This is a genomic window from Serratia sp. ASV30 (assembly GCF_016428815.1).
Taxonomy (GTDB): Bacteria; Pseudomonadota; Gammaproteobacteria; order Enterobacterales; family Enterobacteriaceae; genus Chania; species Chania fonticola_C.
This window is the reverse complement of record NZ_JAELTL010000013.1, coordinates 1-114,896: the sequence shown is the minus strand read 5'-3', so window position 1 is coordinate 114,896 and position 114,896 is coordinate 1. Positions and strand designations below refer to the sequence as shown.

Below are 114,896 nucleotides of genomic sequence, written 5' to 3'. Positions count from 1 at the left end.
TTGTTATGAAATAAGAGGTTTTTATCTCATTGGTCTATTTCAGCTGTGTGGCATTGGCTCGCTACTGTAATATCATCTCGCTGAAGTTTTAGTCGCCCCAACTCCCCATTTCTGTTTAGCATGCGGTTTTTTGTTGCAAATCTGCTGTAGCTGCGCTTTGCTAGTGGCCAAAGGTTGCGGTGCGTTGGCTAACGGAAGAAGGGAATATGTCGTCAAAAATTGAAAATATCAGAAAGCAGCTGTTGTCGGACAACTGGTACGTTTTGAATAAATACACCTTTGAGTTAAAACGTAAAAATGGCGGAACCATCGAACAGGTGCGTGAGGTCTATGACCGGGGCAACGGGGCGACCATTTTGCTGTATAACCGCGCCAAGGGCACCGTGGTACTGACCAACCAGTTCCGCATGCCGACCTATGTCAACGGCAATGCCACGGGCATGTTGTTGGAAGCCTGCGCCGGGCTGCTGGATGACGATCAGCCTGAACAGTGCGCCCGCCGTGAAGCGGTAGAAGAAACCGGTTTTCAGGTTTCGAAGGTGCAAAAGATCTTTGAGGCCTACATGTCGCCGGGTGGCGTGACGGAAATACTCCACTTCTTTATTGCCGAGTACCAGGATGATGAACGGCAAACCAGCGGTGGTGGCATCGAGGATGAAGATATTGAAGTGGTGGAACTGCCTTTTGGTGAGGCAATCGCGATGATCGCCGACGGCCGCCTCAAAGATGGTAAAACCATCATGCTGTTACAGTATTTGCAGATCCACCGGGTGATGGAGTAGTTTCCCTCACCCCAACCCTCTCCCACAGGGAGAGGGAGCTGTTAGCCACTACTCGTTTGAAAATAAAAAAGTCATTTTAGCTAGCTTGATCGTCCTTAGCCAAAGTGAGTCACTACCTTTAAAACACACTCGATCGGATCCCCTCTCCCTGTGGGAGAGGGGTAGGGTGAGGGGCAATTTCTTGCCAATCTCACTTATTTATCATCGCCTTACAGCTGTGCGATCAGCATATCTTCCAGCTTCTGCTGGTCGACGGCGAACAGGCGAATGCCTTCGGCCAACTTCTCAACCGCCATGGCATCCTGGTTGTGCAACCAGCGGAACTCGGCCTCGGCCAGTGGCGCAGGCTGATAAAATCCTTCGGTAGACGGCGTCAGTTTACGTTCGATAGGCTGATTGCTTTGTTTCAACTCTTCCAGCAGGTTTGGCGCAATGGTCAAACGGTCACACCCCGCCAACGCCAGGATCTGCTCAACTTTACGGAAGCTGGCACCCATGATCACGGTCTGATAGCGGTGCTGTTTGTAGTATTCATAGATAGTACGAACGGATTTCACGCCCGGATCCTGCTCGGCATCGTAATCGGTCATCGGCTGTCTGGCCTGATACCAATCGTAGATACGGCCCACGAACGGCGAAATCAGGTAGACACCGGCTTCGGCGCAGGCACGGGCCTGAGCAAAGGAGAACAGCAGCGTCAGGTTGGTGTTGATGCCTTCTTTTTCCAGCTCTTCGGCCGCCTTGATCCCTTCCCAGGTGGCCGCCAGCTTGATCAGAATGCGGGATTTATCGATCCCCTGGTTTTGATACATGCCGATCAGCTTGCGTGCCTTGGCCACGCACATACCGCGATCGAAGGATAGGCGGGCATCCACCTCGGTGGAGATACGGCCCGGCACGCTTTTTAGAATTTCTACCCCGATATTCACCGCCAGTCTGTCACTGGCGTTAATCAGCTGGGTTTCTTTGCTGCCGCCTTGCTGGCGGGCGTACTCCAGCGCTTCGGTGATCAGCGATTTATACTGCGGTAGCGCCGCGGCCTTGAGGATTAACGAAGGGTTGGTGGTGGCATCCTGCGGTTCGAACTGGCGGATGGATTCGATATCACCGCTGTCGGCAACGACTACGGTCAACTGTTTGAGTGCGTCTAATTGATTCATTTATAAGCTCCTTGCCCAAAGTCATAACAGTAAATGAGAACGTATTTCATTATGGTTAACACCATGCATCATATGGCTGATGAATGAAATACGCTTTTTCTGATTGTTGCAATGGATAGAAACAATGGGGGGCGCAAATGCAGGCTTGCTACGGGCCCCCACGCATTGACGCTTTATCGGCATTGGGTTCAGCGTTGGCCAACGACCTGTTCGTAATAGCCTATTCTTGCCACCTTGGGCGCCGATCCCCCTCCTTCAAATTCAGAGCTCAGCCAGGCTTCGACGATCGATTTCGCCAGTTCCGGGCCAATGACGCGTGCGCCAAGCGTGATGATTTGTGCATCGTTGCTTTTACGTGCGCGCTGTGCCGAATAGGTGTCATGACACTGTGCCGCGCGGATCCCCGGGACCTTGTTGGCCACAATGCTCATGCCAATACCGGTGCCACACAGCAAAATGCCACGTTGGTGTTTCCCATCCTTAATGCCCTGTGCCACCTGAAAGGCGATATCGGGATAACCGACGGGGGCCGTATCGCTTCCCGGTGAGTAGTCGGTGACCGGAATATCGCGTTGTTGCAGAAAAGCAACGATCACATTCTTCAGTTCAATGGCGGCATCATCGGCGCCAATCGCAATAGGCTGCATAACACATCTCCTGCTGGTCAAGGGTAAGGCTGACGATCCCCGGTGGCGCGTCATGGCTATTACCATAACCATCATTTATCAAATGTTCAATTGATGTTCATTTGTTTTTATTTTTATTAAGAGGGATTGGTCACTAAAGGTGATTAACGTCACGAATAAATCGGTATAAAGGCCTTTCTGATGACTTTAAGGGGGCTTCTTGAGCAGGATCACAATTTCAAAGGTTGGTAGTGGGCAAACATGTTGAGAGTATGTAGTGTTTATTTGTTCTTTGTGTGTACTTATGATCATAAAAATAAACCCTACCCGAGGATAGAACTATGTGTCAGAACTGCGTAACAGCGGCAAACATGGCCGAAGGCATTCCTGAAACCATGAAAGCGGTGGTGGCCTATGCCCCGAAGGACTATCGCCTAGAGATTGTGGCGGTACCGAAAATTGGCCCGAAAGAGATCCTGGTGAAAGTTGAAGCCTGCGGCATCTGCGCCGGTGACGTTAAAGCGTTTGAAGGAGCCGCCAGCTTTTGGGGGGATGAAAAACAACCGGCTTACATCAAAGCGCCGATGATCCCTGGCCACGAATTTATCGGCCACGTGGTGGGATATGGTGAAGGCGTTGAGGGATTTAAGCTGGGCGATCGGGTGATCTCTGAACAGATAGTCCCCTGCTGGCAATGCCGCTTCTGTAACCGTGGCCAGTATTGGATGTGTGAGAAACACGACCTGTACGGCTTCCAGAAAAACGTTAATGGCGGCATGGCTGAGTACATGAAGTTCACCAAAGAGGCCATCAACTACCACGTTCCTGCGGATATGCCGATCGAGGACGCCATTCTGATCGAACCCTATGCCTGTTCTTTCCATGCGGTACAGCGCGCCAATATCAAACTGGGTGACGTTGTGGTGCTGGCTGGGGCCGGAACGCTGGGGTTAGGGATGATCGGGGCGATTAAAAAATCTGGCCCATCGAAGCTGGTGGTGCTCGATCTGTCTGACGAGCGTCTGGCGTTAGCGAAAGAATTTGGTGCCGACGTCGTGCTGAACCCCTTGCGCGATGATGTGATGGCGATTGTTAAAGACATGACCGAAGGCTACGGCTGCGATATCTACATTGAAGCCACCGGCGCGCAGCAATCTGTCGAACAGGGGCTGATGCTGATCCGCAAATTGGGCACCTTTGTCGAGTTCTCGGTGTTTAAAGATCCGGTGACCGTCGATTGGAGCATTATCAGCGATCGTAAGGAGCTGGACGTGCTGGGGTCGCACCTGGGCCCTTATTGTTATCCGTTGGTGATTGAAGGGATACGCAATGGCGATCTGCCCACCAAAGGCGTCGTCACTCAAACGTTGCCACTCGAGCAGTTTGCTGAAGGCTTCGCCATGATGAAACGGGGCATCGGCTCAATCAAAGTGGTGCTCAACCCAAACCTGTAATGCCTGCATCATTCTTCGGGTGCGGGCTAGCCTGCACCTCCACAATTCAATGTGCTGGGGTGTTTTATGCTGAATGGACTGATTCATCGCATTGGTCTGTCACCAAAATTAATGCTCGGTTATGCCGGTGTGTTGGTCTTTATGATGGGGGAGGGGCTGGAACAAGGCTGGCTTTCACCCTATTTGATCGGCAAAGGCTTAACCATTCAGGAATCTGCGCTGCTGTTTAGCGTTTACGGTTTTGCTGCGGCAATCTCCGCCTGGTTTTCCGGCGTCTTGGCGGAAATCTTTACCGCTCGTCGCGTCATGCTGGCTGGATTGTTGCTGTTCTTGCTGGGCTCGGTGTGTTTTCTGGTGTGGGGATTACCCAGTAATAACCTGTCGGTGATGATACCGACCTATGCGCTGCGCGGGCTGGGCTATCCCCTGTTTGCCTATGGTTTTCTGGTATGGGTCGCCTATGAGGCTCCGCCGGAGAGGCTGGGTTCCGCCGTGGGGATTTTCTGGTTTGTCTACAGCGGTGGGTTGAGCGTACTGGGCGTGCTCTACTCCAGCATCATGCTGCCGTTCCTGGGGGAAATTCACACCTTATGGAGCGCATTAATCTTTGTGGTACTCGGGGCAATGATCGCACTGATGCTTAACCGCACCCCTGGCCATAGCGACGTGGGGGACAAGCAAAAAGCCTCCCTCAGCTATGTGCTCAAGGGGATCACCATTGCGTTTGAGAACCCGAAAATCGGCCTGGGCGGCATTGTCCGCACCATCAATACCTCTGCGGCGTACGGCTTTGTGGTGTTTATGCCGATGTACATGATGGATATCGGGTTTAGCCGCACAGACTGGCTACAGATGTATGCGGCACTGTGGACGGTGAACATTATCTTCAACCTGATCTTTGGGGTGATCAGCGACGGCCTGGGCTGGCGTAACGTCGTCATGTGGTTCGGTTGCGTCGGCTGCGCTATCACCACGCTGATGTTCTATTACGTGCCTTATTTCCTTGGCCCCAATTTTCTGCTGACCGTCGTGGCCGCCGGGCTATTCGGTGCTTGCCTGGCTGCCTTCGTACCTCTTTCGGCCATTATGCCAACGTTGGCCCCGGAGAATAAAGGTGCCGCCATGTCGATCCTGAATCTCGGCGCGGGGTTGAGCACCTTCGTTGGCCCGGCAGTGGTAGGGTTGTTTATCGGCAGCTTGGGGAGCAGCGGGGTGATTTGGATTTTCACCGGCCTGTATTTGTTCAGCGGCGTATTGATGAAATATGTCACCTTGCCTAAAGCCGTGCCTACCACCGTGGAAGAAAATCATCACAGCTTGGCGTAACTAACCGTTTGAGGGAGTTTTCTATGATTACTGGTCAAAGCAAGGGAGCCTTGCAAGGGAAAGTGGCGTTGATAACCGGCGGCGCGGCGGGAATAGGTCTGGCTATTGCCAAATGCTATCTGCAAAACGGCGCGCAGGTTGTGCTGTTGGATCGCGCTGCACAGGTGGTGCAGATTGCCCAACAGCTGGATCAGCAGCAGGCATTGGGCATCGTGATGGATGTCACCGACAAAGCCTCGGTAGAACAGGCTGTTGCGCAGGCTAATGCCCATTTCGGGCGGCTGGATGTGCTGGTCAATAGCGCCGGGATCGTCGCGCTGTATCCGGCGGAAGAACTGCCAGAAGATGCTTGGGATAACACCATGGCGGTGAACCTGAAAGGGGTGTTCCTTACCAGTCAGGCCGTGGGCCACTATTTGATTCGTCAGGGCAGTGGCAGCATTATCAACCTGGCCTCGCAGGCCGGTGTAGTCGCCTTGCCCAATCATCTGGCTTACTGCGCCAGCAAGGCCGGTGTGATTGGTTTGACCCAGGTTCTGGCACTGGAATGGGGGCCGCACAACGTGCGGGTAAACGCCATTTCACCCACGGTGGTGCTGACCGAGTTGGGGCGCAAAGCATGGTCAGGCGAGGTTGCGGAACAAATGAAGCAGAAGATTCCCCTAAGGCGCTTTGCCGAACCCGAGGATATTGCCGTCAGTGCGCTGTTTTTGGCGAGCGATGCGGCCAGCATGATCACCGGCAGCAATCTGGTGGTTGACGGCGGTTACACCATTCAATAACTCGATACTCAGGCGAAAGAGAGGCCATGATGAACAGAATCATTAACGATCCCGATCACGTCGTGGAAGATGCCATTCAGGGCTACCTGAAGGCTCATCCGGAATATTTTACCGCGACCGATAATGCACGAGTGCTCAAATACCCTGCTGCACCGATCAAAGGCAAAGTGGGCATTGTTACCGGTGGGGGCTCGGGGCATGAGCCAGCGTTTCTGGGTTATGTTGGCAAGAACATGCTCGATGCTGTTGCCATCGGTGAGATTTTCTCTTCGCCAACGGCGGGAGCATTTCTGGATGCGTTCAAGGCTGCGGACAGCGGGGCGGGGGTTGCCTGCCTGTATGGCAACTATGCTGGCGATAATATGAACGTCAAAATGGCGATGAAGAAGGCCAGCGCCGCCGGTATCGCGGTAAAAACCGTGGTGGCAAATGATGATGTTGCCTCTGCGCCCGCCAGTGAAATTGAAAAGCGCCGTGGCGTCGCCGGTGAAATTCTAATGTGGAAAATCGGGGCCGCTGCCGCAGCACTGGGTTACGATCTCGACGGAGTGATTGATGCTGCGCAAAAAGCCATTGGCAATTGCCGCTCGATTGGGGTCGGGCTCAGCTCTTGCACCATCCCGGCGGTAGGTAAGCCCAACTTCCATATTGCCGATGGCCAAATGGAGATCGGGATTGGTCATCACGGCGAGCCTGGGATTGAGGTATCACCGATCCAGTCAGCGTCTGCGATGGCTGGCACCATGCTCGACTTTGTGCTCAATGATATGCCGTTGAACAAGGGGCAGGAAGTCGCCTTGCTGATTTCTGGCCTGGGGGCCACGCCGGTGATGGAGCTCTACATCTATTATGCCGAGGTTGAAAAGCGGCTGACGGAGCGTGGCATCAAGGTTCACCGTCGCTATGTGGGGAACTATTTTACCTCTCTGGAAATGATGGGGGTGACGCTAACCGTGATGAAGCTCGACGACCAATTGAAAACGTTGCTCGATATGCCCGCTCATTCATTGGGCCTAACCCAGGTGGAGTGAATCATGACCACACAAATTTCGACGCAGTATGGCAATGAGATCGTCACGGCGCTGATTGGCGTGATTGTCAGCAATCGTGAGTATCTCAGTGAGATAGATGGTGCGATTGGCGACGGCGATCACGGCATTAATATGTCAAAAGGCTTCACCTTATGTGGTGAGTCCATCAAGGGCCAAAATCTGTCGTTGGCACAGGCTTTCGACGCGGTAGCGGACGCGCTGATGGAAGGGATTGGTGGCTCGATGGGGCCGCTGTATGGCAGTCTGTTCATGGGCATGGCCGACGGCGTGCGCGATAAAACGGCGCTGGATAAACAGGTTTTTCTGGCCATGCTGCGCAATGGGCTCACTGAACTGCAAGACATCAGCAGCGCTGGCGTAGGCGACAAATGCCTGATGGATACGCTGATCCCTGCGATCGAAGGGTTTGAGCAGGCGGTTCGGCGCGGTGATAGCTTCAGTGAATCGCTGGAACAGTTGAAACAGGCTGCCGTTGCCGGACGTGATTCAACCCGCGATCTGGTTGCCAAGATTGGCCGCGCGAGCCGGTTGGGGGAACGTTCGCGCGGTGCGCTGGATGCCGGTGCGGTATCCTGCTGTCTACTTTTATGCCAACTGGCTGATGCGGTAGAACAACGCTTGAATACCGTTGCAGCTTGAACAGGTTATACTAGCGAGCAATGCGATAAGATGGGTTCGGCATGCTGAACCCATCTTCTATTGAAAAAGACTAATCTGCCGTGGGGAAACGTGTAACGGATGGAAAAAAAAACAGGATCCCAGGATAACGAACTGCTGACTGAAATTGCCGTGGCTTATTATCAGGACGAAATCACTCAGGAGGAGATTGCAAAAAAGTTCGGTATTTCGCGGATTAAGGTCGGGCGTTTACTCAAACGGGCTAAAGAAGAAGGCATTGTTGAGATCACCGTCCGCTATCATCCGGTATTCAGTACCCGGCTGGAGCAGCAAATGCTGGAGCGCTTTTCCCTCAGCCGTGCATTAATCGCGCTGGATCATCAGGATGAGGAAGAACAGCGGCGTCAGGTAGCAGCATTGGTTTCCGGCTATCTGGCTATGTCATTGAAAGATAATATGGTGCTGGCGGTTGGCCAAGGGCGTAACGTGGCCGCGATCGCCGACCATGTGGGCAGCGTGGCACCAAAAAGCTGTAAATTTATCTGTGGCATTGGGGGGACGCATCGCCCTGGTGACGCTATAAATGCTGACCACATCAGCCGCCGTTTGGCGAAGAAGTTTGGTGGTAGCAGCGAGACGCTGTATGCCCCGGCGTATGTTGAAAACCGGGCGCTGAAAGAGGCGTTTATGCAAAACGGTACCATCAAGGAAACCCTGGATCGGGCGCGCAAGGCCGATGTGGCCCTGGTGGGGATCGGTGATATGAACGAAAACAGCTACATGGTAAAGCTTGGCTGGTTTACTCCCCACGAGATCATTGATGCCAGTCTGAATCAGGGGGTGATCGGTGATATCGCCGGTTATGACTTTTTCAATGCGCAGGGGATGCATGTGGATACGGTGATGAACGATCGCGTCATTGGCCTGAGCATTGATGAACTGCGGAAGATCCCTTGTGTGATCGCCATTGCCTCTGAGAATACCAAAGCGTTGGCTATTCTGGGCGCGCTGCGCACCGGGGCGATCGATATTATCGCGACCAGTGCCCTCAACATCCGCACCATTCTTAATATGTCACAGTAATCGCTACGGTAAAAAGGGGTTTAACTGCGTCAGGTTGAACCCTTTGCACTTCTCCCCCTCCAGGCCACATTCTACCTGCGAACCTTGCCCGCTTGGCACTTGAGCAATGCAAAGGAAGCGACAGTGAGATTTGCTGCGTGAGTGGTAAACGACTGACGCAGGCATAACCAAAATTGCTGTTTTTCTGTTCGCTTAACTTCCTTTTAACTTTTATTTACAAGTTTCGCCCAAGGTTATGGCACGCTTCAAAGTTTGTGACGATTCTCTCACTATACTAGTTCAGCGATAAAGCCTTACCTCAACATAAAAGAAGAAAGCAAAGGAACCCATAATGGACGAACAGCTCAAACAGAGTGCCCTTGATTTCCATCAGTTTCCGGTCCCAGGGAAAATCCAGGTATCGCCGACTAAACCGCTAGCTACGCAGCGCGATCTGGCCTTGGCCTATTCGCCGGGCGTGGCTGCTCCCTGCCTGGAAATTGCTGCCGACCCGCTGGCCGCTTATAAATATACCGCCAAGGGTAATCTGGTGGCGGTGATCTCCAACGGCACCGCGGTGCTGGGGTTGGGGAATATCGGGGCGCTGGCCGGTAAGCCGGTCATGGAAGGTAAAGGGGTTCTGTTTAAGAAGTTTTCCGGTATTGACGTGTTCGATATCGAAGTCGATGAACTCGATCCTGACAAGCTGATTGACGTGATCGCCGCGCTGGAACCGACCTTCGGCGGCATTAACCTGGAAGATATCAAAGCGCCCGAGTGCTTCTATATTGAGAAGAAGCTGCGTGAGCGTATGAAGATCCCGGTGTTCCATGACGATCAGCACGGCACGGCGATTATTACCACCGCTGCGGTGCTCAACGGCCTGCGGGTGGTGAAGAAAAACATCTCCGACGTACGCCTGGTGGTATCAGGAGCCGGTGCGGCCTCGATTGCCTGTTTGAACCTGCTGGTCGCGTTGGGTCTGAGCAAGCAGAACATCACCGTTTGCGACTCCAAAGGCGTGATCTATCAGGGCCGCGACGCCAAGATGGAAGAAACCAAGGCGGCGTATGCCATTGCGGATAACGGCCAGCGTACGCTGGGGGATGCCATTCCCAATGCCGATATTTTCCTGGGTTGCTCCGGCCCTGGCGTGTTGACGCAGGATATGGTGAAAACCATGGCCAGAGATCCGCTGATCATGGCGCTGGCTAACCCGGAACCGGAAATTCTGCCGCCGTTGGCGAAAGCGGTGCGCCCAGATGCGATCATCTGTACCGGCCGTTCTGATTATCCCAACCAGGTGAACAACGTGCTGTGCTTCCCGTTCATCTTCCGTGGCGCGCTGGATGTGGGGGCCACGACCATCAACGAAGAGATGAAGCTGGCCTGCGTGCACGCTATTGCCGATCTGGCGCTGGCAGAGCAGAGCGACGTAGTGGCTTCGGCGTATGGCGATCAGGACCTCTCCTTTGGCCCGGAATACATCATTCCCAAACCGTTCGACCCGCGCCTGATTGTCAAAATCGCCCCGGCGGTAGCCAAGGCAGCCATGGATTCCGGCGTGGCGATGCGCCCGATCGAAGACTTTGATGCCTACGTAGAGAAACTGACCGAGTTCGTCTACAAAACCAACCTGTTTATGAAGCCGATCTTCTCCCAGGCGAAGAAAGAAGTGAAACGCGTGGTAATGGCCGAAGGTGAAGAAGAGCGCGTGCTGCATGCCACTCAAGAGCTGGTATCGCAGGGGCTGGCTTATCCGATCCTGGTGGGCCGCCCAAGCGTAATTGAAATGCGCCTGAAGAAACTCGGCCTGCAGCTGACGGCGGGCAAAGACTTTGAAGTGGTGAATAACGAGTCCGATCCGCGTTTTAATGAATACTGGGGTGAGTATTACCAGATCATGAAGCGCCGTGGTGTTTCCCAGGAACAGGCTCGCCGTGCGGTGATCGGTAACCCGACGCTGATTGCTGCCATCATGCTGCACCGTGGTGAGGCTGACGCGATGATTTGCGGCACTATCGGCAGCTACCACGAGCATTATGACGTAGTGGAAAAGGTGTTCGGGTTCCGTGAAGGGGTGCATGTGGCAGGGGCGATGAACGCCTTACTGCTGCCGAGTGGCAACACCTTTATCGCCGATACCTACGTCAACGATGACCCAACGCCGGAACAGCTGGCGGAAATCACCCTGATGGCGGCAGACACGGTACGGCGCTTCGGGATTGAACCGAAGGTGGCGCTGTTGTCCCACTCCAGCTTTGGTTCTTCCAATTGCCCGTCGGCGAGCAAAATGCGTAAAACGCTGGAACTGGTCAATCAGATGGCGCCAGGATTGGAGATCGACGGTGAGATGCACGGTGACGCCGCGCTGGTGGAAAGTATCCGCCACGATTTGATGCCGGACAGCCCGCTGAAAGGCGCGGCCAACATCCTGATCATGCCAAGTATGGAAGCGGCACGGATCAGCTACAACCTGCTGCGTGTCTCGTCTTCCGAGGGGGTAACGGTAGGGCCGGTATTGATGGGCGTATCGAAACCGGTACATATCCTGACGCCGATCGCCTCAGTGCGCCGTATCGTCAACATGGTGGCATTGGCCGTAGTGGAAGCACAAACCCAACCGCTGTGATAGCGTGAAAGAGACCCCCTGCGGCTTCGGCCACAGGGGGTTTTTTTATGCGTGGCAGCGTTCGGCAATCGCCTGAATGTCGGCAGGCGTGGTTCGGCAACAGCCGCCAATCAAGCGGGCCCCGGCATGCTGCCAATCGGCCAACTGATTAATCAGATGATGCTGGTGGTTACCGCAGCTGTGCCAGGTTTTGCTCACCGCGTCGTAGTGTTCGCCGGAGTTAGGGTAAACCAGTAACGGTTTATTGCTCAGCGCGGCAAGCTGCTGCAACGCCGGCGTGACGTTTTCCAACGCGATACAATTGACGCCTACTGCCAGTACCTGCGGGTTATCGTTAAGCTCAGCCATGACGACGGCCAGTGGTGTACCATCGCTTAGATGCTGGCTATCGCGCAGAGTGAAAGAGAACCACCCACCCAGCGCTGGGAATTCCGCCAGTAGCGCCAGCAGGGCCTGTAATTCGGCGAACGAAGGCAGCGTTTCACATGCCAGGAGATCCACTCCAGCATTGGCCAGAGCAGTGATACGCGGACGATGGAACGCGATCATCTCTGCTTGCGGCAGATGGTAGTCGCCACGGTATTCAGATCCATCCGCCAGATAGGCACCATAAGGGCCGACCGAACCGGCAACCAGTAAAGGCAATCGCTGCGGGCGCTGGGCCAGATAATCGGCGCGCGCCTGCTGTGCCAGATGGACGCTTTGGGCGATCAGTGCCAACGATTGCGACTCATCCAGGCCTCGGCGTAAAAAACCTTGGGGCGTGGCCTGATAGCTGGCGGTAATGGCGCACTGTGCTCCTGCATTGAAGTAATCCAGATGCACCTGATAAATCAGCTCCGGGTTTTCAATCAGCACTTTTGCCGACCACAACGGATCGGTGAGATCGCAACCTCGGGCCTCCAGCTCGGTGGCCATTGCCCCGTCCAAAATCAACGTGCGGTTATCGGCCAGCAAGGCGGCCAGAGGGTTGTTAACCGACATGTTCTTCTCCGGTGTTCAGTAGGTTTTTCTGCCCGGAACGCCGGGTCAGGTAATAGGCCAGATAACAGATCGCCACAAACGGCAGGCCGCAATACAGCGCCACGCGTTGCTCTGGGTCGAATGCCAGACCGATACAGGCCAATAAACACAGCGCAAAGCCGACAATAGGCGTCAGCGGATAGCCTGGTGCACGGTATTTCAGCCCTTCAATTGGCTGACCGCTGCGCAGATAGCGGCGGCGAAAAACGTAGTGGGCGGCACAGATGCTCAGCCAGACGGCAACGACCGCAAAGCCGGAGATGGCAGACAGTGCCACAAACACCGTATCGGGAGCGATCACGCTGGTCAACAGGGCCAGCACGCCGCCGAGCATGCTGAACGTCAATGCATTCATCGGGATCCCGCGCGCATTCACCCGTGAAAAATAGGCAGGCATGGTGCGCTGATTGGCCAGCGACCACAGCATGCGCCCCGAAGCATACAGCCCGGAGTTGGCGGCCGAGAGAATGGCTGTCAGGATCACGAAGTTAAAAATATCGGCGGCATAAGGCACACCAATGCGCTCAAAGACCAGAACAAACGGACTTTTCACGATCCCGGCCTGCTCCATAGGGATCAGCGCTGCCAGGATAAATACCGTACCGATAAAGAACACCATCAGGCGGACCACCGTAGTGCGGATGGCCCAGGGCACCACTTTTTCCGGATTTTCGGTTTCGCCCGCCGCAATGCCGATTAGCTCAGTACCGGAGAAGGCGAAATTGACCGCTACCATGGTCATGAGGATCGGTAACGTTCCATTGGGCAGCCAACCCGATGAGGTCAGGTTACTCAGGAAGGGCGCTGGTGTGCCGTCTTTCATCGGGATCAGGCCAAACATGGCTGCACCACCTAGCACGATAAACGCCAGAATGGTGATCACTTTGATCAGCGAGAACCAGAATTCACTTTCGGCGAAGAAGCGGGTGGTAATGACATTGAGCAGAAAAATGGCCAGACAGAAAATCAGGCACCACAACCAGACCGGTGATTGTGGAAACCAGTATTGCATACAGAAACCGGCGGCAGTCAGGCTGGAGCCCAACGCGACGGTCCAGGTCAGCCAGTACAGCCAGGCAACGGTATAGCCGGTTGCCGGGCCAAGATAGCGTGCCGCATAGACGTGAAATGCGCCGGTTTCCGGCATGGCGACGGCAAGTTCCCCCAGACACAGCATGACCAGATAGACCACGACAGCGCCAATCAAATAGGCCAGCAGGGTGCCTAGTGCACCGGTAGTGGAGATGATATAGCCGGTGTTGAAAAACAGACCGGTACCGATCACGCCGCCCAGCGACAGCATCACCAAATGCCGGGCTTTCATGGTGCGTTTGAATTGCCCTTCAGCGGCAGGTTGCATAACACTCTATCCGTATAGACGTCTAAATGGCTATCAGTTATACCCGTTCCATTACGCGAAATCAACGTAACTCAAAACACGGTAACGAAAAAACAGGTGTCGGCCACCAGGTGCTGCCAATTTCTATATGCAAATGATAATTATTATCTATAATGTCGCCACTTTTGTGTAAGGAAAGACAACATGAAGTTTCTGATATTGTTTGCAACGTTGATGCTTACGGCCTGTAGCCAGGGGCCGACCTCTCCCCCGAAAAGCGACATTACCACGCTAGGCAAGATTGTTGATTTACGCAGTGGCGAGATATTGACGCCGCAGCAGTTACTGACGCGCCTGGCAGATCAGCCACGGGTGATCGTGGGTGAAAAGCACGACAATCCTTATCACCACCAGATCGAACTGTGGCTGGTAGAGCAATTACCTAAGCTAAGACCGCAGGGCAGCGTGCTGATGGAGATGATCACGCCCAGCCAGCAAGGCAAAGTGGATGAAGTAAAGCAGTGGCTGCAAACCGAACCGACGGTACGTGATAGCCGCGTAGCTGAACTGACAGCCTGGCAAACCAGTTGGAAGTGGTCACTGTATGGTGACGTGGTAATGGCGGCGATGCGTGCACCTTATCCTCTGTTATCCGCCAACCTCGATCGCAGCGAAATCATGGCGTTTTATCAGCGGCCCGAATTCCCCAAAGGCCAGCTTTCCGTGCGCCCAGAAGTTCAGCAGGCGCTTGCTGTCACCATCCGTGATTCCCATGACGGCAAAATTGATGAGGTGCAGCTGCATGCCATGCTCGCCATTCAGCAGCAGCGCGATCGCCGTATGGCCGAAAGTTTACTGGCTGCACCCACCCCTGCACTGCTGATGGCGGGCGGATATCATGCCTCCAGAACGGTCGGTGTGCCGCTGCATATCCAGGATCTGCAGCCCGGTGCCAAATTTACGGTGTTGATGCTGGCAGAGCAGGGCATGGCCATCGATCGGTCCATGGCGGATTACCTGTGGGTCACGCCAACCGCAAAATGATTACGTCAGGATAGCGAAAAGATCTGTCATTAATATTTACAAATGATTATCATTAGCAAATGTGATCTGCAATCATTCGCAATTAGGTAATCTACTATCCCTATGTTTAGTCAGCCTTATAGCACTCAGGCGGCTGCTCTGCCGCAGCCGCGCTGGGGGCGTGGTTTACTGTATGCGCTAGGCGTTCATCTGGCGCTGGTATGGCTGTTTTACTGGCCGCAAACTTCGTTGCCGCCGGTGCTGATGCCGCCACCGGCGATCATGCTCAGTTGGGCGGCGCAGATCGAAGCGCCAAGCCAGCCTAAACCGTTACCGCTGGGGGTGCAGCAACAAGCGGACAGTTCCGCAGCACGGCCTGCGCAACAGCAGCGGGAGCCGGAGATGCCCGAACTGGCACGTGCCGAGGCGGCAAAAATTGTGGTGGCCGAGCGCAGTAAAAATGCGCATAAGCAGCAGCGTAAAGCGCCGCCAAAGCCGCCAACTCCGATGGAGAAAGAGCAAGACGTCAGGCATTCCGCAGCAGCCAGCACGGCGGCACCCAAGGCGCAAAACCTGGCACAGCGCGTGGCGGCTCCGTTAAACAGCGATTCTAGCGCGCAGGCACAGGCCAAGCTTTCCTGGGAGAGCCAGGTCAAAGGGATGCTCAACCGAGTGAAGCGCTATCCGGCAGACGCCAAACGGCGTCAGCGTTCGGGGGCACCGGTGGTGAGTTTTGTGGTGGATGCTCAGGGGCGAGTGGCCGATGTCGTACTGAAAACGCCCTCCGCTACCGCGTCGTTAGATCGTGAAGCGCTGGCGGTGATATTGCGTGCGCAGCCGTTACCTTCGCCACCAGCGGAGATGCTGCGCCAAGGCAAGATTGCCGTGACCATGGCAGTGGATTTTAACCTGGCGTTGTTGTAAGCCAGCCAAAAAGTATTTACCCATCAGGCGTTATCTCTTGTTGCACGCAATAGGAGGGGGTTACTACGCTCAAATTATTGTGAGGGGTTATGACATTACCTGTTCAATCGGCTCGCTGCCGCAGGCCTTTGGTAACTTATCTACTGATTTCTATGGGGTTATTAAACTTTGCCACCAAGGTGGCCGCGCAGCCGCCCCAGGCTGAAATTATTCCGCATAAATTAACCGCCCAGGGCGAAACACGAATCGATAATTATTATTGGCTGCGTGATGATGGCCGCCAGAATAAACAGGTGTTGGCTTATCTGACGGCGGAAAACCGTTATACCGAACAGGTGATGCAGCCGTATCAGACGCTGCGCGATCGGTTGTATCACGAAATGCTGGGCCGCATGAGCCCGGAAGATCGCTCGGTTCCCTACCAGCTCAATGGCTACCGCTATCAGGAACGCATTGATGCGGGTAAGGAGTTTGCCGTCTACCAGCGGCAGGCCGTTGCGGATGGCTCCGCCTGGCAGACGTTACTGGATGCCAATCAGCGCGCCCAGGGCCAAGATTATTACCGCGTGGGGGGAATGGCGGTCAGTGAAGACAACCGCCGCCTGGCCGTGGCGGAGGATACTCAAGGGCGCAGGCAGTACCGCATTTCCCTGCGCGATCTGGCTAGCGGCACTTGGGCCAAAGAGGTGATTGAAAACACCTCGGGCAATATGGTGTGGGCCAACGACGGCAACAGCTTGTTCTATGTGCGCAATCATCCCCAAACGCTGTCACCCTATCAGGTCTACCGCCATCAATTTGGTACGCCGGTTGCGGCCGATAAGCTGGTGTATCAGGAAAACGATGGGGCATTTTACCTGAGCTTGGGTCTCTCCTCTTCGCGGGATTACGTGATTGTCACCATCAGCGGGAATACCACTTCCGAAGTGCGTCTGCTCGACGCCAACCGGCCGCAAACTCCGGTACAACTTTTTGCCCCGCGTCAGGCCGGGCGCGAATATTACCTCGACCATTATCGCGGTGAGTTTTATCTGCGTTCCAATCATCAAAGCCCGCACTTTGGTTTGTACCAGACTGCGTCCGCGAGCCAGCCATGGCAGCCGCTGATCGCTCCACAGGAAAACGGTGAGCTGGAAAGCTTTGCCCTGTTTCGTGACTGGTTGGTGGTGAAAGAGCGCAGTGAGGGCCTGGTGCATTTACGGCAGATTGCCTGGCAAGGGGGCGAGCAACGTAGCATTGCGTTTGATGATGCCAGCTATATGGCCTGGCTGGGCTACAACCCGGACCCGGAAAGTGACCGCCTGCGCTATGGCTATTCGGCCATGACCACGCCAACCAGCACCTATGAATGGGATCTCAACAGCGGTAAACGCGAGTTGCTGAAACGACAGGAAGTGAAGGGCGTAGAACCAGGCCTGTATCACAGTGAGCGCTTGTGGATCACCGCCCGCGACGGAGTAAAGGTACCGGTCTCGCTGGTATACAACAGCGCCAAATTCAAACCTGGCAAAAGTCCGCTGGTGGTGTATGGCTACGGTGCCTATGGCATGAGTATGGACCCGGCGTTCAGCGCCAACCGCATTAGCCTGTTGGATCGCGGTTTCGTCTATGCGCTGATCCACGTCCGCGGCGGCGGTGAGCTTGGGCAAGACTGGTATCAGCAGGGCAAACTGACGAACAAACCAAACACCTTCAATGACTTTATCGATGCCACTCAGGCGCTGATCGATAAGGGATTCGGGCAGCCGGGGCGCGTTTACGCGATGGGAGGCAGTGCCGGAGGCTTGCTGGTGGGGGCGGTGATCAATCAGGCTCCCCAACTGTATAACGCGGTGGTGGCTCAGGTGCCTTTTGTGGATGTGCTGACGACGATGCTGGATGACAGCATTCCGTTGACCGTCGGTGAATACGAGGAGTGGGGCAACCCCAATCAGCCGCAGCCCTATGCGCTGATCAAGTCCTACAGTCCGTACGATAATGTGCGCGCGCAGCGCTACCCGAATCTGTTAGTCACCAGTGGACTTTATGATTCACAGGTTCAGTATTGGGAACCCGCCAAATGGGTGGCGAAGCTGCGCCAATTCCAGCAGGGGGATGCGGTGTTATTGCTGTCCACGGATATGTCGGCGGGCCACGGGGGGAAATCGGGCCGCTTGAGTCGATTGGAAAATAGCGCGCTGGAATACAGCTTTATTTTAGCAATGGACGAAAAAGCGCAAAAATAAGGCTCTTGGCCGCGCAGCTTAATAGCTGCGCGGCAGATAATAACCATAATTAATTTCCGCCTACCTGGCGGTATTTTCTGCTGAGCATTGATCACTCACTGATTTTGATAGCAATACTTTAGGGGATATATGAAATTTAAACTGCTTATTGGTGCGGTTGGCACCGGTATGGTTTTGTCTGGCCCGCTGTTGGCTGCAGAAAATAAAGGCCAAGCGCTATTCAGCCCGCTGAACGTTTCGGCGGCGACTAATAACAGCGAACAGGAGGCATTGGAAAAGCCTGGGGCATTCAGCTCGCGCGACGAAAATAAAAATCTACAGTCGATAGATAATATCCTGCGCAGCATGCCCGGCACCTTTACTCAAATCGATCCCAGCCAAGGGGCGGTCAGCGTCAATATTCGTGGGATGAGTGGTTTTGGCCGGGTAAATACCATGGTTGATGGCATTACCCAGAGCTATTTTGGCACCTCGACCTCTGGCGTGATGTCCCATGGTTCTACCAACAATCAATCCGGCGTGCTGATCGATCCGAATTTTATTGTTGGGGTCGACGTGGCGCGTGGCGAGAACAGCGGTGCATCTGGGGTGAACGCATTGGCTGGCAGTGCCAACTTCCGCACTATCGGCGTGGATGATGTGGTGTTTGCCGATAATCCGTTTGGCGTGCGCACCAAGTTCTCCGTGGGCAGTAACGGTATTGGCCGCAGCGGTATGATCGCCGTTGGGGCCAAAGGGGCTGCGTTCACCGATACCGGCAGCTTGGGCGTGATGGCTGCCATTAGCGGCAGCTCCATCTATTCCAACTTCAACAACGGCGACGGCGTGAGCAGTGAAGATTTTGGTTACGACGAGTTTATGAAGCAAAACCCCAAATCGCAGCTGTTCAAGGTGGATATCAAGCCCAACGAATATCACAGCATTGAATTATCCGCCCGAACTTACCAGAATAAATTCTCGCGCCGCGATATCGACAGCAACGATTTTTATCTCAAATATCACTACGCGCCATTTTCTGAGTGGGTGGATCTGAATATGACCGCCAGCCACAGCAAGGGTAATCAGAAGTATGACAGTGATTCACTGTTCACTTTCTTTAATACCAATGCGGAAAACCGCTCCGACGCGCTGGATATCAATAATACCAGCCGCTTTAGCCTGTGGCAGACCGACGTAGCGTTCACCTACGGCGGTAAACTGATGCGCAACCAGTACGACAAGCACGTCGAATCGCAGATTGAGGATCCGCAGACGGCACATGAGGCGATCGAGAACAACACCTTTGCCCCGTCGGGCGACCAGCGTATCGCCAGCCTGTACACTGGCTTGCAACTCAACCGTGAAATCTACCAGCTCGATCTCAATCTCAATTATGCCAACAACAAGCTCACTGGCTTTAAACCGGCCTGTGATTTGCGGGTGGAGTGTTTTCCGCAGGGGAGTGCCAACATCGACCTGAAGGAGCACGGATTTAACCCTTCGGTGATGCTGTCTGCGCAGGTCACGCCTTGGCTGCAACCTTTTGCCAGCTACAGCAAATCGATGCGTGCCCCCAACATCCAGGAAGTGTTCTTCTCTAACTCCGGAGGCGCTTCGATGAACCCGTTCCTGAAAGGCGAACGTGCAGAAACCTGGCAGGCCGGCTTTAACCTCAGCGGCAACGATCTGTTGTTCAAGCAGGATACCCTGCGCTTTAAGGCGGTGGTTTACACCAGTAAAATCAAAAACTATATCTTTAGCGAGTCTTACATGGTGTGCCGAAATGGCCGCAAGTGTAGTTTGGGTGAGAACTTGCAGAATGACTGGAGCGATGCCAGCGAAGAGTTCTCGGATAACATGTATATCTACGTCAACTCCCTGACGCCGGTGCGTACCCACGGGGTGGAGCTGGAAGCCAATTATGATGCTGGCCGCGGCTTTGCCCGTGCCTCATTTAGCAAACAGCACACCGACCAGCCTACCTCTATCGCCAGTAGCTACTTTGGTGCGGGAGATATCAACGAACTGCCGGACATGTATTTTACTCTGGATAGCGGGTTACGTTTCTTTGACGAAGCGCTGACCGTGGGCAGCATCATCAAATATACCGGCAAGGCTCGCCGTCTTTCTCCTGATTTTGAAATGAGTGAGCAAACCGGGAAGTTGATGAAACAGGAGATGCCAAATATTCCTACCGTTATCGATCTGTACAGCACCTATCAGATAAACCGTAACCTATTGCTGAAATTCAGCGTGCAAAACGTGATGGATAAAAGCTATTCCGATGCGCTTAACAAGCTGAATATGCTGCCGATCCAGGGGGATGAGGCTACTGCGGCCAACACCGCCCGCGGTCGAACTTATCTGTTTGGTGGCGAGGTGCGCTTCTAAGCTGATTTGAGGCGTTTGCGGCCCCTCACCCCAACCCTCTCCCACAGGGAGAGGGAGCTGTTCCGGAGCAGCATTCGGGTGTGGGAGTCGAATGTGGCACGTTTCATACCTCAGCCAATACAAGGTTGAATTCAGATATAGAAGTCAATGGGTGGCATGTCAGATACGGAAGCTAATTGGTGGCACGTTCGGTCCCCTCCCACAGGGAGAGGGAGCTGTTCCGGAGCAGCGTTCAAGGTGCGGGAGTCGAATGTGGCGCGTTTCATACCTCAGCCAATACAAGGTTGAATTCAGATATAGAAGTCAATGGGTGGCATGTCAGATACGGAAGCTAATTGGTGGCACGTTCGGTTCCCTCTCCTTGGGGAGAGGGTTAGGGTGAGGGGTAATCTCGGTGCTAATTGGCCCGTTTCGCCTGCTGCAGCCACTTGTCCAACTCATTGGCAAACTGCTGGCGATCGCGCTGGTTGAGGGTGTTCGGCCCCCCGGTCTGGATCCCGCTGGAGCGCAGGGTATCCATAAAATCACGCATATTCAGGCGTTCACGAATGGTGTCTGGCGTATAACGCTCACCGCGAGGATTCAGGGCGATAGCGCCTTTTTCTATCACTTCGGCGGCCAGCGGGATATCCGCGGTGATCACCAGATCGCCTTTTTCACAGCGGCGCACGATTTCGTTATCCGCCACGTCAAATCCTGCAGCAACCTGCAAGGTGCGGATAAATTTCGAAGGGGGCGTGCGCAAAGGCTGATTAGCCACCAGGGTAACTGGCATCGCCGCGCGATCTGCGGCACGGAACAGCACTTCTTTGATCACGTTTGGACAGGCGTCGGCATCGACCCAAATCTGCATTATTCTTGCTCCTGTAGCCAGTCGCGCACTGGCAGAAAGTCACGGTATAGCGCGGCTTCCGGGCTGTCGGTTGCAGGCTGGAAGTTATATTCCCAACGCACCAAAGGCGGCATCGACATCAGGATCGATTCGGTGCGCCCCCCGGTTTGCAGGCCGAACAGCGTACCGCGATCCCACACCAGATTAAACTCGACATAGCGGCCACGGCGATACAACTGAAACTGGCGTTCGTTGTCGCCCCAAGGCAGTGCTTTACGTCTTTCCACGATCGGCAGATAGGCCTCCAGGAAACCTTCACCTACCGCCTGGGTAAACGCGAAACAGCTTTCGAAATCCGGGGTATTCAGATCGTCAAAGAATAGGCCGCCGATGCCGCGGGCTTCATTACGGTGTTTGATAAAGAAATAGTCATCGCACCACTTCTTGTATTTTGGGTACACATCGTCACCGAAGGGGGCGCAGAGTTGTTGCGCGGTGCGGTGCCAGTGAACGGCGTCCTCGGTAAAACCATAGAAGGGCGTTAGGTCAAAGCCACCGCCAAACCACCAAACGGGCTCTTCACCCGGTTTTTCCGCAATAAAGAAGCGCACGTTGGCATGGCTGGTGGGTATATAGGGGCTGAGCGGATGGATCACCAGCGATACGCCCATCGCCTGAAAGCTGCGCCCGGCCAGTTCGGGACGATGCGCGGTGGCTGAGGCGGGCAGTGTGGCACCGGAAACGTGGGAAAAGTTTACTCCTGCCTGTTCGAACACCTTACCGTTGGTCAGCACCCGGCTACGGCCACCGCCGCCTTCCTCACGCGTCCAGCGATCTTCCTTAAAAGCGGCGCCGCCATCAGCCTGGGCCAAGTGCTCACAAATATTATCTTGCAACGCCAGCAGGAAGGATTTTACTGCGGCAATGGTGGGTAAACTCATACAGGTTATTCGCAACGGGTAACTGAACGGGGCGACAAGTATACCTTCTCGCCCCGTATTTTGCAGGTCTAGCGCGGCTTACGTTGGTGTGCGTCGTAATATTGGAAGAAGTTGATCACGCCGTCGGCGATGGCGCGGGCAATTTTTTCGCGAAAGGCGGTGGTGCCTAACAGGCGCTCCTCACCGGGGTTGGTGATAAACGAGGTTTCTACCAACACCGAAGGAATTGAAGGGGACTTTAATACGGCAAACGCCGCCTGTTCGGTGCTTTCGCTATGCAGGCGGTGAACCGGGCGGATCTGGCCCAGCACGTGGCGGCCCAGGGTCAGGCTGTTGTTGATGGTGTCGGTTTGCACCAGATCGAACAACACCTGCTGTAGATAGTTATCCTGATCTTTGTATTTGCCCCCCGCGACGTCATCGGCAGCGTTTTCCTTATTGGAGAGATAGCGTGCCATTGCGCTGCTGGCTCCACGGTTGGAAAGGGCAAACACCGAAGCACCGGCGGCATCCGGGCTGGTAAATCCATCGGCATGGATCGAGATAAACAGATCGGCCTGATGCTGGTGGGCGATTTCCACGCGCTGGAACAACGGGATAAATTCGTCCTCTTCCCTGGTCAGCCGGGCTTCAACGTGTTCGTGCTCATGCAAAAAACGCCGCACGTGGTTGGCAATTTCCAGCACCACGTGTTTTTCCTGTGAGCCTTCATGGCCCACCGCACCGGAGTCGATACCGCCGTGACCGGGATCGATCATCACCACTCTTCTGCTCCCCGTGGCCTTGGGGAGTGGTTTACTGTGCGGCTTGGGTTGCAGCATATTTGCCTGGGTGGCTGAGGTTTTCCCCCCGAGCAGGGCCAGGGCCAGGCCGGAGAGCAGCAGTTGGCGACGGGTCGATGAAGCGGTGAGGGGGCTGAAATTGAGGTAGGTTTTGCTCTGTTTATTCATCACGCGCGGCTCCAACTCGATCAATCTATTTCGCGACGTTATAGCGTATTGATACTCATTAATCGACTTGATAACTATTGCCATTTATTACCTGACAAAACCCTGCGGCTTGAAAGACGGCGGGTATCAGTCAATAATTACGTAATAATCAGATATACCCGTCGTCTTTCACGCTGCAGCTTGAAATCCATAGGGTATTAAATAAGTTAATTAACAGTAGCGAGCAACGATGGAAATTCGCGTATTTCGGCAAGACGACTTTGAAGAGGTCATCACCCTATGGGAGCGTTGCGACCTATTGCGACCATGGAACGATCCCGAGATGGATATTGAACGCAAACTGAACCACGATCCTGATCTGTTTTTGGTCGCGGAAGTGGGCGGCGAGGTGGTGGGCTCGGTGATGGGGGGTTACGACGGCCACCGTGGCTCGGCGTATTATCTGGGCGTTCATCCAGACTATCGCGGGCGAGGCATTGCCAATGCGTTGATTAATCGGCTGGAGAAAAAGCTGATTGCGCGCGGTTGCCCAAAAATTCAGCTGATGGTGCGTGAAGATAACGACACCGTGATCGAAATGTATGAAAAGCTCGGCTACGAAATTCAGGCGATCACCAGTCTGGGGAAACGCCTGATCGAAGATCAAGAGTATTGATCGTCAGGGCGGTGGTTACCACCGCCCCCAAGCCCTGGTTCAAGGCAGTTTTTTGATGTTTTTCACATCGACTTCCACGTTGTTCCAGTCCTTATCCACTTTCCCTTCCAACTGTACCTTGTCTTTTGGGGTGATGGTCTGGCCGTTCCAGCGCTTTCTGTCGATCTCTACCGTCAGCGTGCCGGTGGCGTCGCGGAAGGTGTAGGTGTCATCCCCCACGCGCTGTTCGATATTGCCCTGCAACATCACCCAGGTATCATCGCTCAACGATTTGACCTTATCTACCGTGGTCAGTGTGGCGCTAGGGCCAGAAAAGCCACCTTGCGGGCTGGTTTGCGTTTGAGCCGGTGTCGCGTTGGGGTCGAGGAACCCGCCCTGTTGAGCTAGAACCGGTGCGCTGCATAATGCGATGAGTGTGAGTAAAGCGATCTTTTTCATCTGGATCTTCCTTATCAGTGGTCTGAATGATTTCCCGTTAGCGGGACATAACCTGATTAAACCATAAGGATCTTAAGAGCTTCTTAAGCTGGAGATTGAAAATGGTGGCCACCGTCGCCATTTGCAAGGGTAATCATAACATCGGCAAGGAAAAGTCTTTGAAGGCGTCAACACACCGGTTTTCACCGGACGATTACGATCAGCACGGTATGTTACGGTTGCCGCTGTGGTTTTGGGGCGTACTGATCTTACAGGCTCGTACCTGGCTACTGTTTGTGATGGCGGGCACCTCACGCGATCAGGGTGCTGGCTTGTTACAACTGTTCTATCCAGATACTCAGCGCTTTTGGTACGGTATTGCGCTTGGGCTGCCTGCGGCGCTGGCCTTTTTGATTGCTGGCCGCCGCCAGCATTGGCCACGTCTGTGGCGTAGTTGGCGTTGGGTACTGATAGTTTCGCTGGCGGCAGCGCTGCTCGGCTCGCTGTACAGCCTGTGGCAGCAAGACAGCAATGAACCTCCGTTGGATCTCCTGCTGGCGCTGTTGGATGTGCTGGCGATGGGGTATCTGTTAATGAATCGGCGCTTGAAAGCCTGTTTTATCCCGCAGGATGAGGCGGGTTAATTGTTAAAAGTTGCGGCACTTTTCCCAATTTACGCACTCCAATCTGGCAATTGATGGCGCAGCCACAGTGGTTATGAGAGGCTGCATATCGCCGATGTCTTTGATGTTAAGGAGCTATGAATGAATATTCGCCCACTGTTGTTAGGGCTACCGCTGTTGTTGACCGGCTGTTCGGCCATGTCAAACTTCTCCTGGTCAAGCCTGTCGCCGTTCAACTGGTTTGGCGGCAGCGTAGAGGTCAGTGCTAAAGGCGTCGGTGATGTGGGGGCTGGTACCCCCATGACGGAAGCGGCGATTGGCAAGGGCCTGAATAACAATTACCGCATGCGTGGCGGGATGGCGACCAATCAAGGGCAGATTGTTTCCTACTTCCAGGCATTGGACGGCGATGACGTGAAGCTGGTGATCACCGGGGAGCCTAAAGGCCACGTGCAGCGCATTGACGTGATGGATGCCAAGATCGCCACCGAATGGGGCAGCAAGTTGGGTACGCCGTTTAGTGAACTGTTCAACAAGGCCTACGGCGCCTGTAAACCAGCCGAAGGTGAGGATGCTGGCAAGGTCGAGTGTGTGGCACAGCAAAGCCGCAATGTCAGCTATATCTTCAGTGGTAAATGGGCTGGCCCGCAGGACCTGATCCCACCGGACGATACTCTGCAGAGCTGGACGGTGAGTAAAATCGTCTGGCATGCCAAAGCACAATAATTCTCATTGCGGGCGCACCTTGCGGTGTGCCTGCCTCGTTTGGCGTTAAATCCCTATTTTCTTTGCGTTCGGGCAAGGCAATCAGCCTGCTGTGCGTTATGATATTGCGCGTTTATAACAGGGCAACCTGTTACCCGATTCAGGTCTTGAGGAAATCAACATGACACAGGTTCAGAGCGGCATCCTGCTGGAACACTGCCGTTTTGGTATTTTTATGGAAGCGATGGTACAGGGCGAATTCGTCGATCTGCGCCAAGGTTGCAAACAGTTTTGTCAGGTGCTTGGCGAGTTGCAGCAACAGTTTCCAGATGCCCACTTAGGTGCGGTTATCGCTTTTGGCTCCGACGTTTGGCATGATCTCTCCAATGGCCAGGGTGCCAAAGAGCTGAAGCCTTTCACGCCGTTGGGCAAAGGGCTGGCACCGGCCACCCAACGCGATATGCTGATCCATATTCAATCGCTGCGTCATGACGTTAACTTCACCCTGGCGCAGGCCGCCTTGGCCGCGTTTGGTAACACCATTCGTATTGAAGAAGAAACGCACGGTTTCCGCTGGGTAGAAGAGCGCGATCTGAGCGGCTTTATCGACGGTACCGAAAATCCGCAGGGCGAACAACGCCCGGAAGTCGCGGTGATTGGCGCTGGCGAAGAAGACGAAGGTGGCAGCTACGTGCTGGTACAGCGTTACGAGCACAACCTGCGCCAGTGGCAGCGTTTCACTACCGAACAGCAGGAACAGATCATTGGCCGTACCAAACAAGACAGTGAAGAACTGCCGCCGGATCAACGGCCAGATACCTCGCACGTCAGCCGTGTCGATCTGAAAGAAGACGGCAAAGGGCTGAAAATTTTGCGCCAGAGCCTGCCTTATGGCTCCGCCAGCGGCAAACATGGCCTGTATTTCATCGCCTATTGCGCGCGCCTGCATAATATCGAACAGCAGCTGTTAAGCATGTTCGGCGAGCTGGACGGCAAACACGACGCGATGCTGCGTTTCAGCCGCGCGGTGACCGGGAGCTACTACTTTGCCCCTTCGCTGACGCGTCTGATGTCGCTTTGATGTAATTGGCTTTTATGTAGGGGTATAGCACGCTGTTAAACGGGCGCAGCATGCGGCACCCCTACAATAAATTCATCAACATTGTCATTCTCTGGGCCAGTTCTTCTGGCTCCGGGCTTTCCCTCCCTCTGCGGTGAACCGCTCCCCTCCTGCCTTATAGCGTTTGATGCTTGAAAATCACTAAACGGTATATAAAAGCGTTACAGGTCTGCATCAAGTTATAAATACACTGGTCAATATCAGGGCATCAGCCCGGCGGTAAGACTCAGTGATAAGGTGCGCAATGGAACATTCCCGGGTTAGAAATACGCTGTTGAAAGGTTGGCTGGTGGCGGCATTGTTAGCCAGCGGTACGGTTTCGGCGGCAGAATTGCTCAACAGCTCTTATGACGTCTCCCGCGAACTGTTTGCTGCGCTGAACCCTGGCTTTGAAAAACAGTGGGATCAGCAGCATCCGAACGACAAACTGACCATCAAACAGTCCCACGCCGGTTCTTCCAAACAGGCGCTGGCGATCTTGCAGGGGCTGCGTGCCGATGTGGTCACCTATAACCAGGTCAGTGATGTGCAAATCCTGCACGATCGCGGCCAACTGATCCCGGCAGATTGGCAGCAACGCCTGCCGAACAACAGCTCTCCCTTCTATTCCACCATGGCGTTCCTGGTGCGCAAGGACAACCCGAAAGGCATCCACACCTGGAGCGATCTGGTGCGTGATGACGTGAAGCTGGTATTCCCGAACCCGAAAACCTCCGGAAATGGCCGCTATACCTATCTGGCCGCCTGGGGCGCTGCCAGCCAGGCTGACGGCAACGATCAGGCCAAGACCCGCGAGTTCATGACCCGTTTCCTGAAAAACGTGGTGGTGTTTGATACCGGTGGCCGTGGTGCAACGACGACCTTTGTCGAGCGTGGCCTGGGCGACGTGCTGATCAGCTTTGAATCCGAAGTGAACAATATCCGCAAGCAGTACGGCGCAGACAAATATGAAGTGATCGTGCCGCCGGTTGATATTCTGGCGGAGTTCCCGGTGGCCTGGGTGGACAAAAACGTCGAGAAAAACGGCACCGAGCAGGTGGCCAAAGAATACCTGAACTATCTCTACAGTCCGGCGGCCCAGAAACTGATCACCAGCTTCTACTATCGCGTCAATGACCCACAGGTGATGGCGGCGGCCAAAGGCCAGTTCCCTGAGACCAAGCTGTTCAGCGTGGAAGATCAGTTCGGTGGCTGGCCACAGGTGATGAGTGCCCACTTTGCAACCGGCGGAGAATTGGACCAACTGTTAGCGGCAGGGCATAAGTAATGTTTTCGATGGCCAGCAAGCGGGTTCTGCCTGGGTTTACTCTCAGTTTGGGAAGCAGTCTGCTTTTCACCTGCCTGATTTTGTTGTTGCCGCTCAGCGCGCTGGTGATGCAGTTGGCGCAGATGAGTCTGGCACAGTATTGGGAAGTGATCACCAATCCGCAGGTCGTCGCGGCCTATAAAGTGACGCTGCTGGCAGCCGGAGTTGCCAGCATTTTCAACGCGGTGTTTGGCATGCTGATGGCCTGGATCCTCACTCGTTACGAGTTCCCCGGCCGTTCCTTGCTGGATGGCCTGATGGATTTGCCGTTTGCATTGCCTACAGCTGTGGCCGGCCTGACCTTGGCAGGGCTGTTTTCTACCACCGGTTGGTACGGCCAATGGCTGGCTCATTTTGATATCAAGGTTTCCTTCACCTGGTTGGGGATTGCGGTGGCGATGGCCTTTACCAGCATTCCTTTCGTGGTGCGCACGGTGCAACCGGTGCTGGAAGAGTTGGGGCCGGAATATGAAGAGGCCGCTGAAACGCTCGGGGCTACCCGCTGGCAGAGCTTCCGCCGCGTGGTATTGCCAGAGGTTGCGCCAGCGCTGCTCGCCGGGACGGCGTTGTCGTTTACCCGCAGTCTGGGAGAATTTGGTGCGGTGATATTTATCGCTGGCAACATCGCCTGGAAAACCGAAGTGACCTCATTGATGATTTTTGTGCGCTTACAGGAGTTCGATTACCCGGCAGCCAGTGCGATTGCCTCGGTGATCCTGGCGGCATCACTGCTGTTGTTGTTTGCCATTAACACCTTACAGAGCCGCTTTGGCCGCCGAATTGGAGGGCACTGATGGCTGATGTTACCGCCCTGAACGGCGCAGAGCGCCCACGCGTGAATTGGGGGAAATGGACGCTGATTGCCATCGGTGCGCTGTTCTCCATCCTGCTGCTGGTCGTGCCGATGGTGATGATCTTTATCGAGGCATTTTCCTCCGGCGTGGGTGCCGTGTGGCATAACCTTTCGGACCCGGACATGCTGCACGCCATTTGGTTGACGGTGCTGGTGGCGCTAATCACCGTGCCAGTCAACCTGGTGTTCGGTACTTTGCTGGCCTGGCTGGTGACGCGCTTTACCTTCCCTGGCCGCCAACTGCTGCTGACGCTGTTCGATATGCCGTTTGCGGTGTCGCCGGTGGTCGCGGGGCTGCTGTATCTGCTGTTTTACGGCACCAACGGCCCGATTGGCGGCTGGCTGGATGCCCATAATATCCAACTGATGTTCGCCTGGCCGGGCATGGTGCTGGTGACAATATTCGTGACCTGCCCGTTTGTGGTCCGTGAACTGGTGCCGCTGATGATGAGCCAGGGCAGCCAGGAAGACGAGGCCGCGGTGCTGTTGGGCGCTTCCGGTTGGCAGATGTTCCGCCGCGTCACCTTACCGAACATCCGCTGGGCATTGTTGTATGGCGTGGTGCTGACCAACGCCCGCGCGATTGGCGAGTTTGGTGCGGTATCAGTGGTGTCCGGTTCTATCCGTGGCGAAACCTATACCTTGCCACTGCAAGTGGAATTACTGCATCAGGATTACAACACCGCTGGGGCGTTTACCGCTGCGGCACTGTTGACCCTGATGGCGATAGTCACCCTATTTCTGAAAAGTGGACTGCAATGGCGCCTGGCGCGTCAGGATGCGCGTCTCGAGCGGGAGGAAAATCATGAGCATTGAGATTAACGGTATCAACAAGTCTTTTGGCCGTACCAAGGTATTGAACGATATCTCGCTCGATATTCCTTCCGGTGAGATGGTGGCGCTGTTAGGCCCATCCGGTTCGGGCAAGACCACCTTGCTGCGTATTATCGCCGGGCTGGAAAGCCAGAGCAGCGGTAAGCTGGGTTTCCACGGCACCGACGTCAGCCGCGTGCATGCGCGCGATCGTCGCGTCGGCTTCGTGTTCCAACACTACGCGCTGTTCCGCCATATGACGGTTTTCGACAATATCGCCTTTGGCCTGAGCGTGCTGCCACGCCGTGAACGTCCGAATGCGGCGGCGATCAAACAAAAAGTGGAGCAGTTGCTGGAGATGGTGCAGTTGGGTCATCTGGCTAACCGCTACCCTTCACAGCTTTCCGGCGGCCAGAAGCAACGTGTCGCCTTGGCGCGCGCGCTGGCGGTGGAACCCCAGATCCTGCTGTTGGACGAGCCGTTTGGTGCGCTGGATGCCCAGGTGCGTAAAGAACTGCGCCGCTGGCTGCGTCAACTGCATGAAGAACTGAAATTCACCAGCGTGTTCGTGACTCACGATCAGGAAGAAGCGATGGAAGTCGCCGATCGCATCGTGGTGATGAGCCAGGGGAATATCGAGCAGGTAGGTTCACCGACCGAGATCATGCGTGAGCCCGCGACCCGTTTCGTGCTGGAGTTTATGGGCGAAGTTAACCGCCTGAACGGCGAAATCCGCGGTTCACAGCTGTTTGTGGGCGCTCACCAATGGCCGCTGTCGTTCCAGCCAATGCACCAAGGCAGCGTCGATCTGTTCCTGCGCCCGTGGGAAATGGAGATCGGCACCGATTGCAGCGCCCGTTGCCCATTACCGGTACAGGTGTTGGAAGTCAGCCCGCGTGGCCACTTCTGGCAGTTGACCGTGCAGCCGATTGGCTGGCATCAGGAACCTATCAGCGTGATTATGTCAGAAGGTCATGTTGCACCGGCGCGCGGGGACCGTTACTACGTTGGCAGCCTGAATGCCCGCCTCTACGCCGGTGAACAACTGTTACAACCGGTTGCGTTAGCGAAAAGCGCCTGATAATTTCTAACCATTCCCATTTAAGGCAACCCAGGGTTGCCTTTTTACATTATACGCAGGCAATGATTGTGACCACGCTGGAACAATGCATCGGTAATACACCGTTAGTAAAACTACAACGACTGGCCGAAGGGCTGGACAGTGAAATCTGGCTCAAGCTGGAGGGCAACAATCCGGCGGGGTCGGTCAAGGATCGGGCCGCGCTGGGGATGATCCAGCAGGCGGAACTGCGTGGTGAAATCCAGCCGGGCGATACGCTGATCGAGGCCACCAGTGGCAATACCGGCATCGCGCTGGCGATGATCTGTGCAATGAAAGGCTATACGCTGAAGCTGCTGATGCCGGAAAACATGAGCATGGAACGCCAGGCGGCGATGCGTGCCTATGGTGCCGAACTGATCCTGGTCAGCCGTGAGCAGGGGATGGAAGGGGCACGTGACCTGGCGCTGGAGATGCAGCAACAGGGGCAGGGCAAGGTGTTGGATCAGTTCAACAATCTGGATAATCCCTACGCGCATTTCACCACCACCGGCCCGGAAATCTGGCAGCAGACCGCCGGTCGTATCACTCATTTCGTTTCCAGCATGGGCACTACCGGCACCATTACCGGCGTTGGTGGCTACCTGAAAAGCCAAAATCCGCAGGTGAATATTATTGGCTTACAGCCTGCTGAAGGCAGCAGCATCCCGGGGATCCGCCGTTGGGCACCGGCCTATCTGCCGGGTATTTTCCGCCCGGAGCTGGTGGATCAGGTGTTGGATATGGCACAAAGCGAAGCCGAACAGACCATGCGCCAACTGGCGCAGCGGGAAGGTATTTTCTGCGGTGTCAGCTCTGGTGGAGCCGTAGCTGGGGCGTTGCGCGTTGCTGCGGCCAACCCTGGCAGCGTCATTGTCGCTATTATCTGCGATCGCGGTGACCGCTACCTGTCTACCGGCGTATTTTCCTAGCTGAGCGATAATTGGTAGGGAGGAGCGAGACTCTCTACCTATTCCCCAACCTCTGCCATTTATCTCCTCAAGATCGAGTATCCCCTGAGCCATAAGCCCCGTCTTTCATTTGTGCCGGGAGAATGTCAATGTGTAAGGATTAGGTAAAACCGGCTGCGTACAGCCACAATAGACGCGAAAATGGCGGTAAATCAGCGGAGGAATGGGCATGAAAATTTTATTGGTCGATGACGATCTGGAACTTGGCACCATGCTGAGCGAATACCTGACGGCTGAAGGATTCAACGCGTCCCTGGTGCTGACTGGCAAGGCCGGAGTGGATGGGGCGCTTTCTGGCGATTATACCGCAATGATCCTCGACATCATGCTGCCGGACATGAGCGGGATCGACGTGCTGCGCGAGGTTCGCAAAAAGAGCCGTTTGCCGATCATCATGCTGACGGCCAAGGGAGACAATATCGACCGGGTGATCGGGCTGGAGATGGGGGCCGACGACTATGTGCCCAAGCCTTGTTACCCACGCGAACTGGTGGCACGCCTGCGTGCGGTGCTGCGCCGGTTTGAAGAGCAGCCGGAAGCGGTGGATAAAGTCTCGACCCTGAAATTTAATGAATTGACGCTCAACCCGTCCACCCGCAGCAGTGCCTGGCAGGGTAAGGCATTTGATCTCACCGCCTCAGAATTCAACTTGCTGGAGTTACTGCTGCGCTCTCCTGAACGAGTAGTGTCGAAGGATGAACTGTCAGAGAAAGGGCTGGGGCGGCCACGCGAGGCTTACGATCGCAGCGTGGACGTACATATCAGCAATATCCGCCAGAAGCTGGGCGCGCTAACCGATAACCGACTGAGCATTGAAACCGTGCGCAGTATCGGTTACCGCATCAGGTAATGCCGATGCGCGGAAGACTGTTCTGGAAAATCCTGCTCGGTTTCTGGCTGACGTTTATCATCATGACCCAGGCGCTGTGGGTGACGTTCGCGTTCTATGGCAATCGCCATGAATCGCCGGAAAACAACATGGCTCGGCGCATTGTCAATCTGCAACTGACCTCTGCGGCCTCCGTGTTACACAGTGGTGGCATGCCAGCATTGAACGCGATGGTCGCCGACTGGCCTGAAGTCGAGCGCCGCTTCTTTAGCGTGACGCCTATGGCCCAACCTCCAGCCGAGCAGACAGATCAAAGCCAGGTACCTCGGCCTACCAAGATGGTGGAGTGGGTCAAGGGGGCGGACAATCAGGGTTACCTGTTGAGCTACGATGTGGAGGGGCTGCGGGCCGAATATCGGCCAGCCAAGCGTTGGCGTTTGCTGAATATTCCGGAGCCGATGCTGTGGGTCGGTGGGCTGGGGGGCTTGCTGTTCAGCGCTATGTTGGCCTGGAACCTGACGCGCCCGATGCGCCAACTGCGCGTCGGTTTTGAGCGGGTAGCGCAGGGCGATCTGGCGGTGCGGCTGTTCCCGGCGATGCGGCGGCGACATGACGAGCTTTCTGAGGTGGCGCGTGACTTTGACAGCATGGCAGAGCGGCTGGAGGTATTGGTTAGCGCCCGTGAGCAATTGCTGCATGATGTCTCCCATGAGTTGCGCTCCCCATTAGCCCGCTTGCAGCTAGCCATCGGCCTGGGGCGGCAAAATCCGGGTAACGTGGAGAACTCGTTGCAGCGTATCGAGCATGAAGCCGGGCGGTTGGACAAGATGATCGGCGAACTGTTGGCGCTGTCACGCACCGAGAACAGCGGCCTGTCGAATGATGAGGAGTATTTCGATCTTTATGGGTTGGTGGACGCGGTGGTTAACGATGCGCGCTACGAGGCGCAAATCCCCGGCGTAGAGATCGTGTTGCAGGCCAGTTCCGACGTGGAGTACACCGTAAAAGGCAATGCCGAGTTGATGCGCCGTGCGGTTGAGAACATTGTGCGTAATGCCCTGCGCTTTTCCAGTCACGGCCAGAGCGTGACGGTGGTGCTGTCGCGTATCGACCAATTGTTCCAGATCCAGGTCCGCGATCAGGGGCCGGGCGTGGAGGAGTCGAAGCTGTCCAGCATCTTTGATCCCTTCGTTCGGGTAAAGTCGGCGATGTCTGGCAAGGGCTATGGCCTGGGTTTGGCGATCGCTCGCAAAGTGGTGCTGGCCCATGGTGGGCAGGTTGAGGCACACAATGGCGAACAGGGGGGGTTGGTGATCACGCTGCGGGTACCGCGCTGGCCAATTTAACGATAATGCTGCTTGTCCAGACCGTACTTTTTCATCCGCAGGTAGAGCTTTTTACGCGGGATCTGTAAATACTCGGACACCTCATTAATCCGCCCCTGATGCAGGTTCAACGCCTCGGTAATGATCTGGCGCTCATAGTCTTCGATACGCTGATCCAGCGGAGCGGGATCGGAACCGTGTAACAGCGGATTGGCGGTCTCTGCCAGTGGCATCACCCCGACGGCAAACAGCTCTGCGGCATTGGCCAGCTCGCGCACGTTATTTGGCCATATCCTTTTGACTAAACGCTTAATCAACTCGGCTGGCAGATCCGGCAACGGATGGTTAAGGCGCAGGCAGGCCTGTTCCAGGTAGTGGCGGAACAATGGCTCTATATCGTCGGGACGCAGAGAAAGCGGCAGGCAGGCGATTTGGGTCATGGCAAAGCAGTAATAGAAATCGGGCAGGAGGGTATGCCCGGCGGCCAGCTCCACCAACGGTGAAGTCCCAATGCCGATCAGCCGGAAGGGGAGCGGGTCTTGCCCCTGGAGCTGGATCAGCCGCGCCTGCTGGGGGATAGACAAGTGCTCAAGGTGGCGTAAAATCAGCGTCCCGCCGCTTACCTGCTCAATCCATTGCTCTAACGGTGCCTCACCCCCTGGCGTCAATTCACCCACGATCAACGGCTGTTCGCTACGATGGCTCATACGGTGTAAATAACGGGCTGCCAAAGTCCTGCCGACCCCTAGCTCCCCTTGCAGGTAAACCGCCAAATCGGTTTCGGCCACCTGCTGCAAACGCACTCGTAGCTGCTTTACCCACTCACTACGGCCAATCAGATTGCTCTGCAGCTGTTCTTGCTGCCAACGACGACGGGCAATGTAAGAACGTCTCTGGGCCAGCGCGGTGGCGACCTGTTCGAGTAGCTGGGCCGGGTTGACCGGTTTTTGCAGGAAGTCCCAGGCCCCTTTTTTCACCGCTTCAACCGCCATCGGCACATCGCCATGGCCAGTGATCAACAACACCGGTAAACAGGCATCGTGAGCGAGCAGTAGCGCCATCAGCTCAATTCCGGAACAGCCAGGCATACAGACATCGCTGATAACGATCCCTGGCCACTCCTCACCGAGCATTTCCTGTGCCTTAAGTGGGTTACTACAGGCCTGAACCTGATAGCCTGCCTGGTTGAGCAGCATGGTATAGGCATCTAGGACGTCGGCATCGTCGTCGATTAACAGAATTTGCGCTTGTTGGCTTAACATGGTTGATCCACCGGTTGAAACTGTAAAACGACGCAGGCGTTTTGCGTCAGCGTAGAGGCCAGATGCAGGCTACCGCCCATTTGCTGCATCAGCGAAAGCGAGATGGACAGGCCAATCCCCAAACCTACCGATTTGCTGGTGGTGAAAGGTTTGAGTAACGATTCAGCCCGCGCCAGCGGCCAGCCAGGCCCATTATCCCACAGCATGATCTGCCAACTGGACGCCTGGCGTTGCCAGCTTATCTGCAATAGTGGCCGCTCCTGGCAGGCATCCAGCGCGTTGCTCATCAGATTGACCAACACCTGCTGAATGCGCACCTCATCGCCTAACACATTTGGCGCACCTTCCGGTAGCCGCAGTTCCCCGTGCAGCGGTTGGTGGCGAAGAGCCAGCAACTCCCAGGCGGCGATGAATGACTGGCGCAAATCAACGGGCTGAGAGGGGCTATCCTGTTCCGTTCGCCGGGTGAATTGCCGCAGCATGCGGATGATGGCATCCATGCGGCCAATCAGACCGTCTGCTTTGGTCAGGGCCAGCGCGGCCGCCTCTGGTTGTTGTTTCTCCACCGCATGACGAGCGGTAAACAGGTACATCGATAGAGCGTTCAGCGGCTGATTGATCTCATGGGCCAGGGTGGTCATGGTCTGCCCAACCACGGCCAGCTTGGCGGCCTGCACCAGCTCATCCTGCGTGGCACGCAAATGCAGCTCAATGCCCTTGCGCTCGGTAATTTCCTGCTCCAGCCGGGATTTTTGCTGGTTCAATTGGCCTAGGGTGCGCCGCAACAGACGTGCGATGCGGCCCAGTTCATCGCCACCGTAAACCGGGATCACCGCGTTGGTTTCCCCAAGGCCGATACGCACCACCACCTGGTTCAGCTGGGTAAAACGCTTGACCAGGCGGGAACGGATAAAGTAGTGATTGAGCAAATACACCAATAACATCGCCAGCAGGGTGGCGATCACAATTAGCCTGCCGCTGACGCGGATGATTTGCTCCAGGCGATGGTTAAAGGTCTGCATCTGCTGGTGGCTGTTACTCAGTTGCGATTCCAGCTGTGTGCGAAAGCGGGCAAGCGTGGCCTCCTTGGCCTGAGTGGCCAGCGTAAGTGCCTGTTGCGCCTGATGATAGTTTTTCATCGCTGCGGGCATACTGTTTTCGGCAATGCCGGTCTCCAGCAGTTCGTCGATGGTTTGCCGCAGCGTGATGGTACTGGGATGAGCCTGCAACCCCTGCATATTTTCGTTCGCCGTCTTTTGCAGATAGGCTAGGTAACGTACATGCTCGGCAACCGAGGTGGGCTCTTCAGCGCCGGATTGCAGCTCGTTGAGGCGATCGCGCAGGGCATCGGCGATCTGGTTCTCGATGCGTGCCAGGGCATAGACCTGCTGTTGTTCACTTTGTACTTCGCGCAAACTAGCCTGCAATCGGGGGAATACCTGGCCAGAGCCTGTCTCCATCTGATCGAGCAATGCCCCCTGTTGCCAACTGAAATCCTGCACCAGCGAATTCAGCTCGGTGGTGAAGTCATCATGTAGCCAACTGATGCGCGCGGCGATCTCATTGACCTTTTCCCCGGCGATAAACATGTTGTACAGCGCGTTGTCCAATCGGCCCAACAGTTGGCGGCTTTCTGCCAGCGTCGCCTGAATTTGCTGACGTTCAGGGTTATCCAACAGCATGCTGGCCTGCTCGATTTGTTCCAAATGGCCGACGATCTGATTTCTCAACTGTAGGCGGGCATTGGTATTGGCGGCCTGCAAAAATTCATTGAGCTGATCGACCAGCGTGTTCAGATTGCTTTCGATCACGAACGAAGATTGGATGCGTGGAAAGTAATCATCCAGCGCATAGCGGACCTGCGAGCTTTGCTCATGCCAAGAGTATAGGCTGACCCCGCTGACGGTAAGCGTCAGCAGCGCGCCGGTGAGAAAGGCTCCCCGCAGGCAGGCGCTGATAGTCAGGCGTTTAAAGAAGCGCGGCAATAAACGGCTCATTTCAACTCTTCCAGCGCCTTGATGGCCTTTCTCTGCTGCTGCTGAAAGAACAGCTGCCATTCCATGACCTGCTGCTCACTCTCGCTACGTGCCGCAAACTGTTTAAGGTACTGAGGATCTTCGCTTTGGGCCTGGGTGACAGGAATGGCGGTCAACAAGGCGCGGATCTCCGGCAAAGGCCGTTTGAGGCGGCTTTCAGCGCCATGCAACGCTTTCCAGGCGTCCTTGAGCTGAGACAGGCGGAAGCTGATGGCCGTATCAAACAGCTTTTGCACCAGGCGCTGACGTTGCAAAATTAGGGAGTAATTCAGCGGTGGCCGCTGTAACAGCTTTTGCTGTTGCGCAAAACGTGGGTTATCTGCCGGCAGTGGAACCACAGGGTATTTTCCCGTGCTGGTATCTGCCAGGACCCGCTGCCCCTGCGGGCTGAGCAGAAACTGTATAAAGCGCCGGGCCTCAGCGGGATAATGGCTATTGCTCGTTACGGCAATATAGGTGGGGGAGGCCGCGGCCTGAGGGAAATAATGGAAGGCCAGATGCGGATCGTCGAGCAGTAGATTGGCGTAGTTATCGATAATCGGCCCAACGGAACCCAGGCCGCTTTTGACTTTATCCGCCACGCCAAAGCTGCGCGAAGAGATAGTGATCAGGTTACCGGCCGCCGATAGCATCGTTTGCCAGCCAGATTGCCAGCCCCGCTGTTGCAACAGCGATTCCACCATCAGGTGGTTGGTATCCGAGCGGGAAGGGCTGCTCATCAGCAAAGCACCCTGGTAGCGGGCATCGGTCAGATCGTCCCAATCGTCTGGCAGCGGCAGCCGTTTCTCTGCCAGATTGGTGCGGTTGATTAGCAGGCCAAAGCCCGAAATGGCCACCGCCACGGCGGTATTGCGGATAGGTTCAGGTACCAGCCGCTGTGATTGTTCCGGAGCACCCTCATAGTTTGCCAGACGCTGATGCTGTTGCAGGTGCTGGAGCAGCATGGGGGAGGAGGTCAGTACCAGATCGACGTTGTCGCTGCCGGTGCTGTCGAGCAGTTGTTCCAGGGAACTGCTGGTGCGGTTCAGCGTGCGGATGACCACCGACTGAGGCTGGCCTTGCCAACGGCTGATGAGGTAGGCGGTTGCCTCTGGTGAAAAGGTAGTGGCCATCACCAGTTCATTTCTTTTGGCTCCGGCGACACTGGATAACAGCCAGCAGACCATTGCCGTAAAAATGAGCGTTGCACGCATAATAAAATTCTCCCTCGACCTCATCGTTTGTGATCTTATTCATAAAATCGCAATGACGATAAAAATAACCCGCAAAACATTTGGGACAAAAATATTTTCGTGAACCAATAGGATTTAGCCGGGGTTATAACGTTGATGAAGCCAGGATATTACCATTGATAGACCATCAATACTGTTAACACCTTCAAAAACATTGCCACTTATGGGCTGGCTTTGTGTGCAACCTTAGTGCTGTAGCGCTCTAGCGTGGGGGAGTGAGCGAGCCGACTTTTGGTTAATAACGGTAATGTTAATTGATGGGTCAAAACTGGGCTTATTTGTTCTGGGTTTGAGTCAATTTTGACACATATTACGGGGCTTGTCTTATTAATAAATTAATTACACCATCCGCTGCGAGCGTTATTAATAAATAGCAGGCGCATTGAGCCAGTACAGATAAACCTCACAGGGGAATAACATGTTTTCATTATTAAAACCTAGCACGGCGGCAAAGCGTGTTCCGCCAGAACAGGTGCAAGCAACCTACCAGCGTTATCGCATGCAGGCGTTACTGAGCGTCTTTTTGGGCTACCTGGCCTATTACATCGTGCGTAACAACTTCACCCTTTCGACGCCCTACCTGAAAGAGCATCTGGATCTGAGTGCGACGCAGATCGGCATGTTGAGCAGTTGCATGCTGATTGCCTACGGCATCAGCAAAGGAGTGATGAGCAGCCTGGCCGATAAGGCCAATCCCAAAGTGTTTATGGCCTGTGGCCTGGTGCTGTGTGCCATCGTCAACGTCGGTTTGGGGTTCAGCTCAGCTTTCTGGATCTTTGCCGCATTGGTGGTGTTTAACGGCCTGTTCCAGGGGATGGGCGTAGGCCCTTCGTTCATTACCATCGCCAACTGGTTCCCACGCCGTGAGCGCGGCCGCGTTGGCGCATTTTGGAATATATCCCACAATATCGGCGGTGGGGTGGTGGCCCCCATCGTTGGCGTGGCTTTTGCGGTGTTGGGCAGTGAACACTGGCAGAGTGCCAGCTATATCGTCCCAGCGGGCGTGGCAGTGCTGTTTGCTTTGGTGGTGTTGTGGCTGGGTAAAGGCTCCCCGCGCAGTGAAGGTCTGCCTGCCCTGGAACAAATGATGCCGGAAGAAACCATCAGGGTGAAAACCGGTGTGCAGGAGCAGGCACCGGAAAATATGAGCGCCTTCCAGATCTTCTGTACTTATGTCCTGCGTAATAAAAATGCCTGGTATGTGTCGCTGGTGGACGTATTTGTCTACATGGTGCGCTTTGGCATGATCAGTTGGCTGCCCATCTACCTGCTCACCGAAAAACATTTTTCCAAAGAGCAGATGAGCATCGCGTTTTTGTTCTTTGAATGGGCGGCGATCCCGTCCACATTGTTGGCTGGGTGGCTGTCGGATAAGCTGTTCAAGGGACGCCGTATGCCGCTGGCGATGATCTGCATGGTGATGATTTTTATCTGCCTGATTGGTTACTGGAAGAGTGACTCGCTGTTGATGGTCACCATCTTTGCCGCCATCGTCGGTTGCCTGATCTATGTGCCACAGTTCCTGGCTTCGGTACAGACGATGGAGATCGTTCCCAGCTTTGCTGTCGGCTCCGCCGTCGGCCTGCGTGGCTTTATGAGCTATATCTTTGGGGCCACGCTGGGCACCAGCCTGTTTGGCGTAATGGTCGATAACATGGGATGGCATGGAGGCTTTTATCTGCTGATGGGCGGCGTGGTGTGCTGCATCTTGTTCTGCTATCTGTCACATCGTGGCGTATTGGCTTTGGAGCGTGAAAGACAGCAACAGGAGGTACAAGCGGAGCCGCTGGTAGCGCAGTAGGGCTTAGAAGTTCTGGATAAAAAAATGGCGCCGATAAAGGCGCCATTTTTACGATCGAACCGCGATTACTTCTTGATGCGGATGATCGGGGTCTCGCCAACAGTGACGCTGCCGGACAGTTTGATCAGCTCTTTGATCTCGTCCATGTTGGAGATAACCACCGGAGTCAGGGTAGACTTGGCTTTCTCTTCCAGCAGGGCCAGATTGAACTCGATAATCACATCGCCTTTCTTGACGCGCTGGCCTTCTTCCGCGATGCGTTTGAAGCCTTCGCCTTTCAGTTCAACGGTGTCGATACCAAAGTGCACGAACAGCTCAATGCCGCTATCAGATTCGATAGAGAACGCATGGTTGGTTTCGAAAATTTTACCGATAGTGCCGTCAACCGGAGCAACCATTTTGTTGCCAGCAGGTTTGATAGCAATGCCATCGCCGACGATCTTCTCGGCGAATACGACGTCCGGTACATCTTCGATATTGACGATCTCGCCAGAAAGTGGAGCGACGATCTCGATAGTGCCCATGTCTTTCTTGTCATCAGAAACCAGAGACTTCAGTTTATCGAACAAACCCATGATCTTCTCCTAAGCATTAAATTGGGCGGCGTTCCAGTGTCGTGGAATTTTAGCAGAGCGTTTTTTCTTCGATGAACTTATTGACGCAGTTCATCAAATCCTGTGCCGTTGGTTGTTCCAAGGCCTGCGCTGCCAATGCCTTCACATCTTCGAAATTGGTATTACGAATAATTTTCTTGATGCGCGGGATTGCAATCGCACTCATGCTGAACTCATCCAGCCCCATGCCCAAAAGCAACAGTGTAGCACGCTCATCGCCAGCCAGCTCGCCGCACATACCGGTCCACTTGCCTTCTGCGTGAGATGCATCAATAACCTGTTTGATCAGGCCAAGCACTGATGGGGACATCGGGTTATAGAGATGAGAAATCAGCTCGTTGCCGCGATCTACTGCCAGAGTATACTGGGTTAAATCGTTTGTCCCAATACTAAAGAAGTCGACTTCTTTAGCCAGGTGGCGAGCGATCACTGCCGCAGCTGGTGTTTCCACCATCACGCCCACTTCAATGCTCTCGTCAAAGGCTTTGCCTTCTTCACGCAGCTGCGCTTTCAGCGTTTCCAGCTCGCCCTTCAGATCGCGCACTTCTTCCACCGAGATGATCATCGGGAACATGATGCGCAGTTTACCGAAAGCAGAGGCACGCAGAATGGCGCGCAGCTGAGCGTGCAGGATTTCCCGGCGGTCCATCGCGATACGGATCGCGCGCCAGCCCAGGAACGGGTTCTCTTCTTTTGGCAGGTTCATGTACGGCAGGTCTTTATCGCCGCCGATGTCCATGGTACGGACGATAACTGCCTGTGAGCCCATGGCTTCCGCAACGGCCTTGTAAGCCGAGAACTGCTCGTCTTCGGTTGGCAGTGAGTCGCGGTCCATGAACAGGAATTCGGTACGATACAGGCCGACACCTTCGGCGCCATTGCGCTCCGCACCGGCGACGTCGCGCACGGTACCGATGTTGGCACAGACTTCAACCTGATGCCCGTCCAGCGTGATCGCCGGCAGGTCTTTCAGCTTGGCCAGATCGTTTTTCTCGGTGACGTATTGGGTATGAACCGCTTTCAGCTGTTCAATCACCTCGGCCGTCGGGTTGACGTAAATCTTGTTGTTAACCGCATCCAGGATCAGGTAATCGCCGTTTTTTACCTGGGTGGTCACGTCGCTGGTGCCAACGATAGCGGGCAGTTCCAGGGAGCGAGCCATGATCGAGGTGTGGGAAGTACGGCCACCCAGATCGGTGATGAAGCCCAGCACTTTGTCCAGGTTCAGCTGTGCGGTTTCTGACGGTGTCAGGTCCTTCGCGACCAGGATCACCTCATCTTGAATGGCGGTCAGATCGACAATCGCCAGGCCCAGGATGTTTTGCAGCAGACGCTTACCGATATCACGCACGTCAGCCGCGCGCTCTTTCAGGTATTCGTCGTCTAATTCTTCCAGCGCTTTCGCCTGGCCTTCGATCACGGTGTAGGCTGCCGCATCGGCAGACGCCAGATCGTCTTTGATGAGGGCTATGATTTCCTGCTCAAGCTCTTCGTCTTCCAACAGCATGATGTGGCCTTCGAAGATCGCTTCTTTTTCTTCGCCGAAGGTTTCGCCTGCCTTGGTTTTGATTACTTCCAGCTGTTCAGACGCTTTGGCGCGGCCTGCCAGAAAACGTGAGATTTCCTGCTCTACATGGTCTGCAGAGATTTTTTTCCGGTTGATGACAATTTCATCTTCCTTCAGCAAGAGAGCCTTACCAAAAGCGATACCCGGTGATACTAAAATGCCTGAAATCATAACCCTACCTTACTCTTGACTGGTGTTAACTAAAAAGACGGGCCGATTACTCAAGCTCTGCCATCAGTTTTACCAAGTGCTCAACGGCTTTCTGCTCGTCTTCACCAACGGCTTCGATGGTGACTACTGTTCCTTGGGTCAGGCCCAGAGTTTGCAGCTTAAACAGGCTTTTGGCGCTAGCGCTCTTGCCGTTGGAAGTCACGGTGATGTCAGACGTGAAGCCTTTGGCTTCTTTTACGAACTGAGCGGCAGGGCGAGTGTGCAGACCATTCGGAGCGGTGATAGTCACTTCTTGCTGGAACATTGATGTTTCCCCAACTTATCGGATTTAAGGTTGTGGAGCTAAAGTTTAGCCTAACGGCGTGATTTTAGCTTGTCTGGTTAGCGCCTGACTATGGTACAGGGGCGAGCGTTGATGCAACATAAAACGACGCTTTAAGCATTTCAGATCAAAAAATCCGAGCATCTGGCGTTGTTTCAATCAGCTCCCCATTATGCCGTGTTTTTCGCTTGAGCGACAAATGAGTAAATCGATTCAGCTCAAACAATGGCAGGAAGGTGATTAATTTTGCGCATCGAAATAATTGACCGGTTAAATACTAAAGCCAGCGGCGAAAATCAATCGTTGAGTGGTGTAAACTTTGATCCAGTCCACAAAAAAAGCACCTGAATAGGTGCTTTTTTAGCTATTTGTGCACTGTTTGCGCTATTGCTGCAGTTCCTGTTCGGTGAACAGATCGGCAAACAAAGCGGTGCTCAAGTAGCGCTCACCTGAAGAAGGCAGAATAACCACAATTGTCTTGTCGGTAAAGTCGGCTTCTTCGGAAAGTTTGACGGCGGCCGCCACGGCGGCACCGGAAGAAATCCCGGCCAGGATACCTTCTTCTTCCATCAGACGGCGTGCCATGCTGATGGCTTCGTCGTTGGTGATCTGCTCGACGCGGTCAACCAGGCTCAGATCCAGGTTGCCAGGAATGAAACCGGCACCGATGCCCTGGATTTTGTGCGGACCGGGTTTGATTTCCTGGCCTGCCAACGCCTGGCTGATGACCGGTGAGTCGGTCGGTTCAACCGCCACTGTGGTGATGGCTTTGCCCTTGGTGTTCTTGATAAAGCGGCTGACGCCGGTCAGCGTACCGCCAGTGCCGACGCCCGCGATAAAGACATCGACCTCGCCATCGGTATCTTCCCAGATTTCCGGGCCGGTGGTTTGTTCGTGGATTTCCGGGTTGGCCGGGTTGCTGAACTGTTGCAGCAGGATGTAGCGATTCGGATCGGTGGCCACAATCTCTTCGGCCTTGGCGATCGCCCCTTTCATGCCTTTGGCACCTTCGGTCAGCACCAGATTGGCACCCAGCGCCTTGAGCAGTTTACGACGTTCGATGCTCATGGTTTCCGGCATGGTCAGCGTGAGCTTGTAGCCCCGTGCCGCGGCGACAAACGCCAGGGCGATACCGGTGTTGCCACTGGTTGGCTCCACCAGTTCTTTGCCTGCGCTAAGAATGCCACGTTTTTCAGCATCCCAAATCATATTGGCACCGATGCGGCATTTGACGCTGAAGCTCGGGTTGCGAGATTCAACCTTGGCGAGAATGCGTCCGTTGCCGATACGGTTCAGACGAACCAGCGGCGTATGGCCGATTGTTAATGAGTTGTCTTGGTAAATCTTGCTCATGGCCCGTCCTTATAACTCTATGAAATGTAGGGAACATCGAAAGCATACGCTAACGGTCTCGGCAGGGAAGTAAAGAATTGGTATATCGATATGTTATTAGAGAATAAGTTTTAATCACAATAGCAAGGGCGCAAGAAGCGCCCTCAAATAAAGCCGTTAGTGACGAACAAATTGTGCACGATAACGGTCTACCCACATCGCCGTGGCACCGCAGACCGCCACCGGCAGGATCACCAGATTGAGGATGGGGATCATGGTGAACAGGCTGACCAACGCGCCAAACTGCAGGTTGTCGGTTTTGTGCTGGCGCAACGCCTGGCGCATCTCGGCGAAGCTGACCTTGCGGTTATCAAATGGATAATCGCAGTATTGAATGGCCAGCATCCAGGCGCTGAACAGGAACCACAGCACCGGTGCCAACGTTTGGCCGATGCCCGGTATAAAATAGAGTAACAGCAGGCCCAGCGCGCGCGGCAGGTAATACATCAGTTTGCGCCATTCACGGGACATGATGCGCGGCAGATCTTTGACCACGCCGAGCATACCGGTATCCGGCAACGGTTTGCCAGTCAGGCTGCCTTCGAGCTGTTCCGCCAACAGTCCGCAAAACGGGGCGGCGATCAGGTTGGTGATGGTGCTGAACAGGTAACTGAACACCAACAGCACGGAAATGACCGCCATCGGCCAGAGTAAATAACTCAGCCACTGTAGCCAGCTTGGCACATGGCTCATCATGCTCGGGATCCAGTCGCCCAGTTGGCTGAACAGCCACCAGAAGGCAGAACCCATCAGCAGCACGTTCACCAGCAACGGCAAGACGACATAGCGTTTAATACCCGGGCGCGAAATCAGGCGCCATCCTTGGGCAAAATAATGGAAGCCGTTGGTGGGTCCGACAGGGGGAGGAACATAGGACATATCTTAAGATTTTCTCTTTGGCTAAACAGGCTAACCTATCATATAGGGTTGATTTTCCACTGGCTAGAGCCACATTGGCTGAAAAAACAGCAAAAAAATGCCGGATAATCATCTTTATTGGCATAAAGTTCAGCACGGACTTGCACTTGTGCCTGCGGGCAAATAGAGTTAAAGAGTGAATGTTTGCCGCGGTGGCAATGTCTTGGAACAACAGAGATAGCAATGATGCAGGATTTGCGTCTGATATTAATCGTTGTTGGCGCGATCGCCATAATAGCGTTGTTATTACATGGTCTTTGGACCAGCCGTAAGGAACGCTCGTCCCTTTTTCGCGATCGCCCAGCCAAACGCTCGAAAAACGAGCGTGAACCTACTCCACTTGATGATCCTGCCGAAAGCGTGGGAGAGGTACGTATCCGTGCCACTCGCGCTGAAGTTGAGGATGAGCCATCAATGGGCCATATCGATGTCGCACGCGAAGAGCCGGTAATTGCACCAAGGCCAGCTCCAGCAGCTCAACCTGCGTCTCGGCCAGCCCAGCCCGCGCCGCTTTCTCAGCGGCCGGAGTATGATGACATCCTGCTGGATAACTATGCCCAGGACGAGGACGAAGAGCCGCAGCAACCTGTTGTGCGTCGTGAGCCGCGCGTTGACGATATGCCTCCGGCTACCGCTCCTGCGCCAGAGCCTGCTTTCCAACATGCAGAGCCTGTGCCTGAACCGCAGCCCGCGCCGGAATCGTTGAAACCGGCAAAATTGCAGGAAACCGTATTGGTGCTGCACGTCGCTGCTCATCAAGGTGGCGTTATCGGGGGGGAAGTCTTGCTGCAGAGCGTGTTGCAGGCGGGTTTCCAATTTGGCCAGATGAATATCTTCCATCGCCATATCAGCCCGGCAGGTAGTGGTCCCGTGCTGTTCAGCCTGGCCAATATGGTCAAGCCTGGCTCATTCGATCCGGAAATGATGTCCGATTTCTCCACGCAGGGCGTCTCGATGTTTATGATGGTGCCGTCTTACGGCGACGCTAATCAGAACTTCAAGCTGATGCTGCAATCGGCACAACGTATTGCCGACGATGTGGGTGGCGTGGTGCTTGACGATGAGCGCCGCATGATGACCCCGCAAAAGCTGGAAACCTATAAAGCACGTATCCGCGAAGTGTTGGAAAACAACGCCTGACCGGTTGCCTGCGCACTGCATAATCCGTAATCCAGAACCCCCGCCAGCCGGGGGTTTTTTATCTTTGATGGTGAGCCATGGCATCGATTAACGAAACAATCAATCAACTACGCACCTCATTGCGCCATCACGAATATCAGTATCACGTACTCGATGCGCCGGAGATCCCGGATGCGGAATACGATCGCCTGATGCGTGAGCTGCGTGAGCTGGAAGAGGCCCATCCTGAGCTGATCACCGCCGATTCGCCGACGCAGCGCGTCGGGGCCGCCCCTTTGGCGGCGTTTGATCAGGTGCGGCATGAAGTGCCGATGCTGTCGTTGGACAACGTCTTTGATGAAGAAAGCTATCTGGCGTTTTACAAGCGCGTGCAGGATCGCCTCAAAAGCAGCGAGCCGCTGACCTTCTGCTGTGAGCTGAAGCTGGACGGGTTGGCCGTCAGCCTACTGTATGAAGATGGCGAGCTGGTGCGTGCCTCCACGCGTGGTGATGGCACCACCGGGGAAAATATCACCTCTAATGTGCGCACTATCCGCGCCATCCCGCTGCGCCTGACTGGCGACAATATTCCGCGCAGGGTGGAAGTGCGTGGCGAAGTCTTTATGCCGCATGCCGGCTTTGAGCAGATGAACGAAGAGGCGCGCCGCAAAGACGGCAAAATCTTCGCCAACCCGCGTAACGCGGCGGCGGGCTCGTTGCGTCAGCTTGATCCGCGTATCACTGCCAAGCGCCCGCTGACCTTCTTCTGCTACGGTGTTGGCCTGCTGGAAGGGGGCGAATTGCCACGCAGCCATTGGCAACGCTTGATGCAGTTTAAAGCCTGGGGCTTGCCGGTGAGCGATCGCGTTAAGCTCTGTACCGGTAGCGATGAGGTGCTGGCGTTTTATCGTCAGGTAGAACAGGACCGCATCAATCTTGGCTTTGATATCGACGGCGTGGTGGTGAAGATCGACGATATCGATCTGCAAGAATCTCTGGGCTTTGTTGCTCGTGCACCGCGCTGGGCTACGGCATTCAAGTTCCCGGCGCAAGAGCAGCTCACCGTGGTGCGTGAAGTGGAATTCCAGGTCGGGCGTACCGGTGCGATTACGCCGGTCGCACGTCTTGAGCCAGTATTGGTGGCCGGGGTGATAGTCAGTAATGCCACGCTGCATAATGCCGATGAAATCGAACGCCTTGGCCTGCGCATCGGCGATACGGTGATCGTGCGCCGTGCCGGGGATGTGATCCCGAAAGTGGTCGGGGTGATCGAAGATCGTCGCCCGCAGGACGCGCGTGAAGTGGTATTCCCACAGCATTGCCCGGTGTGCGGTTCGGATGTGGAACGAGTGGAAGGCGAAGCCATTGCGCGCTGCACCGGCGGGCTGATCTGCGGTGCCCAACGTAAAGAGGCGCTGAAGCACTTCGTTTCCCGCCGGGCGATGGACGTTGACGGCATGGGCGATAAAATTATCGAACAACTGGTCGATAAGGAATATGTCAAAACGCCAGCCGATCTGTTCCGTCTTTCCGCCGGTCTTCTTACCGGGCTGGATCGCATGGGGCCAAAATCGGCACAGAATCTGGTCAATGCCTTGACCACCGCCAAACAAACTACCTTTGCGCGCTTCCTGTATGCGTTGGGTATTAGGGAAGTGGGTGAGGCTACAGCAGCCGGTCTGGCAGCGCACTTTGGCTCGTTGGAGAAGCTGCAAGAGGCCGACCTGGATGCGTTGAAACAGGTACCGGACGTGGGCGAAGTGGTGGCCAGCCATGTGGTGAACTTCTTTGCCGAAGCCCATAACCAACAGGTGATCGCCGAGCTGACTAGTCCAGAAATCGGCATTAACTGGCCTGCTCCGATCGTGGTGGTAGCTGAAGAAATCGACAGCCCGTTTGCCGGTAAAACCGTGGTGCTGACCGGTTCTCTCAGCCAGCTTTCCCGTGATGAAGCCAAAGATCGGCTGACGGCGCTGGGGGCCAAGGTCAGTGGCAGCGTATCCAAGAAAACCGATCTGGTGATCGCCGGTGAAGCTGCTGGCTCCAAGCTGGTCAAGGCACAGGAACTGGGGATCGAGGTGATCGACGAGGCAGAGATGATCCGCCTGCTGGGGGCCTGATGGAAAAAGAGAACCTGATTGAAATCGCCAACACCGTGATGCCTTTTGGCAAATACCAGGGCAGGGTGCTGATTGACCTGCCGGAAGAGTATCTGCTGTGGTTCGCTCGTAAGGGCGAATTCCCCAACGGCAGACTGGGAATGCTGATGGAAATGACGTTGGCGATTAAAATTGAAGGGTTGGATCACCTGATCAAACCCCTGAAGAAAAGCTGAGTCGATGGGCGTAACGCCATGTTGCGCCCCTTTATCGTCTAGATATAAACGTCCACGGCGTTGGCGTCGGTCGGGCGGTTAACCCCATCACCGCTCATGGCTTTGGCCATCTGCTCTTGCTGCTGTTTTTCCATTTCTTGTTTCTGAATGCGCGCGATCTCAGCCTGGAGCATTTCAATCTGGCTCATGATCAGCTGTTTTTGCTGTTCGATCTCTTGAGTGTCGCCACCCGAGTCTTTCAGTTCGATCAGTTTTTGCTGCAGGTTCTGGATCTGCTTATACAGCGCTGCAATACGTGACGCCGCGCTGCTATCTTTTGGGGTTATTGGCGCATCATTATCAGTTTTCTTGGATTTCTCCCCTTCAGGGACATTGTTAACCGGTGCCGACATCAGTGCAGCCCCGCCTTTACCCGTGGCGGTGAATACCTCGCGGACTCCGGCAATCGGGTTCTTGATGGGCACAATCATGGTAATGTTGGTCGACATGCGATCCTCCCAGGCAGCTTGCCAAAGGTATCGGCAAATCGCGGCAAAACTTTACCTTGGCATCAGTTTTAGCCGTGGCCAGAGTTCGAGCCACTGTTTCTCCACTACGCGCTGCTCGAAAGCGGCCGGGTTGTTGCTCTTGGGATTGAAGGTGATGCTGTGATTGAACAGCGCCTGTAGGCCAAAAGGGGCGACGAGCTGGATGCTGCCATCGGCCTGCAATCGGGCACCCACGGCGGTTTCGATCTCCGTCCAATAACTGATGGCGTCTTCGCTGTCGCGATAGGGCGCGCGGTGACTACGCAGGTGCATACGCGCCTGATTCTTAACCGACCAAGGTTGTGCTGACCACTCCAACAGGCGCGACTCCAACATTTGGTCGCGCTCGGCATCGCTATGGCGCGAATCAAAATGGATCACATCGATATCATTAAGCGGCGTGCTGGCCGTAAAACCATGCAGCCGGTCCCACACCAGATTACGCACGAAGCCCGCACCCAGGCACCAATCGTTCAGCCCGAGCCGCCGGGCGGTCGCCAATGCCTGCATACGTTCACTATCTTGGCGTAACCAATCAATAATTTGTTGCTGTGGATCCATCATTTCTCCTTTGTCACCGCTACTCTAACCCGAAATGGGCAGCAGCGGGATCGGGATGATTGAGGAAAACGGCAAAAAAAAGCGCGGCATAAGCGCCGCGCTGAGATTGACTTGGTAGCACACATTTAGAACTGGGTGTTCAGGCTCATAAAGTAAGTCCGACCCGGTTCGTTATAGGTTGCCGCCCCGGCACCGTACATATAGGAATTGGTGACGGCGTTACCCGTGGTCTGCGCGTTACCTGCGCGGAACTGACGTTTGTCGAACAGGTTGTCGATCCCCCCGGTTACGCTAACGTTCTTGGTCACCGCATAGGTGCTGCTCAGACCAAATACCGTATAAGGGCTCACCTCACGTTTCTCTGAACCTGTCACCGGCTCACCCTTGTAGTTGTACTTTTTCGGCTTCTGACGGCCATACCAGGTCATGGTGCTTTGCAGCGACAGATCCTGCGTGGCTTGCCAACTCAGGGTAGAGTTGATGGTGAACTCAGGAATAATCGACAGGTAATCACCGGTAGTCTTATTCTTGTTTTCAATCATGTAGGTAGCGTTGTTGTTCCAAGCTACCGTTTCGCTAACCGGGATATTCAAGGTGCCTTCCAGGCCCTGGATCACGGCTTTCGGCACGTTCTCCCAGCGGTAGATATCGGTTTTTCCGTTGTTGGTGGTGCCCGTAGGAGCATAACCGGCTTCGATCTTGTTGCGGTAATCGTTGCGGAAGTAGGTGATGCCAGCCAACCAATCTTCATGGTGGAATTCCAGGCCGATCTCTTTGTTGATGCTGTTCTCCGCTTTGAGGTCGTCATTACCGATCAGGTAGCAGGCCCCGCCGCTGGCAGCACAGCCTTGCCCACGGCTATAAAGCACATAGTTGCCGTTGCTCTGGAACAGGTTAGGTGCTTTGTAGGCACGGGCGATCCCCATTTTCAGGGTGAACATATCCCCCATTTCTTGGGACAGGTTAAGCGACGGGCTCCAGTTATTACCGGCTTCGGAATGGTGATCAAAACGCAGGCCCGGGGTCAGCATGGTGGTGTCTGTCAGCTCGGCGTTGTTTTCGGCAAACAGAGAGAAGATTCTGGCTGAAGAATACGGGCTGCGGTTGGTGGCATCGAGGCCTGGAATGAGGCCACCTTCGGTCAGCGATTGGGTATTTGAAGAAGGATCTTTCATCTTCTGCTGGTTCCACTCGGTACCCAGCGTGGCGGTTTGCGGCACCCACATATCGAACGGAATACTGACTTCACTGTGGGCCAGGAAGTTGTCCAGTTGGATAGTATTGTAGCTGTCGTTGGCAAAGATCCCTTCGGTGCCCCCGGCCAACCCTTCAGCTAAACGGGTATTGCGTGTGCGCTCAAATTGAGCGTAGTTGTTGGTGCTGACACCGTTATCCCAGGCTCCGCGGTAGTTAAGTGCATAAGTTTCACGGTAGATTCGGTTGGTTTCTTTACCGTAGTTGCTCTGCACCAGCGCATTGGTGTTGGTGTTCTGGGTATCCCCGGCGTACAGGTTGCCCTGGCGGCCATAGGCGTACTGGAAATCCAAGGTCTGCAGGTGGGCGAATTCCCAGCTCAGCAAGGCATCGATATTTTTGTCGACCACCCCTTCACGACCGGCAGGCAGAGTATTGGCATAGGTGCCGGTACGTTCGGACTGATGCCCTTGGTTGATATCCCAGGCGTCGGCCTGCGTTTTGCTGTAGCCACCGAACAGACGGAAGCTCAACTGATCGCTTAACGGGCCGGAAAGGCTGAAATCGGTACGCTTGGTGGCGCCTTCATCCTTATGCTGCGGTACGTTGAAATAACCGTTCAGTGTACCGTGCAGGTCCTGGCCAGCTTTTTTGGTGATGATGTTGACCACGCCACCTGCCGCGCCGTTACCGTAGCGGGCAGCCGCTGGGCCACGCAGCACTTCGATACGTTCGATCATCTCCGGCGGCACCCAGGCGGTATCGCCACGGGTATCACGCTCACCGCGCCAGCCTTGGCGCACCGAGTTACGGCTGCTGGCCGGTTTGCCGTCGATCAGGATCAGGGTATTTTCTGGCCCCATACCACGAATATCGAGTTGGCGGTTGTTGCCCCGCTGGCCGCTGGTGGAGTTACCGGTCAGGTTGACCCCCGGCATGGTACGGATCAGCTCATTGATATCACGAGCGGGAGGGCGTCTTTTGATTTCTTCGGCAGTGATGGTGGAAACGCCGGGAGCTTGAAGGTTTTGTTTGGCGGCGGTGACGACGATGACATCTTCAGAGGCGGATTCTTTTTTGCTTTTCTCAGCCAGCGCGGCGCTGTCTGAGGGGGGGGCCGTTTGCTCGGCATTGACCGTAACGGAAAATGCAGATGTGCCCAATCCTAACCCGATGAGTGTGGCTAAAGAATAACGAGATAACTTCCGATTCATTTTGAGGTTCCTACCTAACAACCCTTCCTGATGCGGCGCTGTGTGACAACCGGTAACGGAACGGTTTGTTGTAGTTTTATTGTGTAGTCGAAAATAGTAACGAAACCCAGAGGCCAGGCTGACTGGCAGCAAGATCCCGCTCAATAATTCGGCATCCATCCCTGTTGAAGAATGCCCGCTCTATTTCAAGCTTGTATACACTATTGCAAATGCAAATAATTATCAATAGTATTCCTTATGCCGTTTGGCATTTGGGAACCGGTGAGTCGCACGGCGTGCCTTGCCAACAACACAATGAGTGGGCGTTTTGAAAACTGAACAACAACCAGCAAGCAGTACGTTTTTGGCGAGCAAGCATGCAGGGAGCCACGGTTGGTGGCTGGATATCGCCCGGCGTGGCACCCCTTTGGTGGAACCGCTAGATAATGGGCGATGGAAGGTAACGTTCTTGTGGCGCGATCCTCAGGGCGGTGAACTGACCTCGGCTTATCAACGAGTCTGGATCCATATCAATTGCCTCACCGATCATCATCAAGCTTCTCCTCCTCAGAGCCTGCAACGCCTCACTGGGTCGGACGTCTGGTATTGGCAAACCGAGCTGCAAGGCGACTGGCGCGGTAGCTACTGTTTTATCCCCTGCATGGAGGATCGTCCGTTCGAACCTCAGGGGGATAATCCCCACGCCAACATGCTTTCTATTCGCCACTGGTGGCACCAGGTGTTTGCCAACGCAACTCACGATCTGCTTAATCCTTACCGCGCCTGGCCTGGAGTCGGGGGGCATACTCTTTCTGGCCTGCATATGCCACAGGCTCCCCAACAGCCGGCCTGGCGGGACTTTGACAACTATGCCGTGACCAGCGGCCGCTGTACGCCTGCACCTCCAGCCAAACTGCAACGGCATACCTGGCATAGTCAGCGATTGGGAACCTCCCGCCACGTCTGGATCTACTCCACCGGTGAAAGTAACCCGGCGGCGCGGCCATTGGCTATTTTGCTGGACGGCCAATTCTGGGCCAATCAGATGCCGGTCTGGGATCCGCTGATGCAACTGACGCGTACTGGCCAACTGCCGGAGGCGGTCTACCTGCTGATCGACGTGATCGACCAGCAACACCGCGCACGGGAACTGACCTGCAACGATGAGTTTTGGTTGGCCCTACAGGAAGAGTTATTACCGCAATTGGCCGACTGGGCACCGCACAGCCGTGAGGCTGCCAATACCGTAGTTGCAGGGCAAAGCTTTGGGGGCTTGGGGTCGCTCTATGCTGGCCTGCGCTGGCCGGAATATTTTGGTGCCACCATCAGCCAATCGGGCTCTTTCTGGTGGCCACGCCGCGATATGTTGCAGCTCCCCACCGTGCCGGAGGATGCCTGCTGGTTGATCCGCCAGGTAGAAGAGCGGCAGTTGGGTGCGCGCGGCAAGCTGAAGGTGTTTTTAGAGGCTGGGGCGCATGAAAAGCTGGTCCACCGGGTGAATGACCGCATGGCGGCCCTGTTAAACGCAACCGGGCATCAGGTGCAATATCGGCTAGTGGAGGGCGGGCACGATGCGCTGTGCTGGCGTGGTGGCTTACTCGATGGTCTACAAGCGCATTGGTCGGAGTTGGTCAACCTCCGTGCCGCATTGAAGCCGTCCGCCAACCCTCTTCATGCTTAAGGAGCAAGTAATGGAAACCTTAAACCCGTTCGATGACGAGCAGCAAGTTTGCTACGTCCTGCGTAATGAAGAGCTGTTTTACAGCCTGTGGCCGGATTTCAGCGCCATCCCGACTGGTTGGGTCAGCGTTTTTGGCCCGGCGTCCCGGGAGCACTGCGTCAACTGGCTAGAACAGAATTGGCAGGATATGCGGTCCGCATCACTGCGTAAGGCGTGATGGAGACGCAGCAGCAAGAACCGACAACAGGAGCGAACGTCGTGTCAGAAACCTCTATTTTACCCACAGGGCAACAGGTGACCGTTGAGTTGCCATTGGTGGCCGCGCAGCCCGGTATTTGGGTTGCCGATCAAATTTCACCGTACGGCAATGCCTATGCGGTTGCTCATTATATCGAACTGAACGGCCCGCTGGATAAAGACCACCTGTTACAGGCGATCTCACTGGGCCTGGCTGAAGTGGATACCTTACGGCTGCGTTTCGTCGAGCGTGATGGTGTGCCAATGCAGTATTACGACGCCACGATGCCGTTGGCTGCGCCGGAATGGATTGATTTAAGCGACTCGGCGGATGCAGAGGCGGCGGCCCACGCGTTGATGCAGATCGACCTTGGTGCTGAATTACGAGTGAGCAGCGGCAAACCGCTGTATCGCCATATCCTGATGCGTCTGGCCGACGATCGCTGGTTCTGGTATCAGCGTTACCATCATCTGGTGGTCGATGGCTTCAGCTTTACCGCCATTGCCCGCCGTATCGCCAATATTTATACCCGCCTATGTCAGCATGAGCAGCCGGAACCGACGCCGTTCACGCCTTTTAGCGATGTGGTGGCGGAATATCAGCAATACCAGCAATCCCCTGGTTATCAGCGTGATGCCGATTTTTGGTTGAACAAGGCACGGCAGTTGCCCATGCCAGCCACCCTATGCCCGCAACCGTTGGCCGGGCAGGCACCCTCGACGCGTATTCACCGCTTGGCACAGTTCTGTGCCGCGCAGGATCTTGCACCACTGGTCAGCGTAGGCCAGCAACAACAGCTCAGCGCTGCCGATATGGCGATGGCGCTGGTGGCCGTGTGGGTGGCTCGTCTGACAGGGCAAACCCGCTACAGCGCCGGGTTTATTTTTATGCGCCGCATGGGCTCGGCTGCGCTTTGTGCCACCGGGCCAGTGATTAACGTGTTGCCGGTGGAGATGCACGTCGCGCCGCAGGCTACGCTTGCCGATATCGCCGCGCAAATCAGCCGTGAACTGAAGTTTGCCCGCCGCCATCAGCGCTATGATGCCGAACAGGTACAGCGTGATCTGGGGCGTATTGGCGACAGCCAGCCGTTGTATGGCACCGTCTTCAACTTCAAGATGTTCGACTACCAGCTCGATTTTGCTGGTATCAAAGGGATCACTCACGATCTGGCTTCTGGCCCGGTGCGTGATTTGGAAATCGCCTTGTTTATCGACGAGGTGGGCACGCTGAAGATTGAGCTATTGGCCAATGCCGAGCGTTATCAGTTGGCCGAATTGACGGAGCACTTACAGCGCTTGCCGCTGTTGCTGCGGCAGTTTGCGGCCCAACCGACATTGCCGGTGAGCGAAGCCGATTTGCTGAGTGAAAAAGATCACGCACTGCTGGCCAAGGTGAATGACACCGCTTATCCGGTGGCAGCCCAGACCCTTAGTGGTCTGCTGGTCGAGCAGGCGAATAAAACCCCGAATGCCCCGGCGCTGGCAGATGAACACCATCGGTTTAACTACCGCGAAACTCGCGAACAGGTGATCGCTCTGGCCCAGCGTTTGGTGGATCAGGGTGTGCAACCGGGCGACATCGTGGCCGTGGCATTGCCGCGTTCTGTCTTCCTGTCGCTGGCGTTAATGGCGATTGTGGAAGCGGGGGCGGCCTATTTACCACTGGATACCGGCTATCCAGATGAGCGCCTCAGCATGATGCTGGAAGACGCAGCCCCACGTCTGATTATCACCGATGCCTCCCAACAGGCTCGTTTTGTGGGGCAGGGGGAAGTGCTGTTATACGATGCACCACTGGTAGCTACCGCCGCTGCACCGAGTGCGATCCAAGGCCCGACGCCGCATCATCCGGCCTATATCATCTTCACATCCGGCTCAACCGGGCGGCCAAAGGGCGTGTTGGTTGGGCATCAGGCCATCGTTAACCGTTTACTGTGGATGCAGCATCAGTACCCGCTGGCGGCAGATGATGTGGTGCTGCAAAAAACGCCGTGCAGCTTTGACGTCTCGGTGTGGGAATTCTTCTGGCCATTGATGGTGGGCGCGCAGTTAGTGATGGCACCGCCGGAGGCGCACCGCGATCCTCAACAACTGCAAGCGCTGATCGATCGGCATAAAGTCACTACCATGCACTTTGTTCCTTCGATGTTGGCGGCCTTTGTCGGTGCCTTGGACAGCACAACCGCCATCGCCCATTGCCAGCCACTGCGTCAGGTGTTCTGTAGCGGTGAAGCATTACCGGCAGAGTTGTGCCGCTTGTGGCAGAGCCGCACTCAGGTGCCGTTGCATAACCTTTACGGCCCTACCGAGGCGGCGGTGGATGTGACCTGGCATCCGGCCTTTGGTGACGCCCTCGCTGCTGTCACCGGCGCTAACATCCCTATTGGTCTGCCAGTGTGGAATACCGGTTTACGCATTCTCGACGCGCGCTTACGCCCTGTACCGCCGGGCGTAGCTGGCGATCTTTATCTGACAGGCGTGCAACTGGCTCATGGTTATCTGGCCAGGCCGGATCTTACCGCCAGCCGCTTCGTCGCCGATCCGCAGGGCAACGGTGGCCGGATGTATCGCACCGGTGATGTTGCCCGTTGGCTGCCAGACGGCTCGGTAGAATATCTGGGGCGCAGTGACGATCAGCTGAAAATTCGCGGTCAGCGGATAGAACTCAGTGAGATCGACCACGCCTTGCTGTCATTGCCGGGCGTACGTCAGGCGGTGGCTCATGCCTTGGTATTGGAGGGCACGGTTGTCGATACGATGGGCGGCGATGCCCGGCAACTGGTGGGTTACCTGGTCCCACAGCCCGGCGTACATCTGGATAGCGAAGCCCTACGTGCCGCGCTAGCCGATCGCTTGCCGCCGCATATGGTGCCGATCGCCCTGGTTGAAATGGCCGAGTTGCCGCTTAGTGCTAACGGCAAGCTCGATCGCAAAGCCTTGCCACAGCCGCAAACCGGGGGGGGAAAGGCCGGGCGTGAGCCGCAACCCGGGTTGGAAAGCGAGATTGCTGCCGTTTTCGCCCGTTTGCTTCAGCGCGAGCAGGTATTTGCCGATGACGATTTCTTTGCCCTGGGTGGGCATTCATTGCTGGCGATGCGCCTGGCCGCCGAGTTGCGGCGCGATCTGGGTAAAGCGGTGTCGGTTGGTCAGGTGATGGTCGCTTCAAAAGTGGAGCAACTGGCTCAGTTGCTGGCGGAAGAACGTACGCAGGAAGAGGCCGACCAATGCGGTTTCGACAGCGTGCTGCCGCTGCGCGTTACCGAAGGCCCAACGCTGTTCTGTCTGCACCCGGCTTCCGGTTTCTCCTGGCAGTTCAGCGTGCTGCCGCGTTATATCGATCAGCATTGGTCGTTGGTGGGTATCCAGTCTCCACGGCCGGAGGGTCCTCTGGCACTGGGTGAGGATATGGATCAGGTCTGCGATGCGCATCTGGCCACGGTATTACAGGTACAGCCACACGGCCCGTATCACTTTATCGGTTACTCTTTGGGGGGAACGTTGGCTCAAGGTATCGCAGCGCGTTTGCAGGCGCGTGGGGAGGAGGTGGCTTTCCTTGGCTTGCTGGATACCTATCCGCCGGAAACTCAGAACTGGGACGTGATGCTGGACGACAACGTGCTCAAAGAGGTACAGCGCGAGCGTGAGCAGTTCCTGGCGGTATCAGAAGATACGCTCGATCCGGCGTTGGGCGAGGCGCGGGTCGCGATGTTTGACAATATCGAAGCCAACTACGCGGATTCGGTCAGGCTGTTGTCACACACCCATACGGCGCATTTCCAGGGGCAAGCGACGCTGTTTGTGGCCAAGCGCACCTTGCAAGCAGGCATGGATGTGCAGCACACCTGGGCGGAATATGTCGACGCGTTGCAGGTGTTTGAACTGGATTGTGCGCATGTGGATATCGTTTCACCGGCTTCGTTCAAGGTATTGGGCCCCTTGTTGAACCGGGTGTTGCGGGCACTGTAACTGTAATGCCATGTGCAAACAGCAGGTTAAAAACGACAGTGAGCCGTTCTCGCTGAAAAACATTTCCTGGTGGAGTGTCTGCGATAAGTGGCAGGAGATCTAACGCGGCACTTGCCCTGTTGCTGTTGCCACCAAGTATGACCTGTCTTATCATCCCAACCGGGCAATAGCAATATTGCCCGCCAATGGAGGCGATCCGCGTGCGCACGGGCAGCGGTGACGGACATTATCCAGTCAGGAAGGAATAAAATTTGAAACAGCTTCAGAAAACCCGTGGATACCGGCAGCCACTGATTGCCTGTCTGATCATCGGCAATGTCCTGCTGATGGCTGGCTGTGCGAATGAACGCCCGGTCACCTCGTTTGTCACACCCACTGCGGAGCCTACGCCTGTTGTCGTTGAAACTCCGCCATCCCCGCCAGAACCGACGCCTATAAGCAGGTGTCAGAGCGATCTTGCCGCGTTGCAAACCGTTAGTCCTCGGACCTATGCAGTCAGGAAGGCCAATTTTGACAGCCTGCTGGCCAACGCCTCGTTTTACAGCGGGGTACGCGGTGATGTGAACGCATTGACCAAAAATACGGTAGACGCACTGTATAAATATAAAACCAATCAGCTGTGTGCACAGATCGGGCAGGACTTGCTTAACGGACTGATCCGCAAAATGGAGAGCGTGAAATGAAGTTGGGGTTAAAGTATGGTTTAGCCTTGAGCCTGACGTTGCCAGTGGGATGTGCATTGGGGGCAGAGCAACTCAAGGATGACAGGGCCAGCACCATCCAGGCCTTGGAAGCGATCACCAGCCAAGAGAGTGAGGCTCCGGCGTTGTTGTTGCTGAGCCCTTCACAACTGAATGAGATCAGCCCTCCCGCAGAAAGGAAAGTGAGTAAACCCTCCACCAATACCAAGACCCGCGAGTCAGCGCCCCTGCAAGCGCAAATCAAACAGTTAAATGCTGCCCTTGCCCAACGTGACCAAGAGCTGCAGCAACTTCGTCAGGCTGCACAGCAGGATGCAGATGCTCGCGCCGAGGTTAGCCAGTTGAAAAAGACCCTGCAGGAGAATCTGCAGGCGACGGAGCAGATGCAGCAGGATATGGTGGCTGCGGCGACGGCTAAAGGTGAGAACTCCAACGAAAACGGTAGGCTACAGCAGGCGCTGGACCAAAGCCGCCAACAGAGCTCGGCGTTGCAGAAGCAGTTGGCTGCCTTGGCCAAAGCACACACCGATAATAGTGAGGAAAACAAGGCGTTGCAGGCAGAGTTGAACGACAGCCGTCAACAGGCCGAGCAAGCGAAACAGGCGTTGGCCGAGTTATCGGCGAAAACTGAAGCTAAACCCATCTTGCAGCTTGCGCTGGATGAAAGCCTGCAAAACCAACTGACGATGCTGAAAGTCGCCAACGAACAGCAACAGGCGGAAAACAGCCGGCTGCAGCAACAGTTGGCTACACAGCCACGAGAAATCATAGAACCGAAGTCAGAGCTTGAGATCCGTGATTATGCCATCGGCAGTTCCCTGGCAGAAGATATGTTGGCCTTGCTCAAACAGCGAGCGGCTCAGGGAGTTGAAGTGGACAGCCGTCTGGCGCTGGCGGGGGTGCAAGATACCTTCGCGGGCAAACTCAAGCTGCAACCGGAGCAGATCGACAAGGCGTTGGATGCCAGCGAAAAGTTGGTGCAACGTAATGCACAGCAGCAAAAATTGGACACCGAAAAGGCAGGGGCACGTTACATCGAGCAGTTTGCCAAGCAAAAACAGGTGAAAAAAGAGGCTTTAGGCTACTTTTACCGGATCGATAAGACCGGAAAGGGGACTATCGGCGCAAACAACATGATCAGCGTGGCGGTGAAAGAGAGCCTGATCAACGGTAAGGTCGTCAAGGATATGCAGGCGGCAGGCACCTCGGTCACCCAGTTACTGAGCAGCTATCCACCGATATTCAGAACGGCAATCTCTAAGCTGCAAAATCACGGCAGTATCACGATGGTCGTACCGCCAAGCTTGGCTTACGGCGATAAAGGCCTGCCCCCTGATATCTTGCCGGGTTCGACCATGGTCTATAACGTCACGGTCTTGGATGTCGCACCTGCCAAGTAAATGGAGCACGGCTGTGGCTGCCTGCGTAAAGGCTTCCAACCTTGGGTGGCCAAAGTTAGTTAGAGGGCTCTCGCGCTCACGGTGATGATCTGTCAGTAGAGCCATCGGCTATCAGCCGGTGGTCTGATTTTCATCGTGAGTTTGCTGGCCGCTATTTCCCCAATGGTACCACCAGCGGCGTATGCGAAACCGGATCGTCGATGATCACGCACTTCAGCCCGTAAACCTCCTCGATCAATTCTGGCGTAATAATGTCTTTTGGCGAGCCCTCGGCCACCACTTTGCCGTCGCGCATGGCGATCAGATGGGTGGCATAGCGGCAGGCATGGTTGAGATCGTGTAGCACCACCACCAGCGTGTAATGATTCACCCGGTTCAATTGGCGCAACAGCTCCAACAGATCGATTTGGTGAGTGATGTCCAGCCAGGTGGTCGGCTCATCCAGCAGCAGCAGCGGCGTTTGCTGGGCCAACACCATGGCGATCCACACCCGCTGGCGTTGCCCACCGGAAAGGGTATCGACGGGTTGATCGGCCAACTGTGCCACGCCGGTTGAGCGCATGGCCTGTTCCACTGCCTGCTGATCTTCTTCGCGCCAGCGGCTGAAAAGGCTCTGATGAGGGTAGCGGCCACGGGCAACCAGATCGAACACCGTGATATCGCCTGGGGCAATTGAGCTTTGTGGTAACAGGCCCAGTTGGCGTGCGACTTCCTTGGTGGGATATTCCCGGATTTGTCGGCCATTCAGCCACACCGAGCCCGCCTGGGGTTGCATCAGGCGGCTGAGGGTGCGCAGCAAAGTGGATTTACCGCAGGCGTTTGGCCCGATTATGACCGTCAGTTCGCCATGAGGAATAGACACTGAAAGATCGCGTGCGACGATTTTCTTGTCGTAGCTCAGCGTCAGGTTTTCGGCACGCAGCGGTGCGGTTAACGGGGTTTCAGCATTCATTTTTTTCGTGACTCACGGATAAGTAACCAAATCAGATAGATGCCACCGATGCTGACGGTCAACACACCGACCGGCAACTGATAAGGCATAAACAGGCGCTGCGCTGCCACATCGGCCGCCAGCAATAATAGGGCACCGGTCAGCGCGGTGAGCAGCAAGACGTTCTGATTGGCGCACAGGCGGCGGGCAATTTGCGGGGCGACCAGAGCAATAAAGGAAATCGGCCCGGCCACGGCGGTGGCGGCAGCGGTTAGTATCACTCCGACCAGCAGCAACAGCAGCCGGGAGCGTTCAACCCCAACGCCGAGTGCGCAGGCGGTGTCATCCCCCATTTCCAGCAACCGCATACGTCTTGTCAACGTCAGCAATACCAGTAACGCCAGCAGCAGTACCGCCAGCACCGGCAGGCTTTTCGCCCAGGTGATGCCGTTGAGGGAACCGGCGTTCCACAGCCCAGCTGTCATGGATGCTTCCAATGAGGCGCTGATGATCATCCAGGTATTGGCGGCCAGCAGCAGGGCACGAACGGCAATCCCGACAATGATCAGGCGGAAGGTTTCTACCCCGTTGCTCCAGGCCAACAGATAAACCACCCCGGCGGTAAGCAGGCCACCGGCCAACGCCCCAGAGGTAATGCCGATAACGCTGCTGTTAAACAGCACGATGGCGACCAGTACGCCGCTATAGGCTCCCGTATTGAAACCAATCACGTCAGGGCTGCCGAGCGGGTTACGCAACAGTGACTGGAAAATCGCACCGCTGAGGCCGAGCGCTGCCCCCAACAGTAAAGCCATGGCCACACGTGGCAAACGCCACTGGGTGACGATCACCGCAAGATTGGTCGGGCCTTCGCCGAGTAACGCGTCGATCACCTGCGCAGCGCTGAGCTGCAAGGTACCAGAACCGAGGGCATAAACCGCCAGCGCAAGGCAGGTGAGCAACAACAGCAGGGCAGTTGCCATTGGACGTGCCAGCCGAAATGGCTTTCTGGCGAGGATTTGGCGGGAAACCAACAGGCTCATCTTATCCTCCTCGCCGGAACATACGACGCTGGCGCACCAGCATAATCAACATTGGTGCACCAATCAGGGAAAGTACGATGGAGACCCGCAGTTCCCCCGCAACCAGAAAGCGCCCCAATAAATCAGCGCTCAGCAGCAGGATCGGCGTTAAAACCAGCGTCCAGGGCAGCATCCAGCTTAATTCGGAACCTGCTAACCGCCGGGCAATGTGGGGCATCATCAGTCCGACAAAGGCAATAGGACCAACGGCGGCGGTAGCTCCGCCACACAGCAGCGTTATAGCTAACAGGCCAAGCAGTTGAGTGCGGATAATCCCGGTGCCGAGCGCCGCTGCAAGCTCACTCCCCATGCTTAAGCTGTTCAACGCCTTGCTAAGCCACAGGGTGATCAGCGTACCCAGCAGGATTGGCAATGCTACGGCACGTACTACCGCCATATTCTGAATGTCCAGTGTGCCAGCCTGCCAAAAACGCAGCTGATCGAACACCAAAGGATTGAGCAGAGCGATGCCGGTGGTCATCCCTTCCAGCACAGCGGCCAGCGCTACCCCGGCCAGCGTCAGTCGCACAGGATTAACGCGGCTGCCGCCCAATGCGCCTACCAGCGCCACCAACAGCGAGGCAAACAGCGCCCCGGCAAAGGCGAACCACAGATATTGGCTGACGTTGGTCGCACCAAAGAAAGTTATGCCCAACACTACGGCGAAACCTGCTCCGGAGTTAACTCCTAAGATGCCAGGGTCTGCCAGTGGGTTGCGGGTGAGGGTTTGCATCAGCGCGCCAGCCAGCCCAAGTGCAATGCCAGCCAATACGCCGATCAGGGTGCGTGGCAGGCGTGCTTCTGTAATGATGACGCAGTCTGCGCCGCTGCATTGGCCGCTCAGAGCGGCAACGACGTTACTGAAAGGAATGGATTTAGCCCCCAGCGATAGGCTGAGCATCATTACCAACAGCAGCACGGCAAAGGCGCACAGCAGGCCAAACAGGCGCTGCCAGAAGGAGCGGGATAACCCCAGAAACAGTATGCCCCTGCGGTCAGGAAGCGGAGGAGAACAATTAGGTGTAAGCCGGAACATGACAGCCCATTTTAACTGAATATCAATGATATCTATTATCATTATTGATTGTATTTATCTATGGTAGCATGGCAGCCTAACCAGCACTAGCACCGAGCCTATCGAATATCGTGTCGTTGTTTGTGGAAGATCAAGGATATAAGTTGTGGTGATAACCAGATGAATAAACCCTCTATTTTGCTCGATTTTGGCCTGCTTAGGACCAACCCCGCTTTTCGTGCCGTATTCTGCGCCCGTTTTATTTCGATCCTGGCATTGGGCCTGATGGCGATCGCCATTCCGGTGCAGATCCAGGCGTTAACCGGCTCAACCTTGTTGGTCGGGCTGTCGGTGACCCTGGCGGGCAGCGGAATGTTTGCCGGTTTGCTGATGGGCGGCGTGTTGGCCGATCGTTATGAACGCCGTCGCCTGATCCTGTTTGCGCGCTCAACCTGCGGTGTGGGTTTTTTGGGGCTGTGCCTCAATGCTGCGCTACCTTCACCTTCATTGACGGCCATTTATCTTCTCGCAGTGTGGGACGGATTTTTTGGTGCGGTAGGCGTAACGGCGTTGCTGGCGGCGACACCGGCCATTGTTGGCCGTGAGAATATCGTACAGGCCGGGGCCATCAGCATGCTGACCGTGCGCTTTGGGTCGATCCTGTCTCCCGCTATCGGCGGGCTGGTGATCGCCGGGGCGGGTATCAGTTGGAACTATGCGCTGGCGGCCTTGGGAACGTTGATCACTTTGATCCCGCTATTAAAACTGCCCCAGTTACCACCTCCGCCGCAGCCCCGTGAACACCCGCTGCGGGCGTTGATCGGCGGCTTCACCTTCCTGTTCCAGAACAAGGTGATTGGCATGGTGGCGCTGATTGGTGCGTTGATGACCATGGCCAGTGCGGTGCGCGTGTTATATCCAGCTATCTCGGGCATGTGGCAGGTTACCACTCAGAGTTTGGGGATCATGTATGCGGCGGTGCCACTAGGGGCGGCGATTGGCGCATTTACCAGTGGCCGGGTGGCCCAGATGGCACGGCCAGGCTGGATGATGCTGATAACGGCGATAGCGGCTTTCGTGGCCGTGGGGTTGTTTGGCCTGATGCCTTGGTACGGCATGGCGCTGTTATGCCTGGTGGTGTTTGGCTACCTCAGCGCGCTGAACTCGCTACTGCAATATGGCCTGATACAGAACCTGACGCCGGACGCGTTTCTGGGCCGGATTAACGGCCTGTGGACCGCTCAAAACGTAGTGGGGGATGCGCTTGGAGCCTTGCTGCTCGGCGCGATGGGGGCATTTATGCTGCCAGCGATGAGTTCGACCAGCTTCGGTTTCGGTGCGGCGCTGCTGGCTGTGGTGCTGGCGTTTGCCATGCGTGGCCTACGCAACGTGAGCATGGGCGGGCAGAGCGATAAACTCCAACCCGCCACTGCGACTACGGAGAAATAAACAGCTTTTCCAGACGCGTCAGCAAGTTGCTGGCGCTGTAATAATCCAGCCGGAAGGTGTCGTTCCCCAGGGCATAAACCCGCTTGTTCTCCACCGCGGGCAGATGGGCCAGGAAACTGTTGCTCATCAGCCGCTGTACGTCGCTTTCGTCATTGGCGAATAACAGCAACGTTTGGCCATTCAAGCCTTCTGCCAGGTTTTCACCGCCGAGTTGGACGATGTCTTTCCGCGCCCCTTGGCTGGTGCTGGCATTGAGTTTGGGCGGCAAGGTGGCCAGGGTAAAGCCTAGCTGCTGCAGCAGTTGCCCTTGTGATGAGTCGGCGGTCCACAGGTTGGCATTCTTGCCATCGCTGCGAAACACCAGTGCCGTTATGGGCTGGGGTGGCAATGTCATCTGCTGTTTCAGCGTTTTCTCACGGCGATCAAACTCGCTGACGATCTTCTCCGCTTGTGCTTCGTGACCGGTTGCTACGCCGAGGATGTTGGCCAGTTCTTGCCAGCTTTTATCGTCATAGTTCACCACCAGCACCGGAGCGATGGCCGACAGTTGATCGTACAGGCGCACCGCAGAATCGGCCCCGGTAGCGGACATTACAATCAGGTCAGGTGCCTCACCGGCGATCGCCTCGGCGTTGGGTTCACCAATATATAACCGCTTCACTCCGCGTTTGGCCGCAATCTCTCCCCACTGGTGGAAAAAGCCCTGCCGATCCGACAGCCGGTTGTTTGGGCTGGTTGCTCCGCTGGCGATCACTGGGGCGTCGATCGCCAACAGCGTACCGGTAACCGTCACGCTGGTGGAAACGATGCGCTGTGGGGGGTGGTTAAGGGTGATAACGCCGTGCGAGGTTTCGATACTGCGAGGCCAAGCTTGAGTCTCGGCCTGGGCCACGCTCAACGCCAGCAGGCCAAACAGCGCCAGGCTGAGCCGCAGGGGAATTGACATCGGTGAGATCCTTTTAATTCGAATGATTATCATTCATTGGTCAGAAACCACCAAGTTTACCCCTTAATGTGGGTTAGCAGAAGAGGTTACGTTTATTGACATGGCTAGTTCTGGCAGGTACTTTATCGCGGATGCAATACAAATGATAATCATTATTATATTGGTTATTGTTAATGAAACAAGAGGAAGTACCTATGGACGTAGCCGTTAAGGGCGCTGCGCAAAAGGACCTGCAACAGGGTGTAGATCTGGCACAGGCCGCCACAATATCCCCGACTTCAGGTTTCTTTTTTACCTCGCCTTTTCGCAGTCTGAGCACCCAGGGATGCTTTGCCCGCATCACCTTGCCAGCGGTTGATGGCGATGACCTGCAGGGCCAATTCCAGCAGGCGATACAGCAGGCCTTTGCGCAGGCTCGCAAGGCAGGTATCAAGGATCCGCTGCTGTGCGGCGCGATCCCTTTTGACACTCGTCAACCCTCGTCACTGTTTATCCCACAACAGACGCAATGGTTCGATCGTGAAACCTTGCAGGCCAGTTTGGCACCTGCTGCTGGATCGATCCCTGAGATTGTCCGCCAAACCGAGTTGCCAGCGCAGCCGCAGTTTATGCAGATGGTTAGCGATGCCGTACAGGCAACTAGTGGTGATCGATTGGATAAGGTGGTGCTCGCCCGCCTGTTGGACATTGAAACCAGCAAGCCGGTAGACCACGCAGCGTTGATGACACGCATCATTGCCCAGAATCCGCACGGCTTCCATTTCCACGTGCCGCTGGCAGAGGGGGCATTGGTGGGAGCCAGCCCGGAGCTGCTGCTGCGTAAATTTGGCGACCAGTTCCATTCCAACCCGCTGGCGGGATCGGCTCGGCGCGAAAGCGATCCGCAGCGGGATCGGGCCGTCAGCGAACAGCTGTTGGTTTCAGGCAAAGACCGTTATGAACACCAGATCGTGACCGAAGGTATGCGCCAGGTCTTGGCCGGGCGTTGCAGTCATTTGCATATTCCCGCAACCCCTGAACTGCTCAGCACCACCACGTTATGGCATCTTTCGACGCCAATCGACGGTGAAGTGGCCGATCGGGCAGAGAATGCCCTGTCGCTGGCCTGCCTGTTGCACCCGACGCCGGCATTATGCGGTACCCCAACACTGGTAGCGCGCGATCTTATCGAACAGCTTGAGCCGTTTGACCGGCAGCTGTTTGGCGGCATCGTCGGCTGGTGTGACGCCGAGGGTAACGGAGAATGGGTCGTCACCATCCGTTGCGGCACCGTCAAGGGGAATCAGGTACGCCTGTTTGCCGGTGCGGGCATCGTGCAGGACTCTTCCCCGCAGTCCGAATGGCACGAAACCGGTACCAAGCTCAGCACCATTCTGCGTGCGTTTGGCCTTAATCAAGGATAGAGAGTCCCATGACTATTGCTTTTACCCCCTGGCCAGAAGAGTTCGCGCGCCGTTACCGCGAACGCGGCTATTGGATCGATCGGCCATTGACCGACATCTTGTCCCGTCAGGCAGACAACGACGCTATTGCCATGATCGACCCACAACGCAGCTTAAGCTACCGCCAACTGGAACAGCTTTCTGACCATCTAGCCGCCGCCCTGCTTCGGCGCGGACTACAATCCGGCGATACCGCATTGGTTCAACTTGGCAACGTGGTTGAATTCTATGTGGTGTTCTTTGCCCTGTTGAAAATCGGCGTGGTGCCGGTGAATGCCCTGTTCAGCCATCAACGTAGCGAACTGAACGCCTATGCCAGCCAAATCAAGCCTGCGCTGCTGATTGCCGATCGCGAGCATGCCCTGTTCGCACAGGATCAGTTCCTGGATACGTTCAGAGAACAGCATCCTTCGCTACGGGTGGTTGGGTTGCGTAATCAGGCCGAAGGTGAACAGGCATTGGTTGCCTGGCTGGAAGAAGAATCCGGTGCTTTTGAACCGACGCCAACGGCCGCCGATCGGGTGGCGTTTTTCCAGCTTTCCGGTGGCAGCACCGGTACGCCGAAGCTGATCCCGCGCACCCATAACGATTATTACTACAGCATTCGCCGCAGCGTAGAGATTTGCCGCTTCGACAGCGCTACCCGCTATCTGTGTGCGTTACCAGTGGCCCACAACTACCCTATGAGCTCTCCAGGCGTGTTGGGGGTGTTCTACGGTGCCGGGCTGGTGGTGTTTGCCAGCGATCCCGCAGCCGCCCAATGTTTCAAACTGATCGAACAGCATCAGATCACTGTCACCGCGCTGGTGCCTCCAGCCGTTACCCTGTGGCTACAGGCGATCGAAGAGTGGGGCAGCAATCAGCCGTTAGCCAGCCTGGCGCTGCTGCAGGTTGGCGGCGCCAAATTGGGGGAAACCCTGGCGGCCCGCATACGCAACGAGATCGGCTGCCAGTTGCAGCAGGTGTTTGGCATGGCCGAAGGGCTGGTGAACTACACATTGCTGGATGACGACGACCAACACATTCTCACCACCCAAGGCACGCCAATGTGCCCGGATGACGAGTTGTGGGTGGCAGATGAGCAGGGTAATCCGCTACCGGTAGGGGCAACGGGCTGCTTGATGACGCGTGGGCCATACACCTTCCGCGGCTATTACCAAAGCCCTGAACATAATGCCGAAGCCTTTGACGAGAAAGGCTTCTACTGTTCCGGCGATCTGATCAGCCTGACGGCGGACGGCTACGTGCAGGTGCAAGGGCGGCAGAAAGACCAAATCAACCGGGGTGGCGAAAAGATTGCCGCAGAAGAAATTGAAAACCTGTTGTTGCGCCACCCGGCGGTGATTAACGCTGCGCTGGTGTCGATGCCAGACGAGCTGATGGGTGAAAAAAGCTGTGCCTTTGTCATCGCGCACGAGGCCGTCAAACCCGTGGTGCTGCGCCGCCATCTGCGTGAGCAGGGCGTGGCCGAATTTAAATTGCCCGACCGCTTTATTCAGGTGGAGTCACTACCGTTAACCCCGGTCGGCAAAGTCGATAAAAAACTGCTGCGTGAACGCCTGGAAACGCAACAACTGGCTCAGGCCAAAGGAGAATAAGTCATGGCGATCCCTAAACTTAACGATTATGCGTTGCCAACGCCGAGCGAGCTGCCGGTTAACAAGGTTAACTGGGCCTTCGAGCCACAGCGCGCGGCACTGCTGATCCACGACATGCAGCAATATTTCCTCAATTTCTGGGGCGAAGATAGCCCGCTGATCAAACAGGTGGTCGCGAACATTGCCGCTCTGCGCCGCTACTGCAAGCAGCAGGGTATCCCGGTGTTTTATACCGCGCAGCCTAATCAGCAAAGTGATGAAGACCGTGCCTTGCTGAATGATATGTGGGGGCCGGGGCTGAACAAGCACCCTGAGCAGCAGGCGGTGGTCAGCGAATTGGCACCGGATGCTGATGATACGGTGTTGGTGAAGTGGCGCTACAGCGCGTTCCACCGCTCGCCGCTGCAAGAGATCCTGCAAGAAAGTGGGCGCGATCAGCTGATTATCTGCGGCGTTTACGCGCATATTGGCTGTATGACCACGGCTATCGACGCCTTTATGCGTAACATCAAACCGTTTATGGTGGCCGACGGCCTGGCGGACTTCTCCCGCGAGGAACACCTGATGGCCTTGCGTTACACCGCCGGGCGCTGTGGCCGGGTGGTGACTACCGCCGATCTGCTACCCGGTATTGCCAGCATCGATGCGCTGCGCCAGCAAATTATCCCGTTGCTTGATGAAGATAGTGAAGAGATCGGCAATGATGAAAACCTGATCGATTACGGTCTGGACTCGGTGCGTATCATGGAGTTGGCAACCCGCTGGCGTAAAATTCGTGAAGATATCGATTTTATTGCGCTGGCCAAATCACCGACGATCGATAGCTGGTGGGCGCTGCTTTCCGATAGGAGATCCTGATGGCTAGAGAACAGGAATTTAGCGGTAAACGCGTTTGGGTGACTGGTGCCGGGGCGGGGATTGGTTATCAAACCGCATTGGCATTTGCACAGAGTGGGGCCGAGGTTATCGGCTTCGATCTGCATTTTGGCGATCTGGACTATCCGTTCCGCACCGAGGTGCTGGATATCACTGATGCCGCTATGGTAGATAGCGTTTGCCAGCGTTTATTGGCGGAACATGAACGGTTGGACGTGCTGGTCAATGGGGCTGGCGTTCTGCGCATGGGGCTGACCGATGAAACCAGCAATGCGGACTGGCTGGCCTGCATGGCGGTGAACGCGGGTGGTGCCTTTAACCTGTTCCGTCATACCTTGCCGGTGTTCCGCCGCCAGAAGCTGGGGGCCATCGTGAGCATCGCTTCTAACGCGGCTCATGTGCCACGCGTTGGCATGGCTGCCTACTGTGCCTCCAAGGCCGCTATGCGCAGCCTGTGTCAAACCGTGGGGCTGGAAATGGCGCCTTATGGTGTGCGCAGTAACCTGGTTTCTCCCGGCTCGACCAATACCCCGATGCTGCGCGGGATGTGGCAGGACGAACACGGTGAAAGCAATATGATCAAGGGTTTCCCTGACCAGTTTAAGTTGGGTATCCCGTTGGGCAAAATTGCCCAGCCACAGGAGATTGCCGACGCGATTCTGTTCCTGGCGTCTGACCGGGCTAGCCATATCACGATGCAGGATATTGTGATCGATGGTGGGGCGACGTTGGCGGCCTGAGTTATTGCCAATGCGTTAAAACCGTAGGGAGCCGAGTTGGGCTCCCTTTTTGTTTTTGATGGTTAGTAACTAATTGCCTTTAAAATATTTATTTCTTTGCGGCGGCTAGGTTAATGGCGGAATAACCGGTGGCGCAGACTGTTCCCTCTCCTTGGGGAGAGGGGGAGGGAGATATCACCGTTGGCTGAGGAGGCGGTTGCCGGGGAGGTCAAAAGAAGTAGGGGGCGAGCATTTGGCACCTGTACGGTGGGTCGTGCAGGATGACCGGCCGCCGCCGTTGTCTCGCAAGCGAGACTCGAACCTGAACGCAGGTTCTCACCCACACGACCCTTCTTTGCGTATGTGCTGAGGGAGACGGTACTCTTGTGGGGAGCGCATATGCGAAAAAGGCGCCCAAAGGCGCCTTTTTCTAAATGGTGGTGGGTCGTGCAGGATTCGAACCTGCGACCAATTGATTAAAAGTCAACTGCTCTACCAACTGAGCTAACGACCCACGAATGTGGTTTACTGCTGTCTGAAACTGAAATGGTGGGTGATGACGGGCTCGAACCGCCGACCCCCTCCGTGTAAAGGAGATGCTCTACCAACTGAGCTAATCACCCACTTCAGGACTTCCAGATACTACCAAATGAGAGAATGATGGTGGGTGATGACGGGCTCGAACCGCCGACCCCCTCCGTGTAAAGGAGATGCTCTACCAACTGAGCTAATCACCCTCATTGTTCTCATTTCTTACTGCTTCAACAAGATGGTGGGTGATGACGGGCTCGAACCGCCGACCCCCTCCGTGTAAAGGAGATGCTCTACCAACTGAGCTAATCACCCCGTCTTGTTGGAGTCGCATTATAGGGATAGTTGAAAGTGAGTCAACGGTTTTTAAAATGATTTCAATCGTTCGCCGCAAATTTAGACAGGATGCGATATTTATCGCCGACCAGGATGATTCTTTGCACAGTATCATGCGTAGTGGGCCGCAAAGTGTAGCGGCCGATAGCGTGTCGGCGTTGAGGAATTAGCATGGAGTGGTAGAATGTCGTCCACTATTTTACATTCCGAGCAATCGTCGGCACTCCGCTGACACGCGTTGCGTAATAAGGCAGTGAACCCAATGAAAATCAAAACCCGTTTCGCCCCAAGCCCGACCGGCTATCTGCACGTCGGCGGCGCCCGTACTGCGCTCTATTCCTGGTTGTTCAGCCGCCATTTCGGCGGTGAGTTTGTATTGCGTATCGAAGATACCGATCTCGAACGTTCAACCCAGGAAGCTATCGACGCAATTATGGATGGCATGAACTGGTTAAACCTGGATTGGGATGAGGGCCCGTACTTCCAGACCAAGCGTTTCGATCGCTACAATGCGGTGATTGATGAAATGCTGCAACAGGGAACGGCCTATAAGTGCTATTGCTCGAAAGAACGCCTGGAAGCGCTGCGCGAGAAGCAAATGGAAAACGGCGAGAAGCCACGCTATGACGGCCATTGCCGCGATAGCCAGTGCAGCCACACTGATGACGAGCCACACGTAGTGCGTTTCCGTAACCCGCAGGAAGGCTCGGTCATCTTTGACGATAAAATCCGTGGCCCGATCGAATTCAGCAACCAGGAGCTGGACGATCTGATCATTCGCCGTACTGACGGTGCGCCAACCTATAACTTCTGCGTAGTGATCGATGACTGGGATATGGAAATCACCCACGTGATCCGTGGTGAAGACCATATCAACAACACACCGCGCCAGATCAACATCCTGAAAGCGCTGGGGGCACCGGTGCCGGAATATGCTCACGTGTCGATGATCCTGGGTGATGACGGTAAAAAACTGTCCAAACGCCATGGTGCCGTTGGCGTGATGCAATACCGCGATGACGGCTACCTGCCGCAGGCATTGTTGAACTATCTGGTGCGTCTGGGTTGGTCCCATGGCGATCAGGAAATCTTCTCTATCGACGAGATGAAAGAGTTCTTCACCCTGGATGCGATCAACAAATCCGCCAGTGCCTTCAACACCGAAAAGCTGCAGTGGTTGAACCATCACTACATTAACCATATGCCAGCGGAAGAAGTGGCGGTCTATCTGGCATGGCATGTTGAGCAGCAGGGGATTGAAACCCGTAACGGCCCGGAATTGAAAGATCTGGTCAAACTGCTGGGCGAGCGTTGTAAAACCCTCAAGGAGATGGCGGAGTCTTGCCACTACTTCTACCAGGACTTCAGTGAGTTCGACGCCGATGCGGCGAAGAAGCACCTGCGTCCTGTCGCACGCCAGCCGCTGGAGGCCGTGCGCGCCAAACTGGCCGCTATTACCAACTGGACGCCAGAAAACGTGCACGACGCCATTCAGGGCACCGCAGACGAACTGGGCGTGGGCATGGGTAAAGTAGGGATGCCATTGCGCGTCGCGGTCACTGGCGCTGGCCAGTCACCGGGCATGGACGTTACCGTACATGCTATCGGCCAGGCTCGCTCCCTCAAGCGTATTGATCAGGCGTTGGCTTATATTGCCGAGCGTGAAGCGCAAGCCTGACCGTTAGTTGCCAGCTAAACCGACAAAGCCCTGCGAAGCGATTCGCGGGGCTTTTTTCTTGCCGGTTTATTTTGTGCCCAAAGCGGCGGTTTTTTAGCATTAAACGCGCTGATTTGGCGGCTTTTTCAGCGCTTGATCGAGGAATTCAATTTAGCCGTTGACAGGGTTTCTGGGGTTTCATATTATGCGCCCCGTTCACAGGATTTCGTGATTGTGGATTGGGGCTATAGCTCAGCTGGGAGAGCGCTTGCATGGCATGCAAGAGGTCGACGGTTCGATCCCGTCTAGCTCCACCAACCTTTTATCTCAGGAAGGTTGGGGAATACCGTAACGCACGGTTAATGCGTACCACTTTTGTGGGGCTATAGCTCAGCTGGGAGAGCGCTTGCATGGCATGCAAGAGGTCGACGGTTCGATCCCGTCTAGCTCCACCACCATTTGAAAAGCCGACCCTTGGGTCGGCTTTTTGCTTTTGTGCTGTAAGAACACCGCCGCATGTTGTGTCTATTCCTCCCCTTCAGTTCGAGCAGTATTGTCATTGGGCCATCAAATAAAAAACGCCCGATAAACTTCATCGGGCGTCTTAAGACTAGAACTTGTCGATTCTAAAGCTGTTAGCCCAGAACCAGGCCTGTGATGGCCGCTGACAGCAGGCTAACCAGAGTTGAGCCGTAAACCAGCTTCAGGCCGAAGCGTGAAACCACGTTGCCCTGATGCTCGTTCAACCCTTTAATCGCACCGGCTACGATACCGATAGAAGAGAAGTTGGCGAAGGACACCAGGAACACGGACAGGATGCCCATGCTGCGTGGGGACAGCTCAGCACCGATTTTCTGCAGTTCCATCATGGCGACGAATTCGTTGGAAACCAGCTTGGTGGCCATGATGCTGCCAACCTGCAACGCTTCGTGCTTAGGCACGCCAAGGACCCAGGCAAATGGATAGAAGAAGTAGCCCAGGATTTCCTGGAAGCTCAGGCCGAAGATGGCGCTGAACAGGCCGTTAAGCGCGGCAATCAGGGCGATAAAGCCAATCAGCATCGCGGCAACGATAATCGCCACCTTGAAGCCTGCCAGAATGTATTCACCCAGCATTTCAAAGAAGCTTTGGCCTTCGTGCAGATTGCCGAGGTGCAGCTCTTCTTCTTTACTGGTGTCATAAGGGTTGACCAGTGAGAGGACGATAAAGGTGCTGAACATGTTCAGTACCAGCGCTGCCACCACATACTTGGCATCCAGCATGGTCATGTACGCACCAACGATAGACATGGAAACTGTCGACATCGCGGTAGCGGCCATGGTGTACATGCGTTTTTCTGACATCTTGCCCAGCACATCTTTGTAGGCAATGAAGTTCTCAGACTGGCCCAGGATCAACGAACTGACGGCGTTGAAGGATTCCAGTTTGCCCATACCGTTCACTTTAGACAGCACGGTCCCGATGATGCGGATGATAAACGGCAGTACTTTGATGTATTGCAGAATACCGATCAGGGCAGAGATGAACACGATTGGGCACAGCACCTTCAGGAAGAAGAAGGCCAGACCTTTGTCACCCATCCCGCCGAACACAAAATCAGTCCCTTGCCCCGCAAACCCGAGCAACTTGTCGAACATTGCTGCAAAGCCTTTTACAAAGCCTAAACCTGCTTCCGAGTTCAGGAAGAAATAGGCCAGTAATACTTCAATAACCAACAACTGAATAACATAGCGGATGCGGATGTTTTTACGATCGCGGCACACTAACAGGGCCAGGATCGCAACCACCACTAACGCTAACGCAAAGTGCGCAATATGGGACATGTTTGCTCCAAATTTGAGGCAGGCTGAATTTCGGTTGTCATTTTATGTAACGCCAAGTTTAAAAACGAGACATTCATAGCAAATATGGAAAATCATAGTGGAGATAGTCCTAATCTATGACGGCAAAGCACCAAAGATCAAGATGTTAATAAATATGCGTGTTCGTGGCATTTTTGTGCTACTTTTATTATCAAGCGTGATCCGCTCTGAACCTTGTGATCCAGAGTAGATGGAAACGCCAGGATTTCATGCGATCTGTTCGATAAAACCTTCGTTTTTGGCTATCGCAGAGATAACCATTATCGCTGCAAATGCACTTGATAATCATTATCATTTAAGTAAAGATGAAGGTGAGCTAAATTAGTAAGGGTTTTCGCTATGCTGAACAGTCGCGCGGTTAACAATACTTCCTCCAGCCGCCCGTCCAGAAAGATCAAACTTTCTCTGATGGGGCCTGCCTTTATCGCCGCCATCGGCTATATCGACCCCGGTAATTTTGCCACTAATATTCAAGCTGGCGCTTCTTTTGGCTACACGCTGCTGTGGGTGGTGGTATGGGCCAACGTCATGGCGATGCTGATCCAATTGCTGTCTGCCAAACTCGGTATTGCTACCGGTAAAAACCTTGCCGAACATATCCGCGATCGCTTCCCGCGCCCTGCCGTCTGGGCCTATTGGGTGCAGGCGGAGATTATCGCGATGGCTACTGACTTGGCCGAGTTTATCGGTGCCGCGATCGGTTTCAAACTGCTGCTGGGGGTAACGCTGTTGCAGGGCGCAGTCCTCACCGGTATTGCCACCTTCCTGATCCTGATGCTGCAAAAACGCGGGCAAAAGCCACTGGAACTGGTGATTGGCGGCCTGCTGCTGTTTGTGGCGATGGCCTATATAGTAGAACTGGTATTTTCTCAGCCGCAACTGAGCGGGTTACTTAGAGGGATGGCGATCCCGGATTTGCCAAACGGTGACGCGGTGTTTCTTGCTGCGGGGGTGCTAGGGGCAACCATCATGCCGCATGTGATTTATTTGCACTCCTCGCTGACGCAGACCGCCGGTAAAGACTCTAAAGCAGAACGTTATTCGGCCACCAAGCTGGACGTGGCGATCGCCATGACCATTGCCGGTTTTGTTAACCTGGCGATGATGGCCACCGCCGCTGCCGCATTCCATTTCAACGGCCACAGCGGCATTACCGATCTTGACCAAGCCTACCTGACGTTGCAACCGCTGCTCGGCAATGCGGCGGCCACCATTTTTGGCCTGAGCCTGGTTGCAGCAGGTCTCTCTTCTACCGTAGTAGGTACTTTGGCAGGGCAGGTGGTGATGCAGGGCTTTGTCCGCTTCTATATTCCTATCTGGGTACGGCGGGTGGTCACCATGATGCCATCGTTTATTGTCATTATGATGGGGATGGATGCGACGCGTATTCTGGTTTTGAGCCAGGTACTGCTGAGCTTTGGTATTGCCCTGGCGTTGGTGCCGCTGCTGGCGTTTACCGGCAACCGTGAACTGATGGGGGATATGGTCAACGGTCGTCTGATTCAGAATCTCGGTAAACTGATTGTGTTGGTGGTGGTTGGGCTAAACGGTTATCTGCTGATCAGCAACCTGCTTTAGGATAGTTCCTCTCATCCGACCCTCACTCATGGAGAAGGGATAAACGTGCTACAGGTTGACTTCTGTACCTGATGACGATGCCGATCGGCTCCCTCTCCCTGTAGGAGAGGGTTGGGGTGAGGGGTCAATTATCATGATCGTGATAGTGTTTTTCGTGATGATGTTTGTTCTTATGATGTTGTTTTTTATAATTTTTGTAATAGTATTTATCGGCCTTGCGGTAGCGGCCATCATGATAGTAATAATTTTTCTGCCAGTAATCGCGGTCACGCCAGCGATAGCCATCCCAATAGTAGCCCCGGCGGCTGCGCTCCCCTAAATCACGCCCCTGATGGCCATGCCACCAATCGCGATCGCGCCAGTCGTAACCGTCCCAGTAATTGCCCCGTTTGTCCTGGTCACCAATCTGCAGTGAGACCCCCGGCAGCAAATCAATATTGACGCTGCTAGCATGGGCGATGGGTATGAAAAGCGCCACCAGAATGGCAGCGGTAAACAGAGGTTTGAACATTTAGGCTCCCTTGGCCGGGTACCGATAATGAAGCACGTTCATCGGTATAGGTTTTGGCCATGCAAAACGGTTGTTATCCCTCGTTCTTTAACGCTATGCGTAAAATCCATGAGGTATTTATCCGAGGGATGCTATCGCCGTGGAGCGGCTGCGCCTTTGGGGAAATTCTGAAAGCCATGGGGAACACCAGGGATTGGGAGTTATCTGAGGAGGAAGGTGAAAAAACCGCCGATAATCCACCGGCGGTTTGTAAGCGATTACATCAGGATCTGCTCAATCTTGGCGATTTCTTCTGCGCTGAACTTACGGTTGGCCAACATACCGACCGCATCTTCAATCTGGCTGACTTTGCTAGCACCGATCAAAACGGAAGTGACCCGATCGTTGCGCAATACCCAGGCCAGCGCCATCTGCGAAAGCTTTTGGCCACGCTGTTCTGCCAGCGCGTTCAGTTGGCGAACCTTTTGCAGTTTCGCTTCGGTAATCTGCTCGGGAGTGAGCGATCGGCTGCCGCTCGCTGCGCGTGAATCAGGCGGAATGCCTTGCAGATAGCGATCGGTCAGCATGCCTCCGGCCAATGGTGAGAAGGCGATAGACCCCACGCCATGCTCTTCCAGCGTATCCAGCAACTCGGGTTCGACCCAGCGTTCAAACATCGAGTACTTCGGCTGGTGGATCACGCAAGGAGTACCAAGCTGTTGCAGTATGGCAAATGCCTGCCGCGCCCGTTCGGCCGGGTAATTCGATAACCCGACATACAGCGCTTTCCCTTGGCGGACTATCAAATCCAGCGCCGCCATGGTTTCTTCCAGCGGCGTATCTGGGTCAGGGCGGTGATGGTAGAAGATATCCACATAGTCGAGCCGCATGCGTTGCAGGCTCTGGTTCAGGCTGGCGACCAGGTATTTCTTCGATCCCCAGTCACCGTAGGGGCCAGGCCACATGGTGTAGCCCGCCTTGGAAGAGATAATCAGCTCATCGCGATAAGGCTGGAGATCCTGATGCAAAATGCGGCCGAAATTCTCCTCGGCAGAACCCGGCGGTGGCCCGTAGTTATTGGCCAGATCGAAGTGGGTAATGCCAAGATCGAAGGCACGATGTACCAGACTGCGCGCATTGTCATACAGCGAGCTATCACCAAAGTTGTGCCACATACCGAGCGAAACGGCTGGCAGTTGCAGCCCGCTGCGGCCACAGCGGCGATATTCCATATTCTGGTAGCGGGCAGGCTCAGCTTGATAAACCATAAAATCCTCATCGACGGCGGGAAATGATATTCAGTGTATGCGCTTACATCTGGGTTGTCAGAGTGCCAGATCACGCTAATTGTCCGCCATTTATTCAAATTGCTTATGGATGATCTCTACTGCATACCGTTAGTGCGTAGATGTAAAGTGAGGTTTCCAGTGCCTCTTGCCGATAAAGTTCGAAAATTCGGCAGCATCTTTAATACTTAATACTAACCATTCTCCCGTTACCTAGGTGATGATCATGAGCAAGAGCTATACGGTGGCAGATTACCTTCTCGATCGGTTAGCCCAGATTGGCATTCGCCACTTTTTCGGCGTACCGGGAGATTACAACCTGCAGTTTCTCGATCACGTTATTGATCATCAGCAGATAACCTGGGTCGGCTGCGCCAACGAGCTAAACGCCGCCTATGCTGCCGATGGTTATGCCCGCTGCAAGCCTGCCGCGGCACTGCTGACCACCTTTGGCGTGGGTGAATTAAGTGCGATAAACGGCATTGCCGGTAGCTATGCCGAATACCTGCCGGTGATCCACATTGTTGGCGCCCCGGCTTTGCGAGCCCAGCGTGCCGGGGATTTGTTGCACCATTCGTTGGGGGATGGGGATTTTGGTCATTTTGCCCGCATGGCGAAAGAGGTCACCATCGCCCAGGCCAGCCTGACGGCCAGCAATGCGGAAGCGGAAATCGATCGCCTGTTGACCACCGCACTTTACGAGCGCCGCCCGGTGTACCTGCTGTTGCCAAGTGACGTTGCTGAAGCTCCGTTGGCTTCGCGCCCGGCACCTTTAGTGTTACGCCAGCCCAATCTGTCCGACGTTTCCCTACAGGCATTTATCGCCGCCGCACGGGAAAAACTGCAGGCAGCGCAGAAGGTTTCCCTGCTGGCGGATTTCCTGGCCGAACGCTTTGGTGCCGAACCGGTGCTGGAACAATGGATGAATGAGGTCAATATTCCTCATTCCACATTACTGTTAGGCAAAAGCGTGTTGGATGAAACCCATGCCTGCTTCACCGGAACCTATGCCGCAGCCGCGAGCGATCCGCAAGTCAGGCAGCAGATTGAGGGGGCCGATGTGGTGATTAACGTCGGGGTGCGTTTCACCGACGCCATCACCGCCGGTTTTAGTCATAACCTGCCCGTGGATAAATGCATAGATATTCAGCCGTTCGAGGCAAGGGTTGGGCAGCAGGTATTCAGCCAGGTCCCGATGCGGGACGCGGTGAAGGCTTTACACCAACTGACGTTATCGTTGGCCAGCAAATGGACGTTGCCGTCGATCAAACGGCCAGCGCTGCCAGGTCCCAGTGCCAGCGGTCTGGATCAACATGGTTTCTGGCAGCAGATCCAAGACTTCTTGCTGCCGGGAGATATCCTGATTGCGGAGCAGGGTACCGCCTGTTTTGGCGCTGCGTCGCTGACGCTGCCGCAGGGGTGCCGGTTTATCGTACAGTCCTTATGGGGATCGATCGGCTATACCTTACCGGCGGCGTTTGGCGCGCAGACTGCCGAGCCTCAGCGTCGAGTGATATTGCTGATTGGTGATGGAGCCGCTCAGCTTACCGTGCAGGAGTTGGGGAGTATGTTGCGCGATGGGCAAAAGCCGGTGATCTTGCTGCTGAATAATGACGGTTACACTATCGAGCGAGCCATCCATGGGCCGGAACAGCGCTATAACGATATTGCGCAATGGAACTGGACGCGGCTACCGCAGGCTTTATCGCTCGATCATAAGATGAAGTGCCTGCGGGTCACCGAGCCTGAGCAACTGCGTGCGGCGCTTGGAGAGGTCGGTGGTTGCGAGCAACTGGCGTTTATCGAGGTGGTGCTGCCGAAAATGGATTTTCCCGAACTGCTAGATAGCGTTTCACGGGCCATTCAATCGCGTAATGCGGCGGCCTGATCGGTGGCATTTTCCAGCAGGCGATCCAATAACCACAGCCCCGCTGGCCCCGGCGGGGTAAGCTTGGACCATACGGCGTCGACTGAGATGGTTTGCGGCCAGCCACGCATTTTCAGCTCTGTCAGACGTTGCTGCCCGTACTGTTTGACCAGCCAGTGCGGCAATATCGCCCAACCTGCCCCTTGTTCTGCCATCTCCAACAGCATCAGATAGCTGGGCGCCGACCAGGTTCGCCCGCGCGGTTTAGTCGCGTTGTTGCTGGTATAGGTGTTCAGGTAAAGTTGGCGGCTGCTGGCAAGGTGGGCCTGCGTCAGGGCCGGGAGACGGGTCAGCGGATGGTCATGAGCAACAAACAGCCCCATTTCAGTCTGTTCTGGCAGCCTGGAGACGGCGATCTCGGGGGGATAGGTGGGTTGAACCGCCAGCATCCCCAAGTGAGCGCGGCCAGTCTGTAGCAGATCCAGCACATCCTCCCCTTCGGCGATCATACATTCCAGCTCGATATCCTGATAACGCCGCTCGAAATGTTTCAGTAGGTTATCGTGATGGTTGGGTTGATAGGTATCGGAAAAAACGATGGTCAGCCGTGGTTCGATATTGTCCCCCAAGCGGATGCTCAGCGCATCGAGCCGTTCGCTGGCCGCGAGAATTTCCTGCACGTGGCCCAGCACCTTGCGGCCGGCCTCCGTCAATACTGGTTGGCGGGCTTGGCGATCGAACAGCGTCAGTCCGAGATCTGCCTCCAGATTGGCAATGGCGGTGCTGATGGTGGATTGGCTTTTGCGCAACCTGCGTGCGGCGGCAGAAAACGAGCCTAACGCGGCGGCCTCAACAAAGGCCAGGAGGGCTTCTGGGGAATAGCGCATGATGTATCTACTTTATCGATGGAACCTATTTTTAATCTACGCAAAAAAGCGATGATAATCACCTGACTTTTTCAATAATGATCACAAAGCAGGTGAAGTATGCAGTTGCAAAACAAGTCGTTGACTGAACGTATCGTTCACGCAGTGGGATTCGAAGCTATCGCTGTAATGATCTGTGCCCCTGTGGGGTCATGGTTGCTTAACCGCTCTATGGCACAGGTCGGGACGCTGGCGATCATGTTATCTACCGTCGCCATGCTGTGGAATATCGTCTATAACTCGATCTTTGATCGGCTGTGGCCGGTGAGCCGAGTGGTCAGAACGCTCAAAGTGCGTATTGGCCATGCCTTTGGCTTTGAAGCCGGGTTTGTGCTGATTGGTCTGCCGATAGCCGCCTTTATGCTCAATATTTCGTTGTGGCAGGCCTTTGTGTTGGAGATTGGTTTCTTCCTGTTCTTCCTGCCCTATACCATGGCGTATAACTGGCTCTACGATACCCTGCGCCAGCGTTGGTTCGAGCCGCGTCAGGCTCGGGTTAGCAGTTCGCGCAGCAAATAATTGCTTCGTCAGTCGGGTCGTTCTCGGGTAATGTCTGGTTGATAGTGAGTCAAAACCAAGGAGAACCGAATGAAAGTGTTGGGATTATTGGGTGGGATGAGTTGGGAATCCACCATCCCCTATTACCGAATGATCAACGAGCAGGTGAAACAGCGGCTTGGTGGCCTGCATTCAGCCAAAATCGTGCTCTACAGCGTGGATTTTCATGAGGTGGAACGCTTGCAACACCAAGGTGATTGGGAAGGCGCTGGCCGTTTGCTGGCAGGGGCCGCCGCTTCGCTGCGTGCTGCCGGTGCCGAAGCTATCGTGATCTGTACCAACACTATGCATAAGGTGGCGGATGTGGTGGAACAGGCCAGCGGTCTGCCACTGATCCATATTGCCGATGCCACGGCATTGCAGGTACGGCAGCAAAATATTCGCCGTATCGGCTTACTCGGTACGCGCTTTACCATGGAGCAGGATTTTTACCGTGGGCGTTTGCAGGATAAATTTGCTATCGAAGTGGTCACACCGGATGCTGCCGATCGCGATATCGTACACCGCATCATTTATGAAGAGCTGTGCCTGGGCAAGATCGTTGATACCTCACGCGATGAATATCGCCGGATTATTGCCAAGCTGGAACAGCAGGGCGCCGAGGGGATTATCTTTGGCTGCACCGAGATCGGCCTGTTGGTTAGCGCACAAGATGCCGCTGTGCCAGTATTCGACACCACGGCAATTCATGCGCATGCCGCTGCCGAGTATGCTCTGGCCTAGTCTTCATGCGGAGGCTGGTATTTTACTACCAGCATTAAAGGTTTGCCCGCCAGCACTAACCAGGCGGGCAACATCACAATACACAATATCGGTAACAGGTGCAGCTCTGGCACCACCGCCACGGCCATAAACAGGCTCAGCCAGCCGTCGCGAGTCACTACCAGCACCAACCCCATAATGGCACAGGAAACGGTGATCGCTGCCGGAACCGCCGGAACATGTTGATGCAACATCAACCCCAGTGCGACACCGATAAATACCGCCGGGAAAATACGCCCGCCACGGAAGCCACTTGCGGCAGCTACCACCAGGGCGGCCAGCTTGGTCAGGGTGATCACCAACAATTGGCTGGTGGTGAAACTGCCGTCGACCACCAACAGTTTCATCTCATCCAACCCTTTGAACAGGGTGACATCTCCGCCAATCACCCCAAGGATCCCCAGCAACAGACCGCCTAGTCCGAGCATCAATACCGGATTTTTCAGCGAATGGAACATGTGGTGCATACGTGGGAAGCACCAGATCGCCACCATCCCCAGAGCAATAGCGATCAGCGCGACCACTGAGCCGCTGAAGATATCGCGTAGCCGGGTCACATCGTAAGCATCAAGCTGTAGGGCAAAGTTCGGGGTAAAGAACATCTGGGTAGTGACGGCCCCGGCGGCAGCGGCCATCAGCGGGGCAAACAGCCGATCCCACAGTGGGACTTCGCTATTCCCCCCCAGCGTTTGCGAGAAAATCAGGGCGGCGGCAACCGGTGTACCAAACATCGCGCCAATCGTGCCCGCGGCGGCGAGGATGATCCAGTCCATCTTGGGCACTTTGGGTAATAGCCTGGCCCCGAGTGCGACCACCAGGGCAATATTGATGGCGGTGATCGGGTTTTCCGGCCCCAAACTGACGCCGCCTGCCAGGCCGATCATCAAAGCTAACGCCAACCCCGGCACGGCGGATAGCGGCAAAGGCATGCCTATCAGTGATTCGGTAGCCGGATCTGGCCCGGCATGGCCCGGTACGAAACGTATGATCAACCCAACGGCTATACCGGTCAGCGTGAGAATACCGATGGTCCACCAGGGGGAATGGCTATCGATATTGAGCAGCTCCGGGAGGCGAGCCCACAGCAAATTCTGTAGCACACTGGCACTCTCCATCAGCAAGATGAGGATCAGGCTGGAGACAGAACCGATAACGATCGCGGGCAGGGCGAAGGCCAACATAGCATTGGCACGCGGATGCAGCATGCGGGATCCCTTGTTGTTACGTCCCTGATTTGCAGGGAAAACAGAGAGTAAAGCCAGCAGAATCGCCAGGCCCCAGAGAAATGTTTTGCATAGTATATAGCTCCAACGGAGCGATTTCGCTAATGGTAGCCGCACGCCATCGCATTCATCTCACGTTTTTTGCGCCAATCTGTAACCGCCGGTATAAATCGGTGAAAACGGTGCTGGCTGAAACGATTTTTGTGATCGAGATCGCTATTGCGCAGCGGGCCGCAGAATGCCGATTGTTGTTTGGGCGGCGTGATTTTACAGTGTACCCAATTTCGTATTATTCATTTTAGGGAGAAACACCGATGACCTATGCCCTCGTAGGTGATGTTGGCGGCACCAATGCCCGCCTGGCGCTGTGCACTGTCGAGACGGGCGAGATCGCCCAGGCGAAAACCTATTCTGGTCTGGAGTTCGATAGCCTGGAAGCGGTGATCCGCCAATACCTGGCCGAGCTGCAACTGGAGGTTCAGGATGCCTGTATTGCCATCGCCTGCCCGGTAACGGAGGATTGGGTCGCCATGACCAATCACACCTGGGCCTTCTCCATCAAAGCGATGAAAGAAAGCCTGGGCTTAAAGCACCTGGAAGTGATTAACGATTTTACCGCGGTTTCGATGGCTATCCCGATGCTGTCCGAAGATGACGTGTTGCAGTTTGGCGGTGGCAAAGCGCAAAAGGATAAACCGATTGCCGTTTACGGTGCGGGTACTGGCCTAGGGGTAGCGCATCTGGTGCATGTTAACCGCCGCTGGGTGAGCCTGCCGGGTGAGGGCGGCCACGTGGATTTTGCACCGAACAGCGAAGAAGAGGACATCATCCTCGAGGTACTGCGTGGCGAAGTAGGGCACGTCTCTGCGGAGCGTGTGCTGTCTGGCCCTGGGCTGGTGAATCTGTACCGTGCCATCGTTAAGGCAGACAAGCGGCTACCCGAGAAGCTGGAGCCAAAAGACATCACAGAGCGTGCGCTGGCGGACAGCTGTACCGATTGTCGCCGTGCCCTGTCACTGTTCTGCGTGATTATGGGGCGGTTTGGCGGCAACCTGGCGTTGAACCTGGGGACGTTTGGCGGGGTGTATATTGCCGGGGGCATCGTGCCGCGCTTTATGGAGTTCTTCAAGGCCTCCGGGTTCCGCGCCGCCTTTGAAGACAAGGGCCGCTTTAAAGACTATGTACGTGAAATTCCAGTTTTTATGATCACCCATTCCCAACCGGGGCTGCTGGGAGCCGGTGCCCATCTTCGCCAGACATTGGGGATACACCTGTAATCAGCCAATAAAAAAGGGGCGCTACCAGTTTGGCTGCGCCCCTTTTTTTTGCCGACCAAAGACTATGGGGTGATTAGCCGTTGGCCTTAGCCAATACCGGCTCTGCGTGAGACTCTTCTTCCTGCTCAACCGCTTTCGGCGCTTTGATAAACAGGGTGATCAGCAGTGAAATCACCGACAGCACACCCATCACCATAAAGGTCGCGTGGAAGCCGCCGAAGTGGTTGGCAACAAACGACCCTGCCAGCGCGCCCAGACCAAAGCCCTGATAAATGATGCCGTAGTTTTTGCTGTGGTTTTTCAGACCGAAGAAGTCACCGACAATCGCCGGGAAGACGGTAATGTTGCCACCGAAGCAGAAAGCAACCGCACCGACGCAGATAAAGAACAACGTATGGCTCAGCGTCACGAAGCTCAGTGCGGCAATCGCCAGAATAGTGACCAGCATGGTGAAGCTGATGACGCGCATACGGCCTACTTTATCGGACAGGGTGCCCAGAATGATGCGGCCTGCGGTATTGAAGATTGCCACGGCGGAAACGGTGTTGGCGGCGGTGGCCAAATCCATCCCAGCCAGCTGTACGCCCATGTCTTTAACGATACCGATCAGATACAGGCCACTCATGCAGGCCGCGAAGAAAATCACGAACAGCATGTAGGCCTCTTTGCTGGCCAGCATCTGGCGCACGGTGTAATCGTTGCCCAGCGTGCCGTGGTTAGCCTGTTGGTTAACCTGCACCGGTTCTTTGAGCAGCATGGAGCCCAGCACAATCAGCGCCATCACGATCACGCCCCAGTAGAAGAAGGCGGCAGAGACGCCGGCACCGCTAATCAAGGCGGCGTTAACGTATTTGAACAACAGGCTGCCGCTGCCGAACGCCCCGACGGAGATGCCGGAAATCAGCCCTTTGTTGTCTGGGAACCATTTGATCAGGTTAGACAGCGTAGAGATGTAAGCGATACCCACCGCAAAACCGACCACCACGCCCGCTAACAGATAAATCATATCCAGCGATTGCACGTGGGCGCTGGCAATCAATCCCAGGCCGACCAGCACGCCGGAGACCAGCGTCAGATTACGAATACCGAAACGCTCTTGCAGTTTACCGGCGAACAGTGTGGCAAAGGCCAGGAAGAAGCTGGTGATCGAGAAGGTGGTAGCGACATCGCCAAGGCCCCAGTGGAACTTGTCTACCAACGGCTGGTTGAACAGACTCCAGGTATAGATAGTGCCGAGGCCCATCTGGCAGATGATGGTGCCGAGAACGATTAAGCTGCGATTTGCCGGTTTGCTGTTCATGGCCGGTCTCCTTCCTGTAATGGCGTTGCCTATTGGCAAAATTAGCAAGGCCACCAGAGCCCTGCGGTATGGGCTTATTATAAAGGGGGCGATCGTTGCTAATGGCGGATCGGGAATGAACTGCCGCTGCCGAGGAATGAAATGCCGTTATCGCTGCATGAGTTGCCGAATAAGGGCCAAAATGCCGTTGGAATGCGGCCTGCCGGGCGTGATCTATATCAAAGATATGTCAAAAAGATGGCTAAACCGACGCGGCAAACTGTGTGGTAATTGTGAAGGATATGTCTGAAAGACGTAATTGGGCTTTCGTCCTATAGAGAACGTACTGGTGCGGAACTACTGTGATGGGGAAATGGACAGGTTCTGTTCTCTGGGAGTTACCCAATGAAAAAAATGCTGTTGTTATTGGCTGCGTTGCTGCCGCTGTCACTGCCTGCGGTGAGCCATGCGGATGTTTCTGTCGGGATCAATGTGCCCGGTATGTCGGTGCATATTGGCGATCGTGATGACCGTGGCCATTACTGGGATGGTTATCGCTGGCGTGAACCACGCTGGTGGTACCAGCATCGCCCACGCGAATATTATGGCCCACGTGAATACTATGGGCCGCCGCCACGGGTGATCTACTACGGGCCGCCACCGCGTGAATGGCGTGATGGGCCACGTTATCACCGGATGCCGCCTCCGCCACCACCGGGTTACTATCGTGGAGGTCCACGCTGGTAATTACAGGCGCATCAGTTGGCGGAACGCCTTGACCTTGCTGCGGCTGACCGGAACTTCAAAATCCAGATCGCTCAGCCGCAGAATATAGGTGTTGTTGAACCATGGAACGATTTCCCGGATCTTGGACAGATTGACGCAATACGACCGGTGGCAGCGGAAGAAAAACTCTTCCGGCAGCCGTTGGTAAAACTCGGTGATATTCATCGGCATCACAAACTCTTCGCGCCGGGTATACACCCGCGTGACTTTCTCATCGGCGGCGGCGTAGTAGATGTCGTTGATATCCGTGACGATGATGCGCTCGTCTTTGATCAGGTTGATGCTGTGGCTGGTGCGATTTGCTGGTGCGCTAGGCTCCGGCGTCTGCGCCGGTCGGCTATGCAATGCTTCCAGCTTTTGCAGCATGGTGATGATACGTGCTTCATGATACGGCTTGAGGATGTAGTCGAACGCCTCGATCTCAAACGCCTCCACCGCATGTTCTTTATAGGCGGTGATAAACACGATCGACGGACGATGCGCAAACTTGCTGATGTTCTGCGCCAGTAATACGCCGTCTAACGACGGAATATTGATATCGAGGAAAATGGCATCGACCTGATGGGTTTGCAGGTATTTCAGCACGTCAAGGCCGTCTTCAAAGGTGGCTTCGATAATGATATTACTATGTTTATTAATTAGATAAGTCAGCTCTTGCTGGGCGAGAAACTCATCTTCCACAATGATGGCTTTCATAACTGTTCCCCGGCAGGTTGTGGGCTGTTTTCGCTCTGCAGTTTATTGCCATTTTTGGTGACATAGAAGGCGATTTCCGTTCCCGGCTCCAGCCGTCGGATGCGCAATCCTTCGCCGTAGAGCAATGAAACCCGGTGATGTACGTTGAGCAGGCCGATATTGTGGCCAGGCATTTCATTGCGCGCTACGCGTTCGATTACCATCGGATCGATGCCGTTGCCAGTATCCTTCACCGAAATCCTGACACGATCGCCCCGATCTTTCACCGCGATCACCACCACGCCTTTCCCTTTACAGGGTTGAATACCGTGCACGATGGCATTTTCCACCAGCGGCTGGATCAGTAGACTGGGGATGCGCACGGCAATATCGTCGTCGATGTCATAAATCACCGTCAGCTTACTGCCGAAGCGCGCCTGCTCGATGGCGATATAGTCCTGGATCTGATGCAGTTCCTTACGGATATCGATCAGTTCGTCGTTCAGTTCCAGGTTATAGCGCAGGTAACGTGACAGGTTGATGATTAACTGGCGGGCGGTATCCTGATTTAGCCGGATTGACGACGAGATAGCGTTCAGCGCATTAAACAGGAAATGCGGGTTTATTTTGCTTTGTAGCGCGCGCATTTCGGCCTTGTCCGCCATTTGGCGCAGATGCTCGATGCGCGAGACTTCCATCTGGGTGGAGATAATCTGCGACAGACCAACCGCCATCACCTTCAGCGTATTGGTGATCTGATGGGCATGACAGTAGTAAATTTTCAGCGCCCCGGTCACCTCACCCTTTTCCCATAGAGGGATCACCAGTTGGGAATGGATCTGCGGTGCGGTCTGGTTCTCGAGGTTGTTTTTGATGATGATTTTGCCCTGCTGGATGCTTTCCAGCGTGACTCGGCTCAGCCCTGCGCGCCCAAGTGGGTAGTGCTCTGCTCCCACGCCGACGTAGGCCAGCACATGTTGGGTATCGGTGATGGCGACCGCATCGGCATTGATATCGTGGCGGATAATTTCGCAAATGGTAGTCAGCGATTCGCTATTGATATTACGGAAATAGGGCAGCGTTTTACGGGCGATATCCAGCGCCAGCTTGGCCTGCCGTGCCGCAATCACCTCTTTTTCGTCTTCGACGCTTTGCACCAGCAGCACGATCAGGCCGATACACACCGTGCCGAGGATCATCGGCAGGGCAATTTTAGACACGATATCCAGCCCGAGTTCGGTGGGTTTGGCCCAGGCAACGATCAGCAGCATGGTGAGTGATTCGCACAGCATGCCTCCCAAGATCCCGGCACGCCAGCGCTGGCCTTTCTTCACTTTCAGGTTGATATAACCGGCACCGATCCCGGCAATAATGCTGGTGATCAGGCAGGGAACCGAGGTGATACCGTCGATATCGATCAGATAGCGGTGCAATCCGGCGATAATGCCGGTAATGATGCCGACCCAGGGGCCAAACAGGATCCCCCCGGCCATAATGGCAATCACGCGTACGTTAACCAGAGAGCCTTCGACGTTGATGCCAGAATAAGTACTGAACAGGGCGAACAGAGAGAAGATGGCCGTGACTGCGGCCAGTTCCAGCGGAGTATGATCTTCCTTTTGCAACAGCTGGCGAAACAGCCGGGTGCGGGTGAGGAAAAACAGGCAGATCAACATCAGGGCGGCACGATCGAAGACCGCTAACAACATTTCAAAAACAGGGTGCACAACGGCGGCTCACTGCGACGAACGGGAGACCACAGTATATCACAGCGTGGCAATGACCGCGGTGGCCGGAGCACACCGCGATCATCAGGGCTATTTGATACCCAATTGCTCCTTGCCTAGCGGCGTCAGCAGGTCAACGGTGGCGCGGCCAATGAAATCCACTTCGAAATCATCCGCAGCAAAATCCACCGGGCTTTTGCCGGACAGGAAGCTTGGCAACTGCCGTTGCAGATAGGCATCGTTCTTCTCGCAACCCGGCGCGGCGGCGATGTACATCACGTTGCTGTCGAACTCGCCGTTATGCTCGTTTTCTACCGAATGGATCACGTCACAGTGCCAGAATACCGTATCTCCCGGCTCCAGATCGGGAATAGGGGATAACCCACCTAATAAAAGGGGATGCCATTGTTCCGAGATAGAGAGCGCCCGGCCTGGTGCGGCTCCGCACAGATCGTCATCCGCCACATCGTCTTGCAGGGCACGCAGCAGGATATAGGCCATGGCGTTGGCGATCGGTACCACGTTCAGCGTTCCGGCGTGGGTGCGTTGCGGTGTCAGCGCCGTCCAGCCCTGGAAGGTGCGGAACATGGAACAAACCGCCGGTGAGGCAATCTCGCGCACTTCGGTGCGGCCATCGGCGGCAAAGGGATCGTATTGCTGCCAGTTGCCGGAGAACACGTGACGATAGACATAGCGGAAATTCTCATCCAGCCAGCGTTCGATGGTGCCGCTATCCACATGCGGGGAAAGGCCCAACGAAGAGGAGTTTGGCGGGCGGCGGCGGGTTCGGTCGGCATAGGTAGCAACACGTGTTGGGTCAAAGTGCTGTTTACCGTTGCTTTCGGTTGCCCACAGGCTGTTGAGGAACACCTGTACCGCATGCATGCGCTGATCTTGACGAGCCTCGACCTGGGGCTTTGACCAATAAATGCCGTAGATCTGTGGCTTACTGGCAGCCAGTTTGCCAAAGTAATTATCTTCGGCGGCATTTTTTAGCCGCTCGATGAAATTATTGCGTTCCAGATAATCGCCGATCTCCTGGTTCCAGGCCTCGGCTTTGCTGCGTGGGAATACGCCCCGAATTGCGCACACGCCGCGCTGTTTAATCAGGGCAATCTGTTGTTCGGTAACGCGTTGCTGCAGAATATCTTCGGCGTCCACCTGCGGCACCGGGTCCTGGCCGTTGGCCAGTTCCTGACGGATTTGCTCCACCTGCTGGCGAATATTGTCTTCCAGTTCCAGGAAGACTTCGCGATAGTTGGGTAAAGCCTGGCGTAACTGCTGCTTGACGCTTTGTATTGCGGCAGGAATATCATCGATGAGTAATGAAGCCATGGTGTTCTCCTTGGCCCGCCGGTGGGCGAGGATGGTGGTGGTAGGGTAGTGTTATAAAGTTGCTGTTTTGTTGTAACCTAGTTAACGATTATCTGGGTTTAATAGGGGAAAATAAAGGGATATCTTTCATTCGTAACTTCCTCTTTTTCGTTTTTCGGAGATTTACCTGATGAAATTGGAAACACCGCGCTTGCTGCTGACATCACTAACGGCTGATGACTGGCCGTTATTCCTACGTCTGTTCCAGGATCCTCAGGTGATCCGTTACATTGCCGATCCGCTGCCGGAACACGAGATCCGTGAACGTTTTGAAGCACGCTTGCCCGCATGGGATAAGCATTGCGATCGCTGGTTGTGTCTGGTGATGAGAGAAAAAAACAGCGGTCACGCGGTGGGAATGACCGGGTTTCGCCCTGAGTGGTCCCCTTGCCAGCAGGCCGAAGTAGGCTTTGGCAGCTTGCCGGAAGGGCAAGGGAAAGGTTATGGCAAAGAATCGCTGCCCGTGATCCTGGACTTTGCCTTCAATGCCTGCGGGTTTCACAAAGTGTATGCCACGGTGACAGAGGGGAATTTAGCCTCACGGGGTCTGTTGGAGAGCTGCGGTTTTCAACTGGAAGGGACGTTGCGTGACAATTTCCGCCTGGCGGACCGGTGGTGTAATGACTGGCGGTTGGGGTTGCTGGCGACGGAGTTTGCGGCTGCCAAACGGTAAAAAAATTGTTATGCGGGGGGCTCGACAGCCTGACAAGGCTGAGTTATGTTCGATGTTCGGCCATTCTGTGGCCAGCGTCGCTCGGATGGTCCGGGCGCTAACGTCTCTTCGAGGTAGCTATGTCTGATAACAACCCGCGCCGTTTCACGCGCATCGAACGCCTGCCCCCTTATGTATTTAATATCACCTCTGAACTGAAGATGGCCGCGCGCCGTCGCGGGGAAGATATTATCGATTTCAGCATGGGTAACCCGGACGGCCCGACGCCGCCGCATATCGTAGAGAAACTCTGCACCGTAGCCCAGCGTGACGATACGCATGGCTATTCAACCTCACGCGGTATTCCGCGCCTACGCCGAGCTATTTCGCACTGGTACCAAGAACGCTATCAGGTCGATATCGATCCTGAGAGCGAAGCCATTGTGACCATCGGCTCGAAAGAGGGGCTGGCGCATCTGATGTTGGCAACGCTCGATCATGGGGATACGGTGCTGGTGCCGAATCCAAGTTACCCGATCCATATTTATGGCGCGGTGATCGCCGGTGCGCAGGTGCGTTCCGTGCCGCTGGTGGACGGCGTGGATTTCTTTGGTGAGCTGGAGCGCGCCATTCGTGAAACCATTCCGCGGCCAAAAATGATGATCCTGGGCTTCCCGTCCAACCCGACGGCGCAGTGTGTAGAACTGGATTTCTTTGAGCGGGTAGTGGCGCTGGCGAAGCAGTATGACGTGCTGGTGATCCACGATCTGGCCTACGCCGATATCGTCTATGACGGCTGGAAAGCGCCTTCGATCATGCAGGTGCCGGGAGCCAAAGACATTGCGGTAGAATTCTTCACCTTGTCGAAAAGCTATAATATGGCCGGCTGGCGGATTGGCTTTATGGTGGGTAACCCTGAGCTGGTTAGCGCATTGGCACGCATTAAAAGCTACCACGACTACGGCACCTTTACGCCGTTGCAGGTGGCCGCTATTGCCGCATTGGAAGGCGATCAGCAGTGTGTGTTGGACATTGCCGAGCAGTATCGCCAGCGCCGTAACGTGCTGGTGAAAGGGCTGCACGAAGCCGGCTGGATGGTAGAGAACCCGAAAGCCTCGATGTATGTGTGGGCCAAAATTCCTGAGCCTTACGCGCATCTGGGGTCGCTGGAGTTCGCCAAGCGTCTGTTGGCGGAGGCTAAAGTGTGCGTATCGCCGGGGATCGGCTTTGGCGATTACGGCGATACCCATGTGCGTTTTGCCTTGATTGAAAACCAGGATCGTATCCGCCAGGCGGTGCGCGGCATCAAGGGGATGTTCCGTGCCGATGGGTTAATCAAGCCAGCTAAAACGGCAACCCCTGCTACCAAATAACCCCTCATCTTGAGGGAGCTGGTGTGTTGCCTGAGACTCGGCAATCGCTGTTGCCCCTCACCCCAACCCTCTCCCACAGGGAGAGGGAGCTGTTAGCCCCAGCTCGTTTGGAAGTAAAGCGATAATCTCAGCAAGCACGATTGTCTCTCATCCAAGGTAAGTCACCACAATTTCAAACACGCTCGATCGGTCCCCTCTCCCTGTGGGAGAGGGTTAGGGTGAGGGGCGTGTTACGTACTCACAATCCTGATTTTTCTTCTATTTAAGGTTCTTTTCAGTTGTTATCCGCTATGCTCAGCTAATACCTTATTTAGTAGGAGTCTCTATGAGCGTTCGTTTTGCCAAATCGCAAATCCTCCTGCACTGGCTGACGCTGGTGATGGTGATCCTGACTTACAGTGCCATATTGCTGAAGGACTCTGTGCCGGATGACAGCGCGGCATTGGTGAAGGATCTGCACTTTAACTTTGGCCTGTCGGTGTTTGTGCTGATGTTTATCCGCCTTGGGCTACGCCACCGGCATCCGACGCCGCCGATCACTCCGGCCTTGCCGGAATTGCAGGCGCTAGGGGCGAAAATTCTCCATTGGGTGCTGTATCTGCTGTTTTTATCGTTGCCGATTTTGGGCTTCTTGACGTTGGCCTATGGTGGCAAACAGTGGATGCTGTTGGGCTGGCAGGTGCCGCAGTGGGTCACGCCCGATGCGGGCATACGCCGCACGCTGAAAATGGTGCACGAAACCTTGGCAAACACGGGATATTTCATCATCGGCATCCATGCCTTGGCCGCAATTTATCATCACTATGTGCGGGGTGACGACACCATGCGCCGGATGATGCCCGGCAAATAGTTCGCGGTGCAGAAACAACAAAGGGGCGCAGAAGCGCCCCTTTATCTTTGTACCTGGTGAGATTGCTGTTAGGCAACCATCAGCATGAAGGTGCCTACCCATGCAACCAGCATGAATGAAACGCCCATCAAAAAGTATTTCACGTAACAACTCCTTGTGGAGTCCTCGCAAACCAACGATCCCGATTGTTGTCTGAGTATTTTGTGGCAAATCAGCGGCGGATGGCGGGTTCTTCAATCAGAAGGAACAACGTCCTGAGCTACGATTTACCGGTCGTTGCGATTCAAGTTCCTTGAGGTTATCCAGGAATCGCAACAGGATCGGCGCTAATGTACTCCCAAAATCCTACCCATTTCAATACTGTGTTTTTGATCACAATTTTGCCGATTTTTTACCCTGCCAGGGGGAGACGCGATTTTCCTCACTATGAGGAGCAATGCATCAGGCCACGGCGCTGACGCTGGCAATCAGGATAGCCCAGAAGATCAGACAAGAAAGCAGGATAGCGGCCCAGACATGACGACGGTTGAGTTCCATTTTTAGCCTTCACTTTGCAATCGGTGGTTGTTTAATAACCCTATCGGCGCAAAACGGTAAAAATTTACTCTCTGGGCAAACTATTTATTCTGATGGCAGGTGGATCGCCACTACCGTGGTATGCACTTCGTAGCCCAGCAGAAACAGGGCTTGCTCAAGGGCCTCGACTTTCGAGGCATAGGCCACATCCAGCAACCGATCGATCTGAGCACCGTTAAGCCCCATCTGGCGAGCCAGCAGCGCTTTTGACGTGTTGCTGCTCAACATATGGTTATGCAGTTCCAGCTTTAATTTTACCAGCACCGGCAAATGCAGGGCGATATCGCCGCTTTGTAATGCGGAGGCCGTAGGCACTGGACGCCCTTCTTCCATTTCAATGGCAATAGCCGTCAGCAGGCTTTCCTGCGCCTCCAGTTCAACGTCCTCACGTTTGTAGCAGGCGGCCTGCTGCTCGGGGAAATCGCGTAGGGTAATTTGCCAGGCATCGCTTTCGCTATCGAAGGCGTATTGGGCGGGATAGTGGCAAGGCATCATATTTCCTGCTTGGGGGGAAGTGAGCCGCATTGTGACCGGTTGGCGACAACAATGCCAGAGATTGGCGTTCTTAAAGCGCGAGGAAAATCACTGCGTAGGCCGTCAAGCTGAGAGCACTGTTGCACCGTATCTTTTTTGAACGGTGACTGATGTTTTATTAGGAACTTATGCCAGAATTATCCTATAAGCCCAATGATGGTCCGGATTAACATGAAATACAGATTTAACGATCGTGTGCTGTTTGATGATGATAGCGGAACGTTGGGTCCAAGCGACTTTTCCGACGAGCCCACTTCTATTTCCAATCCTGCCAAACGCCTTTTGCAATTACTGCTCGCCAATTATGGCAAACCCGTGGAACGGGAGGTGATTTTCAAAAAGGTGTGGGACGACTACGGCATGATCTCCAGCAATAACAACCTTAATCAATGCGTAAGCAAGTTACGCCGGGTGCTTAAGGTGATGGGTATCGATGATGAGGTGATTGTCACCGTGCCGAAAATAGGGTTCATGTTGCGCCGCGAGATCCAGGTTGAAATCAGCCAGGAAGACGATGGACATTTTACTCCGCTAGTTCCTGCACAGACAGTGGGCAATGAGGCCTATTTGCCAGTAGAGAGCGAGTTGGAAGCCGAGACTGACGATTATGTTGCTATCGCTTCAGAGATGGATGATGAGCCCGATCTGCCGACAAGCGTAGAGATTGCCACTCCAGTTAACAAAAAACGTCTTGGTTGGGGGCTGATCGCTGGGGTTGCTGGTTTGGTCTTTGTACTGGGGATCGCTTCTACGATGTACGCCACCAATTCGCTTGCCAGACAGGAGGTATTTCTTGGCAAGGCGGGGAGTTGCAAGGTGTTTATGTCGACATCCACGCAGTCAGGTGTCCCCGGCCCCAGTCTGAATCAGGACATGTTGTCCTATGTGGAGCAACGAAAAGCCGAATGCCGGGCAGATGAATATCTACTGGTGATACGCAGCAACCAGGTTCGCTCTTTTATTTCTGGCGTGAGCCGCCTGTTTTTTGTGCGCTGTACCATCGTACGTGAGCACAAAATAGAGTTTTGCTCAGGGTTAGAGAACGACAGCTTGCCGTTGTTGCAGTGAGGCCAAGTAAAAGAATGGGCCTGATCATCGCAACAGTAGTCTGGTTTTTTGGCGGATGAGCAATAACTCGCCGAATTGTTTAAAATTTGTATAATTTGAACATAAAACAAACAAGTTTTTTGTGCTTAACAATGAGGTCATACAGAGCTTTATGCATTAAATTAGTGATCTAAAACATTAAATTTAGGTTTAAAACCTAAATAATTGCAGGTTAATAGTTAATGATTCTTTTATACCGATTGCGGGTTAAGATTTTTCTCGTCAACGGGTGGTTAGGATTGTTTTTAAGTCACTGACTGATGACGCTCACCACGGAACCTGCGGAGTTATTGCAGAACGGTGGAAACAAACAAGTACGGCAAGATGGTAAATAACGGACCGATGACAGTAAAGATTCTCGGGCGCACCAATCGGCAATGTGCTTGGTTAACTACAGTTATCTTGTAACGGATTAGGATCATTATGAAATTTTACAACACCAAAACTACCCTGCTGGCCGCTGTTATCGGTATGACTTTTGCGGGTTCTGCCCTGGCAGCAGATGGCACCATTACCATCAACGGTACCATTACTGACACTACCTGCGATATTTCGGTTAACAACCAGTCTAAAGACGCCACGGTAACTTTGCCGACTATTTCCATCTCTGCGCTGCCAGCCGTTGGGGCAACAGCAGGGGCAACACCTTTCAGTATCGCACTGACCAACTGTGCGGGGGCTACACTTAATACTGCCAGCACCTTCTTTGAAGCAGGTGCTTATGTTGAACAGAGCACCGGTCGCCTGAACAACTCGGCATCGGGTACGGCGACCAACGTTCAGGTTCAGCTGTTGAACGCCAATCTGGGCAGCATCATGGCGGGTAATGCACATAGCCAAGGCGATTTGGCCGTTGATATCAGCTCCGGTGGCGGCGTAATGAATTATTACGCGCAATACTATGCGAACGGGACGGTCACGCCAGGTACGGTTAATACCCAGGTGGATTACACCATCATCTACCTGTAAGACATCCAGCCGTGGGATGGGGGCAGCCTCATCCCTTTCAGAGGACAGCGCCATGTTAAGAACTCTATTTACCGTTTCCGCCCTTAGCTTGGCGCTGACATGGACAGTTGCCGCTGATGCTGGTGTGATCATCAACGCCACACGCATTATTTATAACGAAAACAGCGGTGAAGCGATTACCCAACTGCGTAACCAAGGGACCAGCCCGGTGTTGATCCAGTCCTGGATCGATAACGGTGATGTCAAATCCAAACCCGACACCGTCAAGGTGCCTTTTACCCTGACGCCACCGGTCGCCCGTATCGATCCGGGTAAAGGGCAGGCGTTGCGCATTGCACGTACCGGCGGAGGATTGCCGGGTAACCGTGAATCTCTGTTCTGGCTCAATGTGTTGGAAATACCACCCAAGGCTTCCCAAAAAATAGCCGCGGGCGACAACCTGATGCAGTTCTCTTTCCGTACCCGCATCAAACTGTTCTACCGGCCGGATAACCTGCCAATGACCCCGGCTCAGGCTTACGAAAAACTGGATCTGAGCTTACGCAAAGGGGCTGCGGGTTACGAAATCGTCGCCAAGAACCCATCGCCTTATTACCTTACTTTCCGCCAGATTGAGATTCGCAGCGCCAAAGGCGCGCCAGTGCTGGGCGATCTGGGGAAAACGCAGGAAAGGATGGTGGCCCCCTTTGGCGAGTTGGTGATGAAAATTCAAGGAATGAAATCGGCACCGTCAGCAGGCTTAAAAGCGTTTTACAGCCTGATTGATGATTTCGGTGGGGATAACAAAAATGAGCGGACGTTGGCGGGCAGTGGTAAGTCTTGATTGGCGGCCCTCTTTTCTCAACCAGATTTACATTGCCGGAGCCATTTTACTGGCTCCCTTGGCGTTGGCTTATGCGGATGAAACCGAGGCTATTGAGTTCAACGAGTCTTTTCTGCGTTCGTCCGTCGATGTCAGCCAGTTCTCCAGCGGTAACCCGGTTGCTCCCGGCATTCACCGCATCGATCTCTATCTTAACGACCAATGGAAAGGGCGGCAGGACGTCAACTTTTCCCTGGCTTCGCCGCAAAGCAGCATCGCTCAGCCTTGCTACGATCTGAAACTGTTAAGTCTGTTCGACATTGCCTTGGATAAACTGGACAAGGCGGTGTTGTCACGCTTGCAGCAAGGGGAACAGTGTATTGCGCTGGGTGAACTGGTGCCTGGCGTGGAGGGCAATTTTGATAGCGGTGGCCAACGGTTGGATGTGCGTGCACCGCAGTCTTTGCTGCAGCATGAAGCCCGTGGTTATGTCAGCCCTGAGCTGTGGGATAACGGCATCACGGCGGCTACTCTGCAATATGACTACAACGCCTACCGTGCTGATCATTCCGACTCATCTGCTCAAACCACCCAGTTTTTGGGGTTGCGTGGCGGATTGAACTGGGACGTGTGGCGTTTGCGTTACCGGGCGTCAGCCAATTGGAATGATGACGAGGGTTTTCGCTATCAAAGCAATGAAACCTATCTTGAGCGGCCTTTGGTTGGCTGGCGTAGCCGGATGGTGCTGGGGCAATCGACTACCGACGGTCAAGTCTTTGACAGCATTGGGTTCATTGGCGCTCAGATCAGCTCGGACGATCGTATGTACAGCGATTCCCAACGTGGCTTTGCCCCGGTGGTGCGTGGTATCGCCAATACCAACGCGCTGGTGCGTGTAAGCCAGCGTGGCAGCCAGATTTATGAAACCACGGTACCGCCAGGGCCGTTTGTTATTGACGATTTGTATCCTACCGGCAGCGGCGGCGATCTGCTGGTCACGGTGACCGAAGCCGACGGCACCGAACGCAGCTTTACCGTCACCTATGCTTCGATAGCCGAACTGCTGCGGCCAGGTGTAACCCACTATTCACTGATGGCGGGGAAATATCGCAATAATTCGGTGAGCGAGGAACCTGCCATTGCGGTGGGCACCTTGAGGCATGGTTTCACTAACCTGCTGACGGGTTATACCGGCGTGATCGGTGCCGATGGCTATGCGGCCGCCTCGGGCGGTCTGGCATTCAATACCGATTTTGGTGCGCTCTCGGCGGATATTACCCAGGCACAAACGCAGTTTGATAACCGTCCTAACGAGCAGGGGCAGAGCGTACGGCTCACCTATGCGAAAATTTTGCCGGTGGTGGATACCAACATCACGCTGGCCAGCTACCGCTATTCCAGCTCTGGGTATTACAACGTGGATGACGCCATGTTGCTGCGCGATCGCGACAGTAATGATAGCGGCTTTGCTGACTACAACAGTTGGAAACGACGTAATCGTTTCCAGATCAACGCCAGCCAGTCGTTGCCGGAGGGTTTTGGGACGGTCGCGTTGAATGCCAACGTGCAGGATTATTGGGATCATGACCAGACTGACCGCGAATATCAGCTCAGCTACAACAATCACTATAACAAGCTGAATTATGGGGTTAACTTCGCACGGACACGCAACCTGGCAACCGGAAACTGGGATAACAAAGCCATGCTGACCCTGTCGATCCCATTGGGCTCCAGCTCGCGTGCGCCTAACCTGACCAGCAGCTATACCCAGCAAAAGGATCGCCAGGGGTTGCAGAACTCGCTTTCCGGTAGCCTGGGAGAGGACCGGCAGTATAACTACAGCGCCTTTACCAACTACGACTATGCTAAAAATGGTAGCAACAGCGTTAGCGGCGGCGTCAACGGCTCATGGGCCGCGCCTTATGCCTTCGTTGGGGGCAGCGTTTCCGCAGGCCAAGGTTATCAACAATATGGTGCCAATATGTCCGGTGGCCTGGTTGCTTATAGCGGTGGAGTGGTGTTTACACCGATGCTGGGGGAAACTTCGGCGATCATCGAGGCAGAAAACGCCAAGGGGGCCAGGATCACCAACTACAGCGGTCTGCGCCTGGATAACAGCGGGAAGGCGGTGGTCCCTTACCTCAGCCCTTACCGCCAGAATACCGTGGAGTTGGATCCGAAAGGGCTTTCCAGGGATGTGGAGCTGAAATACACCAGCCAGAAGATCGCGCCTACCGCCGGTGCCGTCGGGCTGTTACGTTATGAGACCGAAAGCGGCTACTCGATCCTGGTGACGGCCCGAGACGTTGCTGGTAATCCGTTGCCCTTTGGCGCAAACGTGTCCGACGAACAACAGCGCAGCGTGGGGTATATCGGTCAGGTTGGTGAAGGCTTACTGCGAGTCAACAACCCTAAAGGCCAGTTAGAGGTGAAATGGGGGGAGGGGGCCGGAGAAAGTTGCCGGTTTACCTATCAACTGCCCGCCGTATCGCCTGGGGCTGAATCTGACTATCGCCGCCTGGAGGTAATATGCCAATGAAGCAACGACTGACTTTGACCCGTTTTTTCACGTACTGGCTTGGCGCGGGGTTCCGGCAGCGTGGTAAGCGCTTGCTTCTTGGCTTATTGCTAATATTTGGCTATGGCGGAGCGGCCAGTGCCGAAGGGCTGGCGGTCAGTTGCGCGCGTAACAGTGGTTATTATCAGTTTTTCGATACGGCCACCATTGAGATTGGCAAAGACAGCGCCGTGGGTGATGTGCTGGGTCCTTGGATCAATTCTTACAACTCCACCGCCTGGAACTGCACCCCCAATAGCGCCTACCAGCAGCCGGTGCAGTTTAGCGTACAGGGCTACCCGCCTTACACCACGCGTAATACTATCGTGGTCGATGGGCAAACCTACATGCTGTATAACACCACGGTAAAAACCGGCCTGGGGTATATCGTCCGTTGGCGTTATACCCTGAATGGTAAAACGACCAACTGGCAGCCGCTGACCATTGGCACCGGCGGGCAACAGACCCATCCTGAGTCTATCACCGTCAACTACAGCGGTAACCGCTTCTATTTGGGTGTTGATGCCCAGGTGCGGTTTGTGAAAACGACCACCGGCCTGACCGCTGGCGCAATTCCCCTGTTCGATCCGATTTATCTGCGACATTTAGAGACGTATAACGGTATTGCTGCGCCAGGCGATCTCACCTACATGATTGCCCAGTTCAAAAGCGGCGGCACGATCGCCAGCGGCGGCACCTGCACCACACCTAATGTGAATGTCGATCTGCCGGAGGCCAGCGTCGGACAGTTCAACGGCGTGGGGACAGTGGCAGGGCGTAAAGCCTTTGAGTTGGCGTTCAACCAATGCCCAGCCGGCTTGGCTAGCATTGGTTACAGCTTTGCCGCCACGACTCAGGTGCTGGATGCCGCCAATGGCGTAGTGGCACCGAATGCAACCTCAAGCGCCCGAGGCGTCGGGATCCAGTTGTTACGTGGCAACAATCTGCCGGTGACGTTTGGCACTATTTATCTACTGGATAACTATGATAGTTCGGCCAAGGCCAACTATCGGGTTCCGATGCAGGCTGGTTTGTTCCAGGTGGGTAATACCGTAACTGCTGGTACGGCCAATACCGCAATCACTTTTACGCTCAATTATAAGTAGGGTGAAAATGGCAGCTTTGTATGGTTTCACGACACAATATCGCAGGCTTGGCCGCTGGCTAGTGATTATGGTGATGGCCTTATTTATCCCACAGAGCCACGCCGAGATATACCTGGGAGCCACGCGCCTGATTGTCAACGGCAAGGATAAGGAAGCGACGCTGCGCGTGACCAACGAGGGTCGCTCTGCGGTGTTGCTGCAAGTCTGGGTGGACAATGGTGATAGTGAGGCGGAACCGGAGAAAATCGCCACACCGTTTACCGTATCGCCGCCAATCTTGCGCCTGGACGGGAAGCGGGCACAGCGTCTGAGAGTGTTGTTTACCGGGGCAGAACACACGCTGCCGAGCGATCGTGAGTCGGTGTTTTGGCTTAACGTGTTGGAGATCCCGCCGAAAGTGGCCAATACGGCCAGCCAGATGCAGATGGCGTTCAGAACCCGGATCAAATTATTCTACCGGCCACGGTCATTGCAGACGGTGAACACGACCAACGTTCAGGAGCAACTGCGCTTTAGCCTGGCAAAACAGGGTGGCAATCCAGTGTTGGTGGTCGGCAACCCCACGCCTTTTCACCAGACATTACTTGAAATGATGGTGGGCCGCGATAAGCAGCAGGCAGTCGCTACCTTGGTGCCGGAAAACGGAATGGTAAGCCCAAAAGGGCAGGCTGATTTTGCCTTAACGGCGGCTAAAGGCCCGGTGAATGCTGGCATGAAGGTGTTTTACTCGGTGCTTGACGATTTTGGCTCTGTGGTGACGGCAGAGCAAGTCTTGCAAGCTGCGCAGTCGCCCTTGCCGCGCTAGGTATTTCTGCGATCCTTGCTCGTTTTTTAATCACACAGCACGTATGGCGTATATTTTTTAGCTTTTGCGAGTATTCTTAGAGGTGCAGCACATTTAACGAGCGATTGTCATCCTGCTTGTGGCACGTCAACTTTACTGTAAACGTTGAGGAGGAGAGCATGGAAACTTTGGAAAAGTGCTATGTCTATGCCAAGAACACCAGCAACATGGATTTTCTCGCTTCTACGGTGGCATTCTTGGAGTTTCAGGGACGTGAAGTCGATGCTAACGGCGTGGCGGGTAATATGTCGCGTGAACAGAGCGATAACTTCTTCGAACGGCTCAATCATTACCGTTCTATCTACAAAAAGCAGAGCCAGACCGTTTGAATCCACCCTAAGGCCCCGTTTTCGGGGCTTTTTCATGAATGCCCTGCCTAAATTCTACTTTCCTTATATGCCTTTTTTAATTGCCATAAATCCACCTTATTCCTGTGCCGGTGCGGTTTTTTTATTACTGCCCCGAGCGAACCATTTCTTCTATTTCACGCAGGGTGCCATCAGTATATTTAATGGCATCGTGAAGCGAAATTTCATATACATCACGGCGTTCGAAACGCTCGTTATTCTCTGGGGTGATGGCGTGAATGATGACGGCCACCTCGGCAAATATCCTGAGCGGTGAGGCAGTTCATCACTGCCTGGTTACAGGTGGGAAGTTGCCTATGCAATTACCTGTTCTCGCGTCAGGTCCGCCAGAGATTTTTTCAATTGTGACTGATTGAACCATTCACAGTAGAGCGGCGAGCCGCGCTGAAAACGCCAGCCTTCTTTCAGTACGCCCGCATCAACCACGTCAAAACCAAACTGGTCGATCAAATCGCTAACCCGTTTTTTGGCATCTTCATTATCCCCAGCGAAGGGCAGGGCGCGGCGCCGTTCATCCCCTTGTGGGCGGCCATCTTTATCCAGATCGATGACGCGTATGGAGTTAAACGCCTTCACAACGTGAGATGCATAAAGGTGACGTGCGAGCAATTCGCTGGTGGTGGTGAGTTGTTGATCCAGTTCGACGAAATTACCGTCGCGTTCGGGATAATAGTTATTGGTATCGATTACGATTTTGCCGCGCAACGCCTCCGCAGGTACTGTCGCATAGTGTTTGAACGTGATCGCAATGACGACGATATCACCAAATTCTACGGCTTGTTGCACCGTTCCCGTTTCACACGCGAGAGCGACTTTCAGGCTGTATAAAGTGTCCGGCCCGCGTGAATTACTGAGCATAACCTGATGCCCTTTAGCCAACGCATGTTCTGCGAGCGAACGAGCGATAAAGCCTGCGCCGATGATGCCAATTTTCATGGTGTGAACTCCTTGATTAAGTTCGGCTACTGTAATTCATCATTTTTATGTGATAAATAGAGGTAAGGTTGCGATACTCGAAACTAAAAGTAGGGAATGATGGATCGGCTTAAGTGCATGTTGGTGTTTGTGAAGGTTACGGACTGCGGTTCTTTTGCTGCCGCGAGCGAGGTGCTGAATTTGTCACCGCAGATGGTGGGTAAACAGATCAGCATGCTGGAGGAACATTTGGGGACCCGTTTGTTAAACCGTACGACCCGGCGGCAAAACCTCACGGAAGTCGGGCGTATTTTTTATGAGCGTTGCAAAATTGTGCTTGCCGAGGCGGATGCCGCTGAGTCTGTTGCCCAGGATATGACCGCAATGCCGCGCGGAATGTTACGGGTCAATGCGCCTGTTACATTTGGGGCATACAGCCTGCCACCTTTGGTGAATGACTACATGCGTCGTTACCCAGACGTTCAAGTTGAATTGACGTTGAGCGATCGCTTTGTGGATCTTGTCGATGAAGGGTTTGAGGCGGTTATCCGCATTGGACCGTTGGCAGATTCGGCACTGATTGCTCGTAAACTCAAACCTTACCAACTAATTGCCTGCGCATCCCCTGGGTATCTGGCCGAATATGGTACTCCAGCTCAACCTGAAGATCTGCTCGATCACGAATGCCTCGGATATACTTACTGGTCCCGTCCTTCAGAGAAAGAATGGATTTTCACCAAAGGGGGGAAGCAGTACGCCGCCAAGGTGAACAGCCGTTTGCAGTCAAATAATGCTACGGCGCTGCTGTCTGCAGCGCTTAGCGGCGGTGGGATTATTTTGGGAGCAGAAGTGGTGCTCAGAAGCTACATTGCCTCCGGCCTGTTGACGCAGATCCTGGCAGATTATCAGGCACCTTCGCGCGAAATGCATTTGCTGTATTCGCCGAACCGTTATCCGACGCAGAAACTGCGCTGCTTTATTGATGCTGTGATGGCGGAGTATGGCTAACGTCAGGCAATAGTACTTACCACATCAGATCGTCAGGCACGACAAAATCGGCATACGGATCGTCTTCATCTTTAGCTTCTTTGCTCAGTTCGGCATTTAATACAATACTGCTCGCATCACGCTGCGCAATTTTATCGGCCACGATCGCGGGGATAATCGCGTATTCGCCATCAGGATTCTTATCGGTAATCAGCCGAGCAATGGCAAGACGGCCACTAATCAATTGAGATTGGGTTGTTTTATCCACATATATTTTTTTAATTAAATTGTTATCTGTGAAGTTATAACCAATATCGCCATTTGCAATAACGATCCGATTCATTTCAATGAGCTGCTTAACCTGAGCTTTATATTCTTTGGCCAAGGCGGCTTGCTTTTGCTGCTCATTCAGCTGTTTATCACGTTCAACCTGCGCTTTTTTGTTTTCTTCCACGGCCTCTCTTGCCTCACGAGCCTGAACCCGCGATTTTTTCGCCGTTCTTTCCACTTTCGCCAGTTTTTTACTGTTGACCAATCCAGCTTTAAGCAGCTGCTCTTGTAATGTTAGCTTTGCCATGTTCGTTTCCGAAACCGATTAAATAATGCCTTGGATTATACCCTTAACGTACGAGGTTGTGCTAGGTAGCGGGTGCCGGTCACACATTATATTGATAACACAGTATACCCTGTCCTCAGCGCCAGCATGGGTGCTGATTTGTAAGGGCCGAACATGTTCGGCCTGAGTTAACCCATTGGTTATCTAAAGGGCGGAGCATTGCAGCCCCCTACACTGAGCAAGATTAGGGGATCAACTGCTCGGGGGAGCAATCATACAGCGCCGCTAGTTTTTCACGGGTACGCTTCTGAGGGCGGCCTGATGCCTCCCATTGTGAAACGGTGGATTGGGTGGTGCCGAGTTTTTGGGCCACATCATACTGAGACAGGTCCCGATAGACCCGCCAGGCTGCCAGAAGAGAAACTTCCTGGTCAATCATGATCTTGACGATCGCGTTAGGCACGGTCACATCATCGGATTTTGAGGCAGTGTAGGGCACATCTTCCCAATCAGTTTTTGCGTTAATCAGTTTTTCATATTCGCTGTAGGGCACCACGGCATACTGTGGTTCGCCTTTATCGTTGCGGATAATTTGCACTGCCATTTTCGGTTACTCCTGGTTTTACTTTTGATAGCTATATGAGGAAAGGGCGGGTTTTCCCGCCTTAGTACGTTTTCGATGACCTACGCTTAATTGCTGCAATCTCACAGATGACCGGTTCACCGTCAGTGATTTCGAAGATTACCCTATAGTCCCCAACCCTTAGCCGAAACTGGTTATCAGTTGCGTGAAGCTTCCTGATGTCGAGCTTTACGGCAGGGAAATCTTCAAGTTGGTTAACCTTCTCACTGATGGCTTTGCGGTACCTGGTGTCGATTGACAGCAACTGCTTGAGTGCTTTCTTCGTCCATTGAACCGTAACCATCATTTCCTCATTTTGTTAAGGAGCGCTATCCTTACTGGTCGATTAGATAATAAGTTTTGGTGATAAAAATCACAACTAAAATACGATTAAAATACGATATTTTGTGATTTGCTTTGCACGAAAGAACGCTTGGTCGGGATGATCGGGGGATGGTATGCAGGGTATCGGATTGCCGAATCGACGAGCAGGTAGTAGGGTTTCTCTTTTAGTTTTGCTGTGACTGGATTTTGCTCGCGTGGGGGAGATTTGTTGGCATCAACATGGTGTCCCCTGCAGGAATCGAACCTGCAACTAGCCCTTAGGAGGGGCTCGTTATATCCATTTAACTAAGGGGACACGGCGGGCGCAGTATACCCATTTTTGCGCTTGGGTTTAAGGGGCTATTGGTCTGATTGCCTGAAATATAATCGGTTTTCTCCCGTTATGCCCCATTTTCCCGATTATCCACCTTTAAATGTGCTGCGAACGGGTTGGAGAAGTTTTATTCGCGGTCTGATTTATCCGTGCGTTCCTTCCTGGGTTGATTCTCCCGTTGTGTCTTCAGCCGTTCGGCCTTGGCCTTGTCACTCATATCGTTGCGGATCTGCGCATGGCTGATCAGAGCGAAGATAAAGCTGCCGCCGATGATATTGCCCGCCAACGTCGGGATGGCGAACGGGTAGAAGAACTCCTGCCAGGGGAGTGCGCCGCTAAACACCAGGTACAGGATTTCGACGGAACCGACCACGATATGGGTAAGATCGCAAATTGCCACCAGGTAGGTCATCAGCACGATCACCCAGATTTTGGCGGCTCTGGCCGAAGGGAACATTCACACCATCGTGGCGATGATCCAACCCGCCAGGATGCCGTTGGCAAACATCTCTCGCGGGGTGTTATGCATGATTTCCTGCGACAAGCTGGTGAAGGCCGCACGGGTATTCTCATCAAAAATAGGCATATAGATAAACGCCAGCGCGGCCAGGCCGGTGCCGAGCAGATTCCCCAACAGCACTATCCCCCATAGGCGGAACAGAATGACGAAGTTTTTAGGCGTCGGTTTATGCATGATGGGCAATACCGCAGTGACGGTGTTTTCAGTAAACAACTGCTGGCGAGCCATGATGACGATGATAAAACCGAAGGTATAGCCGATGTTCTCGATAAAAAACCGGCTTGGGTCATCCGGTAGCCGTGCGTGAAAAATCCCTTTTGCTGCCAGGGAAGCCCCCATCGACAAGCCAGCCGCCAAGGCCGACAGCAATAGCGCCAGCCAGTCACGCTCCAGTTCTTTCTCCCCCTCCATGCGGATTTGTTCATGTACGGCAGCGGCGCGCGAGGGCAGTTTTTGCTCATCGACCTCAATGGTGGATTTGCCCCGATCGTGCTCTTCGCTTTCGACCTTGACGCTGCTTTCATCGCTGTTGGCTTGACGATCTGGTTTTACGCTCAACGGTCATTCTCCTATTGGCTGATAACTAAGCGTAGTTGCTGATGGGGCGAAGGAAAGTGCGCCGGGAAAATGATTAAAAAGTAACGAAATTTTAACGTTGCTGTTTTTTTCTACGCAATTTTGATCTGATGCGCAATATTACCTCTAATGGAGTACATCCAAGCCAGGCTGCGGGCTTCGAGCGCACTGTGGCTTATGCTATGATTCGCTATCCCAAAGAAAAATAAGAGTCCTCCATGCTGGAAGCCAGAAATCTTAGTTGTGTACGAGATGAACGTACTCTGTTTGACAGGTTGAGTTTTTTGGTGAGCCCGGGGGACATTATTCAGGTGGAAGGCCCTAATGGGGCTGGCAAAACCAGCTTGCTGCGCATTTTGGCCGGGTTGGCACAGCCAGACGCGGGTGAAGTGCTGTGGCAGGGCGAAAATACGCGTCATCGCCGTGAGCAATATCACCTGGATCTGCTGTTTCTGGGGCATCAGCCGGGGATTAAATCCATGCTGACCCCGTCTGAGAATTTGCAGTTTTACCAGGCCGTTAGCCAGGCATCCGATCATCAGGCCATCTGGCAGGCGTTGGAGCAGGTAGGCTTGGTGGGGTACGAGGATGTACCGGTGGCGCAGCTTTCCGCCGGGCAGCAGCGGCGGGTAGCGCTGGCACGGCTCTGGCTCAGCAAATGCCCACTGTGGATCCTGGATGAACCTTTGACGGCCATAGACAAGCAGGGCGTGTTGGAGCTGACCGCGCTGTTTGAGCAACATGCACAACAGGGCGGTATGGTGTTGCTAACGACGCATCAAGATTTAACCGGAACACGGCAGGCGGTGAGGAAAATTCGCCTGACACAGACCAGCGCGGAGATCGCCTGATGTTCTTCCTCATACTGCGGCGAGAACTGAAAATTGCCTTTCGTAAAGGCTCCGAGATTGTCAACCCGCTGTGGTTCTTCCTGATCGTGATCACGCTGTTTCCGTTGGGCGTTGGGCCAGAACCGCAATTGCTGGCGCGAATTGCGCCGGGGATTATCTGGGTAGCGGCGCTGTTAGCCTCGTTGCTTTCACTGGAGCGATTGTTCCGTGATGATTACCTGGATGGCTCATTGGAACAGCTATTGTTATTGCCAACGCAGCTGCCAATGACGGTGTTAGGCAAAGTGTGTGCTCACTGGGTGGTGACTGGGTTGCCGTTGTTGATCCTGTCGCCGCTGGTGGCGCTGCTGCTGTCGCTGGATGTGAATACCTGGATGGCGATGGCGCTGACCCTGCTGCTGGGCACCCCAACGCTGAGCCTGATTGGTGCTATCGGTGTGGCGTTGACGGTGGGGCTACGCAAAGGTGGCGTGTTGCTGAGTTTGCTGGTGCTGCCGCTGTATATTCCGGTACTGATTTTCGCTACCGCGGCGATAGATGCCGCCTCGATGGGGATGCCGATTGACGGTTACCTGGCCATCCTGGGTGCGATGCTGGCGGGCAGCATCACGCTGGCGCCTTTTGCCACCGCAGCTGCGTTGCGTGTAAGCGTACACTAGCTGGAAATTTAATCGCGGATGAATGCCTGTAAGAGCTTTTCCGTGCGCAAGACTTTCGCCGTTCTGCCATCAGGGAGCGGCTACCGAATGATTTTTTACCGTGAGCAATGACGACAATGTGGAAATGGTTACATCAATTTGCCAGGCCGGAACGGCTGTACCATGTCTGTGGCCGCTTTGTCCCCTGGTTGGGGATAGCGGGCGCCATCTGTCTGCTGGTCGGCTGGGTGTGGGGCTTCGGTTTCGCACCTAAAGATTATCAACAGGGTGACAGCTTCCGTATCATGTACATTCATGTTCCGGCGGCCATCTGGTCGATGGGCATTTATGGCTCGATGGCGATAGCGGCGTTTATCGGCCTGGTCTGGCAGATGAAAATGTCCGATACCGTGGTCGCGGCCATGGCTCCGGTCGGCGCGGTGTTCACCTTTATTGCATTGGTCACCGGATCTGCCTGGGGTAAACCGATGTGGGGCACCTGGTGGGTGTGGGACGCACGCCTGACCTCAGAGCTGGTATTGCTGTTCCTTTATATGGGCATCATTGCGCTGTATAACGCTTTCGACGATCGTCGCCTGGCCGGGCGAGCCGCCGGTATTCTGGTGCTGGTAGGGGTGATCAACATTCCGATCATTCACTTCTCGGTCGAATGGTGGAATACCCTCCACCAGGGCTCAACCAATATGCAGCAGAGCATTGCGCCAAGTATGCGCTACCCACTGCGTTGGGCGATCTTCGGTTACCTATTATTCTTTATTACGCTGACCTTGATGCGCCTGCGCAACCTGATCCTTTTCCAGGAACGTCAGCGCCCGTGGGTCGCCGAGTTGGTTAACAAGGAGCGTCAGTCATGAATGCTGCATTCAGTTCCTGGCAGGCGTTTTTCGCCATGGGCGGCTACGCGTTTTACGTTTGGTTGGCCGTGGCCGTAACCCTGCTTTCCCTGCTGGGGCTATTGGTCCACACCCTGTGGCAGCGCAAGCAGCTACTGGCTGAAGTCAGCCGCCAAGCGTCACGTGAACGGCGTATCCGCCAGTCACAACAGTCAAAGCAATCCGTAGCCACACCGCAGTCTGTTAACTCGCGGGAGAAATCACAGTGAATCCACGTCGTAAAAGCCGCCTCTATCTGGTCATTGTCGTACTGATTGGCGTCGCGCTCACCGCCACGCTGATGCTGTATGCCTTGCGCTCCAATATCGACCTGTTCTATACCCCAAGCGAGATCCTGCAAGGCAAGGGCGAAAAGCATGAAAAGCCGGAGGTGGGCCAGCGCCTGCGTATCGGTGGCATGGTGATGCCTGGCTCGGTCAAACGCGATCAGCAAAGCCTGCAGGTGAGCTTCAAGGTATATGACGCCCGCGGGGCCATCGAAGTGACCTACAACGGGATTTTGCCGGATCTGTTCCGTGAGGGGCAGGGCGTAGTGGCACAAGGAGTGCTGGGGGAAGGTAACGTGGTCAATGCGCGCGAAGTATTGGCCAAACATGATGAAAAATATACGCCACCAGAAGTCGCGGATGCCATGAAAGAGAATCATAAAAGCCCGGCCGCTACCTATAGCAATTCGCCGGACGGGGGCAACAAGTCATGATGCCGGAACTTGGAAGTTTTCTGCTGTGCCTGGCGTTGGCGATTTCGTTGCTGCTGAGCATTTATCCGCAATGGGGAGCGGCGCGTCAGGATACGCGCATGATGGCGGTAGCCCGCCCGTTAACCTATGGCATGTTTATCGCCATCGCCCTGGCATTTGCCTGCCTGGTGTATGCGTTTATTACCAATGACTTTACCGTCTCCTATGTAGCCGCCAACTCCAACACCAAGCTACCGGTGTATTACCGCATTGCGGCGACGTGGGGAGCGCACGAAGGTTCCCTGCTGTTGTGGGTGCTACTACTGAGCTGCTGGTCACTGGCGGTTGCCATATGTAGCCGTGCAATGCCGCAGGATGCCGTGGCGCGTGTGTTGTCGGTGATGGGGATGATCACCGCCGGGTTCTTGCTGTTCATCATTATGACCTCCAACCCGTTTACCCGAACCTTGCCGAGTTTCCCGATCGACGGGGGCGACCTTAACCCGCTGTTGCAGGATATCGGGCTGATCTTCCACCCGCCGTTGCTGTATATGGGCTACGTGGGGTTCTCGGTGGCCTTTGCCTTCGCGATTGCCTCACTGATGGCCGGGCGGCTAGATACGGCATGGGCTCGTTGGTCGCGTCCGTGGACTACGGCGGCCTGGGTCTTCCTGACCATGGGCATCGTGTTGGGGTCAGCGTGGGCTTACTATGAGCTGGGCTGGGGCGGTTGGTGGTTCTGGGATCCGGTCGAAAACGCTTCCTTTATGCCATGGCTGGCCGGTACGGCCTTGATGCACTCGCTGGCGGTTACCGAAAAGCGCGGAACCTTCAAAGCCTGGACGGTGCTGCTGGCGATCACGGCCTTCTCCCTGTGTCTGTTGGGCACCTTCCTGGTGCGTTCCGGCGTGCTGGTTTCCGTTCACTCCTTTGCCTCCGATCCGGCGCGCGGGATGTTTATCCTCGCCTATCTGGTGATCGTGATTGGCGGCTCGCTGTTACTGTATGCCGTGAAGGGCGGGCAGGTGCGTAGCCGGGTGCAGCACGAAACCTTCTCGCGGGAAACCTTCCTGCTGGGCAATAACGTCTTGCTGATCGCTGCCATGCTGGTGGTGTTATTGGGGACCTTGTTGCCGTTGGTGCATAAACAGTTGGGGCTGGGCAGTATTTCCATCGGCGAGCCCTTCTTCAACACCATGTTTACCTGGCTGATGGCACCGCTGGCGCTGTTGCTGGGCATCGGGCCGTTGGTGCGCTGGCGTCGTGACGAACCCACCAAGCTCTGGCGTCGCCTGGGCGTGGCGCTGGTGATCACGCTGGTGTTGTCAATTCTGCTGCCTTGGCTGCTGCAAGACAGTATCGTCGGCATGACGGTGGTCGGGCTGATCATGGCCATCTGGGTGATTTTGCTGACCCTGATGGAGCTGCATGAGCGAGCGACCCATCGTCACGGTTTCTGGCAGGGGCTCAGGCATCTTTCCCGTAGCCATTGGGGCATGGTGTTAGGCCATCTTGGCGTGGCGGTCACGGTGATCGGGATCGCTTTCAGCCAAAACTACAGCGTTGAGCGTGATGTCCGCATGAAGGCCGGTGATAGCGTGGAAATTCACGACTATCGCTTCATCTTCCGCGACGTTCACGATATCCGTGGTTCAAACTATACCGGCGGCGTCGGGATTATCGATGTCACCCGCAACGGTAAGACCGAAGCCACCCTGCATACGGAAAAACGTTATTACAGCGTGGCGCGCAGCATGATGACGGAAGCCGCCATCGACGGTGGCCTGACGCGCGATCTTTACGCCGCGTTGGGTGAAGAGCTGGACGATGGCTCCTGGGCCGTGCGGCTTTACTACAAACCTTTTGTCCGCTGGATCTGGTTCGGTGGGGTGTTTATGGCGATCGGCGGCGTGTTGTGTATTCTCGATCCGCGCTATCGCATGAGCAAAAAACTCAAACGTGAAGCCAAACAAGGGGAGCAGGCATGAACCGCAAACTGTTATTTATTCCGTTAATCCTGTTCCTGCTGTTGGTGGTGGCCTTGTTGGTACAGCTGACGCGTAACGCCGGCGGGGAAGATCCCACCATGCTGGAGTCTGCGCTGATTGGTAAACCGGTGCCGACCTTCAAGCTTGAATCCTTGGATCATCCGGGTAAAACCTTCGATCAGGCGGTGCTGCGCACTGGCAAACCGATATTGCTGAACGTGTGGGCGACCTGGTGCCCTACTTGCCGGGCGGAGCACGAGTATCTGAATACTCTGGCGGCCAAAGGCATTCGCGTAGTGGGGCTAAACTATAAAGACGATCGTCAGAAGGCGGTGGTGTGGCTCAATCAGTTGGGTAACCCTTATGCGCTGAGCCTGTACGACGGCGACGGCATGCTGGGGCTGGATCTCGGCGTGTATGGCGCACCGGAGACCTTCCTGATCGACGGTGAAGGCATAATTCGCTACCGCCACGCCGGGGACATGAACGAGCGTGTCTGGCAGCAGGAAGTGTTACCGCTGTATCGTAAATATGGGGGCGACGCATGAGGCTGATAACCTTACTGGTGGCGGCATTGCTGAGCTGGAGTGCCGCTGCGGCCATTGACACCTACAAATTCAATTCGGTGGAGCAGGAGCAGCAATACCGCGAGTTGACCGAACAGCTGCGCTGCCCTAAATGCCAGAACAACAGCATTGCCGATTCCAACGCCATCATCGCGGCGGACATGCGCACCAAGGTGTATGAGCTGATGATGCAGGGGCAAGACAAGCAGCAGGTCATCGACTATATGGTGGCGCGCTACGGTAATTTTGTGACCTATGAACCCCCGGTGACGCCAGCAACCTTGATCTTGTGGGTCGGGCCGCTGCTGTTTGTGCTGATTGGTGGGGCGGTGGTGATTCTGCGGACCCGTCAACGTCGCACGGGCACAGTCAACGAGGAATTCTCCGAGCAGGAGCAGCAGCGTCTTGCGGCGTTGTTGAAAGAGACTGACAGGAAGAAACCCTAATGGCTTTTTGGCTGATAATTATAGTGCTGTTGGTCGGTGCGAGCGCGTTGCTGGTCGTGCCCGTGATGCGCCAAGGCAAAGAAAGTACGGCGGCCAGCCGCGATACGCTCAACAAGGCGTTCTACCAGGATCGCCTCGACGAGCTGGCACAAGATGAAGATCAAGGGGTGGTTGCGGAACGCCCTGAGCTGGTCAAAGAGCTGCAACAGAACTTGCTGAACGATATCCCTGGACAACCGGATGAGCAGCCTGCTCGGCCCATCAATCGTTGGGCTCTGGTGCCTGGCGTGATGGTGCTGGTGGTGGTGTCGGTTGGCTTTTATCTGAAAACTGGCGGTTTGGCTCAGGTTATGGCCTGGCATCAGGTAGAATCCCAAATGCCGGAACTGCGTGCGCGGGTGGCCAATGAACGTGCCCAGCCGCTGAGCATGGAGGAGATCGCTCGTCTTGGCTTGGGATTACGCACCTCATTGCAGGATGATGACAGAAATCTGAATGACTGGATGATGCTTGGCCGTGTCGGAATGGCGTTGAATAATGCCACCACCGCGACCCAGGCTTTTGCTCGAGCTTACAGCCTGGATCCGAGCAATATGGAAGTGCGCCTGGGTTATGCCGAAGTGCTGACGCGCTCTGGCGATCCGGAAGACAACAAGCAGGCGACCGCGATGCTGCGCACCATGGTGGCAGAAGATCACACCAACGTGCGCGTACTGAGCCTGCTGGCGTTCAACTCCTTTGAACAGGGCGATTACCAACAGGCGATCGGTGCCTGGCAGGTAATGTTGAAACTGTTACCAGCCGATGACCAGCGTGTTGCAGTGATAAAGCGCAGCATTGAACAAGCAAAAGTTCAGGTGGGCGCAGAAACTGTTAAACTCTCCGTCACTGTCACGCTGTCGCCAGAGGCGGCAAAAGCATTACCACAACAAGGAACGCTGATCGTTTCGGTTACCGATGGAACCAACCCGGTGCCGGTAGCGGTCAAGCAATTGCCACTTAGTCGTTTCCCGCTATCATTCACATTGGATGACAGCAACGCCATGATGCCTGAACGCCTGCTTTCGGCTCAGCAGAAGGTGAAGGTGCATGTCAGGCTGTCACAGGATGGTCTGGCAACGCCGCAGGCGGGCGACTGGTTTGGCGATAGTACGCTGCAAGCCTATAGCGGCAAGGAGCAGGTCAGCGTTCAGATTGATAAACAGGTTCCCTGATAAAAAGAATCCAAGGGTTTTCATGGAGAAATATATGAACTTTCGCCTGACTGGGCTGGCTTTCGCAACGGTGTTATTGGTAGGCTGTGCCAGCTCGCCTGGTGACGATCCGCAAGGGCGTTCCGACCCTCTTGAAGGGTTTAACCGGGCGATGTTTAACTTCAACTATAACGTGATGGATCCCTACGTGCTGCGCCCGGTCGCGGTGGTATGGCGCGATTACGTCCCGACGCCTGCGCGTAATGGCTTGAGCAACTTTACTTCCAACCTGGAAGAGCCAGCCAGCATGGTGAACGAATTTCTGCGTGGTAACCCTTATCAGGGCATGAAGCACTTCAACCGTTTCTTCCTCAACACCCTGTTGGGGATGGGCGGGTTGATCGACGTGGCCAGTATGGCTAACCCGAAACTGGCGCGTGAAGAACCACGCCGCTTCGGTGGAACCTTGGGGAACTACGGCGTAGGTTACGGCCCGTATGTCCACTTACCGGTTTACGGTAGCTTCACCATCCGTGAAGACGGTGGTGACCTGTCTCTTATACACATCTCCGAGCCCACGAGACAGGAGGTATCATCTCGGATGCCGTCTTCTGCTTGAAAAGAGGGGGGGGGGGGGGGGGGGGGGGGGGGGGGGGGGGGGGGGGGGGGGGGGGGGGGGGGGGGGGGGGGGGGGGGGGGGGGGGGGGGGGGGGGGGGGGGGGGGGGGG

Annotated in this window: 102 protein-coding genes, 7 tRNA genes and 3 pseudogenes; 67 read left to right on the top strand and 45 right to left on the bottom strand. The window is 54.9% G+C overall.

Going from position 1 to position 114,896, the window contains the following annotated elements:
- Positions 1-206 precede the first annotated feature (206 nt).
- Positions 207-782, top strand: a complete 576-nt coding sequence (nudK, locus tag JHD74_RS08545; protein WP_024527090.1) for a GDP-mannose pyrophosphatase NudK — start codon at positions 207-209, stop codon at positions 780-782.
- A gap of 209 nt (positions 783-991) precedes the next feature.
- Here the strand turns inward: nudK and tal are convergent, their stop codons facing one another.
- On the bottom strand, positions 992-1,942 hold the full coding sequence (tal, locus tag JHD74_RS08540; RefSeq protein WP_024484505.1) for a transaldolase: 951 nt from the start codon (positions 1,940-1,942) through the stop codon (positions 992-994).
- Positions 1,943-2,130: 188 nt separating this feature from the next.
- Positions 2,131-2,589 (bottom strand): ribose 5-phosphate isomerase B, encoded by a 459-nt coding sequence (rpiB, locus tag JHD74_RS08535; RefSeq protein ID WP_074031458.1) that lies wholly within the window; start codon positions 2,587-2,589, stop codon positions 2,131-2,133.
- Between the two features lie 320 nt (positions 2,590-2,909).
- Between rpiB and JHD74_RS08530 the strand changes: the two genes are divergently transcribed.
- From JHD74_RS08530 to maeB, 7 genes are all read left to right on the top strand, one after another.
- Positions 2,910-4,022, top strand: coding sequence for an alcohol dehydrogenase catalytic domain-containing protein (locus JHD74_RS08530; protein WP_024527092.1), 1,113 nt, complete (start codon positions 2,910-2,912; stop codon positions 4,020-4,022).
- Between the two features lie 66 nt (positions 4,023-4,088).
- Positions 4,089-5,348 carry an MFS transporter gene (locus JHD74_RS08525; RefSeq protein WP_074031459.1) on the top strand — a complete coding sequence of 420 codons (1,260 nt, stop codon included), beginning with the start codon at positions 4,089-4,091 and terminating at the stop codon, positions 5,346-5,348.
- Positions 5,349-5,371: 23 nt separating this feature from the next.
- The gene (locus JHD74_RS08520; protein ID WP_074031460.1) at positions 5,372-6,130 is read left to right on the top strand and encodes an SDR family oxidoreductase; all 759 of its coding nucleotides are present in this window, start codon (positions 5,372-5,374) and stop codon (positions 6,128-6,130) included.
- A gap of 29 nt (positions 6,131-6,159) precedes the next feature.
- A complete protein-coding gene (locus JHD74_RS08515; RefSeq protein ID WP_074031483.1) occupies positions 6,160-7,161 on the top strand; it encodes a dihydroxyacetone kinase subunit DhaK in 1,002 nt (333 codons plus the stop codon).
- Between the two features lie 3 nt (positions 7,162-7,164).
- The gene (gene dhaL / locus JHD74_RS08510) at positions 7,165-7,821 is read left to right on the top strand and encodes a dihydroxyacetone kinase subunit DhaL (protein ID WP_199062400.1); all 657 of its coding nucleotides are present in this window, start codon (positions 7,165-7,167) and stop codon (positions 7,819-7,821) included.
- Between the two features lie 99 nt (positions 7,822-7,920).
- Positions 7,921-8,883, top strand: coding sequence for a sugar-binding transcriptional regulator (locus tag JHD74_RS08505; RefSeq protein ID WP_024527097.1), 963 nt, complete (start codon positions 7,921-7,923; stop codon positions 8,881-8,883).
- A 331-nt stretch (positions 8,884-9,214) separates the two neighbouring features.
- On the top strand, positions 9,215-11,494 hold the full coding sequence (gene maeB / locus JHD74_RS08500) for an NADP-dependent oxaloacetate-decarboxylating malate dehydrogenase (RefSeq protein WP_024527098.1): 2,280 nt from the start codon (positions 9,215-9,217) through the stop codon (positions 11,492-11,494).
- A 45-nt stretch (positions 11,495-11,539) separates the two neighbouring features.
- On the opposite strand, the gene mmuM is transcribed toward maeB, so the two are convergent.
- Positions 11,540-12,478: a homocysteine S-methyltransferase gene (mmuM, locus tag JHD74_RS08495; protein WP_199062398.1), complete on the bottom strand. Its 939-nt coding sequence runs from the start codon at positions 12,476-12,478 to the stop codon at positions 11,540-11,542.
- On the bottom strand, positions 12,468-13,877 hold the full coding sequence (gene mmuP, locus JHD74_RS08490; RefSeq protein WP_024527100.1) for an S-methylmethionine permease: 1,410 nt from the start codon (positions 13,875-13,877) through the stop codon (positions 12,468-12,470). The genes mmuM and mmuP overlap by 11 nt, the downstream gene beginning before the upstream one ends.
- A 183-nt stretch (positions 13,878-14,060) precedes the next feature.
- Between mmuP and JHD74_RS08485 the strand changes: the two genes are divergently transcribed.
- The 4 genes from JHD74_RS08485 (at position 14,061) to JHD74_RS08470 (ending at position 20,398) form a co-directional block, all read left to right on the top strand.
- Positions 14,061-14,900 (top strand): ChaN family lipoprotein, encoded by an 840-nt coding sequence (locus JHD74_RS08485; RefSeq protein WP_199062396.1) that lies wholly within the window; start codon positions 14,061-14,063, stop codon positions 14,898-14,900.
- 102 nt (positions 14,901-15,002) lie between these two features.
- Positions 15,003-15,803 (top strand): energy transducer TonB, encoded by an 801-nt coding sequence (locus JHD74_RS08480; RefSeq protein ID WP_199062394.1) that lies wholly within the window; start codon positions 15,003-15,005, stop codon positions 15,801-15,803.
- A gap of 152 nt (positions 15,804-15,955) precedes the next feature.
- Positions 15,956-18,028: a S9 family peptidase gene (locus JHD74_RS08475; protein ID WP_233169481.1), complete on the top strand. Its 2,073-nt coding sequence runs from the start codon at positions 15,956-15,958 to the stop codon at positions 18,026-18,028.
- Positions 18,029-18,157: 129 nt separating this feature from the next.
- A complete protein-coding gene (locus tag JHD74_RS08470; protein WP_199062390.1) occupies positions 18,158-20,398 on the top strand; it encodes a TonB-dependent receptor domain-containing protein in 2,241 nt (746 codons plus the stop codon).
- A gap of 397 nt (positions 20,399-20,795) precedes the next feature.
- Here the strand turns inward: JHD74_RS08470 and JHD74_RS08465 are convergent, their stop codons facing one another.
- The 3 genes from JHD74_RS08465 to amiA form a co-directional block, all read right to left on the bottom strand.
- Positions 20,796-21,251 carry a YaiI/YqxD family protein gene (locus JHD74_RS08465; protein ID WP_024527105.1) on the bottom strand — a complete coding sequence of 152 codons (456 nt, stop codon included), beginning with the start codon at positions 21,249-21,251 and terminating at the stop codon, positions 20,796-20,798.
- On the bottom strand, positions 21,251-22,171 hold the full coding sequence (gene hemF / locus JHD74_RS08460; RefSeq protein ID WP_199062388.1) for an oxygen-dependent coproporphyrinogen oxidase: 921 nt from the start codon (positions 22,169-22,171) through the stop codon (positions 21,251-21,253). The genes JHD74_RS08465 and hemF overlap by 1 nt, the downstream gene beginning before the upstream one ends.
- A 68-nt stretch (positions 22,172-22,239) precedes the next feature.
- Positions 22,240-23,121 carry an N-acetylmuramoyl-L-alanine amidase AmiA gene (amiA, locus tag JHD74_RS08455; RefSeq protein WP_199062408.1) on the bottom strand — a complete coding sequence of 294 codons (882 nt, stop codon included), beginning with the start codon at positions 23,119-23,121 and terminating at the stop codon, positions 22,240-22,242.
- 229 nt (positions 23,122-23,350) lie between these two features.
- On the opposite strand from amiA, the gene JHD74_RS08450 reads away from it, so the two are divergent.
- A complete protein-coding gene (locus JHD74_RS08450; protein WP_024527108.1) occupies positions 23,351-23,776 on the top strand; it encodes a GNAT family acetyltransferase in 426 nt (141 codons plus the stop codon).
- Between the two features lie 39 nt (positions 23,777-23,815).
- Here JHD74_RS08450 and JHD74_RS08445 read toward each other — a convergent pair whose 3' ends face one another.
- Positions 23,816-24,214: a YgiW/YdeI family stress tolerance OB fold protein gene (locus tag JHD74_RS08445; protein ID WP_199062386.1), complete on the bottom strand. Its 399-nt coding sequence runs from the start codon at positions 24,212-24,214 to the stop codon at positions 23,816-23,818.
- Positions 24,215-24,372: 158 nt separating this feature from the next.
- On the opposite strand from JHD74_RS08445, the gene JHD74_RS08440 reads away from it, so the two are divergent.
- From JHD74_RS08440 to JHD74_RS08395, 10 genes are all read left to right on the top strand, one after another.
- Positions 24,373-24,837, top strand: coding sequence for a DUF2919 domain-containing protein (locus JHD74_RS08440; protein WP_024484488.1), 465 nt, complete (start codon positions 24,373-24,375; stop codon positions 24,835-24,837).
- A gap of 120 nt (positions 24,838-24,957) precedes the next feature.
- On the top strand, positions 24,958-25,542 hold the full coding sequence (locus JHD74_RS08435; protein ID WP_024527111.1) for an RpoE-regulated lipoprotein: 585 nt from the start codon (positions 24,958-24,960) through the stop codon (positions 25,540-25,542).
- A 160-nt stretch (positions 25,543-25,702) separates the two neighbouring features.
- Positions 25,703-26,602 (top strand): Dyp-type peroxidase, encoded by a 900-nt coding sequence (locus JHD74_RS08430; protein WP_074031470.1) that lies wholly within the window; start codon positions 25,703-25,705, stop codon positions 26,600-26,602.
- A 283-nt stretch (positions 26,603-26,885) separates the two neighbouring features.
- On the top strand, positions 26,886-27,908 hold the full coding sequence (locus JHD74_RS08425) for a sulfate ABC transporter substrate-binding protein (RefSeq protein ID WP_024527113.1): 1,023 nt from the start codon (positions 26,886-26,888) through the stop codon (positions 27,906-27,908).
- Positions 27,908-28,741: a sulfate/thiosulfate ABC transporter permease CysT gene (gene cysT, locus JHD74_RS08420; RefSeq protein ID WP_024527114.1), complete on the top strand. Its 834-nt coding sequence runs from the start codon at positions 27,908-27,910 to the stop codon at positions 28,739-28,741. The genes JHD74_RS08425 and cysT overlap by 1 nt, the downstream gene beginning before the upstream one ends.
- Complete coding sequence (gene cysW, locus JHD74_RS08415) at positions 28,741-29,616, top strand: sulfate/thiosulfate ABC transporter permease CysW (RefSeq protein WP_199062384.1); 876 nt, start codon at positions 28,741-28,743, stop codon at positions 29,614-29,616. Before cysT ends, cysW begins: the two co-directional genes overlap by 1 nt.
- Entirely contained in the window at positions 29,606-30,694 is a 1,089-nt protein-coding gene (cysA, locus tag JHD74_RS08410) for a sulfate/thiosulfate ABC transporter ATP-binding protein CysA (protein WP_024527115.1), read from the top strand. Before cysW ends, cysA begins: the two co-directional genes overlap by 11 nt.
- A gap of 68 nt (positions 30,695-30,762) precedes the next feature.
- Positions 30,763-31,644 (top strand): cysteine synthase CysM, encoded by an 882-nt coding sequence (gene cysM / locus JHD74_RS08405; RefSeq protein WP_039995377.1) that lies wholly within the window; start codon positions 30,763-30,765, stop codon positions 31,642-31,644.
- A 208-nt stretch (positions 31,645-31,852) separates the two neighbouring features.
- Positions 31,853-32,533 carry a response regulator transcription factor gene (locus JHD74_RS08400; protein ID WP_024527117.1) on the top strand — a complete coding sequence of 227 codons (681 nt, stop codon included), beginning with the start codon at positions 31,853-31,855 and terminating at the stop codon, positions 32,531-32,533.
- A gap of 5 nt (positions 32,534-32,538) precedes the next feature.
- Entirely contained in the window at positions 32,539-33,858 is a 1,320-nt protein-coding gene (locus JHD74_RS08395; RefSeq protein ID WP_074031472.1) for an ATP-binding protein, read from the top strand.
- Here JHD74_RS08395 and JHD74_RS08390 read toward each other — a convergent pair.
- Genes JHD74_RS08390 through JHD74_RS08380 form a run of 3 tightly spaced genes read right to left on the bottom strand, consistent with a single transcriptional unit; the run spans position 33,855 to position 38,328 of the window.
- On the bottom strand, positions 33,855-35,099 hold the full coding sequence (locus JHD74_RS08390) for a sigma-54 dependent transcriptional regulator (RefSeq protein ID WP_199062382.1): 1,245 nt from the start codon (positions 35,097-35,099) through the stop codon (positions 33,855-33,857). The genes JHD74_RS08395 and JHD74_RS08390 overlap by 4 nt on opposite strands.
- Entirely contained in the window at positions 35,093-37,096 is a 2,004-nt protein-coding gene (locus tag JHD74_RS08385; RefSeq protein WP_199062380.1) for an ATP-binding protein, read from the bottom strand. Before JHD74_RS08385 ends, JHD74_RS08390 begins: the two co-directional genes overlap by 7 nt.
- The gene (locus tag JHD74_RS08380) at positions 37,093-38,328 is read right to left on the bottom strand and encodes an ABC transporter substrate-binding protein (RefSeq protein ID WP_282440806.1); all 1,236 of its coding nucleotides are present in this window, start codon (positions 38,326-38,328) and stop codon (positions 37,093-37,095) included. Before JHD74_RS08380 ends, JHD74_RS08385 begins: the two co-directional genes overlap by 4 nt.
- A 457-nt stretch (positions 38,329-38,785) precedes the next feature.
- Here JHD74_RS08380 and pgtP point away from each other — a divergent pair, with 457 nt between their 5' ends.
- Positions 38,786-40,168 carry a phosphoglycerate transporter PgtP gene (pgtP, locus tag JHD74_RS08375; RefSeq protein WP_199062378.1) on the top strand — a complete coding sequence of 461 codons (1,383 nt, stop codon included), beginning with the start codon at positions 38,786-38,788 and terminating at the stop codon, positions 40,166-40,168.
- A gap of 65 nt (positions 40,169-40,233) precedes the next feature.
- On the opposite strand, the gene crr is transcribed toward pgtP, so the two are convergent.
- From crr to cysZ, 5 genes are all read right to left on the bottom strand, one after another.
- Positions 40,234-40,743 (bottom strand): PTS glucose transporter subunit IIA, encoded by a 510-nt coding sequence (crr, locus tag JHD74_RS08370; protein ID WP_021807057.1) that lies wholly within the window; start codon positions 40,741-40,743, stop codon positions 40,234-40,236.
- Between the two features lie 49 nt (positions 40,744-40,792).
- The gene (gene ptsI / locus JHD74_RS08365; protein WP_021178689.1) at positions 40,793-42,520 is read right to left on the bottom strand and encodes a phosphoenolpyruvate-protein phosphotransferase PtsI; all 1,728 of its coding nucleotides are present in this window, start codon (positions 42,518-42,520) and stop codon (positions 40,793-40,795) included.
- A 46-nt stretch (positions 42,521-42,566) separates the two neighbouring features.
- A complete protein-coding gene (ptsH, locus tag JHD74_RS08360) occupies positions 42,567-42,824 on the bottom strand; it encodes a phosphocarrier protein Hpr (protein WP_024484477.1) in 258 nt (85 codons plus the stop codon).
- Between the two features lie 402 nt (positions 42,825-43,226).
- A complete protein-coding gene (gene cysK / locus JHD74_RS08355; RefSeq protein WP_199062377.1) occupies positions 43,227-44,195 on the bottom strand; it encodes a cysteine synthase A in 969 nt (322 codons plus the stop codon).
- A gap of 156 nt (positions 44,196-44,351) precedes the next feature.
- Positions 44,352-45,113, bottom strand: a complete 762-nt coding sequence (gene cysZ / locus JHD74_RS08350; protein ID WP_074031477.1) for a sulfate transporter CysZ — start codon at positions 45,111-45,113, stop codon at positions 44,352-44,354.
- Positions 45,114-45,335: 222 nt separating this feature from the next.
- On the opposite strand from cysZ, the gene zipA reads away from it, so the two are divergent.
- The 3 genes from zipA (at position 45,336) to JHD74_RS08335 (ending at position 48,606) form a co-directional block, all read left to right on the top strand.
- Entirely contained in the window at positions 45,336-46,292 is a 957-nt protein-coding gene (gene zipA / locus JHD74_RS08345; RefSeq protein WP_024527125.1) for a cell division protein ZipA, read from the top strand.
- A 77-nt stretch (positions 46,293-46,369) separates the two neighbouring features.
- Positions 46,370-48,391 carry an NAD-dependent DNA ligase LigA gene (gene ligA / locus JHD74_RS08340; protein ID WP_074031478.1) on the top strand — a complete coding sequence of 674 codons (2,022 nt, stop codon included), beginning with the start codon at positions 46,370-46,372 and terminating at the stop codon, positions 48,389-48,391.
- Positions 48,391-48,606 (top strand): DUF3820 family protein, encoded by a 216-nt coding sequence (locus JHD74_RS08335; RefSeq protein ID WP_021178683.1) that lies wholly within the window; start codon positions 48,391-48,393, stop codon positions 48,604-48,606. Before ligA ends, JHD74_RS08335 begins: the two co-directional genes overlap by 1 nt.
- A gap of 38 nt (positions 48,607-48,644) precedes the next feature.
- Here the strand turns inward: JHD74_RS08335 and JHD74_RS08330 are convergent, their stop codons facing one another.
- The 3 genes from JHD74_RS08330 to JHD74_RS08320 all read right to left on the bottom strand — a co-directional run bounded on the left by JHD74_RS08330 (position 48,645) and on the right by JHD74_RS08320 (position 52,102).
- Positions 48,645-49,094, bottom strand: coding sequence for a FlxA-like family protein (locus JHD74_RS08330; protein ID WP_074031479.1), 450 nt, complete (start codon positions 49,092-49,094; stop codon positions 48,645-48,647).
- A 51-nt stretch (positions 49,095-49,145) separates the two neighbouring features.
- Positions 49,146-49,694 carry a nucleotidyltransferase family protein gene (locus tag JHD74_RS08325; protein WP_199062376.1) on the bottom strand — a complete coding sequence of 183 codons (549 nt, stop codon included), beginning with the start codon at positions 49,692-49,694 and terminating at the stop codon, positions 49,146-49,148.
- Positions 49,695-49,819: 125 nt separating this feature from the next.
- Positions 49,820-52,102: a TonB-dependent siderophore receptor gene (locus JHD74_RS08320; protein WP_074031480.1), complete on the bottom strand. Its 2,283-nt coding sequence runs from the start codon at positions 52,100-52,102 to the stop codon at positions 49,820-49,822.
- A 307-nt stretch (positions 52,103-52,409) separates the two neighbouring features.
- Here JHD74_RS08320 and fes point away from each other — a divergent pair, with 307 nt between their 5' ends.
- The 5 genes from fes to JHD74_RS08295 all read left to right on the top strand — a co-directional run bounded on the left by fes (position 52,410) and on the right by JHD74_RS08295 (position 60,069).
- A complete protein-coding gene (gene fes / locus JHD74_RS08315) occupies positions 52,410-53,762 on the top strand; it encodes an enterochelin esterase (protein WP_071784391.1) in 1,353 nt (450 codons plus the stop codon).
- Between the two features lie 10 nt (positions 53,763-53,772).
- Positions 53,773-53,979 carry an MbtH family NRPS accessory protein gene (locus JHD74_RS08310; RefSeq protein ID WP_024527131.1) on the top strand — a complete coding sequence of 69 codons (207 nt, stop codon included), beginning with the start codon at positions 53,773-53,775 and terminating at the stop codon, positions 53,977-53,979.
- Positions 53,980-54,020: 41 nt separating this feature from the next.
- Positions 54,021-57,968: an enterobactin synthase subunit F gene (locus JHD74_RS08305; protein ID WP_370592614.1), complete on the top strand. Its 3,948-nt coding sequence runs from the start codon at positions 54,021-54,023 to the stop codon at positions 57,966-57,968.
- A gap of 251 nt (positions 57,969-58,219) precedes the next feature.
- Complete coding sequence (locus JHD74_RS08300) at positions 58,220-58,651, top strand: hypothetical protein (protein WP_199062375.1); 432 nt, start codon at positions 58,220-58,222, stop codon at positions 58,649-58,651.
- A complete protein-coding gene (locus tag JHD74_RS08295; protein WP_024527134.1) occupies positions 58,648-60,069 on the top strand; it encodes an FKBP-type peptidyl-prolyl cis-trans isomerase N-terminal domain-containing protein in 1,422 nt (473 codons plus the stop codon). The genes JHD74_RS08300 and JHD74_RS08295 overlap by 4 nt, the downstream gene beginning before the upstream one ends.
- Before the next feature lie 151 nt (positions 60,070-60,220).
- On the opposite strand, the gene JHD74_RS08290 is transcribed toward JHD74_RS08295, so the two are convergent.
- Genes JHD74_RS08290 through fepD form a run of 3 tightly spaced genes read right to left on the bottom strand, consistent with a single transcriptional unit; the run spans position 60,221 to position 63,118 of the window.
- Positions 60,221-61,021 carry an ATP-binding cassette domain-containing protein gene (locus tag JHD74_RS08290; protein WP_199062374.1) on the bottom strand — a complete coding sequence of 267 codons (801 nt, stop codon included), beginning with the start codon at positions 61,019-61,021 and terminating at the stop codon, positions 60,221-60,223.
- Positions 61,018-62,043, bottom strand: coding sequence for an iron-enterobactin ABC transporter permease (fepG, locus tag JHD74_RS08285; protein ID WP_199062373.1), 1,026 nt, complete (start codon positions 62,041-62,043; stop codon positions 61,018-61,020). Before fepG ends, JHD74_RS08290 begins: the two co-directional genes overlap by 4 nt.
- Position 62,044: 1 nt before the next feature.
- A complete protein-coding gene (gene fepD, locus JHD74_RS08280; RefSeq protein ID WP_199062372.1) occupies positions 62,045-63,118 on the bottom strand; it encodes a Fe(3+)-siderophore ABC transporter permease in 1,074 nt (357 codons plus the stop codon).
- A gap of 159 nt (positions 63,119-63,277) precedes the next feature.
- On the opposite strand from fepD, the gene entS reads away from it, so the two are divergent.
- Entirely contained in the window at positions 63,278-64,546 is a 1,269-nt protein-coding gene (entS, locus tag JHD74_RS08275) for an enterobactin transporter EntS (RefSeq protein WP_024527138.1), read from the top strand.
- Here the strand turns inward: entS and fepB are convergent.
- Positions 64,533-65,492, bottom strand: a complete 960-nt coding sequence (fepB, locus tag JHD74_RS08270) for a Fe2+-enterobactin ABC transporter substrate-binding protein (RefSeq protein ID WP_081375791.1) — start codon at positions 65,490-65,492, stop codon at positions 64,533-64,535. The two genes, entS and fepB, sit on opposite strands and share 14 nt — an antisense overlap.
- A gap of 194 nt (positions 65,493-65,686) precedes the next feature.
- Between fepB and JHD74_RS08265 the strand changes: the two genes are divergently transcribed.
- From JHD74_RS08265 to dhbA, 4 genes are read left to right on the top strand one after another with little or no spacing between them, the layout of a single operon-like run.
- Positions 65,687-66,895, top strand: coding sequence for an isochorismate synthase (locus JHD74_RS08265; protein WP_199062370.1), 1,209 nt, complete (start codon positions 65,687-65,689; stop codon positions 66,893-66,895).
- Between the two features lie 8 nt (positions 66,896-66,903).
- Positions 66,904-68,532, top strand: a complete 1,629-nt coding sequence (locus tag JHD74_RS08260; protein ID WP_199062368.1) for a (2,3-dihydroxybenzoyl)adenylate synthase — start codon at positions 66,904-66,906, stop codon at positions 68,530-68,532.
- A gap of 3 nt (positions 68,533-68,535) precedes the next feature.
- Positions 68,536-69,390, top strand: coding sequence for an isochorismatase (locus tag JHD74_RS08255; RefSeq protein WP_024527142.1), 855 nt, complete (start codon positions 68,536-68,538; stop codon positions 69,388-69,390).
- Positions 69,390-70,148, top strand: coding sequence for a 2,3-dihydro-2,3-dihydroxybenzoate dehydrogenase (dhbA, locus tag JHD74_RS08250; RefSeq protein WP_199062366.1), 759 nt, complete (start codon positions 69,390-69,392; stop codon positions 70,146-70,148). Before JHD74_RS08255 ends, dhbA begins: the two co-directional genes overlap by 1 nt.
- 417 nt (positions 70,149-70,565) lie before the next feature.
- Here dhbA and JHD74_RS08245 read toward each other — a convergent pair.
- The 4 genes from JHD74_RS08245 to JHD74_RS08230 form a co-directional block, all read right to left on the bottom strand.
- Positions 70,566-70,641, bottom strand: a tRNA-Lys gene (locus JHD74_RS08245).
- Positions 70,642-70,674: 33 nt separating this feature from the next.
- Positions 70,675-70,750: transfer RNA gene (locus JHD74_RS08240), tRNA-Val, on the bottom strand.
- A 38-nt stretch (positions 70,751-70,788) separates the two neighbouring features.
- A tRNA-Val gene (locus JHD74_RS08235) sits at positions 70,789-70,864 on the bottom strand.
- A gap of 33 nt (positions 70,865-70,897) precedes the next feature.
- Positions 70,898-70,973, bottom strand: a tRNA-Val gene (locus JHD74_RS08230).
- Between the two features lie 283 nt (positions 70,974-71,256).
- Here JHD74_RS08230 and gltX point away from each other — a divergent pair.
- The 3 genes from gltX (at position 71,257) to JHD74_RS08215 (ending at position 73,106) form a co-directional block, all read left to right on the top strand.
- On the top strand, positions 71,257-72,672 hold the full coding sequence (gene gltX / locus JHD74_RS08225) for a glutamate--tRNA ligase (protein ID WP_024527144.1): 1,416 nt from the start codon (positions 71,257-71,259) through the stop codon (positions 72,670-72,672).
- 220 nt (positions 72,673-72,892) lie between these two features.
- Positions 72,893-72,968 (top strand) — tRNA-Ala (locus tag JHD74_RS08220).
- A gap of 62 nt (positions 72,969-73,030) precedes the next feature.
- Positions 73,031-73,106, top strand: a tRNA-Ala gene (locus tag JHD74_RS08215).
- A 180-nt stretch (positions 73,107-73,286) separates the two neighbouring features.
- Here JHD74_RS08215 and JHD74_RS08210 read toward each other — a convergent pair.
- Positions 73,287-74,474, bottom strand: coding sequence for a NupC/NupG family nucleoside CNT transporter (locus tag JHD74_RS08210; protein ID WP_021178662.1), 1,188 nt, complete (start codon positions 74,472-74,474; stop codon positions 73,287-73,289).
- A gap of 378 nt (positions 74,475-74,852) precedes the next feature.
- Between JHD74_RS08210 and JHD74_RS08205 the strand changes: the two genes are divergently transcribed.
- Positions 74,853-76,091, top strand: a complete 1,239-nt coding sequence (locus tag JHD74_RS08205; protein ID WP_024527145.1) for an Nramp family divalent metal transporter — start codon at positions 74,853-74,855, stop codon at positions 76,089-76,091.
- 124 nt (positions 76,092-76,215) lie between these two features.
- Here JHD74_RS08205 and JHD74_RS08200 read toward each other — a convergent pair whose 3' ends face one another.
- Positions 76,216-76,602, bottom strand: coding sequence for a DUF2502 domain-containing protein (locus JHD74_RS08200; protein WP_199062364.1), 387 nt, complete (start codon positions 76,600-76,602; stop codon positions 76,216-76,218).
- A gap of 257 nt (positions 76,603-76,859) precedes the next feature.
- Positions 76,860-77,849 (bottom strand): L-glyceraldehyde 3-phosphate reductase, encoded by a 990-nt coding sequence (gene mgrA, locus JHD74_RS08195; RefSeq protein ID WP_065683015.1) that lies wholly within the window; start codon positions 77,847-77,849, stop codon positions 76,860-76,862.
- Between the two features lie 244 nt (positions 77,850-78,093).
- Here mgrA and JHD74_RS08190 point away from each other — a divergent pair, with 244 nt between their 5' ends.
- On the top strand, positions 78,094-79,755 hold the full coding sequence (locus JHD74_RS08190; RefSeq protein ID WP_199062362.1) for an alpha-keto acid decarboxylase family protein: 1,662 nt from the start codon (positions 78,094-78,096) through the stop codon (positions 79,753-79,755).
- Here the strand turns inward: JHD74_RS08190 and JHD74_RS08185 are convergent.
- Positions 79,731-80,621 (bottom strand): LysR family transcriptional regulator, encoded by an 891-nt coding sequence (locus tag JHD74_RS08185; protein ID WP_199062360.1) that lies wholly within the window; start codon positions 80,619-80,621, stop codon positions 79,731-79,733. The two genes, JHD74_RS08190 and JHD74_RS08185, sit on opposite strands and share 25 nt — an antisense overlap.
- A 99-nt stretch (positions 80,622-80,720) precedes the next feature.
- On the opposite strand from JHD74_RS08185, the gene JHD74_RS08180 reads away from it, so the two are divergent.
- Positions 80,721-81,179, top strand: a complete 459-nt coding sequence (locus JHD74_RS08180; protein WP_199062358.1) for a multidrug/biocide efflux PACE transporter — start codon at positions 80,721-80,723, stop codon at positions 81,177-81,179.
- Between the two features lie 69 nt (positions 81,180-81,248).
- Positions 81,249-81,941, top strand: coding sequence for an aspartate/glutamate racemase family protein (locus tag JHD74_RS08175; protein WP_024531245.1), 693 nt, complete (start codon positions 81,249-81,251; stop codon positions 81,939-81,941).
- Here the strand turns inward: JHD74_RS08175 and JHD74_RS08170 are convergent.
- A complete protein-coding gene (locus JHD74_RS08170; protein WP_074030339.1) occupies positions 81,938-83,185 on the bottom strand; it encodes an ion channel protein in 1,248 nt (415 codons plus the stop codon). The two genes, JHD74_RS08175 and JHD74_RS08170, sit on opposite strands and share 4 nt — an antisense overlap.
- Before the next feature lie 332 nt (positions 83,186-83,517).
- Here JHD74_RS08170 and glk point away from each other — a divergent pair, with 332 nt between their 5' ends.
- Positions 83,518-84,480, top strand: coding sequence for a glucokinase (gene glk / locus JHD74_RS08165; protein ID WP_024531243.1), 963 nt, complete (start codon positions 83,518-83,520; stop codon positions 84,478-84,480).
- A gap of 73 nt (positions 84,481-84,553) precedes the next feature.
- Here the strand turns inward: glk and JHD74_RS08160 are convergent, their stop codons facing one another.
- Complete coding sequence (locus JHD74_RS08160; RefSeq protein ID WP_024486104.1) at positions 84,554-85,780, bottom strand: OFA family MFS transporter; 1,227 nt, start codon at positions 85,778-85,780, stop codon at positions 84,554-84,556.
- A gap of 384 nt (positions 85,781-86,164) precedes the next feature.
- Between JHD74_RS08160 and JHD74_RS08155 the strand changes: the two genes are divergently transcribed.
- The gene (locus JHD74_RS08155; RefSeq protein WP_024531242.1) at positions 86,165-86,506 is read left to right on the top strand and encodes a DUF2502 domain-containing protein; all 342 of its coding nucleotides are present in this window, start codon (positions 86,165-86,167) and stop codon (positions 86,504-86,506) included.
- Here JHD74_RS08155 and JHD74_RS08150 read toward each other — a convergent pair whose 3' ends face one another.
- From JHD74_RS08150 to JHD74_RS08140, 3 genes are all read right to left on the bottom strand, one after another.
- Positions 86,507-87,241, bottom strand: a complete 735-nt coding sequence (locus JHD74_RS08150) for a LytTR family DNA-binding domain-containing protein (protein WP_024531241.1) — start codon at positions 87,239-87,241, stop codon at positions 86,507-86,509.
- The gene (locus tag JHD74_RS08145; RefSeq protein ID WP_024531240.1) at positions 87,238-88,929 is read right to left on the bottom strand and encodes a sensor histidine kinase; all 1,692 of its coding nucleotides are present in this window, start codon (positions 88,927-88,929) and stop codon (positions 87,238-87,240) included. Before JHD74_RS08145 ends, JHD74_RS08150 begins: the two co-directional genes overlap by 4 nt.
- A gap of 108 nt (positions 88,930-89,037) precedes the next feature.
- Positions 89,038-90,282 (bottom strand): DUF1479 domain-containing protein, encoded by a 1,245-nt coding sequence (locus tag JHD74_RS08140; protein ID WP_199062355.1) that lies wholly within the window; start codon positions 90,280-90,282, stop codon positions 89,038-89,040.
- A 169-nt stretch (positions 90,283-90,451) separates the two neighbouring features.
- On the opposite strand from JHD74_RS08140, the gene JHD74_RS08135 reads away from it, so the two are divergent.
- The 3 genes from JHD74_RS08135 (at position 90,452) to JHD74_RS08125 (ending at position 93,196) form a co-directional block, all read left to right on the top strand.
- On the top strand, positions 90,452-90,994 hold the full coding sequence (locus JHD74_RS08135; protein ID WP_074030347.1) for a GNAT family N-acetyltransferase: 543 nt from the start codon (positions 90,452-90,454) through the stop codon (positions 90,992-90,994).
- 119 nt (positions 90,995-91,113) lie between these two features.
- Positions 91,114-92,346: an alanine transaminase gene (gene alaC, locus JHD74_RS08130; RefSeq protein ID WP_074030349.1), complete on the top strand. Its 1,233-nt coding sequence runs from the start codon at positions 91,114-91,116 to the stop codon at positions 92,344-92,346.
- Between the two features lie 325 nt (positions 92,347-92,671).
- Positions 92,672-93,196, top strand: coding sequence for a cytochrome b (locus JHD74_RS08125; protein WP_199062353.1), 525 nt, complete (start codon positions 92,672-92,674; stop codon positions 93,194-93,196).
- Between the two features lie 68 nt (positions 93,197-93,264).
- On the opposite strand, the gene ypdK is transcribed toward JHD74_RS08125, so the two are convergent.
- Both ypdK and JHD74_RS08115 read right to left on the bottom strand, forming a co-directional pair.
- Complete coding sequence (ypdK, locus tag JHD74_RS08120; protein WP_099782600.1) at positions 93,265-93,339, bottom strand: membrane protein YpdK; 75 nt, start codon at positions 93,337-93,339, stop codon at positions 93,265-93,267.
- 478 nt (positions 93,340-93,817) lie between these two features.
- A complete protein-coding gene (locus JHD74_RS08115; RefSeq protein WP_074030351.1) occupies positions 93,818-94,264 on the bottom strand; it encodes a hypothetical protein in 447 nt (148 codons plus the stop codon).
- A gap of 213 nt (positions 94,265-94,477) precedes the next feature.
- On the opposite strand from JHD74_RS08115, the gene JHD74_RS08110 reads away from it, so the two are divergent.
- The 7 genes from JHD74_RS08110 (at position 94,478) to JHD74_RS08080 (ending at position 102,020) form a co-directional block, all read left to right on the top strand.
- Complete coding sequence (locus JHD74_RS08110) at positions 94,478-95,374, top strand: transcriptional regulator (protein ID WP_199062351.1); 897 nt, start codon at positions 94,478-94,480, stop codon at positions 95,372-95,374.
- A 462-nt stretch (positions 95,375-95,836) separates the two neighbouring features.
- Positions 95,837-96,382, top strand: coding sequence for a fimbrial protein (locus tag JHD74_RS08105; protein WP_024529237.1), 546 nt, complete (start codon positions 95,837-95,839; stop codon positions 96,380-96,382).
- Between the two features lie 52 nt (positions 96,383-96,434).
- Positions 96,435-97,205: a molecular chaperone gene (locus JHD74_RS08100; protein ID WP_024529236.1), complete on the top strand. Its 771-nt coding sequence runs from the start codon at positions 96,435-96,437 to the stop codon at positions 97,203-97,205.
- Positions 97,171-99,723: a fimbria/pilus outer membrane usher protein gene (locus tag JHD74_RS08095; RefSeq protein ID WP_199062350.1), complete on the top strand. Its 2,553-nt coding sequence runs from the start codon at positions 97,171-97,173 to the stop codon at positions 99,721-99,723. Before JHD74_RS08100 ends, JHD74_RS08095 begins: the two co-directional genes overlap by 35 nt.
- Positions 99,714-100,847, top strand: a complete 1,134-nt coding sequence (locus tag JHD74_RS08090; RefSeq protein ID WP_024529234.1) for a fimbrial protein — start codon at positions 99,714-99,716, stop codon at positions 100,845-100,847. Before JHD74_RS08095 ends, JHD74_RS08090 begins: the two co-directional genes overlap by 10 nt.
- 7 nt (positions 100,848-100,854) lie before the next feature.
- Positions 100,855-101,652 carry a molecular chaperone gene (locus JHD74_RS08085; RefSeq protein WP_199062349.1) on the top strand — a complete coding sequence of 266 codons (798 nt, stop codon included), beginning with the start codon at positions 100,855-100,857 and terminating at the stop codon, positions 101,650-101,652.
- Between the two features lie 158 nt (positions 101,653-101,810).
- Positions 101,811-102,020, top strand: a complete 210-nt coding sequence (locus JHD74_RS08080) for a glycogen synthesis protein (RefSeq protein WP_233169480.1) — start codon at positions 101,811-101,813, stop codon at positions 102,018-102,020.
- 124 nt (positions 102,021-102,144) lie between these two features.
- Here the strand turns inward: JHD74_RS08080 and JHD74_RS08075 are convergent.
- Positions 102,145-102,328 (bottom strand): annotated as a pseudogene (locus JHD74_RS08075) (PTS fructose transporter subunit IIB); the annotation flags it as partial.
- Positions 102,329-102,353: 25 nt separating this feature from the next.
- Entirely contained in the window at positions 102,354-102,995 is a 642-nt protein-coding gene (locus JHD74_RS08070; protein WP_199062347.1) for an NADPH-dependent F420 reductase, read from the bottom strand.
- A gap of 99 nt (positions 102,996-103,094) precedes the next feature.
- On the opposite strand from JHD74_RS08070, the gene JHD74_RS08065 reads away from it, so the two are divergent.
- The gene (locus tag JHD74_RS08065) at positions 103,095-103,982 is read left to right on the top strand and encodes a LysR substrate-binding domain-containing protein (protein ID WP_029711211.1); all 888 of its coding nucleotides are present in this window, start codon (positions 103,095-103,097) and stop codon (positions 103,980-103,982) included.
- Positions 103,983-103,998: 16 nt separating this feature from the next.
- Here JHD74_RS08065 and JHD74_RS08060 read toward each other — a convergent pair whose 3' ends face one another.
- The 5 genes and pseudogenes from JHD74_RS08060 to JHD74_RS08040 all read right to left on the bottom strand — a co-directional run bounded on the left by JHD74_RS08060 (position 103,999) and on the right by JHD74_RS08040 (position 106,875).
- Positions 103,999-104,538 carry a DUF2058 domain-containing protein gene (locus tag JHD74_RS08060; RefSeq protein ID WP_024529229.1) on the bottom strand — a complete coding sequence of 180 codons (540 nt, stop codon included), beginning with the start codon at positions 104,536-104,538 and terminating at the stop codon, positions 103,999-104,001.
- 223 nt (positions 104,539-104,761) lie between these two features.
- Positions 104,762-105,121, bottom strand: coding sequence for a helix-turn-helix domain-containing protein (locus JHD74_RS08055; RefSeq protein WP_024529228.1), 360 nt, complete (start codon positions 105,119-105,121; stop codon positions 104,762-104,764).
- 61 nt (positions 105,122-105,182) lie between these two features.
- Positions 105,183-105,443 (bottom strand): type II toxin-antitoxin system RelE/ParE family toxin, encoded by a 261-nt coding sequence (locus JHD74_RS08050; protein WP_024529227.1) that lies wholly within the window; start codon positions 105,441-105,443, stop codon positions 105,183-105,185.
- 261 nt (positions 105,444-105,704) lie between these two features.
- Positions 105,705-105,779: transfer RNA gene (locus JHD74_RS08045), tRNA-Arg, on the bottom strand.
- Positions 105,780-105,924: 145 nt separating this feature from the next.
- Positions 105,925-106,875, bottom strand: a pseudogene (locus JHD74_RS08040) (formate/nitrite transporter family protein).
- Positions 106,876-107,111: 236 nt separating this feature from the next.
- Here JHD74_RS08040 and ccmA point away from each other — a divergent pair.
- The 10 genes and pseudogenes from ccmA to JHD74_RS07990 form a co-directional block, all read left to right on the top strand.
- Positions 107,112-107,744 carry a cytochrome c biogenesis heme-transporting ATPase CcmA gene (gene ccmA / locus JHD74_RS08035; RefSeq protein ID WP_199062346.1) on the top strand — a complete coding sequence of 211 codons (633 nt, stop codon included), beginning with the start codon at positions 107,112-107,114 and terminating at the stop codon, positions 107,742-107,744.
- Entirely contained in the window at positions 107,744-108,403 is a 660-nt protein-coding gene (gene ccmB / locus JHD74_RS08030) for a heme exporter protein CcmB (RefSeq protein WP_199062345.1), read from the top strand. Before ccmA ends, ccmB begins: the two co-directional genes overlap by 1 nt.
- 116 nt (positions 108,404-108,519) lie before the next feature.
- A complete protein-coding gene (locus tag JHD74_RS08025) occupies positions 108,520-109,257 on the top strand; it encodes a heme ABC transporter permease (protein WP_024485095.1) in 738 nt (245 codons plus the stop codon).
- Positions 109,254-109,505, top strand: a complete 252-nt coding sequence (gene ccmD / locus JHD74_RS08020) for a heme exporter protein CcmD (protein ID WP_024529172.1) — start codon at positions 109,254-109,256, stop codon at positions 109,503-109,505. The genes JHD74_RS08025 and ccmD overlap by 4 nt, the downstream gene beginning before the upstream one ends.
- On the top strand, positions 109,502-109,996 hold the full coding sequence (gene ccmE / locus JHD74_RS08015) for a cytochrome c maturation protein CcmE (RefSeq protein ID WP_024529171.1): 495 nt from the start codon (positions 109,502-109,504) through the stop codon (positions 109,994-109,996). Before ccmD ends, ccmE begins: the two co-directional genes overlap by 4 nt.
- Entirely contained in the window at positions 109,993-111,963 is a 1,971-nt protein-coding gene (locus JHD74_RS08010) for a heme lyase CcmF/NrfE family subunit (RefSeq protein WP_199062344.1), read from the top strand. The genes ccmE and JHD74_RS08010 overlap by 4 nt, the downstream gene beginning before the upstream one ends.
- Positions 111,960-112,511: a DsbE family thiol:disulfide interchange protein gene (locus JHD74_RS08005; RefSeq protein ID WP_024529169.1), complete on the top strand. Its 552-nt coding sequence runs from the start codon at positions 111,960-111,962 to the stop codon at positions 112,509-112,511. The genes JHD74_RS08010 and JHD74_RS08005 overlap by 4 nt, the downstream gene beginning before the upstream one ends.
- Positions 112,508-112,975, top strand: a complete 468-nt coding sequence (locus tag JHD74_RS08000) for a cytochrome c-type biogenesis protein (protein ID WP_024529168.1) — start codon at positions 112,508-112,510, stop codon at positions 112,973-112,975. Before JHD74_RS08005 ends, JHD74_RS08000 begins: the two co-directional genes overlap by 4 nt.
- Positions 112,975-114,189: a c-type cytochrome biogenesis protein CcmI gene (gene ccmI / locus JHD74_RS07995; protein ID WP_024529167.1), complete on the top strand. Its 1,215-nt coding sequence runs from the start codon at positions 112,975-112,977 to the stop codon at positions 114,187-114,189. The genes JHD74_RS08000 and ccmI overlap by 1 nt, the downstream gene beginning before the upstream one ends.
- A 34-nt stretch (positions 114,190-114,223) precedes the next feature.
- Positions 114,224-114,724: pseudogene (locus JHD74_RS07990) on the top strand (MlaA family lipoprotein); the annotation flags it as partial.
- Between the last annotated feature and the right edge of the window lie 172 nt (positions 114,725-114,896).

What these genes read in the sequence shown, in the direction of transcription:
- JHD74_RS08155 (WP_024531242.1), top strand. Translation starts at nt 86,165, where the DNA reads ATGAAAAAAATGCTGTTGTTATTGGCTGCGTTGCTGCCGCTGTCACTG.
- crr (WP_021807057.1), bottom strand. Translation starts at nt 40,743, where the DNA reads ATGGGTTTGTTCGATAAACTGAAGTCTCTGGTTTCTGATGACAAGAAA.
- JHD74_RS08485 (WP_199062396.1), top strand. Translation starts at nt 14,061, where the DNA reads ATGAAGTTTCTGATATTGTTTGCAACGTTGATGCTTACGGCCTGTAGC.
- cysZ (WP_074031477.1), bottom strand. Translation starts at nt 45,113, where the DNA reads ATGTCCTATGTTCCTCCCCCTGTCGGACCCACCAACGGCTTCCATTAT.
- JHD74_RS08180 (WP_199062358.1), top strand. Translation starts at nt 80,721, where the DNA reads ATGCAGTTGCAAAACAAGTCGTTGACTGAACGTATCGTTCACGCAGTG.
- JHD74_RS08005 (WP_024529169.1), top strand. Translation starts at nt 111,960, where the DNA reads ATGAACCGCAAACTGTTATTTATTCCGTTAATCCTGTTCCTGCTGTTG.
- dhbA (WP_199062366.1), top strand. Translation starts at nt 69,390, where the DNA reads ATGGCTAGAGAACAGGAATTTAGCGGTAAACGCGTTTGGGTGACTGGT.
- JHD74_RS08110 (WP_199062351.1), top strand. Translation starts at nt 94,478, where the DNA reads ATGAAATACAGATTTAACGATCGTGTGCTGTTTGATGATGATAGCGGA.
- JHD74_RS08295 (WP_024527134.1), top strand. Translation starts at nt 58,648, where the DNA reads ATGAAGTTGGGGTTAAAGTATGGTTTAGCCTTGAGCCTGACGTTGCCA.
- JHD74_RS08470 (WP_199062390.1), top strand. Translation starts at nt 18,158, where the DNA reads ATGAAATTTAAACTGCTTATTGGTGCGGTTGGCACCGGTATGGTTTTG.
- JHD74_RS08425 (WP_024527113.1), top strand. Translation starts at nt 26,886, where the DNA reads ATGGAACATTCCCGGGTTAGAAATACGCTGTTGAAAGGTTGGCTGGTG.
- fepB (WP_081375791.1), bottom strand. Translation starts at nt 65,492, where the DNA reads ATGTCAATTCCCCTGCGGCTCAGCCTGGCGCTGTTTGGCCTGCTGGCG.
- JHD74_RS08325 (WP_199062376.1), bottom strand. Translation starts at nt 49,694, where the DNA reads ATGGATCCACAGCAACAAATTATTGATTGGTTACGCCAAGATAGTGAA.
- JHD74_RS08400 (WP_024527117.1), top strand. Translation starts at nt 31,853, where the DNA reads ATGAAAATTTTATTGGTCGATGACGATCTGGAACTTGGCACCATGCTG.
- JHD74_RS08025 (WP_024485095.1), top strand. Translation starts at nt 108,520, where the DNA reads ATGTGGAAATGGTTACATCAATTTGCCAGGCCGGAACGGCTGTACCAT.
- mmuP (WP_024527100.1), bottom strand. Translation starts at nt 13,877, where the DNA reads ATGCAACCTGCCGCTGAAGGGCAATTCAAACGCACCATGAAAGCCCGG.
- JHD74_RS08000 (WP_024529168.1), top strand. Translation starts at nt 112,508, where the DNA reads ATGAGGCTGATAACCTTACTGGTGGCGGCATTGCTGAGCTGGAGTGCC.
- JHD74_RS08105 (WP_024529237.1), top strand. Translation starts at nt 95,837, where the DNA reads ATGAAATTTTACAACACCAAAACTACCCTGCTGGCCGCTGTTATCGGT.
- JHD74_RS08170 (WP_074030339.1), bottom strand. Translation starts at nt 83,185, where the DNA reads ATGCTGCATCCGCGTGCCAATGCTATGTTGGCCTTCGCCCTGCCCGCG.
- JHD74_RS08115 (WP_074030351.1), bottom strand. Translation starts at nt 94,264, where the DNA reads ATGCCTTGCCACTATCCCGCCCAATACGCCTTCGATAGCGAAAGCGAT.
- JHD74_RS08150 (WP_024531241.1), bottom strand. Translation starts at nt 87,241, where the DNA reads ATGAAAGCCATCATTGTGGAAGATGAGTTTCTCGCCCAGCAAGAGCTG.
- JHD74_RS08200 (WP_199062364.1), bottom strand. Translation starts at nt 76,602, where the DNA reads ATGTTCAAACCTCTGTTTACCGCTGCCATTCTGGTGGCGCTTTTCATA.
- cysT (WP_024527114.1), top strand. Translation starts at nt 27,908, where the DNA reads ATGTTTTCGATGGCCAGCAAGCGGGTTCTGCCTGGGTTTACTCTCAGT.
- JHD74_RS08380 (WP_282440806.1), bottom strand. Translation starts at nt 38,328, where the DNA reads ATGCGTGCAACGCTCATTTTTACGGCAATGGTCTGCTGGCTGTTATCC.
- JHD74_RS08520 (WP_074031460.1), top strand. Translation starts at nt 5,372, where the DNA reads ATGATTACTGGTCAAAGCAAGGGAGCCTTGCAAGGGAAAGTGGCGTTG.
- JHD74_RS08330 (WP_074031479.1), bottom strand. Translation starts at nt 49,094, where the DNA reads ATGTCGACCAACATTACCATGATTGTGCCCATCAAGAACCCGATTGCC.
- JHD74_RS08505 (WP_024527097.1), top strand. Translation starts at nt 7,921, where the DNA reads ATGGAAAAAAAAACAGGATCCCAGGATAACGAACTGCTGACTGAAATT.
- JHD74_RS08135 (WP_074030347.1), top strand. Translation starts at nt 90,452, where the DNA reads ATGAAATTGGAAACACCGCGCTTGCTGCTGACATCACTAACGGCTGAT.
- JHD74_RS08205 (WP_024527145.1), top strand. Translation starts at nt 74,853, where the DNA reads ATGCTGAACAGTCGCGCGGTTAACAATACTTCCTCCAGCCGCCCGTCC.
- mgrA (WP_065683015.1), bottom strand. Translation starts at nt 77,849, where the DNA reads ATGGTTTATCAAGCTGAGCCTGCCCGCTACCAGAATATGGAATATCGC.
- JHD74_RS08320 (WP_074031480.1), bottom strand. Translation starts at nt 52,102, where the DNA reads ATGAATCGGAAGTTATCTCGTTATTCTTTAGCCACACTCATCGGGTTA.
- JHD74_RS08475 (WP_233169481.1), top strand. Translation starts at nt 15,956, where the DNA reads ATGGGGTTATTAAACTTTGCCACCAAGGTGGCCGCGCAGCCGCCCCAG.
- JHD74_RS08145 (WP_024531240.1), bottom strand. Translation starts at nt 88,929, where the DNA reads ATGTTGTTAGCGGTCTTCGATCGTGCCGCCCTGATGTTGATCTGCCTG.
- JHD74_RS08395 (WP_074031472.1), top strand. Translation starts at nt 32,539, where the DNA reads ATGCGCGGAAGACTGTTCTGGAAAATCCTGCTCGGTTTCTGGCTGACG.
- JHD74_RS08190 (WP_199062362.1), top strand. Translation starts at nt 78,094, where the DNA reads ATGAGCAAGAGCTATACGGTGGCAGATTACCTTCTCGATCGGTTAGCC.
- JHD74_RS08055 (WP_024529228.1), bottom strand. Translation starts at nt 105,121, where the DNA reads ATGGCAGTGCAAATTATCCGCAACGATAAAGGCGAACCACAGTATGCC.
- JHD74_RS08430 (WP_074031470.1), top strand. Translation starts at nt 25,703, where the DNA reads ATGACACAGGTTCAGAGCGGCATCCTGCTGGAACACTGCCGTTTTGGT.
- JHD74_RS08060 (WP_024529229.1), bottom strand. Translation starts at nt 104,538, where the DNA reads ATGGCAAAGCTAACATTACAAGAGCAGCTGCTTAAAGCTGGATTGGTC.
- JHD74_RS08050 (WP_024529227.1), bottom strand. Translation starts at nt 105,443, where the DNA reads ATGGTTACGGTTCAATGGACGAAGAAAGCACTCAAGCAGTTGCTGTCA.
- JHD74_RS08515 (WP_074031483.1), top strand. Translation starts at nt 6,160, where the DNA reads ATGAACAGAATCATTAACGATCCCGATCACGTCGTGGAAGATGCCATT.
- JHD74_RS08525 (WP_074031459.1), top strand. Translation starts at nt 4,089, where the DNA reads ATGCTGAATGGACTGATTCATCGCATTGGTCTGTCACCAAAATTAATG.
- fepG (WP_199062373.1), bottom strand. Translation starts at nt 62,043, where the DNA reads ATGAGCCTGTTGGTTTCCCGCCAAATCCTCGCCAGAAAGCCATTTCGG.
- alaC (WP_074030349.1), top strand. Translation starts at nt 91,114, where the DNA reads ATGTCTGATAACAACCCGCGCCGTTTCACGCGCATCGAACGCCTGCCC.
- ccmB (WP_199062345.1), top strand. Translation starts at nt 107,744, where the DNA reads ATGTTCTTCCTCATACTGCGGCGAGAACTGAAAATTGCCTTTCGTAAA.
- JHD74_RS08070 (WP_199062347.1), bottom strand. Translation starts at nt 102,995, where the DNA reads ATGAAAATTGGCATCATCGGCGCAGGCTTTATCGCTCGTTCGCTCGCA.
- gltX (WP_024527144.1), top strand. Translation starts at nt 71,257, where the DNA reads ATGAAAATCAAAACCCGTTTCGCCCCAAGCCCGACCGGCTATCTGCAC.
- JHD74_RS08445 (WP_199062386.1), bottom strand. Translation starts at nt 24,214, where the DNA reads ATGAAAAAGATCGCTTTACTCACACTCATCGCATTATGCAGCGCACCG.
- hemF (WP_199062388.1), bottom strand. Translation starts at nt 22,171, where the DNA reads ATGAGTTTACCCACCATTGCCGCAGTAAAATCCTTCCTGCTGGCGTTG.
- entS (WP_024527138.1), top strand. Translation starts at nt 63,278, where the DNA reads ATGAATAAACCCTCTATTTTGCTCGATTTTGGCCTGCTTAGGACCAAC.
- ccmA (WP_199062346.1), top strand. Translation starts at nt 107,112, where the DNA reads ATGCTGGAAGCCAGAAATCTTAGTTGTGTACGAGATGAACGTACTCTG.
- JHD74_RS08335 (WP_021178683.1), top strand. Translation starts at nt 48,391, where the DNA reads ATGGAAAAAGAGAACCTGATTGAAATCGCCAACACCGTGATGCCTTTT.
- JHD74_RS08290 (WP_199062374.1), bottom strand. Translation starts at nt 61,021, where the DNA reads ATGAATGCTGAAACCCCGTTAACCGCACCGCTGCGTGCCGAAAACCTG.
- ligA (WP_074031478.1), top strand. Translation starts at nt 46,370, where the DNA reads ATGGCATCGATTAACGAAACAATCAATCAACTACGCACCTCATTGCGC.
- ccmI (WP_024529167.1), top strand. Translation starts at nt 112,975, where the DNA reads ATGGCTTTTTGGCTGATAATTATAGTGCTGTTGGTCGGTGCGAGCGCG.
- JHD74_RS08390 (WP_199062382.1), bottom strand. Translation starts at nt 35,099, where the DNA reads ATGTTAAGCCAACAAGCGCAAATTCTGTTAATCGACGACGATGCCGAC.
- JHD74_RS08185 (WP_199062360.1), bottom strand. Translation starts at nt 80,621, where the DNA reads ATGCGCTATTCCCCAGAAGCCCTCCTGGCCTTTGTTGAGGCCGCCGCG.
- JHD74_RS08160 (WP_024486104.1), bottom strand. Translation starts at nt 85,780, where the DNA reads ATGAACAGCAAACCGGCAAATCGCAGCTTAATCGTTCTCGGCACCATC.
- JHD74_RS08090 (WP_024529234.1), top strand. Translation starts at nt 99,714, where the DNA reads ATGCCAATGAAGCAACGACTGACTTTGACCCGTTTTTTCACGTACTGG.
- tal (WP_024484505.1), bottom strand. Translation starts at nt 1,942, where the DNA reads ATGAATCAATTAGACGCACTCAAACAGTTGACCGTAGTCGTTGCCGAC.
- JHD74_RS08100 (WP_024529236.1), top strand. Translation starts at nt 96,435, where the DNA reads ATGTTAAGAACTCTATTTACCGTTTCCGCCCTTAGCTTGGCGCTGACA.
- JHD74_RS08010 (WP_199062344.1), top strand. Translation starts at nt 109,993, where the DNA reads ATGATGCCGGAACTTGGAAGTTTTCTGCTGTGCCTGGCGTTGGCGATT.
- mmuM (WP_199062398.1), bottom strand. Translation starts at nt 12,478, where the DNA reads ATGTCGGTTAACAACCCTCTGGCCGCCTTGCTGGCCGATAACCGCACG.
- JHD74_RS08095 (WP_199062350.1), top strand. Translation starts at nt 97,171, where the DNA reads ATGAGCGGACGTTGGCGGGCAGTGGTAAGTCTTGATTGGCGGCCCTCT.
- cysA (WP_024527115.1), top strand. Translation starts at nt 29,606, where the DNA reads ATGAGCATTGAGATTAACGGTATCAACAAGTCTTTTGGCCGTACCAAG.
- JHD74_RS08080 (WP_233169480.1), top strand. Translation starts at nt 101,811, where the DNA reads ATGGAAACTTTGGAAAAGTGCTATGTCTATGCCAAGAACACCAGCAAC.
- cysW (WP_199062384.1), top strand. Translation starts at nt 28,741, where the DNA reads ATGGCTGATGTTACCGCCCTGAACGGCGCAGAGCGCCCACGCGTGAAT.
- dhaL (WP_199062400.1), top strand. Translation starts at nt 7,165, where the DNA reads ATGACCACACAAATTTCGACGCAGTATGGCAATGAGATCGTCACGGCG.
- pgtP (WP_199062378.1), top strand. Translation starts at nt 38,786, where the DNA reads ATGTTTTCATTATTAAAACCTAGCACGGCGGCAAAGCGTGTTCCGCCA.
- rpiB (WP_074031458.1), bottom strand. Translation starts at nt 2,589, where the DNA reads ATGCAGCCTATTGCGATTGGCGCCGATGATGCCGCCATTGAACTGAAG.
- ptsH (WP_024484477.1), bottom strand. Translation starts at nt 42,824, where the DNA reads ATGTTCCAGCAAGAAGTGACTATCACCGCTCCGAATGGTCTGCACACT.
- JHD74_RS08260 (WP_199062368.1), top strand. Translation starts at nt 66,904, where the DNA reads ATGACTATTGCTTTTACCCCCTGGCCAGAAGAGTTCGCGCGCCGTTAC.
- JHD74_RS08265 (WP_199062370.1), top strand. Translation starts at nt 65,687, where the DNA reads ATGGACGTAGCCGTTAAGGGCGCTGCGCAAAAGGACCTGCAACAGGGT.
- JHD74_RS08385 (WP_199062380.1), bottom strand. Translation starts at nt 37,096, where the DNA reads ATGAGCCGTTTATTGCCGCGCTTCTTTAAACGCCTGACTATCAGCGCC.
- nudK (WP_024527090.1), top strand. Translation starts at nt 207, where the DNA reads ATGTCGTCAAAAATTGAAAATATCAGAAAGCAGCTGTTGTCGGACAAC.
- JHD74_RS08065 (WP_029711211.1), top strand. Translation starts at nt 103,095, where the DNA reads ATGGATCGGCTTAAGTGCATGTTGGTGTTTGTGAAGGTTACGGACTGC.
- JHD74_RS08480 (WP_199062394.1), top strand. Translation starts at nt 15,003, where the DNA reads ATGTTTAGTCAGCCTTATAGCACTCAGGCGGCTGCTCTGCCGCAGCCG.
- JHD74_RS08255 (WP_024527142.1), top strand. Translation starts at nt 68,536, where the DNA reads ATGGCGATCCCTAAACTTAACGATTATGCGTTGCCAACGCCGAGCGAG.
- fepD (WP_199062372.1), bottom strand. Translation starts at nt 63,118, where the DNA reads ATGTTCCGGCTTACACCTAATTGTTCTCCTCCGCTTCCTGACCGCAGG.
- amiA (WP_199062408.1), bottom strand. Translation starts at nt 23,121, where the DNA reads ATGAATAAACAGAGCAAAACCTACCTCAATTTCAGCCCCCTCACCGCT.
- JHD74_RS08140 (WP_199062355.1), bottom strand. Translation starts at nt 90,282, where the DNA reads ATGGCTTCATTACTCATCGATGATATTCCTGCCGCAATACAAAGCGTC.
- JHD74_RS08465 (WP_024527105.1), bottom strand. Translation starts at nt 21,251, where the DNA reads ATGCAGATTTGGGTCGATGCCGACGCCTGTCCAAACGTGATCAAAGAA.
- ccmD (WP_024529172.1), top strand. Translation starts at nt 109,254, where the DNA reads ATGAATGCTGCATTCAGTTCCTGGCAGGCGTTTTTCGCCATGGGCGGC.
- JHD74_RS08530 (WP_024527092.1), top strand. Translation starts at nt 2,910, where the DNA reads ATGTGTCAGAACTGCGTAACAGCGGCAAACATGGCCGAAGGCATTCCT.
- JHD74_RS08125 (WP_199062353.1), top strand. Translation starts at nt 92,672, where the DNA reads ATGAGCGTTCGTTTTGCCAAATCGCAAATCCTCCTGCACTGGCTGACG.
- JHD74_RS08435 (WP_024527111.1), top strand. Translation starts at nt 24,958, where the DNA reads ATGAATATTCGCCCACTGTTGTTAGGGCTACCGCTGTTGTTGACCGGC.
- JHD74_RS08310 (WP_024527131.1), top strand. Translation starts at nt 53,773, where the DNA reads ATGGAAACCTTAAACCCGTTCGATGACGAGCAGCAAGTTTGCTACGTC.
- JHD74_RS08175 (WP_024531245.1), top strand. Translation starts at nt 81,249, where the DNA reads ATGAAAGTGTTGGGATTATTGGGTGGGATGAGTTGGGAATCCACCATC.
- JHD74_RS08450 (WP_024527108.1), top strand. Translation starts at nt 23,351, where the DNA reads ATGGAAATTCGCGTATTTCGGCAAGACGACTTTGAAGAGGTCATCACC.
- JHD74_RS08210 (WP_021178662.1), bottom strand. Translation starts at nt 74,474, where the DNA reads ATGTCCCATATTGCGCACTTTGCGTTAGCGTTAGTGGTGGTTGCGATC.
- glk (WP_024531243.1), top strand. Translation starts at nt 83,518, where the DNA reads ATGACCTATGCCCTCGTAGGTGATGTTGGCGGCACCAATGCCCGCCTG.
- JHD74_RS08085 (WP_199062349.1), top strand. Translation starts at nt 100,855, where the DNA reads ATGGCAGCTTTGTATGGTTTCACGACACAATATCGCAGGCTTGGCCGC.
- maeB (WP_024527098.1), top strand. Translation starts at nt 9,215, where the DNA reads ATGGACGAACAGCTCAAACAGAGTGCCCTTGATTTCCATCAGTTTCCG.
- cysK (WP_199062377.1), bottom strand. Translation starts at nt 44,195, where the DNA reads ATGAGCAAGATTTACCAAGACAACTCATTAACAATCGGCCATACGCCG.
- ptsI (WP_021178689.1), bottom strand. Translation starts at nt 42,520, where the DNA reads ATGATTTCAGGCATTTTAGTATCACCGGGTATCGCTTTTGGTAAGGCT.
- zipA (WP_024527125.1), top strand. Translation starts at nt 45,336, where the DNA reads ATGATGCAGGATTTGCGTCTGATATTAATCGTTGTTGGCGCGATCGCC.